Origin of the sequence: Qipengyuania sp. HL-TH1, from assembly GCF_036365825.1 — a bacterium.
In the GTDB taxonomy this organism is placed as follows: domain Bacteria; phylum Pseudomonadota; class Alphaproteobacteria; order Sphingomonadales; family Sphingomonadaceae; genus Qipengyuania; species Qipengyuania profunda.
This window is the reverse complement of the sequence record NZ_CP142675.1, coordinates 3,004,176-3,115,345: the sequence shown is the minus strand read 5'-3', so window position 1 is coordinate 3,115,345 and position 111,170 is coordinate 3,004,176. Positions and strand designations below refer to the sequence as shown.

Genomic DNA, 111,170 nt, shown 5'->3' with positions numbered 1-111,170 from the left:
CGCACATGTGCTGCAATATCGATTGAAGCTGCGTGCGTTTGCGCTGCGCGCGATTGCCCGCTCGCGTGCAGCGGATAGGCAAGTGCCATTGCAGCCAGAGCCGCGGTTAGCGCGATACCGAGGCGCACGGTTCAAGCCTTGCTGGCGCGCCGCGCAGGGCGCGACCACGTCAGTACATGAGAGCCATCATCGGATGCGAAGAGATTGGCGCGTATCGGCCGGGCGAACGCCGGATCGTCGATTACCACCGCGATATAGTCCCCGGCCTTGTCGCCAACGCGCTTCCAGCCCGCGCCAACTTCGTAGACGGCGTCATTGTCACCCACCATGATCCGGTAGTCCGGCGCATTTTCGGTTTCGGATGGTTCTGCAGGAACGAGGGTGAGCCGGGCATCGAGCGTGAGCGTCTGCAAATGCCCCTCGAAGCCATCGCGGGTCGCTGCGAATGTGCCGATATATGTCATTGATCGTCTCCTTGGTTGTTGATTGAGGTTGCAACATTGCTTGGCTGCGCGAACCAGATATGCGCGCCATCACCTTGCTCATCGGTCCAGACGGGGCTGGCCCGGCCAAGCACGCGGTCGCGCGCGATCGGTCCGAAATAGCGCCCGTCGAAGCTGCCTGACGCGCGCCGGTTCATGACAAATATCTGGCCTGCTGCGATGGTCCGGCAGCCTTGCCAGACCGGCAGAACGCGCCCGATGCTGTCAGCTGCGCGCGCCACGCCGGCGCGCGCACCATTGATGGTGATGGTCAGACCCTGCCTGCACACAGTGTCGCCGGGACGCGCCGCGACTTCCTTCAGCAGCGGAATTCCCGTCGGCAGATAACCGCGTGTCGCAAGGTAATCGCGCAGCCGAGGCGGCGGATCGATCGCCACGCGCTCGCCAACCTGCAGACCGGTCGTACCGCCGATATGATACAGCCCCGTCGGCACACTAGCGGTCGCATTCCAGATCAGAACGCGAGAGAGGGGCAGCGCGGCGCTCAGCAATGCGGCAGCACAGACAGTGCTCGCGATAATGAGAGTGCGGCGTTTCATGGCCGAAGATTCCGGTAGCGCAGCCAGACGCGGTGCCGGTCTGGATGATAGGCGCGTGGCTGCATTCCAGCTGCAAGCCGGTTGTGCATGTGCCGCCAGTGGTCGGGCGCGACATCGCACGGATCGGTGCCGCCTGCCTCGATTGCATCGATCAGGCCAAGGACCTGGCGCACCTTTGGCCAGCCCCGGACCGAGAGCAGTATCTCTGCGCCCGGATCGACTTGCGGAAGCGTGGAATAGGTGTCGCCAGCTGCGACCGCGCGCGCAATGGCGAGAGCCGAACGGATGGTGCCATATTCGTTGGACGCCCAGCGCCCGAAAGCGAAGAGCTGCCCCGGCTTATAGCTTTCAACCCGTGTCCTGCGATCGATGATGCGCTGACCAACCGGCTTGCCGAAACGCAGCCAGTCTTCGCGCAGGCCTTCCTGCCACACCAGAGTGACGTGGGTCAGCGGCGGATCGCCGTCGCATCGCCCGGCGCTGGTGCGCGGCGGTGTCAGTCGACCGACCGTGCACAGGCGCGGCGACGTTAGCAGGAATCGATAAGATTCCTTGTTAGGATAGTTAAGGGGCTCGCAAGGCCAGCATTTCTGCGGGTTTGCGCAGCGTTTCGGTTCCCGATAGTCCGAACTTGCGGTTCCTGATAGTCCGTGCGCGGAGGTTCCTGATAGTCCGAACATCACACCGACTTGTCCACAGGAGGCATGCCGATGCGCCGCCGGGCGACATCGAAGGGATCGACAGGAATTGCCACGAAGCTGAGCCGCTCGCGGCCCAGCTGGTGGTCGAGCGAGAGGGTATAGCCCGGGAGCGGTTGACGCCGGACGATTGCGCGCATCTCGAAAGCGAACCGTTTGAGCGGTGAAAGCGCACCAGATTTGAGGTGAAGATGGGCAATGTCGAAGCTCCATCCGCCCTTTTGTTTGCCGCCATGCTTGCGCACGATCCGGTATAGCCAGCGCTCCAGGCCCCCGGTCAGCGTGAAATAGGCCGGGTCGATCGTGAGTACGAGCGCTCGGTCGATTACCGCTTCATAGAGCCAGTCCGGCACGATCATCTCGATGCCGAGCGCGCGGCCATTGGCATCGAGGCATTCGCGCCATTCGTTGATCCAGGAAAAGCGGTGGCGACGGCGTGCGCCCAGCTGGCGGATCGATGTCGCGATGCTGGTTGATTGCAGCCTGTCGAGCGCGGCTTTCAGTCGCTCATAGGCGGCCTTGCCGGTACCGCGGCGGGTAAAGGCGAGGATTTCATGCGGGGTGGCGGCAATGAGCCGCGACGTCGGCTTTCCGGCATCGCGCGCTTCGACGATCTGGCTGGCCACCCAGATCAGCACATCGGCGTCCCATATGGTTGCCATGCCATGTTCGGCAGTTGCCTCGACAAGAATTGAGATGTCGCCCATGCGAAAGTCGATGGGCTTCACCCGCTTCGATTTGGCGAGGCTGAAAAAGGGCCATGCCATCAGGTCCTGCGCATCGCGCGCCGCGATTGCTGCGCTGGTTCCGACGAACAGATCGAGCTGCTGTGCTGCGCTGGCAAAGGTCGTGCGGGCCGTCATTGAACAGGCTCTCAGCGCCGAACCGGGCCGGTGTAGCCGTCAATCCTTTTGGCCGGATGGACCACGCCCTTGCCCGGATCGCTGGTCGAGCGGCGCACCCCTTGTTCGGCCCAGGCATCGAGATCTTCGCGCCGGTAGACGATCCGCCCGCCGAGCTTGTGGTAGACGGGACCGGTCCCGTAGCAGCGGTGTTTCTCGAGCGTTCTGGGCGATAGGCCCAGATGCACGGCAGCATCGGGCGTTCGCAGGAAACGGGGGCGAACTGGTTCTGGAATGGCGGTCATGGGTAATCTCCGCAACACATGGGATGGATGGTGCGGCGAGTTACCGCTTGTTGCAGAGAGGGATGGCGGGCAATTGGTCCCATGGGGGAGCGACAGAACTACGCGAGAACAATTGTCGCCCGTGCCTTGCTGCCCTGCCGCCAAATATGTGTCGCTGACCGTGCGGACGCACGAGAGTCCATCGTCCACCCGATCATGAGCGATGCCCCCAACAAGCTCCGCACCGCGAACAAGGCGGCGGCAAAGGATCGCGTGCGGAGCCAGGGACCGGGACTTGTCGGTCCCGCCAGCTTCGCGCCGGTCCGACCCGCTGCCGGTTCGCAGTGCGCGCGGGGCCCAAAACGAATATGCCGCGCCCTCAGGAGCGCTGCTGGAGGCAGCGCGGGACAGAGCGCGTCCCCAGCCCCGCTCCGCTTTTCGCAGCCATCCCTCCTGCATGCGGACACGCAAAAAGGCAGGAACCGGAGAAGGCTCCTGCCCAATCGCGCGTCAGAACTCGAGCATCGCACCGGGCACAGTATGCACTATGCGGCTTGCCAGATGCACCGGCAGCGCATTGTAGTCGCCCTCATCGAAGGCGAAGTGACCGAGATCGTCATCCTCGACGACGTGCTGGTCAAAGAAGCTGTGCAAAGCACGCCGTTCGGCAACAGCCAGAGCTGCGAAATAGCTGTCCGAGCTCTGTACAGATTGAGTGAGTGTAGCCATGATATCCTCCTGATGTCTGCCTTGAAACGGCAGGAGGACCGGCAGACGGGCGTGCAGGTACCGGGTCACAGGATCGCCCGCACGGGCGACCACGAAGTGGCGTTGGGGGAAACGATTTTGTCGAACTGCAGCGCAGCTAAAGGAGGCAAAATGGTGGGGCCCCGCCGTCCTTGATGCGGTGGCTGCACGCCCGTCATGATCAGATTTCCGTGGGTCAGCCCCTCCCCGCTCTTACGCTCCTGAACAACACAAGAAGGGGCCCTGTCCGGTGAGGACAGGACCCCTTCGGGAGAGATCGACTGGGAGAGATCAGTCGATTTCGGGAGCGTCGCGATTATCGCTCTCGCCGCCAGATTCACCGCTCTGAGGGTTGCCGCGCGAGAGAAAGTCGACCTTGTCGGCGAGAATCTCGCAGCCGTACCGCTTCACGCCGTCCTGATCGTCCCACTGGGTGTAGTGCAGGCGGCCCTGTACCGACACCAGCTGGCCTTTCGAGCAATACTGCCCGACCGTCTTGGCGAGGCCGTTGAAGCAGGTCACGCGGTGAAATTCGCTGTCCTTGGCGGTGTAGCCGTTTTCATCCTTGTAGGTCTTGCCGTCCTTGTCGCGAGCGGGGCGATCGGTAACGACGGTGATCCCGGTGACGCTGGTCCCGCTCTTGGTTTCCCGTGTTTCGGGATCACGGGCAATGCGGCCGGTGAGGATAACGATATTGGTCATGATAAATTCTCCTTCAGCTCTCAACCCGGAAACCATTTCCGGCTTGCGAACGTCGATGAGAAACAGGGCATGGGAGGACTGCACCGCAGGCGCGCAGCGCCAAGGGAAACCCGTTTACGCCGGGTGGTGCGGGCAGCCCGCGCAGCGGGCAACACGGCCGGAAAGAAAATGGGTTGCCGGGCTCAGCTGACCTGGTTCAGACAGGTTCGCATGAAAAGCCGGACTGGGTTCGGAGTGGGCATGAAGGCAGCGCCATGGTCCAACGCTTTATTCGCAGGCCGCGGTGCCTCCGCTTGCAGCAAGAAGGTCCATGAAATCGCGGGCAGCGGCGCAATCAACAGGAGATTCCAACACGGCTCAAGGTCAGAGGCAGACCCAAGCCTATGAGGCAACCCCCACCAAGCGAAGCGCTTCACCCGGTCTTGCTCAAAGCCGAAATCGACCCGGCAGCGCTCGACACCCGAGGCCATCGTCTCGGGGCTATCCGACGACATATCAGTTGTAAGGAATTAGCGTAAAAGGAGATCGCCGGGATTCATCGTGACAGGCTAGCTTTTTTCATTTCTGCGCTATCAGGCGTTACGTTGCTTGCATCAGAGCGTTCGGAACTATCGCGTTTGTCACATGCAGCTTCCACAGCTTCTTGCGGTCCACAAGGCAGCGCGCCGCCTTCTTCTTCTCATCGCAAAAGGTCTTTATCCTTCTTCTCGATCACCATGTGGAATTCTCCAAATTGAAGCGGCGACGCAGCAGTCAATCATCGCACCGGGCAGAGGCCGAGCGTCTACAGCACCAGTATTATCATAGCTCCGATAGCACTGTTCCGGTCGCCCGTTCGGGAGGGGGATGACACTTGCACGACACAATATTCTTTCAGATCGCGGCTCTCCTGAAAATTGCCTCGTGCAGAAGAAACCCCGCGCATGAGCGTATCATACGCGGGGTTTCAAAGCGGCCCAATTGCACCTGCGACCCGCAGGGCTCCGGGGGGACGTCGGGACCGCCTGTTCGATGGGCCAGGCAAGAGAGACTCGAGGTCTTGCCCGCTCTCGTCACATGTCTTTCATATCGTGATCCGGCATCGACTGCATATCGTGACCCGCATGCGGGTCCGCGGGCTCGGCTGTTGGCGTGACTGCGCTGGCATCTGCCGGCTGAATCGGCGGCACGGGTGCTGCTCGCGAACTGCCGGAGCGCGGCCTGTTTGAGACCTCGTCCATGCTCTCAGGGGAAGTTCCTGCAGTCACCGGCTGCGCCTCGCCGTAAGCATCCGAGGAATTTTCCGTGCCATCAACACCGGGGGAAGCTGTGGCAGCCGATGGCGCAGCTCCTATGGCCATTGGCGTCTGCGCGTCAGGCGCCGAAACCTGCGCTTCGTCACACCCGGCGAGGAAAAACAGAGCAGCCACGACTTGAGCGGGACCGGTGGCTGTCATCTTCGATTTGCTTTTGGGCATCAGGCTTCTCCCTACAGCCAGGAAATGCCGAGATGGTTCTGGCCGTGCGCCAGTTCGCCGCCCAAGAACCCCTGGGCCAAAATGAGCACAGCCATCGATACAAGCGCAATGCGCAGCATTGTCCGGCTCTCCGGGCGGCGGTACGCGAGCGCGGCGAGCACAAGACCCAGAACGGCAATGAGCATGCCGTTCCAGCGATGGAGCTGCATTGCCGTATCCCCGCCAAACCACAGTCCGGTATGTATCCACCCGAATATGGCCGCGATGACAGCGCCGCCCGCACCGCCGTAAATGAGCACGCGTACCGCAGGCTCCAAGCTGGCTTCTCTTCGCTTACCGACGAAGAGCTCGGCCAGCGCGGCCATCAGAAACAGGGCAATTGGGAAATGTACCGTGGCGGGATGCAATCTCTTGAGCACACCGACGAAGCCCTCCTCGTTCACATTGGCGGTCTCTCCCGATGCTTCGTCGTGCCCGCCGGAAGCATGAGCGTCACCCGAAGCGCCATTCGATAATTCCTGGGCTTCACCGGAATTGTTCACTGGACTGGCTGTCGCAGGCGCAGCTGCGCTCTCGGCCCCGCCATGCGCTTCGTCGCCATGCGCGTGGACCGGGCTGACCCAAAGAAGACTTGCGCAAACAAGCGCCAACAGTTGGATTGGCTTCATATTGACGAGTGCCCTTTCTAGGCGGCTTTCCGCTGCCCTACAGATTGTTACGCATCTGGAGATCTCACCCCTCAAAACAGTTTTCTGAGGGTGGGCCAGCGCAGGAGTTATGCGATTTTGTGTGCTCGGGCGATTGCACGTCTGTCCGAATTGCGACCCATTGCAGCGAGCGAAGCCCGGGGGAGCGTCAGCACCGATCCGGGCCGCCGGTTCCTAGTCTTGCTGCGCCATATCCTGCTGGGCAGCCATCTGCTCCATCATATCGTGCATCATCGTCATGCGCTGGTGACAGGCCGCCATCATATCGGCGTTGCCCCCCTGCATCATGCCCGCCATGTGCTCCTGCATCTTTTCGCGGTGCTCGGCCGTCAGCCTTTGGCGTTCGGCGGGATCGCTCGCGGCGCGGGCCTGCTGCATCAGCGCGCGCATTTCAGCCATCTTCTCACGATGGGCTGTCATGGCCTCGGAATCCTGCATCATGTGGCCACTGTGATCCTGCTGCTGTGCTACAGCTTGATTTGCATGGTCATGCTGCTGCTGTGCCATTACCGGGGAGGCTGTCAGGCCAGTGGCGAGCAAGAGGGCCAAGGCTGTGCGGTTCATGGTCGAATTCCCTTCTTTGGTCAGGTGGTGGATGCCTTGTGCATTCATCACCTTTACGCAGCGAACGTCGCTCCCCCTCAAACAATCACGCAAGAGATGGTGGCGGCGAAGGGCAGGCCAACAGCCGAGCCGGTTGCAGCATTACTGATTTTCAGCCACGTTTCCGGCACAAGCCAAGAGAAAAGAAGGAGACGGTCATGGTATCAGAAAAGCCGCCGGGAATGCTGCGATGAGCGCGGTCAACGAAGACGGCAGCTGGGAAGTCCCGGAACCGGACAAGGCCGAACTGGTGCAGATGCGCATTCGGCTCATCACGCTCGAAAACATCGTTCTTGGCCTGCTGTCCGGAGCGAGCAGTGAGCAGATCGAACAGATCAGAAAGCGCGCGGACATGATTGAACCGCGTCCCGAGGCGAGCAGGCACCCTCTTACCGAACTGGCAGCAAATGACATGCGCAAATTTCTTGACCGTGCTGCTCGGCTTACCGACAACGCGGATCATGGAGAGGCTGAGTAATCCGGCAATGCAAACGCGATCGAGGACCGAAAATGCAGGCCAGGAGCGGCTTTGCGATGCACATATCTGTGGAATCATGGCAAGGTGACCAGAACCCATTGGCTAGTCTATATTTGCGGCAGCTTGATCGCGTTCGTCTGGGAAATCTACCAGATGCCGTTTTTCGTTCCGGGCAATCTCGAACCCTATGAACAGACCATTCGTTGCGGCATTGCGAGCCTGGGCGATGGACTTATCCTGCTCGCAGCGTACACGCTCGCAGCCATGAAGGGCGGGCGCGCCTGGTTTCGCCAAGGCGCCAGGATATCTTATGCAATATACTTCGGTTTCGGCCTTGTCGTTGCAATCGCTGTCGAAATCATGGCGACGTCGCTACCGTCAGACAGCCTGCTGAGCTGGCGCTATAGCGATCTGATGCCCCATGAACCATTGACCGGCATGGCTCTGATCCCGATCGCGATGTGGACGATCGTGCCTGCGCTGACGATCCTTCTGGTTCGGTTTGCTCAAACCGAGCGCAACTGAACTGAAAGCAGTCTCAACGAGCGACTTGGCCATGTCTCGCCCGGCGCTTAGTCCTCGGGAACCTGTTGGCCAGCAAGACGAAGCCCGAGATCGCGATAATTGTCCCGCCGATGCCGAACAGCAAAAGCCACCAGCTGTTGATCCGGTCGCGCTGCGTCCAGTCCATGATGTGCAGCCCCCAGATGAAATCGAAGAACCGCCACGTGTCGCTTCGCGCGGAGAGGACCGCACCGCTCGATGCATCGACATAGACGCGCGTGTTAGCCACGTCATTATAGGTGATTTGCCATGCAGGAAACGGGCCCCTGAATTCGGTGCCAACGCTTTCGTCGACCAGGCGCGCCGCATGGATGGATGTTTGCGGACCGACCCAGGCGCGCCGCGCAATTGAACGTGCCGTGGCTGCGGGAATGGGAGATAATATCCGACCGCTTTGTGGCTCATGCAGGCTCACCGCGCCATCGGCTCGCCGCACCTCAGTAACAGTCTTGCCATCAAGAACCCGGGTCGTGATTGCGGTAATGTCATCGCTGTCGGACAGCCATCGCGGGATGGCGGCATCGTCGGGAAGCGTCTGTGCTGCGCGCGAGATGACATGCTCGGATCGCACTTCCTCCAGATCGAGAAAGGACATCAAAGCTCCGGTGCCCATCCACAAAAGCACCTGGAGGCCGACGAAGATCGCCAGCCATTTGTGCAGCTTGCTGCCCAGGACATGCAGGCGCAGCTTGAACGAGCGTTTCGCCACTCGGTTGCCCCCTCGCACTCCGATCAGCGGTTGCGCGGCGCGCGCGACGAGGAATGATATTGCACGATCTTCCAGCCATCGGCGTCATGGGCAAGTACGGATGTGGCCACGCCCTCGCGCTCGATAACCCGACCATCCGTCAGTTCGATCCGGTAGGTGTAGGTTTCGCGCCCGTAAGCGAGATGTCCCATGCGGGTGACCGCGACGGTCGGATCACCGAAGGTGAAACTTGCAATTGCATCCAGTTCGGGCCCGAGATGATGCTCCATGTAATGCGTGAAGCTACCTTCGTCCTTGCCGTTCTCGTAAACGAAAGATTCGTCGGCAAAAAGAGCGTCCATTGCGTCACCGTCGCGGGCAACCAAGGCCTCACGGTAGGCGACCAGAGCCGCTTCTGCACCGGCGACATCGTCGTTCATGGCCGCCATGTGATCGGCATGGTTCATGCCTTGCGCCGAATGGTCCATCTCCATCGCTTCAGCTTGTTCCTGATGCGCCGAATGATCCATGGTCTGCGCCATCGCCGGTACTGCGGAAACTGCGAGGGCCGAAGCCATCAAACCTTGAATGATCATCGAATTCTTCATTAGTCTTTCCTTTTTTTAGAACCAGAACCGGACACCGACGACATAGTTCGTCACGCTCGGGTCTTCGCCGGCCGCACGGGCATAGGCGGCACTATCGCCTATCCGCCATTCCTGAGAGACGCCGATATACGGCGCGAATTCGCGTGCGAATTCATAGCGCAGGCGAAGGCCTGCTTCGATTCGGTCGATCCCCGCGCCAACTCCCAGCTCCGGAATATCCTGAGCCGAAAGTGCAAGTTCCGCGCGCGGCTGAAGGATCAACCGCTGGGTGATGCGCTGGTCAAGTTCGCCCTCGATGCGGGCCGTCACATCGCCCTTGCTGGAAATAAACGCCGCAGCATCGACTTCGAACTTGTAAGGGGCAATACCCTGGATGCCGATCACCGCATGGGTGCGTTCAGGTCCGGTCAAGTCTTGTCGGACACCAGCCTGGAAGTCGAAAAAGGGTGCGATGGCGCGGCTCCACAGAGCCTGCACCTCGGCCCCTTCGATCGGTTCGCCGAAGCTGCCCTCGCCTTCCGATTTGAACCAGAACTTATTGATATCGCCGCCGTAATAACCCTGAACGTCCCAAAGATAGCCGTCCGCGCCTTCGCGCGCCCGGTATTCCACGCGGTCGCCCTGTATCCATAGCCGCATGCCGCCATCGGTTTCGCGGACCAGCTCCTGCCGGGCTTCGTTCATGGCTTCCTCGCCCCAAATTGCAATACCGGCGCGCGCGGGGCCGCTGCCAGCTTCGGGCGGAGGCGGGAGGAGCGGGATCATATCGTCGGCAGACCCTTGCATTGCGGAATGATCCATTCCCTGCATGGCTGGTGACGGCGCGGAAACCTGGCCCATCTGACTGTGGTCCATCTGGCTGTGGTCCATCTGGCTGTGGTCCATCTCGCTCTGGCTCGCCTGGCCTTGAGGCATATCGCCATGATTCATCTGGCTGTGATCCATTTCCATGGATTCCTGACCGGACTGCGCCATGGGCATCTCCATGCCCGAACTTTCTTCACCTTCGGCCATCGCCCCTTGGCTCATCTGCGAATGATCCATGGTTCCGTGATCCATCGCCGGTTGGTCGCTGGCGGTCGGCTCGCAAGCGCCGTCCGCAACGGCATGGCCCATGTCCCGATGGCGCTGCGCTTCCTGCGCACACCTGTCCGCAGCATCCTGGCCCGTGACCGGCTGAGCCCCGGGCTGGGGTTGACTGGTGTCATGCCCGGCATGCTGTGCCGAAGCCGGTGCCGACAGCATCGTTCCGGCAGCGAGCGAGGCAAGCAGGCTTGCTAGAAAAGTCTTCATGCTTCGCTCCCGTCCGGATTGGCGACCGTGACGATCTGAAACATCCCGGCGTGCATGTGGTAAAGAAGATGACAGTGAAAGGCCCAGTCACCCGGCTCGTCGGCAGTCAGGTCGAATTGGGCGCTGCCGCCTGGCTGCAGGATTACCGTGTGCTTCAAGGGCTGGCGATCCGCAGGGGCACCATTGACCAGTTCGAAGAAATGACCGTGGAGATGGATCGGATGCGCCATCATCGTGTCGTTGATGAGCTTGACCCGTACCCGCTCGTCATAGGCAAAGCGGATCGGTTCGTCGGAGACGGCGGAAAACTTCTTGCCGTCGAACGACCACATGTAGCGCTCCATATTGCCGGTCAGATGGATTTCCATCCGCCGGGACGGAGTTCTGCCTTCCTCGTGCGGCCTCAGCGCGCGAAGCTTGCGATAATCGAGCGTGCGATGGGGCACATCGGCAAGGCCAATGCCCGGATCGCCCATGCGATCGACCGGGTTCATCGATACCATGTCGAGGCCCGGGCCGACCTTCACGTCAGGCGGAAGGCGCGACGTATCGCGCATCTGCATGCCAGACATGCCTGCCATCCCCGCCATTGCGTCGCCGTTCGGCGCTCCGCTCGAACCATGATCCATGCCCGCCATGGCACCATCGGTTCCATGATCCATCCCTGACATGTCACCACCAGTGCCTGCACCGTGGTCCATACCGCTCATGCCCATGTCGGCCATGGTGAGCAGCGGCGGATCGCGCAGCGGAGGTATAGCTGCGCGCGCGCCGGGCCTGCTCGCCAGCGTCGCGATGCCCATGCCAGAGCGGTCCATCGACTCCGCCACCAGCGTGTAGGCCGGTTCCTCGCGCGGGGTGACGACAACGTCGTAGGTTTCGGCGACACCGATCTGCAGCTCATCGACCTCGACCGGTTCGACATTCTGTCCATCAGCCTGAACCACTGTCATGGGTAGGCCGGGGATGCGTATATTGAAGAAAGTCATCGCGCCGGCATTAACAAAGCGAAGGCGCACCCGCTCACCCGGCCGGAACAGATACTCCAGATTGTCCAGCGGGCCATGGCCATTCAGAAGATAGGTATAGGCCGCGCTCGATACGTCGAGGATGTCAGTCGGCATCATGCGCATCTTCGCCCACATCCGGCGGTCTTCACCCGACAGCGGATAATCATCAGTCCAGGTGTTCTGGTTGTAGTTGAAGTAGCCTTCGCCCTTCTTGAGCTTGTCGAAGATCGCGTGCGGCGACATGTCGCTGAATTCGCTCAGCACCACGATATATTCGCGGTCGGCCTGCACCGGATCGGGACCTGCGGGATCGACCACGATCGCGCCATAGTGGCCCGCCTGTTCCTGAAGGCCGCTGTGCGAATGCCACCAGTAAGTTCCCGATTGCCGCACGGGAAATTCGGCGGTGAAGGTCTCACCCGGCTTGACGCCGGGGAAGCTCACTCCCGGAACGCCATCGAGCTCAAATGGTACGAGAAGCCCGTGCCAGTGAATGGACGTATCTTCCTCAAGCTGGTTATGCACGTTTAGCCGGACCGTCGTTCCTTCCTGCAGGCGCAGGAGAGGTCCTGGAATACTGCCATTGACAGCGATCGCGCCGCCGCGCCTGTTGCCGCTTGCGAAGGCGGACCGGGCTACGGTGAGGTCGATATTCGGCCCCGCCACCTCGTCCAGTCCCTTACGGGCATTTCCCGCCAGGAGGTCACCGCCGCGCGCCCAGGCCGGCATTGCTCCGGCAAGGCCAAGCAGGCCCATCCCGCCTGCTCCCGTACCAAGGAATTTGCGTCGATTTACGGAAATCATTGAATGCGGCTCCTGATGTGACATACACCCACCCTTACGCGCCTGTCAGCTGTACCCCTCAAAGTTTTTGACCCGTTCTCTCAGCCGGTTGCGCGCACGATATATGCGCGTCTCGATCGCCTTCTCGGTCGTGCCGAGCAACGCGGCGGCTTCGGCCTGGCTTCGGCCTTCGACACTTACGAGCACAAGCGCTTCGCGCAGGCGTATGGGCAACCGCCCGATCTCCGCCTCGACGAGCCTGAGTTGCTCACGGCTCGCTGCAAGGTTTTCGGGATCGGGCGTGTCGTCGGCCACCGCCTGTACCTCGTCGGAACTCGGAAAACCGAAGAAACCGACGACCTTCCTTCGGCGAAGTCGGTCGCGACACCGGTTCAGGACAATTGTTGTAAGATAAGGGCCGACGGGCTTGGAGGCATCGAGACGATGCCGGGTGAGCCAGACCGATGCGAGGCTATCCTGGACCACGTCCTGAGCGGAGGAGGAAGACCCCAGCATGCGCGTCGCCAGCGCAATCAGCCGCGCGATGTGGGCTTCGACAAGAGACGAAAACGCCTGCCTGCTGCCGGCCACGACCTGCGCGACAAGTATTTGTTCTGAATTGCCCCCCTTTTTTACCGGCATGCGGGGTCAGCTGCGCGGGCTGTCGGTGAGAGCTTTGGACACTTGCTGGTCAAATCGTCTTTGCTGATCGGGGTCGAGAATTTCACGCATGTCGAAGACATGGCGGACCGTTGCTTTTTGGAGATCGCCCATGCGTGCATGAACCTCGTCGATGGCCGCCCCCACCCTGGGTCCGTATTCGTGTTCGGCTTCCATCGCCTGCGCGAGTTGGGCGTTGGCAGCGCGCGCAGAGGCCTCGAGCCTGGCCCGTTCCACAGCGAAGCGCGCTTCGAGTGTCTCAAGGCGTTGCTTCTGCTCGTTTGTTAGTGTGAGTTCATCATGCACGAACGCATGTAGGCCCGTATCAGCATCGTGATTGGCCCAGCGATCTGCGGCGAGCGCACCGAGACAACCGGCGAGCGCCGCGAGCAGCACCGCGAGGGCAATATGCAATTTCTTCAATGTCTAGCGCTCCACATGCAGCAGCTCGGAGGGCGAGAGCCGCTCTCCGACAATGATGCTATCTGCTATGCCAGGTTGGGAACCAGCAAATTGTGCAGGCCACCCGCTGGTGCCTGCACCGGCTCCCAGGCCGACGACGAACAGGCCCGCGAACAAGGCCATCCTGCGGCGTCTTTCAACGATTTCGCCAAGCTGGCCTGCCCGTTGCCACACGCCGGTCATGAAATCGTCCGGAACTTTGAAGGAGTCCTGTGTGCCCAGCGTCCCAAGCATCGCATCGAGTGTCTGATTGTTACGCATCCATTGCTCCTGTCGGTTGCCCGCTTCCTATACGCGATAGAATACCCGAACCCTTAAGTTTCTTTTTTGAGGGCTGCGGCCCGGCTGTGCGTATCAGAACGTGCAACGAACAATAGCGAAGGTTGTTTGAACAGATCGGAAATTATGTGGTGAAAAATGCACGCCTCACAAAAGTGGAACGGGAGTTCACTCCTCTGCTTGGCCACAGCTGGCTCACACCGCTCTACGATCGTGCGATTGGCGTTTTCACGCGCGAGGCGAAATGGCGCCGGGAGATCGTCAAACAGGCTCGAGTAAAACCTGGCGACAAGGTCATGGATGTAGGTTGCGGCACGGGGACGTTGTTGCGAGCCTTCATGACCAGCTGCCCCCAAGCAGATTTATTAGGCGTAGAACCCGATCCGGCAGCGCTTGCGATCGCACGGCGCAAGCTTGGTCCTGCTGCGGGCCTCGTTCGATGGCACAACGGATTTCTCGACAGTCTCGACCTTTCGGGTGATCGGCGACCCGATACGATCGTCAGCTCGCTTGTTTTGCACCAGGTTCCCGTGTCGCAGAAGCGCGCGATCCTCGAGCAAATGGAGGCCTTGCTAGCTCCTGGCGGCATGGTGCTGATCGCTGATTACATGCGCCAGGACCATCCGCTCATGCGCGCAATGTTCCGCGCGACCGTTCAGCTTCTCGACGGTTTACCAGACACCCAGCCGAGCGCTGACGGAGCAGTCGAGAAATTGCTAGGCGAAATTTTCGCAAGCGCAGAGCTGCTCGCTCAGATCCATACCGCAACCGGAACCATTTCGCTCTGGCGCGGCTCCAAGAAAGGCATGTAACATGATCAAAGACAATCCATCGAAGCCGCTGCGGCGTTCGCTGACGGCATCGGTTCTTCTCACGCTTGCGGCCTGCTCGAATGCCGCACAGGCCGCCACCTACACGATGTTCAGGGACCCGGGATGTGGTTGCTGCCTGAGCTGGGCAGGACATGTCGAGGGCGGCATGGAAGCAGAAGTGGCTTCGGTCGATACTGACGATATGAGTGCGCTCAAGGCAGCCAAGGGCGTACCGCAGGATATGTGGTCGTGCCACACAATGGAAGTCGAGGGCTACATCATCGAAGGTCATGTGCCCGCCGAAGCGATCGCGCGGCTCCTGCGCGAAAGGCCCGAGGGCGTGACCGGCCTCGCCGTTCCCGGAATGCCGCTAGGCTCCCCCGGCATGGAAATGGGCGATCGAGTGCAGCCCTATGAGGTCATCGCTTTCGGTCCGGACGGCCAGAAAGTCTTCGCATCCTATCCGTAAACGCCGACCAGCCCAGATGACGGTAATTCAACAGGAGAACCATGATGTCAGAGCGTTCGCTCAAATCCTCGATCATCGCCTGGGGCTGGACACTCAGCCTGTTTCTGCTCGTCAGCTATTTGATCTGCATAGCTTTCGGCCTGCTCGCGCCCGAACGGTTCCATATGCATGAGGCCTGGGAACCGCTGCTTCCCGGATACGAATGGCTGACTCTGCCTGGATTTCTCGCAGGCGCAATCGGCAGCTTCTTATATGGGTGGTACATCGCGGTGATCGTGGTGCCGTTATACCGGTACTTCAGATAACGCTTGAGGAAATCAGACTGGCTTGAAACGGCGCTCTATCGATCGGAACAAGCACTTGGTTCCACGCGGGTGTCGGATGCGACAAAAGAAGGCTGGCGACACCAATCAGAATGACGCCTCGACAGGAGACGAACAATTTCGCGATATCGATCCAGCGACGATAGACGGGGTCTGCTCCTGCACACCGCCATAGGCGCAGTCATGGGTTTCGCGATCCTTCATCCGGTGACGACACTTGTCTACTGGTATGAATTCGGTGCCTCGAATATTGCCGCCCAAAGCAACGCGCTCGCTTTTCTGCTTGACCGTCTGTCTTCGGCATTCGCGTTTGAAATGCTAACGATGAGCGCTGTGTATGTGGCGTTGGGCGCTGCGATCGGGCTGGGGTTTGGTATTTATCACAGCCGCCTTTTGGATGAACGCTCGAAAGTTCGTTTCCTCGAACGCGAGCTTGAAGAAGAGCTACCTTTGCTCATTGCCCGGGGCGAAGGAGAGCATGTCGAGTTCAAGTCGTCTATGCGTTGGGACAGACGCGAAGAGCGCGTAAACCGGCGCCTGCAGCAGGTTGTCGTGAAGACAATAGCGGGTTTTCTCAACCATGAAGGTGGCACGCTCTTGATCGGCGTGGAAGATGACGGGACTGTTGCGGGCATTGAAGCGGATATGCGAACGCTCAAGCACGCGAACCAGGATGGATTCGAACGACTTTTGATGGACACTGCAAGAGACGCCCTGGGCGGGGATGCTTGTGCCCTGGTCCATAGTCGTTTCCATGGGCTTGGCGGGCTGACCGTTTGCAGGGTGATCGTCGAGAAAAGCGTGCATCCGGTCTACTACACCGAAGGGGGTGTCGCTCATCTCATGCTGCGCACCGGAAACAGTACCCGGGAGCTGGATGTTCGCGAAGCTCAGGCGCACCTTCAACGAAGAGAAGCCGGGCCGATGTAACTATAACCCGGTCGCACACAGGCGCCTGGAGTCTCGCAGAATCTTTTTTGAGGGGTGAAGCCCTGCCGAACGTACTGTTCGGCAATGATGTTTCTCGAACGGGAGGACATCCATAGGGGAATGTATTGCAAGACCATGGTCACGATCGAACGGGCAATACCGCAGGCTCCATAACGCTGCTGGGCGGCATCGCCATGGGCACCGGCGTTATGATCGGTGCAGGCATCTTCGCACTCACCGGGCAGATCGCCGAACTTGCCGGCCCCCTCTTTCCGCTATCCTTTATCGCCGGGGCGCTGGTCACTTCATTGTCGGCCCACAGCTACATCAAGATGTCGAACAAATGGCCCTCATCGGGCGGCATCGCGATGATTTTGCAAAAAGCATACGGGCCCGGCGTCATCGCCGCATCAGCCTCGCTGCTGATGGCGCTGTCTATGGTCATCAACGAAAGTCTCGTGGCAAGGACCTTCGCAACATATGCGCTGCGTCCGTTCGATCTCGAGAGCAGCGGATGGCTCGTTTCTCTGGTAGCGCTCGCTCTCATTATCTTTGCCTATTTCGTCAATGCAGCGGGCAACAAGTCGGTTAGCGGGTTTTCACTTATCATGTCGGCGATCAAGATCGGCGGCATTGCGCTATTTGCAGTAGCTGCGATCTGGGTGAGCGGTTTTTCATCAGGAGCATTCTCGCAGCCTGTAGCGCTGACCAACGCAGAAGCCCTGGTCGCCTCGGTTGCCTTTTCGATTCTCGCTTTCAAGGGCTTTACCACGATCACCAATAGTGGCGGCGAAATCGTCGATCCGCACAAGAATGTAGGCCGCACGATCATGATCTCGATTGGCATCTGCATCGTGGTCTATCTGCTCGTCGCTGTTGCGGTGGGCTCAAGCCTCAGCATCTCCGAGATTATCGAAGCACGCGATTATTCACTGGCGGCGGCGGCGCGCCCGGCACTTGGCGATCTCGGTTTCTATTTCACCGTCGCGATCGCGATCGCTGCCACCACGTCGGGCGTCATCGCGAGTGTTTTTGCGGTGTCGCGGATGCTGACGATGCTGACCGATATGAAGATGATCCCGCATAGCCATTTCGGCATGAGCGGCGGGATCCGCAGCCACATGCTGGTCTATACGGTTGTCGTTGCCGGAACGCTGGCCGTATTGTTCGATCTTTCCCGTATCGCATCGCTGGGCGCCTTCTTCTATCTCGTCATGGACATGCTGGTTCACTGGGGCGTCCTGCGCCACCTGCGCGGAAAAGTCGGCGCACGCGCCTCGGTGCTTCTCGCTGCACTCGCAGCCGATGGCGTGGTCCTGGCAGCTTTCACTGTCGCGAAATTGCGCAGCGATCCTGCCGTCGTGGCCTACGCCGTGATCGGGATCGCCGCCGTTTTTCTTGGCCAATGGTTCTACCTCTCGCGCAATCCCGGCGCACCAGCATCGCCCGAGAACGATGGAACGGGAGAGGCGAGTTGACCATGCACTTCCTTTCCAGGTGGGAAGCTCTCGAGGCGGGCTCCACTGCACAACCGTGCCCGGCTTGCGCATTGCCCAGTAGCGCCATCACGAAAAACAAACGGAGCGAATTATGACGACCCGAACAGCGACGGTTTACCGCATGGTGATGGAGGATCACGTTTGCCCCTATGGTCTCAAGACGATCGATCTCCTCAAGCGACAGGGATTCGAGATCGACGACAATCACCTGACAAGCAGGGAAGAGACCGACGCGTTTAAAGACAAGCACGAGGTCGAGACCACGCCCCAAACCTTTATCGAAGACAGGCGCATCGGTGGCTATGACGATGTGCGCGAATTCTTCGGCAAGAGCCGCTCGCAGCCCAAGGAGGGCGAAACCAGCTATCAGCCGGTCATCGCGATTTTCGCGGTAGCTCTGCTGCTCGCGCTCGGGCTGAGCTGGGCGTTCTTCGACAATCTCTTTACCGTGCGCGCGGCAGAATGGTTCGTGAGCCTGTCGATGACCTTGCTGGCTGTCCAGAAGCTGCAAGACGTGCGCAGCTTCTCGACCATGTTCCTCAACTACGATCTGCTGGCCAAACGCTGGGTCCCCTATGGCTTCGTCTATCCGTTCGGTGAAGCCGCCGCAGGTATTCTCATGACCGCTGGCGCACTGACCTGGCTTTCTGCTCCGCTAGCACTGTTTATCGGGACTATCGGCGCTGTCAGCGTATTCAAGGCGGTCTATATCGATAAGCGCGAGCTCAAATGCGCCTGCGTCGGTGGCAGCAGCAACGTGCCGCTTGGCTTCGTCTCATTGACCGAGAACATGTTCATGATGGGCATGGGTCTGTGGATGGGCGCAAAGGTCTTCCTATGATCATTGCGCTCATCCTTGCCGTCGCTCTGTTCCTCTTGGCTATCGCCTCACACCTCGCGATCCTTGGTGTCGGCCACCGCCTCCTTGGTCGCAGGCGAGACACGCTGGCCAAACTTGGCGTCTCGCTGCTCGTCCTCAGTTCGCATTTTCTGGTCGCAATCCTTTTCGCGGTCGGCTTCTGGCTGGGCGCGGAATGGGATCTTGGAGGGTTCGACAAGGCCCCGACAATGGACTGGATGGACTACTTTTATTTCTCGCTCATCAACGTGACCACGCTTGGTCTGGGCGACATCTATCCGACCGACCACCTGAGGGTGCTCGCCGGCATCGAAGCCCTGACAGGCTTCGCACTCATCAGCTGCTCGGCGCAGCTATTCTGGACCATGATGCATGAAGGAGAAAAAGCATGACTGAGAAGACGCGCCACTCGGACAAGGGAGGGGGAGGCAGCTACTGGCGGTTCATGGCCATGGTTTCGACCTCAACCGTGATCATGTTCTTCCTGATGTATGCCAACACCTTCACCGTTGACGATATCTTCTGGAGCGAAACCCGGTTCTGGATGATGTTCGTCATGGGCGGAATGATGATGATCGTGATGCTCCTTTTTATGTGGGGCATGTACAAGGACCGGACTAAGAACTTCATCATTCTTGGCGTCGGTGCCGTCGTGTTCGCCCTCGCTCTGTGGTTGGTGCGCAGTCAGACCACCGTCGACGACACCGAATATATGGCAGCGATGATCCCGCATCACTCGATCGCGATCATGACCAGCGAACGCGCAAGCCTGAAGGATCCTAGAGTGCGCGAACTCGCACAGGCCATCATCGTCGCCCAGCGCCGCGAAATCGCCGAGATGAAATATCTGATCAACGATATCGAGCAGAACGGCCCGCGGACCGAAGAACGCCTGCCAGAGGAGATGCAGCAATGAAAAACTTCGCGCTTATAGCGGCCATCGCATTGCCGCTCGCCGCCTGCAATTCCAACACGGCCCCAGGCAATGACCGCGAGGCACAGCTAGATCCGCCCGCAATTGCGGCCCCCATTAAGAATGCAGCCAGTGCGCTGGCAAATGTCAGCCCCGGCCTAATGCTTCCCGAAACCATGAATGGCGCAGATATCGCTGCGCTGGGCGCGGAGAATTCCTGTCAGTTTCGTCTGACCGAAATTGCTTTCCCGTCCTTCGTCTACGACGATAGCGGCCAGGGTGCGGTCAAGATCAACGGTACCCTTATTCCGGTCACTGCCGATGGCCCGGACAGCTATTCGAACGGCGAGCTTCGCATCAGGACGCGCATGCTGGATGATGAAGGCGATGCGGGCCTGCAGATGCAGGAGATGATCGTGGCTGCGCCGAGAGCCAAGGATGAATTCGGCTTCTGGGGCTATACCACCTGTCCCGGCGGCGGAACCTGATTGAAGCAGGGCGGACGGGCGAGCGATGGCTCGCCCGTCCGCCCGCTCAAGCTGATTTTTCTTGCAGACATCATTTCTGAAAAGGAGCGATCCCATGCCCGATACCAGGCCGATTGCTGTCTTCGGTGCCGGCGGTAAAGCAGGCACCGAGCTTTTGAAGCATGCCTTTGGCCGTGACGTACCGATCCGCGCCTTTGAACACAATCTGCCCGAGCCGAGCGAGCGTATAGGCGAGTTCGAATATATCGACTGCGATGTTCTGTCGGATGATTTCGCACAGCAGCTCGATGGATGCCGCGCGGTGATTTCCACTCTCGGTGTCGGGTTTGGTCCAAGCAATGCCATTGATCCGCCACCGCTTTATACCGAAGGAACGCGGAATCTGCTCGAAGCGATGAAGCAAACCGACATAGACCGAATTGCCGTGATCTCCGCAGCGTTCGTGGAACACCAGTCGAGCGTTCCTGCCTGGTTTGAGCTGACGGCCAAGCCTGCACTGTTCAACATCCTGGAACAGATGCGTGCAATGGAGGCGATGCTGAGTGACGCTCCGGATGTCAGATGGACTGCTGCGCGGCCCGGCTGGTTGCTTGACGAACCCTATACCGGCGAAGCGGTGATTACCGACGAACGTCTGGCAGATGGTTGCTTTAGATGCCGTCATGCGGATCTTGCAGCAAGCCTTCTCGAGTTTGTACTCGAAGACACCTGGATCAACGCAAAGCCTGCCATCGGTCGGCCCGAAAACGAGAGCTTGGAGAGCCCTGCCGCCATCAAAGCCGAGCTGGGGATCGATTAAGCCTGGTACCAACGATTGAGGCGAATCGGACTGAACATCACAAATTTCGAGTAGGACACAAGGAAGCCGTATGTATTTCGAGACGATCAAGACCCCGGGTCTTTCGCAACTTTCCTACATTATCGGTGCCGGCGGGCAGGCTGCGGTCATAGATCCGCGCCGAGACTGCGAAGTCTATGTCGACAAGGCCCGCGCCGAAGGACTGGAGATCACCCATATCTTCGAGACCCATCGCAATGAGGACCTCATCAGCGGATCGCCGATCCTTTCCGAAATGACCGGCGCGAGGGTCTATCACGGGCCCAATCCAGCAGGCGAAGTCGTGTTTGCCGAGACTGCGCGCGAAGGCGATTGCTTTGAACTGGGACAACTGAGAATCGAAGTGCTCGAAACGCCCGGTCACACTGACGACCATCTCGCCTTTGTTATCCATGACAGCGAATATTCCGAAGGACCGGTTGGCGTCTTCACCGGCGATGCGCTGTTTGTCGGCGATGTCGGGCGAACCGATTTCTATCCCGAACGCAAGGAGGAAGTTGCCGGGCTGCTGTACGATTCCCTGCAAAAGATTTGCCGTCTCGGAGACCAGGCAATCATTTACCCGGCGCATGGCGCGGGTTCGGTCTGCGGATCGGGTATGGCGGACCGGGAATTCTCCACGGTCGGCCACGAGCGCCGCAACAATCCGCGCCTGCGCATCTTTGATCGCGACGAGTTCATTCAGGCGAAAATTGCAGAGCACCATTACCAGCCGCCGTATTTCCGGTTGATGGAGCGGCTTAATCTGGAGGGCGCAGATGCTGCGCCGCGCATCATGCGCCCCCGCCGGATGGGGCTCCAGCAAATTACCAAGAGCGGCGCTGACCACCTGATCGACGTTCGTGAACCGCTTGGCTATGCCGGCGGCCACCTGCCGGGCGCGATGTGCCTTCCGGTGGGAATGATCCCGGCTTTCGCCGGGTGGTTCATCACCGAGGGCGAGACGATAGCGCTGGTCGCCTCCGAAGAAGACCAGCTTGCCGAGGCGATGGCGCATCTGGTGCGCATCGGTTTTGACAACATCATTGGTGGTTACGTGGGCGTCGTTCCTGCAGCTGCACAGGGCGCGGCGATGCGCAGCGTTCCCATGATCAACACCGATGAAGTCGCGCAAAGACTCGACCAGAACGGCGGCCAATGGACCTTGCTCGATGTGCGTGATCTCGAGGAGCGCCAGCAAACCAGTATCGATGGCTCAGAACATATCTACGTCGGCGAGCTGAATACCCGCTGGAAAGAGCTAAAGCAGGATCATCACTACACGCTGATGTGCGCCAGCGGGATGCGCGCGAGCGTTGCTGCGGGCTGGCTGGCCAGCAAGGGTTTCGAGCACCTCGACATCTATCTTGGTTCCATGGGGGCGTGGAAGAACGCGTCCGGCTGAAGCGCGTAGCTTGAAGCGCGAAACTCTTGCAAAGCACGTCAAAATCTTTTGCGAGATTTTGCTCGTATGTGGCGGGTCAGCGTGCTCGTCGCTCAACTAGCGGCGCGACCGAGCGCCGTATCCATTGAATGACTTCCTGGTCCGCGAACGAAGACAAATGCCAGCGCCCCCAGGATAGCGATATTCTTGAGTAGCGGGCCTGTGTGGCCAGGGGCGATATGGATCGCGAAAGTTATCGGAACGAGAGTGAGAAATAGCGCGGTGCATGAGAGCCGAGTCATCCACCCCAAGGCCAGCGATGTGCCTGCACCGATGAACACCAAGCCAGACAGCCACAAAAGGATGGACGCATCACCAATTAAAACAACATGATCTTTCCATGGCGACAATGCCATCCGGTCGAGCATATATTCATGCGCAAGAAAATGCCCCACTCCGCCGATGACGAATATGAGGCTCAAAGAGAGGCGGAAGACCGGATCGATCAATCGCACTTTTGTGGCCCATGTCGCTAGGTTGTTTTCGACATTCCGGATCATAATGTACCCTCCACCCTCAGGTTGATGCATCGACGGCAAACTTACTGGGTGCGTGGACCTGTTTCTTCGGGCGGTGTTTGCGGTTCACCCAAAACGTTGACCGGCAGTTTCAGATAGATCGTGCCGTTTTCTTCTGCGCCAGGCATGTTCCCACCACGAATGTTGATCTGGATTGATGGCAGGATGAGACGTGGCATACCCAGCTGTTCGTCGCGCTCCTCTCGCATGGCCACAAATGCATCCTCGCCGATCCCGGCGTGGACATGGATGTTGCTGTGCTTTTGGTCTTGTACCGTAGTTTCCCACCGATGCTCCGAGCGGCCTTCCGGTAGGTAGTCGTGACACATAAACAGCCGCGTCTCGCCTGGTAGCTCGAAGATCCGGCGAATAGAGCGATAGAGCGTACGTGCATCGCCGCCGGGAAAGTCGGCGCGCGCCGTGCCGTAATCGGGCATGAACAGCGTATCGCCGACAAAGGCGGCATCGCCGATAACATAAGTCAAGCACGCGGGCGTATGTCCCGGCGTATGGAGTGCCCGAGCCGATATGGTGCCCAGGTCGAAGCTGTCATTATCGGCAAACAAATGGTCGAACTGGCGCCCATCGCGCGGCAGGTCCACCCCGGCATTGAAGATCGGACCGAAGGTATTCTGCGTGACGGTGATCTGGCTGCCGATAGCGAGTCTGCCGCCTAGCGCGCTGCGAATGTAAGGTGCGGCGGACAGGTGATCGGCATGGACATGGGTTTCCAGTATCCACTCACATTTGAAACCCTTCTCCCGGACGAAATCGATCACCTTATCGGCGGACTTTGTCGCGGTTCGTGCCGCTGCGGCATCGAAATCGAGCACCGGATCGATCACCGCGCACACCTTGGCCGCGGGATCGGACACGACATAGGTCACCGTATTGGTATTTGTGTCGAAAAATGCCTCTACGTCAGGTTTCATCGAAAGCTCTTTTTGTATGCAGGTTGAAGGCGGGTCGGAGTGATCAGTCCTGCGCTCGGTCGACGTAATTACGGACAAAATCTTCCAGCGCCGGTTCATCGCAAACGAAGCCCATATCCGCCGCTTGCTGCAGCGTCGCGTCGCCGCCCATTCCCTGTTGCGCCGCCAGATGCATCATTGTGAAGGCCCCTGCGCGCTTGCCCGAAGCGCAATGGACCAGCACCGGCTTCGGGAGCGCTTCGACGCTGGCCCTGAATTCATCGACGAGTTCATCCGACATGGCGCCGCCCGCCACCGGCAGGTGACGATATTCGAGGCCAAGCGATGCCACAACTTCACCTTCCCGGTCCGGGGCGATTGGCTGATCCGCCTCATCCTGGCAGCGCAGGTTGACGACGGCTTTGTAACCATCCTCCGCCAAGGCGCGCAGGTCGCCCTCGGAAGGCGGAGCAGCCGAGACAGCGAAACTGTCGTTGAGGGTCTTGATGTGGGTCATAAGGAATATCCTGGATCTGGCTCAAAGCTCCCGGCCCGCAATAGCGCGGGGGCAGATTACGATTGACTTTATATGCACACCTTCGCATATATGCAAGTATGCAAGCCGAAGATATTCGCAAACAAGCCGAAAAGGCGGTGACCCTGCTCAAGGCATTGGGCAGCCACAACCGCCTGATGATCGCCTGCCAGCTTGTGGAGGGCGAGCGCAGCGTGGGCGAGCTGGCCAATTTGCTGGAGATCGGTGAAACCGTCGTCTCGCAGCATCTTTCGCTGATGCGCAAGGACGGTTTGGTCGCAGCGCGGCGAGACGGTCGCTCAATCCACTATTCCCTGTCCGGCGATGCGACACGGCGTGTGCTGGAAACGCTTTACGCCATCTATTGCAGTCCGGACGGCGAAGCCGGCAGCAGGCCCGGCGAGACAAGTTAATGACGGCTGCGCCCGCCTGATGGATATCGGTCTTGTTCAGGCGTCATTGTCGCTAGCCTCAGGGCTCCTCGTGGGGTTCTCGCTGGGTTTGATCGGCGGCGGGGGATCGATCCTCGCCGTGCCGCTATTGATCTATGTTGTCGGCGTTCGCGACACACATGTCGCAATCGCCACATCCGCTGCCGCCGTGGCCGCGAGCGCCTTGGCCAACCTGCTGTTACATGCCCGTGGCGGCAGTGTGAAATGGCGTTGCGCAAGTCTTTTCGCGGCATTCGGTATTATCGGTGCAGCGGCGGGATCGACTATGGGGAAGATGACACAGGGCGATCTCCTGCTGGGCCTGTTCGGCTTGGTGATGATCATTGTCGGCCTGTCGATGATACGCGAAAAATCGGGTGGGTCCGACCCGGATGTCCGCCTTACCGCAGCGACCGCATTGCGGTTGACCCCGCGGCTGGCGGCCGGTGGGTTTGTTGTCGGCGCACTGTCCGGCTTTTTCGGTATCGGCGGCGGGTTCCTGGTGGTGCCGGGCCTGGTTGCCGCGACGGCCATGCCGATCCTCAATGCGATCGGCTCTTCGCTAGTCTCCGTAACCGCTTTCGGCGCCACCACGGCCGCCAATTACGCATTGGACGGGCTGATCAATTGGCCGATCGCCGGGTTCTTCATTGGCGGAGGCGCGATGGGGGGCTGGCTGGGAACCTGGGCCTCGCACAGCCTCGCGGCGCGCAAGCGGACGCTAACATACATTTTCTCTGCAGTCGTGATCCTTGTCGGTGTGTTCGTCACCGGCGAATGGGTAACGACGGCTTTGTTGTGATCGCCGCCATTCGGCGTCATGTGTCCAGGCGCAGGCTCCGCAGCCGCAGCGCATTCGCGATCACCGATACAGAAGAGAGGCTCATGGCCGCCGCCGCGATCATGGGACTCAGCAGCAATCCGAAGAACGGAAACAGCACGCCTGCGGCGACCGGAATGCCAAGCGTGTTATAACCAAACGCGAAGAACAGGTTCTGCCGGATGTTGCGCATCGTTGAGCGCGACAGCACGATGGCCTGGACTACCCCTGTCAAATCACCGCGCACCAGAGTCACGCCTGCGCTCTCAATCGCCACATCGGTGCCGGTACCCATGGCGATTCCGACATCTGCAGCGGCCAGCGCGGGGGCATCGTTGATGCCGTCTCCGGCCATACCGACGCGGCGGCCTTGTGCCTTCAGCTCCTCAATCTTGCTGTGCTTGTCTTCCGGAGAGACATTGGCATGCACCTCGTCGATCCCCATTTCGCGCGCCACCGCTTCGGCTGTGCCACGGCTATCGCCGGTGAGCATCACCACCCGGATGTCGCGCGAATGAAGCGCCGCAATCGCCGCAGCGCTGGTCGGCTTGATCGGATCGGCTACCGCAATGAGACCTGCCGGACGGCCATCGAACGCGACGAACATAACTGTCTGGCCCTGCTTGCGACCGCCCTCCGCCGAGCCAAGCCAGACGTCATCGTCGATACCGACACGTCGCATCATCTTCTCATTGCCGATAGCAACGCGGCGGTCCTGCACGCTGGCCTCGACACCTTCGCCGGTGGTCGAGGCGAGGTCTGTGGCCTCGGCCGGCGATACGCCGCGCGCTTTTGCGCCTTCGACGATCGCATGGGCCAGCGGATGCTCGCTTCCCATCTCGACACCCGCGACCGCGGCCAGGAATTCGGTTTCGTCAATTCCGTTTGCAGGTGTCACTGCCACCAGGTCGGGTTTGCCCATCGTCAGCGTGCCTGTCTTGTCGACCACCAGCGTATCGATCTTCTCCAATGTTTCGAGCGCCTCGGCGTTACGGATCAGAATGCCATGCTGCGCGCCCTTACCGGTACCGGTCATGATCGACATCGGCGTGGCAAGCCCAAGCGCGCACGGACAGGCGATGATCAAGACTGCGATGGCATTGACCAGCGCATAGGCCAGCGCGGGCGCGGGGCCCCAGATAGCCCAGACTATGAACGTGACGATGGCGATCACCACCACGGCGGGCACGAACCAGCCCGCCACCTGATCCGCCAAGCGCTGGATCGGTGCGCGGCTGCGCTGCGCTTCGGCTACCATCTGGACGATCTTGGACAGCATCGTGTCCTTGCCTACACCGGTGGCGCGCATGACAAAGCCGCCGGTCTGATTGACTGTCCCGCCTATAACTGTGTCGCCGGTTTTCTTGGCGACGGGCAGCGGTTCACCACTGATCATGGATTCATCGATTGCGCTCGAACCCTCCTCAATCTCGCCATCGACGGGCACTTTGTCGCCGGGACGGACGCGCAGACGATCACCGGTGGCCAGCTGATCGAGCGGCACCTCGCGCTCGTCGCCGGACCCGAAGATTTTGACCGCGCTTGGCGGAGCCAGTTCGAGCAGCGCGCGCAATGCGCTGGAGGTCGAGCCCCTTGCCTTGAGCTCGAGGACCTGCCCCAGCAAGACCAACGTCGTGATGACAGCCGCGGCCTCAAAGTAGACCCCGACCCGCCCCGAATGGTCATGAAACGCGGGCGGGAAAATATGCGGTGCAATCGTTGCCACCACGCTGAAAATGTAGGCGATCGCCACGCCGAACCCGATCAGCGTGAACATGTTGAGATTGCGCGTCTTCAGCGACTCGACGGCGCGGGTGAAAAACGGCCAGGCTCCCCACAGAACGACGGGGGTAGCGAGAGCGAACTGCGCCCATTGTGCATAGGCAGATTCGATAAGCTGGTCGAAACTGATCCAGGGAACCATGTCGCCCATTGCATAGACGAACAATGGCAGCGTCAGGAGCGCGCTCCACCAAAAGCGGCGACGCATATCGATCAGTTCAGGGTCTGGTCCATCGTCGAGCGAGACCATCTCCGGTTCGAGCGCCATTCCGCAAATCGGGCACGAACCGGGGCCGGGCTGCCGGATTTCAGGGTGCATTGGGCAAGTATAAATCGTCCCCTCAGGCACCTCTTCGACCGCATTGAGGTGCGCGCCCGACAGGTAGAGTTCGGGATCAGCAAGGAACTTGTCGTGGCAGCGCGAAGAACAGAAATAGTGCTCGGCGCCTTCATACGGCGCAATGTGCTTCGCGCCGTCGATCGCAACGCTCATGCCGCATACCGGGTCGATGGCAGTGCCCTCGATTACGCTTTCATCCTTGCTCACAACATTTCCTTCCTAGCTGTTCATGACGACGAATTGCCCCATCATACCTGCATCCTCGTGCTCGAGGATGTGGCAATGGTACATGTAGGGCAGGTCCGGGTCGGTGTTTTCCTCGAAGCGGACCAGTACGCGCACCTGTTCGCGCGGGTTCACCACCACGGTGTCCTTGTATCCCGTTTCCAGCGGCGGCGGCGCGCGGCCATTGCGCTCGATCACGCGAAACTGCGTATTATGGATATGGAAGGGGTGCGCCATCATCGAAGCGTTGGCGATCTCCCATATTTCCCATTGTCCGACCGGCACGCGTTCGTTGATGACATCCATGTCCATCGCCGCGTCATTGATCGACATTCCCCCGCCCATCATACCCATATCGATCACAAACCGGCGGGTTCGCACGGCGAGCGATGGATCGGGCACACCAAGCGGAGCAAGTTCGGCCGGCAGCCTGACAGACCGAGCCGTATCTGCGGGCCTGATGTCGAGAATGCGAAATACCCCGCCGGAAGGATCACCGTCATTTCCACGGCCCATCATCCCTCCGCCCATCATGCCGCGGCCCTGTCCGCCCATCATGCCCATCATGTTGTCCGGGCTGCTGGCGACAAGGCGCAGCGGGCGTCCTTCGGCGAGATCAAGGATGATCTGCGCCCGCTCCCCCGGCGCAAGCCTGAGCGACCGGACAGGATGGGGTCGATCAAGCAAGCCGCCGTCGCTCGCAATAAGCTGCATCGGTGCACCGCCCTCAAGCGAGAAATCATAGAACCGTGCGTTCGATCCGTTGAGAAGGCGCAGACGGAGCTGTCCGGTCGCTGCGTCAAAGACAGCGTCTTCGGTGCCGTTGACGTAAATCCGGTTGCCACGAACGCCCATCATGCGCGCTTGCATTCCGCTTGGGTAAATCAGTTGACCGGACCCATCGATCATCCGGTCCTGGACGATCAGCGGAATGTCGTCGATGCCATATTCGCTCGGCAGACCGAGGCGCTCTTCTTGATCGTCGCGCACATAGATCGGCGCGGCAAGTCCGGCATAAACCTGCGACCCGGCTCTGCGGTGCAGATGCGAATGATACCAGTAGAGCGAGGCGCGCTGGCGCACTTCGAAAGACGGGCTCCACCTCTCGCCTGGGCAGATCAGTTGATGCGGTCCGCCATCGGCAGAGGCGGGGAGTTCGAACCCGTGCCAATGGACCGTGGCGCCTTCGGCCAGATTATTGTCGATGTGGAAGCGCACCCGTTCGCCGCGGCGCATTTCCAGTGTCGGCCCGAGATAGGGTGCGTCAATGCCGATCGTGGGTGAGGCGACGCCAGCCACGAATTCCTTCTGGCCCGAGGTCAAGGAGAGGCGAAAAACACGCTCGCCCTGTTCGATCCGGCCCACCTGCAACGGCGGTATGGCGAGCGGGTTGGAACCGCCAGTGCTGCCCTGCAAAAGCTTGTTGGGTGCCTCGCACGCTGCAAGCGGCATGACCGCAAATCCCGCTGCGGCCAGGCCCGCGTGCTTCAGCAATGCACGACGCTCGATGGGGAATACCTGGCCTTTGCGGTTCATGATAGCGTTGCTCCTCGAGGGCGACACCGGATTTGTCCGACGCCGCCCCATCGTTTCACTGCTTCGTGATCGACGTGATCACACTGCCTTCAGGACCAGTACGAAACTCGAAGGAAATTCCCTCACCGACGCTGACATCACTCCGCAGTTGCTCGTCTGCCTCGAACGCCATCGTCATTGCCGGCCAGTCAATTGCGGCGACCGGGCCATGCTCGACGGTGATCGTGCCAGCTTCGCCATCGATGGCGGTGACGGTTCCCTCAGCGCTGGCGGTCTGCATCATGTCACCAGGGTCCATTGCCGACATGTCCTGATCATCCATCATCATGCCATCTTCAGCCATCGGCATATCGTTCATCTCAGCCATATCCTGGCCGGAATCACAGGCTGCCAGCGCCAGCGGGGCGGCCAATGAGGTCAAGAGGGTTGTGGTACGCATTTTTCTTCTCCTTCGGAGTGGTTTGGCCGATCTGGCCGGGGACGCCGCAACAACAGATATGCGGCGGGAAGTACAAACATGGACAAAAGCGGAGCTGTGATCATTCCGCCGATCATCGGCGCGACGATTCGGCTCATCACTTCGGAGCCAGCCCCAGTGCCGATCAGGATCGGGAACAGACCGGCCAAGAGAACCGCCACGGTCATCGCCTTGGGCCTCACTCGCAGCAAGGCGCCTTCGCGGATGGCGGCAGAGACTTCCTCTGCATCTGCATTCTCGCCGCGCCGGTCCAACGCGGCTTTCAGGTAGATCAGCATGATGACGCCGAATTCCGCAGACACACCGGCCAGCGCAATAAAGCCGACAGCGGTTGCGACGGACTGGTTGTACCCCATCAGGTAAAGCAGCCAGAAGCCACCGGTCAGCGCGAATGGCAACGTGCCCATGATGAGCAGCGCCTCGTCGAACCGGCGGAAGATCAGATAGAGCAGCAGAAATATGATTGCGAGCGTCGCCGGGACGACAATCTGCAGGCGTTCATAGGCACGTGTGAGATATTCGAATTGCCCGGCATAGGACAGGCTGACACCCGCTGGCAGATCGACTTCTGCGGCGATGACTTCCTGCAAATCGCCAACCACCGAGGTAAGATCGCGTCCGCGCACATCAATGTAGACATAGCTTGTCGGTCGGCCCTGCTCGCTCTTGAGCATGGGCGGGCCGCTGGTCACGCTGACAGCAGCCACGGTGCCAAGCGTAATCTGCTGACCCGACGGGGTGAGAACCGGCAGGTTACGCAGCTCGTCCACGCTGTCACGAATTTCGCGCGGATACCGCACGTTGATCGGATATCGCGCCAGCCCCTCCACGCTGCGGGCCACGTTTGCACCGCCGATTGCGCCAGATACGATCTGCTGGACGTCGGCGATGTTGAGGCCGTAGCGGGCTGCTTCCAGCCGGTCGATATCGACATCGACATAGCGGCCTCCCGATAGCCGTTCGGCCAGTGCAGAGCTCACGCCCGGAACGTTCTTGGCGGCTTGTTCGACCTGGAGCGCAACTCGTTCGAGCTCGCCCAGGTCTTCTCCGGAAACCTTGATCCCTATCGGGCTCTTGATCCCTGTAGCGAGCATGTCGATCCGGTTGCGAATTGGCGGGACCCAGACATTGGCGAGGCCGGGCACCTGCACGGCACGATCCAGTTCCTCGACCAGCATGTCGGGCGTCATGCCCTCGCGCCATTCCTCGCGCGGTTTGAAGCGGATGGTTGTCTCGAACATGGTGAGCGGGGCGGGGTCGGTGGCGGTGTCGGCACGGCCGGCCTTGCCGAACACGGTTTCGACTTCCGGTACGGTCATGATCAGCCGGTCGGTGCGCTGGAGCAGCGCCGACGCCTCGCCGGGTGACAGTCCGGGCAGGGCGCTGGGCATGTAGAGAAGGTCGCCTTCATCGAGCGGTGGGAGAAACTCACCGCCGAGCCGGGAAAAGGGAACAAGCGTCGTCAAGAAGATCAGACCGGCGATGGCCAGCGTGGTCTTGGGGCGGCGCATAACCCAGTCGAGACCGGGTCGGTAAGCGCGGGTCAGCACGCGGTTAACCGGATTGCTGTCCTCTGCAGGGATCTTACCCCGGATCAGCCAACCCATCAGTACTGGAACCAGAGTGATTGAAAGGATCGCGGCAGCAGCCATGGCATAGGTCTTGGTGAAGGCGAGCGGCGCGAAGAGCCGTCCTTCCTGCGCCTGCAGGGTAAATACCGGCAGGAACGACAAGGTGATGATCAGCAGGCTGAAGAACAACGCCGGGCCGACTTCCTTCGAGGCATCGGTGACGATACGCCATCGCTCGTTGACGGACAGAACCGCATCGGGATTTTCCTCAGTCCACCGTTCGATGTGTTTATGGGCATTCTCGATCATGACCACCGCCGCATCGACCATCGCCCCGATCGCGATGGCTATACCGCCGAGCGACATGATATTGGCGTTCACTCCCTGAAAGCGCATTACGAGGAAGGCCGCGAGCACACCCATAGGCAGCGTCACGACCGCGACCAGAGCCGAGCGCGCGTGCCACAGGAACAAAAGGCACACCAAGGCCACGACGATAAATTCCTCGATCAGCTTGGTGGTCAGGTTTTCGACCGATGCGTCGATCAGTTGCGAGCGGTCATAGGTGGTGACAATCTCCACCCCTTCGGGAAGGCTCGCCTGCAATTGTTCGAGTTTGGCTTCCACTGCCGTAATCGCGCTCCGCGCGTCGGCTCCCTGCCGCAGGATGACGATACCGCCTGCAACCTCGCCTTCACCGTTCAGCTCGGCGATGCCGCGCCGCAGTTCCGGACCGATCTGGACATTCGCGACATCGCCGAGCGTGACCGGCACGCCGCCCGCTTCGGCGCGCAGCGGAATGCTGCGGAAATCCGCCAGAGTTCCGAGATAACCCGATGCACGGACCATATATTCCGCTTCGCCCATCTCGACAATTGAGCCGCCAGTTTCCTGATTGCCCGCCTGAACTGCCCTGACAACCTGCGCATGCGTCACACCCAGCGAGGCCATACGGTAGGGATCGAGAACGATCTGGTATTGTTTGACCATGCCGCCAACGCTGGCGACCTCGGCGATCCCGGGTATGGTCTGCAACTCGTAGCGCAGGAACCAGTCCTGCAAGCTGCGCAGCCCGGCAAGGTCGTGTCCGCCGCTACGGTCCACCAGTGCATATTCGTAGATCCAGCCGACCCCGGTGGCATCGGGCCCGAGCGTACTCTGAACTACTTCGGGCAGCCGATTCTGGACCTGGTTGAGATATTCGAGAACCCGCGAGCGCGCCCAGTAAAGATCGGTTCCGTCTTCGAAGATGACATAGACATAGCTGTCGCCGAAGAAGGAATAGCCGCGCACTGTTTCGGCGCCGGGGACCGACAGCATGGTTGTGGCCATCGGGTAGGTCACCTGATCCTCGACAATTCGGGGAGCTTGTCCCGGATAGTTCGAGCGGATCACCACCTGCACGTCGGACAGATCGGGCAATGCATCGACCGGTGTTGTCCTCACAGCCCAGAAACCGGCCAATGCCAGCCCGATCGCCGCCAACACCACGAAGAAGCGATTGGCAATCGAGCTATCGATAATGCGCGCAATCATTGGCCGGTCTTTCGGATCGAGACAATGCGGGGCCCGGTGTCGGCCTGCGCAAATGTGAAGGAAACCCGGTCACCGCGCGCGAAACCGCGCAGTTGCTCTGGCCCCTCGGTGGCGAAAGGCATGGTCATCGCTGGCCATTCGAGTGCAGGCACCGGGCCGTGCCGCAGGGTCACACTGCTTGAGGTGATACGCTCAATTGTACCGGTTGCCCTATAGGTTTGCGGCTCGTCGGCCTCGCTTGACGTCTGGTCTCGGGTCGCCGCCGATGGGGCCTGATCGACAGGACGCACATCGATACCGGTAAGACTGGCTTCGGAGTCGAGCAGGAACTGGCCCGAAGTAACGACCTGCTCGCCCGCAGCAAGGCCAGCAAGGACTTCGGTGCGCCCGTTCGCTTCGCGGCCGATGCGAATTTCTGCGGGGCGATAGCCGCCGCTTTCCTGTGCAATCATCACAAGAGTCCGCTCGCCAGTGCGAATGACCGCTTCCGAAGGAACCAGCAACGTCTCACGTCGCTCAGGTGCCAATGTGACTTGCGCGAACATGCCCGGTTTGAGCCGAAGCCCTAGATTAAGCATGGCGGCCCGCACGGTAATCGTCCTGCTTGTGTCCTGCGCGCTCGGCAGGATGGCGATGATCCGTCCAGCAAATCGCTCGCCAGGAAAAGCTGTGAGCGTCGCGCTGACCGGCTGCCCGACGCGGGCGCTTCCGGCCAATGCCTCGGGTACAGCGGCTTCGAGCCAGATCGGGCTGTAGCCGCTAATTTCGGCAAGGCTTTGGCCTGCCATGACGGTCATGCCCGGCCTTATACCGAGCGATGTGATTGCGCCCGATTGCGGCGCGGTGACGGTAATCGTCGATTGAGGTCTGCCGCTTCGAGCGACTGAGGAGATCACGCCTTCCGGCATACCGAGCAGTCGCAACCGTTGGCGGGCAGCATTGGTAAGCGCCGCGTCTCCTGTTGCCGCTACGGCAAGGAATTCCTGCTGGGCACCGCCCCATTCGGGGATCAGCAGATCGACGATCGGTGCACCTCTTGTAATCAGGTCTTGCGGCGCGTGACCATATGTCCGCTGCACAAAGCCGCCCGCGCGCGGCTGCACGATCGCTACTTCGCTACCGTTATAGGCGAGCGTGCCAGTCACACTCACATCCGGTTCCAACACGCCGTATTCGGCCTCGGCAGTGCGAATTCCGAAATTCTGCACTTGGGTCGAGCTGATACTGACGCCCTCGCCCGCCTGCGCTCCGCCTCCGGCACATTTTGGGACCAGTTGCATATCCATGAACGGAGATTTGCCCGGCTCATCGAAGCGCTGGTCGGGCACCATCGGGTCGTACCAGTAAAGCACTTCGTCGCAGCCGGTGTCGGCACCGAGCTCTTCGCCGCTGCTATCTCCGCCGAGCATCGACAAGCCGTATCCGGTCGCCAGACTGACAAGGGCGATGGCTGCGGCGGTCGCATAAGTGCGCTGGCGCGGCGTAAAACGTTCGAAAGCGGCGTTCATGGCCTGTCCTCCCCATATGTAAGACGTAGAGTTGCAGCGGCTTCGACAGCCATCTGTTCGCGTTCAAGGATCTCGAGTTCGAGCAATGCCAGCGCAGATTTGGCCGCGATCACATCGACGAGGTCTGCACGGCCAGCAGCGAAGCTGGCGGTCTCGAGCTCGGCACGGTCGCGCGCGAGCGGAAGAAGCTGATCACGCGCACGTTCCCACTGCTGCAGTGCGCTGCGCCACGCAGCCAGATCGGCTTCGAACCGGGCCCTGATCACTCTCAGGCGATCGACGCGCTCGGCCGAGGCGGCAGCGGCGTCTGCTTCGGCTGCCGCGATGCGCGGGTTCTGCCGCCTGTCGGTGAAGATGGGTAAAGTGACCGATCCCATGACCGATACGGCACTGCCGAAATCGGGATTACGGTGGCCATAAGTCACGCTGACACCGAAATCAGGTCGCTTTTCAGCGCGTGCCAGATCGGCTGCAGCTTCGGCACGTCGCTGCTCGGCATCCGCCAGACGCAATTCCGGATTGGCCTCCAACGCGAACCGAAGCTCTTCCGGGTCCACGGTAACTTGGGGAGCGCCCCCCGCAGCGACGGGCTCGCTTCCGGCGATATATCGCTGCAGCCGGGCACGCGCGGCTGCGCGCGCGGCCTCGATCCGGGTAATGGCATCCTCGATTTCGAGAAGCTCGCGCCGGATCGCAAGGCTTTCGGCAGGTCTGGCCGATCCCGAAGCGACGGCACTGACTGCGACCGGAACGAAGTCCCTTAAGCTGTCCAGAGAGTCGCGCGCAAGAGCGAGGCGCTGCTGAGCATAATACAGGCCAATCCAAGCCGTCCCGGCCTCGGCGAGGATGGAACGTTCGGACAAGCCAAGACGGGCTTCGGCAATACCGATTTCGGATCCGGCAAGGCCGTATCGTGCTCGCCGCCTGGCAAGATTGGGAATTTCCTGCTCGATGCCCACCGCGAGCTGCGTCGGCAATTGCGCATACGGATTAAATGCAGCGGGTCCGGTGACCGGCAAGTTCATCACGCCTGCACGAACGCGTGGATCGGGCAATTCGTCCGCTGCGTCCGCAGCATCGCGCCTCGCCTGTACACGCAAAGCGCCCGCTTCAAGCATGGGCTGTTCCGCCCGCGCCGCCGCAAGGGTTTCTTCATAGCCGACCGACTGCGCTTGGGCAGCCTGCGCGACCAGCAGGGCCGAAAACGGCACCCAACCAATTCGCCAGTTCATAAATCTCACTCGTGCAGAGCGAGCTGACGACATAACATGCCGCACCGGCGAAGACCGGTTCGTGCGGCTGCATCGTTCGTCAGTCTCGCAAAAGTCGCAACGCGCCTTCAGGGAAAACTAGACGGTGAGGATTGGTTTTGGAGGAGGCGATTCCGGTCGCGGTGGATCTGTTTCAAACCACGGGGCCGCAGAAACAAGGTAGCTCGGTACCAAACGAAGGGGCGCACCCTCCATTTCAGTCGCATTCGACAGAGCCAAAGGCGGCAAGCAATTCATGGCAATCACGCAATCGAGCGTCATGCTGGAACATGGTCCTGCCGGATCGGTGGATGTATCGTTATCGGCCATCTCGGCACAGTCGCTCATCTCCGCCGCCTCGATCTGAGGAAGGGCTGCCGCATTCGCTCCAACCTGGACAAAGAGTCCGAAGCCAAAAAGGATCAAGGTCAAGGTACGAATGAACTTCACCGGCCCGAGATAGTCGGGGGCGAGGCGATTGACAAGTAACGAGCGATTGCGGACGGGGACCGATCAGATCGCCCCGTCCGCTTTATCCGCGTAAAATCAATAGTCTTGTGCGACTAGCAGCATCCCGCCGAAGCTGGCTCCGAACTGGCCTCCGATACCTCGCGCACGAGGTCGCCGGTTTCCTTCTCAGCTGCGCTTCTGGCGATATCGGCCTGCGCAACGATGCCGCAGCATTTGCCTTCGTCATCGACCACCGGAAGCCGCCGAACCTGATTGTCTTCCATCTTGGTGCAGCATTCGTCGACGCTTGCATCGGCGGTGACAGTAACAGGTGATGATGTCATCACCTCCTCAACGCGTTGGTCGGAGGAATTGCCTTTGGCAACACAGCGGCAGGCGATGTCCCTGTCGGTCACCACGCCCACCAACGCACCGGAATCATCGACAACGGGGATTTGGCCGCAATCATTATCGACCATCAGTAAAGCTGCCTCTTGCACGGTGCTCGATGGATTGCAGCATGCGGGGTTCGATGTCATTACGTCTTGGGCCTTCATGTCGCCTCCTACTCTTCGAAAATTGTAGTTTGATATGACAGAACTACGGTCTCCCCTTACCATGTGTTCCTATTTCAAAGCCGACTCGTTGGTCTTTCGCGCTGGTCCGTATTATCGGCTGCCGAGGAAACCCGAGGCTCGGCAGGAAGGGTGCCGTTAGTTAAATCCAATGCCCGCTCGCTGCGGAAATTGCTCTCGATGTGAGGGAAATCGATCGTTATTTCGTAACAGGGAGAAGGACTGCGTTTTCCCGCACGCTTTCGGGTTGGAAACTCTGTTAGATTGAGGTTTTTAGGCACCGCTCAAGGGTCGTGAGGTCGTTCAAAGTCGAAGCAAGGATCATATCTTGACTGACAACTCCGATAAACCTGTCGTGATCGTTACTGGCTCGAGCGGCTATATCGGCTCAGCCATCGTAAAGAAGCTTGCAGCGAGATACCGCGTGATCGGATTCGACCGCGACGCCGCTCCCCATCCCCCGGCAGAGGCCGAATGCGTCTGTGTCGATGTCACCGACCAGGCGAGCATCGATGCCGCCTTCGAACGCGTTCGAACCGCCTATGGCAAAAGGATCGCCTCCTTCGTCCACCTTGCTGCCTATTTCGATCTTACCGGTGAACCGAACCCCAAATATGACGCGGTGACGGTCAAGGGAACCGGTCGATTGCTCGACGCACTTCAGGATTTCGAAATCGACCAGTTCGTGTTCGTGAGCACGATGCTGGCCCATGCCCCCATCAAGGGCGGCGGGCTGATCGACGAGACCTCGCCGCTGGACACGGATCTGCCCTACCGCGAATCGAAGGTCCGCACCGAGCAGTTGATCCGCGAGAAGCGCGGCGACATCGATGCGGTCTTCGTGCGGCCTGCGGGCGTATACGACGATGAAGGCCATTCGGCGTTTCTGGCACAGCAGGTCGCGCGAATTTACGAGAAGCGGCCGAGCGCCCGCGTCTATCCCGGTGACCTCGACACCGGACAGCCATATTTGCACCTTGAGGATTTGCTCGACGGGATCGAGCGAATCGTCGACCGGCGGAGCGAGCTTCCCAGTGAATGGCCGGTTCTTCTCGGCGAAGATGACGTGATGTCCTATGGCGAACTGCAAAAGTCGCTTGGACGCCTGATCCACGATGAGGACTGGACGACGCGCACGGTGCCGAAGGGCCTCGCCAAGACCGGCGCCTGGGTCGAAAACGAAGTGCTTGGCGAAGAGACTTTCATCCGGCCGTGGATGGTGGACATTTCGGACGACCACTACGAACTCGATCTCAGCAATGCGCGGGAAAGGCTGGACTGGACGCCGCAGCACAGGCTGAGGACCGCCCTCCCGCGGATCGTCGAAGGTCTGAAAGCCGATCCTTCGGCCTGGTACGCTGAGAACAAGCTCAATGCCGCGCGGGTGGCCGGCAGCAATTTCGATGAAGCCGATGAGGCAGAGCCTGCCCCGCTAAGCGAAGATGCTCTGGCGGACCACGCCGGTCACATGCGCAAGATGCATTTCAACATGCTCTGGGTTCATTGGTTTACGATGTTGCTCGGCCTATGGCTCGCGACCACACCGTTTGTCTTCGGGACCTTCGACCAGAGCGAATTTACCGCTGCAGTCACGCGCATAACCGAGGATCGCGATCTCTGGGATCCCGCGCTACGAAGCTGGCTGACAGCCTGGAACGATTTGGTGAGCGGCGTGCTGATCATGATCTTCGCGGCCATTTCCCTTTCGCCGCGCGGAGGCTGGGCGCAATGGGCGAACACCTGTATCGGCATCTGGCTGCTCGGCGCCCCGTTGCTGTTCTGGACGCCCGATGCTGCCGTCTATGCCAACGACACTTTCATCGGCGCACTGGTGATCGCTTTCACCATCCTGGTGCCCATGATGCCGGGCATGGCTCCGGAAGGCATGATGGACGACAGCGACGTGCCGCCGGGTTGGACCTATTCGCCCTCGACCTATGTCCAGCGCATGCCGATCATTATTCTCGGCGCCGTCGGTTTCTTTCTTTCACGTATCCTCACGGCATATCAGCTCGGCCATATCGACGGCGTGTGGGAGCCGTTCTTCGCTTCGCCAAGCGCGCTCAACGGGACCGAATACATCATTACCTCCGATGTCTCCAAGGCCTGGCCGGTGGCCGATGGCGGCATCGGTGCGATGAGCTACATGTTCGAGATCCTGATGGGCGTCATGGGCGGCAGGGCCCGCTGGCGGACCATGCCCTGGATGGTGACACTGTTCGGCATCGTCGTCGTGCCCCTCGGCGTGATCAGCATCTACTTCATCATCATCCAGCCGATCATGATCGGCACCTATTGCACGATCTGCCTCATGGCGGCGGCCGCGATGCTGATCATGATCCCCTATTCGCTCGACGAGCTGGTCGCGATGGGCCAGTTCCTGGTTCTCAACACGCGGCGCGGGCGACCGTTCTGGCGCTCGTTCTTCCGCGGCGACGCGCTGCCAGGCGGCAGCAAGGACTCACATCCCGGTTTCGATGCTCCGCTCGCGGCGATCGGCGGTTCGGCGGCGCGCGGGGTCACGGTCCCATGGACATTGGCCATCAGTGTGCTGATCGGTGCTTTCCTGATGTTCTCCAGGCTCGTTCTTGGGAATGTACCGCCTCTTGCTGACAGCGACCATCTGGTCGGCGCGCTGGTCATCACGGTATCGGTAATTGCCATGGCGGAGGTCGCAAGGCCATTGCGCTTTCTCAACGTCGCGTTCGGTGCCTGGCTCATCGTGGCTCCGTGGCTTATGGACGGAGGCGCCAGTACTGTTGGCAACGTTGTCGGTACGATGCTCGGAGCGCTTCTGATTGTACTGAGCCTGCCAAGAGGGCATCGGAGCGACGAACATTACGGAAGCTGGGACCGGTTCGTTGTTTAGCGGATCGGCATGGCGATGGCGGAGCCAATGCAATAGGATGGTGAGCTTTGGAGCCTATTAATACGGGTAGGCCCGAAGCAGTGTGGCGGGGCGCGCATCCCGCCCTGTGGATCGCCATTTTCGGCGGACTGATTGCCTTCGCCTGGGAAATGTTCCAGCTCCCGTTCTACAGCACTGACGGGCTTGGTCCTGTTGAAGCCGCATACCGATGTGGTCTGGCATCGTTCGGTGACGCGGGTATCATGGTGGCGGCCTATCTGGGCGCCTCGTTGGGAAACCGCCGAACACCTTGGCTTGTCGACTGGCCAATATCCCGCTTCCTTATCTATCTCGCCATCGGTCTCGCGATAACATCCGTGGTCGAAATATTGGCCGTTGGGGCTGCCTGGGGCTGGACCTACAGTCCCACTATGCCGCTAGTCCCTGGGACAAAGATCGGACTCGTTCCCATAATCATGTGGGTTCTTGTCCCGACCGCGACCCTTTGGCTCTCACGAAAAATGGGACTTGGGTCAGCCTAGTCGAAGCGAGCGAAAGTGATTCCTAATGAGCAGCGGTCGCCGGGATGAGCAGCGCGACGAATTGCATCAAGACTGTCACCATCAGGAGAGACAATCGTTACCCGGCCGCCGAAAACATCACCGTCTCCGGAGTCCACCGCAAGGATGGTTTTGATGGACCAGTACTCATGCGGTCACCTGCAATAATTGAAAGCGGTTGGCCTTCAATGGGCTTTGAAAGGAAGTTAGCGTAAGCCAGCAGAGGTCGTGCTATCACGTAACTGCCTGTCGGAGTCCCTTCTCAAGCAGAGCGCAACTCACCGCGCGCTTGACCGAATACCTCAATACTGCCCCAAATTGCTAGGCTGGCCATAATGGCGGCCACGACCAGGTCGGGCCACGCGCGCCCGGTTCCGAAGACACCCAGCGCCGCGCCCAGAACCGCTACATTGCCGATCGCGTCGTTGCGCGAGCAAATCCACACCGAGCGCATGTTGGCATCACCCGTGCGAAACCGGAACAACATCGCGGCAACTGCGAGATTCACCGCAAGCGCGACGGTTCCGATAATGCCCATGGTCCCGGCGTCCGGCGAGGCACCGACAAAGAAACCCCAGATCGCGGAGCCAAGCACCCATAGCCCGAACGCCAGCATGGTCGCTGCTTTGGCAATGGCTGCGCAAGCGCGCCACGCAAGCGCCATTCCGGCAACGCAGAGACTTATGGCGTAATTTGCCGCATCGCCCAGAAAATCGAGTGCGTCAGCCTGCAATGCACGCGAATCAGCAGCAAGGCCCGCCACGATTTCGACGCTGAACATAACCGCATTGAGAATGAGAGCGATCCACAGGATACGGCGCCACAGCGGATCATTATTCGCCTCGACGTCCTCGACAGGACCGCAGCAATTTTTTCCCATTCGCTCGACTCCTTGTGTCGAATCGATTTATACACCTTGTAGTCGCTACAAGGTCAAGCGATCGAGGGAAGCCTATGCGGATCGGTGAACTCGCCCGCGCGGCGGGCGTAAAAGCGGAAACCATCCGTTACTATGAACGCGAGGGCGTTCTCGCGTCCCCGCCCCGCACACAGGCCAACTATCGCGACTACGGTCCCGAGCACGCCCGGAGACTGAATTTCATTCGCCGCGCGCGCGACCTGGGGTTTTCCATGACGCGCATTCGCGAACTTCTCGAACTGGCCGACGACCGGTCGCGGGCCTGCCATGCGGTCGACACGCTGGCACGAGCGCACCTGGGCGAAGTCAACCGCAAGATTGCCGATCTGGAGGCTCTCCGAAGGGAACTGCGCCGGATGCTGGAAAACTGCGAGCAAGGAACGGTCGGCACCTGTCTGGTCATTGAAGCGCTCGCCGAGGGGACTGAAGCGTGAACGCGATATGGATCTATCCCCTTGCCGCGCTCGCCGAGATTGCGGGGTGCTTTGCGTTCTGGGCCTGGTTCAGAATGGACAGGAGCGCCTGGTGGCTCCTTCCCGGAGTATTGGCGCTCGTGTTGTTCGCCTATCTCCTTGCTCGCATTGAGGCGGATGCTGCAGGGCGAGCCTTCGCCGCCTATGGCGGCGTCTATATCACCGCGTCGCTTGGCTGGCTCTGGCTCGTCGAAGATACACAGCCGGATCGCTGGGATCTGCTAGGAGCATTGATCTGCCTCGGCGGTGCCACAGTCATCCTTTTCGCGCCACGCGTGGCCTGAAAGATCGCGACGAATCCCTGATACTGAAAACACCGGTCGACTTTTCAGGGATACGATTGTCGTTCGAGAACCAGGATTCGCGGACGAGCTCACCCCCAGGCGTCCGCAACAGTCTTGGTGGGGAGTTCCGCCCTGCCCAATCCCGTCTGGCATTCGATCTAGGGTCAGCTTTCATCTCAGTTCTCGCCTCCAAGCACGCAAAATGAAGGGGGCGCGAACATCAACGCCAAAAGCCTCACGCGGAGTTTAAAAACTGACCCGAGCACCACCCACAATGCGCCGCGGAACCCCTGGTCGCAGACCGAACGGGCGCCTGCTCACGGCGTATTGATTGTCGAGAACATTGTCGACGCGCGCAAACAGGGAGAATTTGTCAGTCAGCGCGTAACTTCCCGCAATATCGAAGACGATGCGATCATCGATCCTCTCGTTTTCAGCAACGGCTCCGCTTCCTGGATTGTCGCGCAACTCGGAAACGTAGTTGGCGCCAACGGTAGCCGCCGCACGTCCCATGTTTACCCCCGCTTCGACATAGAGCTGATGGCGCGCGATGTACGGCAGGTCATCGCCTTCGTTTACGTCGCCAAAAAATTCGCTGTCGAAGCTGCTGTCGAATTCTGCATCCGTGAACGTGTAGGCAAGCGAGAGCGGGAACGAGACCGAATTGGAAAGGCGAGGTTCAACCGCCGCCGACAGTTCCAGCCCTTTGACCGTAACCGCGCCGCCATTGAACTGATCGCCAATATCACCGACGCTGCAGCCCACGGATTGAGTGCAGTTGCCCAGAAGGTTCGAGTAGTCGTTGTAGAAGCCGATCGCGGAGACCTGGACCTTGTCGCTCCGATAGCGGACCCCGGCTTCGTAGTTCCAGCTTTCCTCGGCCCGTGCATCAGGATTGCCTGGACCGGGAGGTGAGAAACCGCGCGACACACCTGCCAGCAATATGGCATCACCCAACTCGTAGGTGGCGCCAAGACCTGGCAACCACTGATCGATATTGGTCTGACGGACACGTGTCGGCCCATTTGAGCGATCCGGGTCCGACCCGGCATAGTCGAGCCGGGTCAGGTCAATCCCTTCATACCTCAAGCCGGGAGTCAGTGTCAGGGCACCGATCTCGATCCGGTCCTCGATATAGAACGCGATCGCCTTTGCTTTCGCTTCCCGGTTGGCTTGCTGACCAAGATCGGTCTGCCGTTCGAAGACGAGATCACCCCCGATCTGTGAGTAGAATTCCTCGTTTTGCAGCCTGTCTTCCTCATCCTCGTGGTAGCGGACAGATACGGCAAGGTTGTGCCTCGCGCCGCCCATCTCGAAGGGGCGCTCAAGCGAAATCTGAGCGCCTTCGCTGCGATAGACGCGGTTGTTGTTCCGTATGCGAACCGCGCCCTCGAAGCTATCCGCCCCGCGCAAGATGCTAAGCGCCCCGGCATTGTCCTCTGGATTAACGAAAACCGAGCTAATTGAATCGAAGCTGCCATCGCCGTCGAAGTCGATATCCTGGAGCTTGGACCAGCTGCGGGCAAAGTCGTTCCGGTACAGCGTAGCTGTGATCCTCGTTCCGTCAGAAAATGCCAAGCTGCCGGTAACGCGATATTGATCGTGCTCACCGGAAAAAGCGTCGCGCTGGCTTGCCGCATAGCGACGATAGGGCTCCGCGGCGAAATCGGTGTCGGCAAGTCCAAGGTACGTCTCGTTGGCTTCAAGGTCCGATCGGCCATAGACGAATTCCAGTCGCGCCTCGACAGGCGCGTCCGGTGCTGTGTGAACAGCCAAGCGTCCACGGTAATCCTGTCGCTCGAAACCGGTGTCGGCGTCGGGAAGCCCATCAATCGTCTTGAAGCCGTCGCTGCCCTGCTGGTAGGTTTCAAGCAGCGCGCCGACGTAGTCCGTGTCTCCACCGACCCAGGCCTGTCCCTGATAATAGTCGCGCGACCCGTATTGCCCGGAAGCGTAGCCAGCCAGCCCGTCGGTCGGAATGTCGGTCGACCGAAGATTGACCGCCCCGCCGATCGTACGGGGCCCATAGCGAATGGCGGCAGCCCCTTTCGTGACTTCGACCGCCTGCATGCGCCCGATGGCCGGGAAATAATACGCTGCCGGCGCGGCATAGGGAGCAGGCGCGATCAGCACGCCGTCTTCCATGAGCGTGATGTTGCTCGAACGCTCGACCGGGCTGCCGCGCAGACCGATATTCGGGAATAAGCCGAACCCGTCTTCCTCCTGCGTGTTGACGCCGGGGACCTGTCGCAGAACGCGATTTACATCCCCGTGATCGAACCGGCGCAGATCCTCGCTGTCGATAAGATCGGCCGATCCCGCGATACGGTAGGGATCGATCCGGCCGCCGACCACAATGATCGAATCCACCGGGTTCTCCCGGCGCTCGTCTGCAATCTGTTCGGCGCGCACCTCTCCGTCATCAGGCCCGGTAGTCTCTTGTGCCACCGCCGGTGCGGACAAAGCGATTGCGAGGGACGAGACGGCAGTACGATACATAAAAACTTCCTGTTCTCCGAGTGTGGAAATCCGGGCCCTAACCTTATTGCACTTGCCTCGCAAGAGCAAAAACACGCTTTGGGAAAACTTCTCGGCAGCGCTCGTGCGGGTAGCTGTGCAGCGCAGCGCGGGGGATTTGCGACACCGATGAGGCAAGGATGTGGTAATTTACCTGAGCTTCAAAGAGTAAGCCTGCGGTCGGCTGTTTTCCTTTGTAACCGAGCAACTGCAACGCTTTTAACACCTTGCGCAGCGCGGTCCTTTTTGCACGAGCAGGGCCAGGCCGATGGCAAGCCCGACAATCCTCGCAAGCCTGAGTTAGGGTTGTTCAACGAACACTCGTACGCACCCAAACCTTGCGGCCGAGCTTTGACGGCCCGGGTTTCCGGTTTTTCAGCAATTATCGTGGTCTGCAGACGTCATCGAATACGCACACAAATCTAAGGCTGATGGGGTCCGCCAACTTCATGCGGATGTGCGGTTTGATGCGCGGGAACGAGATCGGCTTCGCAGTCCGTTTCAAAGCACGCTTCGAATGTCGCATGCTCAATTTGAAATTCTTCTTTCAACATCGACCTAGCCCGGCCCTTCACTTTCTCGAATTGCTCAAGTGAAGCGCCTTCAGGGGTTACATGCGTTTCCAGCGCCCGGTGATGCTCGCCGATCGACCAAACATGAACATGATGTACTCCGTCGATCCCATCCAACTTTTCGAGTGCCAAAACGATCCGATCAAACTCCAGCTCGTCGGGAACCGCGCCCATCAAGAGCCGGACTGTCCGCGGCATCAGGGTCACCCCCTGCCAGATGACATAACCGGCGATGATCAGGGTGATGATCAGATCCGCGATGTAGAGATCGTATAGCAGGATCAGCGCGCCAGCAACGATCACACCGACCGACGCGAGAGCATCGGAGACGTTGTGCAGAAAGGCCGCCTTCATGTTGATGCTGTCATGCGAACCGCGATAGACGATGAAGGCAGTCACCAGATCGATGACCAGCGCTATGCCCGCCACGCCTATGACGGTCCATCCCTCGACCGGTTGGGGATCGGCGAACCGGTTGATTGCCTCCACCAACAGGTAGAAGCCGATGATAAGCAGCGTCGTGAGGTTGATGAGTGCGGCGACGACTTCGCCTTGCGCATAACCGAAGGTCATAAGTTTGTCGGCGGGTCGCCGCCCGATTTTGCGCGCGAACCAGGCCAGGCCAAGCGAAGCCGCATCGCTGAAATTGTGCAAGGCGTCGGCTATGAGCGCGAGCGACCCTGAGACGATCCCGCCAATGATTTGGGCAACTGTAAGCAAAACGTTGATCGCCACTGCAAAGATCAGCTGGCGATCGCTGAGATTTTCTTCGCCGTGACTATGTCCGGCGTGACCGTGGGATTGCTCCATTACTCGCGTCCCATTGTGAAGGGTTCAATGCTAAACGCGACTGCCGGTCGCTCTGCGGGATGCTCCAAACCCGAATTCGGAAGATCCACCGCGTCTGATAATTCATCAAGCCCGGCGAAAATGAGTGCGAGAAGGGCGAACCCGACGAGAAAAACAAGAAGCGATTTGAAGTGCCCCGCTGTGTGTGCCGCTTGATGAAGAAGCAAAGCTCTTACCGCCGCAGCCAGGAGCAACCCTGCAAGGACGGTGAGGAGCCAAGGCAGCCCGAAACTATCGACACTGTGTACCATCCAGAATGCCAACAGCGCAGAACCGATGAAGGCCAGAGCGAGACCGACCTGTAGCGCGATGCGGTCCATTCGGCTTGAGCTAGCGGCTATGAACCTGGAGCCAATCTGACGACTGACCAAGACATTCGCCATGGCCAACCCTGCCGCGGTGACTATTGCCAAAGTCACGGAAGCGGCTGCTGCAATACCGAGGGTCAAACCATAGCCGATCAGATCGACGATGGAGAAGATCGACGATACAGCAACATTGGACAAATCCTCGTCATGATCATGCTGCTTTCTTTTGCCGTCCGCGAAACGGCCTCTGAGATAGCCGGCTGCCTTGCACAGAAGAACATAGGCTCCTCCACCGAGCAAAAAGAGCACAGGGATGGCCCAGCTGTCGACTGCCGATTGGACGAACGGCGTAACCGCTAGCGCAGCGGTCGCAAACAGAACGCCCGCAGCAGCAGGATACAACAGATCGGACCGGCGCAATCCCGCCCCCACACGTTCGACCCACAACGTCCCTACGACCAAGCCGGTGCTTGCGAATATCGCAAGAAGCAAAACATGCGATCGGCTTTGTGTCTCAAAGATAGTGTCGAAAAGGCTCATTAGCTTTTCAAACCCCGTACCGCCGGAAGTTCGTCTGCGACTTTCTTCCGCGCGACAGGCAAATCTCCATCAAAATCTTTTCGGGGAGATGTCCTCATAAGCAAGGGCTGATCGTCATGATCCTCTTCGCGGTGGCTATGGCCGCTCCGTTCACCCTGATCTCGGTTGTCATTGCTCATCCGGCTCCTCCGGAGACTTGCAAAGGCTTCACCCACAGGAATATTACGGCAATAAAAGCCGCATTGGCTGCCCAGAACGCGAAGATGTGCCATCGACCAAAGCCTCTTTTCTCTTCGTCTCCCAACGAAAGAAAGAGAGCGTATAGCGCGGCCATCAGCACGACGAACGCGAGACTGACCCAGAAGAGTTGAAAATTCTCGATCGGCGTTCCGATGATGGTGAGCGGGATGAAGGCGAGCGTCATGGTCACGACATGGTCGCCGATCACGCTTGTGCTGGCGGAGGTCACCTGACCGGAGCGCGCGACGCTCCAGGTCGTGAACACCTCGGGCAGCGATGCGACGGCGGCAGTGATGAAAAGACCGCCGACGATATTCGGGATGCCGAGTGCGCTCACGATCCTTTCGGTCGAGAATACGGTGAAGTAGGCCCCGACCGCCAGGGCGCCGACGCCCGCTATGGCCATCCATTTCTCCTTTAGACTCCACTCTACCTCCTCTCCCTTCTCTCGGCCCCGAACGAGAGCCTGAAGGAGATAGGCGAGATACGCGATCAGCAGCAGCCATCCATCGATCGGCTGCAACCCGCGCCAAGGGGCGGGAAGCGTCAGTAGAGCGAAGACCGCGAGGATCGCCAGGTAAGGCAGCGCCTGGACGGTAAGAGCCCCCTTATCGACCGCGACGTAATGATCACGACGATGCTTCTTGTGCTCCTTGTCAGCACCTTCAAGGGCCCCTTTACGGGTCGCCAGATAAGCGGTCGTCACGATCACCGGAATCACCAGAACGGTCGAACCCAGCATGGCGCCAAGGCCGATATCGGACACATCACGAGCAGCGCTCGTCACATTGATGCCCATCTCTGGCGAAGCGGCGGCTAGACCTAAAAAGGAGCCCCCCGCCGCGACGGAGAACCCCCATTGCTTGCGTAATTTCTTGAGCGGTGCGGACAGGCGTTCCGCGCCCCAATGAGCGGCCCAGACGGCGGCGAGGAGAACCGCTGCCCAGACCGCGATCACTTGCGCCAGCCCTCGTGCTCTGTGCCCTCTTCCTCATGGATGTCCATATGCGCATCGCGCAGGATCTCGATGCCGCCGTAGATCGCTATGCAGGCCACACCGATCCCGACGACGAGATCGGGCCAATTCGATCCGGTGAAAAACACTACGATACCCGCTATGATAATCCCGCCGTTCGAAACGAAATCATTCAAACTGAACGTGGTGGCTGCACGTAAATTGACATCCTTATTCTGCAAACGTTTCAGCAGGTAAAGGCACCAGAGGTTCACCGCACCGGCAACCAGCGCCATCACCATCATGACGCCGCCGATCGGATCCGAACCCTCCATGAAGCGCCGGATGGCATCGAGAATCACACCGCCTGCGAACACAAGCAGCATGACCCCGGAAAAACGCGCGGCTCCGCGCTTCCAGACCCGGGAGCGGGTGAGCGCAAGCAGGCTCAATGCATAGACAATCGCGTCCGACGAATTGTCGAGCCCATTGGCAATCAGCGCGTTGGAATCGCCGATTACCCCGGTGATGAAAAACCCTATCGCAATCGCCACATTGAGCCAGAAAACGATCCAGAGAGTGCGGCGCTTTTCGGCCGAATCGAGGTTGAGTTCGCCTTCGCCGCTCATGACGCATTCCTTCCGTCTCTCGCCCAGCTTTCGGCGGCAACCCGCTCGACAGGTGTGAAAAACCTCATCTCCGCGCGGAATAGCGGATCGAAAAGCTTGGTGCCCCACTCTTCCCAACTACTATCGCCGACCATCGCGATCCGGCCGAAGCTGTCCTTGTGCTTCGCATCGAATTTCAGGTCGCGCCAGAGACCGCCCATATCCCAGCCAGAAAAGTCGGGAGCAAGTTCGATAAGCATCGGAACCGTCCCAGGAACTCGCGCCGCGACGCGCTCGAAAAACGGAACGAAGCGGTCATAGTCGCTATCGGAAAGCGTTCCGTCCGCCCTGATGAGCAACAGACCGTTATCTTCGATTGCGGTGAGCATGGCGATTTCTCCTCTTGAATGTTCCGCGCGACCGTCGAGCGGCTTTGGCGCGTCCTCTGGACAGCGGTAAAAGATGCGCTCGAAACCTCGATAGTTGCAGGTGAAGGGCCGTCCCGGGCTACAATCTTCGATCGTAAGATGGCGCACTTGCATTGGCCGCGCATGCCGTTCGAAGGGCTTATGGTCATGGTATATGCGATGGCCTCACCCTCATCGCGCCAGATGCCGACAGCGGACAGATCACCGTCCGAAGGTTGCACCTCTGCATAGAAGCCATCGGCGAAAAACACCCACGCCGTGCCCGTATCGCAGCCGGGCGTTCTGCCGAGGCTCCGCGCGCCCGCAATTGAGTCCGATACCGGATCGCTTCGAGACTTGTCAGTCCCGAAGCGATCTGAGGCAGACAAATTGACCTAGCTAACTTCAATTAGCCCTCCCCTTCAAGTAACATCCCGAAGTTCTTTACGTTCCTCAGGCGTGACGTTGCGACGCAGGCGGTCCCACCATCTTTGGCGCCAGCTTCGCTTCTCCTTGCCATCATCGAGTACCAGGCGAGCGATCGCTGGCAAAACGAACAGCGTGAGCGCAGTGGCTGTGATCAGCCCGCCGATAACCACCGTAGCCAAGGGACGTTGCACCTCAGCACCTGTTCCTGTGGCAATCGCCATCGGCACAAAACCCAGCGACGCCACCAACGCGGTCATGAGCACCGGTCGCAGTCGCGCCAGCGCGCCATCGGCAATCGCCTCATCCAGTGACATCCCGCTGTCGAGTCGCTGCCGGATCGCGGTCATCATGACGAGACCGTTGAGCACCGCCACGCCGGAAAGCGCGATAAAGCCGACCGCTGCCGACACCGAGAATGGCAAGCCTCGCAGCGCCAGAGCGAACACCCCGCCAGCCAAGGCCATGGGAATGGCACTGAACACGGCAAGCGCTGGAACCCATCCACCCAAAGCCATGAACAGCAAGAGGAGAACCAGAGCGAAGGCAATCGGGACGACGATGGTGAGCCGCGCCTGCGCTTCCTGCAGGTTCTGATACTGTCCGCCCCATTCGATGAAGGAGGCCGGCGGCATATCGACGCCGGTCGAAACCCTTTCCTGCGCTTCCTCAACAAAGGAGCCGAGATCGCGCTCGCGTACGTTGGCCGAGACGATCACAAGCCTTCGGCCCTGCTCTCGCCGAACCTCGGCAAGGCCATCGACGACCTGAAAATCGGCCAATGTCCGCAAAGGAACGGTGACCCCGTTTTCAAGCACGATCGGGAGCGCGCCGAGCTGGTCGAAATCGTCGCGCGTAGCATCCTCGAGGCGCACGACAACATCGAAACGGCGATCGCCCTCGAACACCAGTCCTGCTGGCCGCCCGCCGAGCGCGATAGCAACCGACTGTGCCACTTCCTCGACGGTCAGACCATAGCGCGCGATGGTCGGGCGATCGAAGGCGATGTCCAGCGTAGGAAAGCCGGTCACCTGCTGCACCTTCACGTCCGCGGCGCCTTCGACACCTCCAAGCACGCCCGCGACCTCGCCCGCAGCTTCGGTGAGCGCAGTGAGGTCATCGCCGTAGAGCTTGACCGCGACATCGCCGCGCACACCGGCGATCAGCTCGTTGAAGCGCAGCTCGATAGGCTGGCTGAACTCGTAGAGATTGCCGATGAGGCCTCCGAGCGCGCTTTCCATTTCACCAACAAGCTCATCTTTCGGCAAATCGGGATCGGGCCATTCGTCGCGAGGCTTCAGGATGACATAAGCGTCCGAAGCATTGGGGGGCATTGGATCGCTGGCGACTTCGGCCGTGCCCGTCCGTGAGAACACAAGATCAACTTGGGGAAACTCTTCGAGCCGGTCTTCGACCCGCCGCTGCATCGCCAGCGAGCGTTCGAGCGATGTCGAGGGGATGCGCAAGGATTGCACCGCGATGTCGCGTTCATCGAGCTGCGGGGTGAACTCGCTGCCCAGAAAGCCGAACACAAAAACCGCTACTGTGAAGAGACCAACCCCGGCACCAATCATCGGCCAGGGCCGCGCAATGACCTTGCGCACGGCGGGACCGTAGCGCTCTTTGGCCCAGCGAATGGGCTTCACCTCCTTTTCGGTCAGCTTCTTGTTGAGCAGGACCGCAATCATCGCTGGCACGAAGGTCAATGAAAGAACGAAGGCCGAAGCCAGCGCGAGCATCATCGTGATCGCCATGGGCGAGAACGTCTTGCCCTCGACCCCGGTAAAGGTCAGCAGCGGCGCGAAGACGAGGAAGATAATCGCCTGACCGTAGACGGTCGGTTTGATCATTTCCTGCGCTGCGAGACGCGTTTCGGTCAGCCGCTCACCCAAGGTAAGCAAGCGTCCTTCGCGATGTTGCCGGGCCGCAAGCCGGGCGACGCTGTTCTCGACAATGATGACCGCACCATCGACGATCAGCCCGAAGTCGAGCGCGCCCAGGCTCATCAGATTACCTGAGACACCAAGCCGGTTCATCCCCACCGCTGCCATCAGCATCGAAACGGGAATGACCAGTGCGGTGATTATGGCGGCGCGGATATTGCCGAGCAAGAGGAACAGGACGGCGATCACGAGCAATGCGCCTTCGAGCAGGTTCTTTTCGACGGTGGAGATCGTCGCATCGACTAGTGAGGAACGATTGTAGACAATCTCAGCGACAACTCCGTCCGGAAGCGATGCGCGGACCTCTTCAAGTCTCTCGGCAGCACCAGCCGCAACGGTCCGGCTGTTCTCGCCCGCGCGCATCAACACGGTTCCCACCACCGCCTCTTCACCGTTCAGTGAAGCAGCACCGGTTCGCAGGTCGCCGCCGATCTCCACATCGGCCACATCGCCGATGCGGATGGGCACGCCCTCGCGGGTCGCAATGACGGCTTCTTCGATGTCGGCAATGCTGCCCAGCCTCGCGTCCACGCGGACAAGCAGGGCTTCGTCGGCACGATCGACGAAATTGGCGCCTGCCGCCAGATTGGCGGCTTCTAGAGCATCGATGAGTGAGTCGAATGACAGGCCATAGCCGGTGAGACGTGCCGGATCGGGCTGAACAAGGAATTGCTTTTCGAACCCGCCAATCGAATCCACGCCGGCCACGCCGTCGATCGAGCGCATCAACGGCGCGACCACCCAATCCTGCACAGTGCGCAGATAGGCCGCCTTAGCCACCTCACTCTCGAGGCGGTCGCCGCGTTCGGTGATGAAGCTGCCATCGGACTGCCAGCCTGTGCGGCCACCAGTGGTCGCACCCTTGCCACCGGGATGCTCATACTCGATCGTATACATCAGCACTTCGCCAAGGCCGGTGGAGATCGGCCCCATGGTAGGCTCCGCTCCTTCGGGCAATGAAGCGCCAATCGGCGCGAGCCGTTCGTTCACCTGCTGCCGGGCGAAGTAGAGGTCGGTGCCCTCCTCGAAAATCGCGGTGACCTGGCTGAAGCCGTTGCGCGAAATCGATCGTGTCATCTCCAGGCCTTCGATCCCGGCAAGTCCGGTTTCGATGGGGAAGGTCACCTGCGTCTCGACCTGCGAAGGTGAGAGCGCGGCAGCGCTGGTGTTGATCTGGACCTGCGTGTTGGTGATGTCGGGAACCGCGTCGATCGGCAGGCGCACCAGATTGAACGCTCCGTAGATCGCTGCGAACACGGTCAGGACGATGATCGCCCAGCGGAAACGAACGGCGACATCGAGGATGACTCCGATCGGGCCGTGACGGTGGCTACCTTCGTCCGAAGACATGGGAGAAGATGCCGTGGTTTGATCAATGGCCATGTTCTGCGCCCTCCTTTTCGAGCTCGGACTTCAACAGGAAGGCATTGGCAGTCGCGATCCGCTGACCGGGCTCGAGCCCGGAGAGGATCGTCACCATTCCGGCAGACCGGCTGCCGATCTCGACCTCCCGAGCCTGAAATCCGCGTCGTGTCCGCACGAAAACAACATCGCGTCCTTCGAGCACCTGCACAGCATCTTCGGGTACCGCGATACGGCTCTGGTCCAATTCGCCCGAGGGGCGAATACGCGCCTGAAGGAACGATCCGGGCTGCAGACCGGGAACGGCGCGCGTCAAGGTAAGAACCGCTGTCGCGCTACGGCTCTCGGCATCGAGCGAAGGCGTTACCGACCGGACGCGAGCGCCGATCTCCCTTCCATCGCCGAGGATCAACGCAGCCTCGTCGCCAGGCTGGATGCGTGAAGCATCTTCGGAAGGCAGCGCAACCTCGATCTGCAAGCCGCTGGGATTGACCACGCTGTAAAGCTCCTCCCCGGCGTCGACGAACGAGCCGAGCACGATTGGAGCGGCGGTCACACGGCCCGAAAGCGGACTGGTGACAGCGAGCGAGCGTCCATCGCCGCTCACGCCTGCCGCGGCGACGGCCGCCTGCGACCGGTTCAGTTCGGAACGGGCAACGTCAAGATTGGCGCGCGCCGCTTCGAGATCCTGGCGTGCGGTCACGTTGGCTTCGAATAGCCGGCGCTCCCGTTCATAGGCCGCCGAAAGCTCGGTTACGCGGGCGCGGGCGGCACTAAGCTGGGAAGCGAGTGCAGCCGCATCGGCGCTTTCGATCCGAGCGACGGTCTCGCCCTGCCGGACATAATCGCCAAGCGTCTTGCCAACGCTGCGCACGACACCGGAAGCCCGTGCATCGATGCGTGCGCTGGCGGTCGGACTTGCCGCAACCGTTGCAGGAAATACGAGTTCGACAGCGGCACCCGTTTGCACCGCTGCGACCTCGATCTCGGCGGTGCGGATCTGCTCTTGCTCGATTAGCACGAGCCCCTCGGGCAGTTCTGTCTCTGCGACCTCTTCGTCCGCGTGGGTGTCGACCTGGCTGTCAGGCCAGAACATCAGCATCAAGGCCGAAACAAGTATGACAATTCCGGCGATGATCGCCAGTCTTTTGCGGTTCATTTTGGTATTCCTCATTGTGCGGCCAGCCTGATGAGTTCGGCGGCAGCTTGTCCCCGGTCTTCTTGCGCAGCAATCAACGCCTCGCGAATGGCATCGCGCGCTTCGGCTGCGCTCAACACTTCGATCAACGGAAAACGGCCATTGCGATAACCGATGCGGACGAGCCGAAGAGCCTCCTCGGCCTGGGGGAGTGATGTCGTGGAAAGCGTCTCGACGCGCGCTTCGGCAGCAAGATATTGCGATCGTGCGCGCGTCACGGCTTGCTCGAAATCGGCCAACGCTACAGCCTCGCGAGCATTGGCGGCGCGCAGCCTTGCTTCGGCTGCAGCGATATTGCCCTGATTACGATTCAAGAAGGGAAGCGGGATCGAGACACCGAGAAGAAAGGCACTGTCATTGCTTTCCTCGAAGCGTCGAACACCGGCGGAAACGACGGGATCGGGAATGCGCAAGCTGCGCTCACGATCGATCTCGGCGGCGGCGGCGGTGCTTTCCGCACGCGCCACTCGCAATTGCAGACCGCTTGCTGTCGCCATTACAGCACCGGGCGGTTCGATCCCGGGGAACCTGCTCGGAACAAGCGGCGGCGCCCCCTGATCGCCCCATAGCGAGGCGAGGGCCGTTCGGGCTGCAAGACTTGTCGCTTCGGCGGCCTGAAGTTCGGCTTGCGCTTCCGCCAAGGCCGCTTCGGCCCGAAGAGCACGGAGCGGGGGCTCGCGCCCGACTTCTACGAGGAGACCGGCAATGCGGGCGAGCTCTTCGTTTCGCTCAACCACATCGAGGGCCAGTTCGACGCGCGAGGCTGCTGCAGCCGCTGCTACGTAGCGTTCACGGACAAGAAATCCGAGTTCGGCCCCCGCAAGGTCAGCCCGCAGATCCGCCAGCTGTGCCTGCGCCCGGGCAGCCTCGACGCGTGTGCCGCGTTTACCTCCAAGTTCGAGCCGCTGTCCGACAGCAAGCGTATATTCGGTGGCGCTTAGCCCGGAGAAGGCCCCACTCCCGGCGATGTTCTCGACCTCGAGCGATATTTCAGGGTTGGGCCGCAACCGCGCCTGTCCGACAAGAGCCTGCGCCGCCTCGGCTTCCGCTTGAGGACCGACGATGCGCGGGTTTAACTCGGTGTTAGCGGGTGCGGCAACCACGCCTGTCCGGCCCAACGCCTCGTCGAGCGTCAGAAGCTCCCGCTCCTGCGCTGCCACAGGCGTGACAATTGCGGCGAGGGTTAGCCCTGCTATCAGGGCCCCTCGCCATTTGATGGCTGGCATTTTTCAAAACTCTCTCTGCTGACAAATCGAAATGCGCTGCGTCAAGCAGCGCAGTGACGGTCGTCAGGCGCGAGGAGGGCGTTTGGGTAAATTGCTCGCATCGCCGAATAATTCTTCGGCCATATGCGACCCAACCGTGATGTTAAGCCGGTCGGGCATGTCGTCTAAAAGCTTCGATTTCAGTGCTGCGGCGACGTGATGGCAATGCCCGTGGGCGCATTCCTGCTGCTCCGGGCTTTCGTTTTGCGGGCTCTCGTCCGCATCAATGTCGAACATCTGGACCGAATAGGCTATTTCTGACAGCTCGTCCGCACATTGCGCTGATTCGACCGCCGGAGACGCCATCAGCGCTGCGACCGCCAAAAGTGCGGCTACAATCCTGACGGGAATCAAGGCGTTCAGATCGAACATCGGTTGGCCCCTAACAAGATGAAACGAAAGTTGAAACAAAAATCTTCTCGGTTGCTGTAATGTGATATTGTCACGAAGCGTCCGGACAATGAATATTGTTCGAGTAGTTTCTTTTTCGACCAAATTCCATGGAATGAATGCAGCGTTCTTATAAGGCGAAAGCTGATTAATATTCAAATTACCCAAGTTCCGTCATAATCAGCCATCCAATCCTAGATCACGACATCAGAATCTGGATTATCACGATGATAACGCTTCCAGCGACTGGAGGTGCAAGCACTTTTTTTGCTGTCTGGGTTCGGTGTCCATAGTCCCATTATAGCTTTCGCGTCAGCGACCCGCGGAAGAGGCAGCTGGGTTTCGAGAAAGCGTTTCGATGATTTTGCATTCGGAAACCTCGCCGCCCGTGCAGGCCGCGACCACACTTCTCAGTTCGGAACGAAGCGCTTGTAGCCGACTGATGCGCTCGTCCACGGCTCGAAGGTGCCGCAAAGCGATGTCACCCGCCTCGTCACAGCTCTGATCCGGTCTCGCCTTCACGCTTAAAAGCGAGCGTGTTTCATCGATCGAAAACCCCAATTTTCGAGCATGCCGAATAAAGGAAAGGCGCTCGACGTCCTGCTCTTTGTAGGTTCGCTGCCCCGCTGCCGTACGCGCGGCTTCGGGCATCAGTCCGATATCCTCATAAAACCTTATCGTATTGACCTTGGTGCCCGTCGCCTTCGAAAGACCTCCGATAAGCATGAACTCACTCCTCCAGCTCCGAAACCGCGAACCATTCGCAATTTTGGCTTGCTCCTACAGTTGCTAGAGGTGTTACCTAATGCCTCATGTCGAATAACGAAACATCGGATTGCGGCTGCACAGGCGATACGCAAAGAGCAGGCGCAGACCCCGCCTATCGCCGCGCCCTTTGGATCGTCGTATTGCTCAATCTGGGCTTTGGCGTTTTCGAGGCCTTCGGCGGGTTTCTGGCGGACAGCCAAGCGCTCAAGGCCGACGCTCTCGACTTCATCGGCGATGGATCGATCACGCTCATCGGCATCCTTGCTCTTGCGTGGACTGCCCGCACGCGCGCCCGGGTCGCGCTGGCACAGGGCCTGTTTCTGGGCGCACTGGGCCTTGGAGTAATCGGTCTGGCAGTCTGGCGCTCACTAAACGCAGTTGCGCCTGAAGCCGGTTTGATGGGCGGTATCGCGGCTGCAGCACTGGTGGTGAACATCGCGGCGGCGCTTGTGCTGATGCGGTTTCGCGAAGGCGACGCACATGTATCCGCGATCTGGCTGTTCAGCCGCAATGACGCGATCGCCAATGTCGGAGTGATCATCGCTGCAGCGCTGGTCGCCTGGACCGGGCAAGCCTGGCCGGATCTTTTGGTCGCGGCGATCATCGCGCTGATATTCCTGCATTCGGCTTACCTCATCGTCCGGCGCGCAACCGAGGAACTTCGCGCGCAACACGCTTCAGCTCTCGAAAGGGTCGTCTCCAAATGACGCTACGCGCCTTTGTCGGCCAGCTAATCGCTATTCTGGCGATGGCAGTCGCAATGCCCGCTTCCGCAGACACGCACGAGGAAGTCCAAACGAGTTGGCGCCTGCTCGACTACATCGCGGTGGATTACATAGAAGCGGTCGAAGGCGGTGAAGTCACGAACGAGCTGGAGTATGCCGAAATGCAGGAATTTTCTGCCTCGGTAGCCGAACGCATGGCTGCCCTGCCCGCAAACGCGCACCGTGCCCAGCTGGTTGCGGAGGCAGAGGCTCTCGTCGAGTCAATCTCGACGAAGGTGGAGCCTGCTGTCGTCGCACGAGACGCGCGCAGATTGGCAAGCGAGCTGATCGCGGCGTTTCCCGTTCCGCTTGCTCCCGAGGCGGCACCCGACCTCGCGCGAGGTGCCGCGCTGTACGCCCAGAACTGCGCAAGCTGTCATGGCGTGAGCGGAGGAGGCGACGGCCCCGCGGCAGAGGGACTCGATCCCCCGCCAATCGCGTTCGACGACGTCGTCCGTGCCCGCGAGCGAAGCGCTTTCGCGCTCTACCAGGTCATTGGACAGGGTCTGGAGGGAACGGCCATGCCGGGCTTTTCCGATCTCGGGGCGGAAGATCGCTGGAGCCTGGCCTACTATTCAGGGTCGATCGCATTTGAGGATGTGGAGCGCGGCAGACGGATCTGGAACGACGATCCGGAAATCCGGGCGCGTATTCCTGACCTCGCCGCTCTATCCGGCCTTACGCCGGCAACCCTTGGCGAGGCGATCAGCACCGAGCGTGCCGATGCCGTTATGGCCTATTTGCGGGCTCATCCCGAAGCCATGGCGAGCGATACGACCGGCTCACTCGCTTTGGCACGCAAACGCTTGCAGCAAAGTCTTGCCGCTTACGAAGCGGGTAATGAGGCCGAAGCGCGCGAACTCGCACTCTCGGCCTATCTGGATGGCTTCGAACCATTGGAAGCCGTTTTAAGCACGCGCGATGCAGACCTGCTCGCATCTGTCGAAACCGGCATGGCGGAGCTTCGAGCGGCAATAGGTCGCGGGGATCCGCTGGCCGCCGTCGCCCAAAGGGTGAATGCGCTCGACGTTCTTTTCTACCGCGCCGAGACGGTCCTCGCCCCGGACAATGCCAGTGAGGCGTCGGCATTCGCAGGAGCCTTTGCGATCCTGTTGCGCGAAGGGCTCGAGGCATTGCTGATCGTGATCGCGATGATCGCGTTCCTGCGCAAGGCCGAGAGAACGGAAGTTCTGCCCTTCGTCCATGGCGGATGGCTGTCGGCCCTTGTCGCCGGTGGCCTGACTTGGGTGGCAGCGACTTACCTGATCGGCATAAGTGGAGCAGGCCGTGAACTCGTAGAGGGGTTCGGATCGCTTTTTGCCGCGCTCGTCCTGCTGTCGGTCGGTATTTGGATGCACGGCAAGTCGCAGGCCGGCGAATGGCAACGCTATATCCAGAAAACCATGCAGCACGCTCTCTCGCGCAGGTCCGCATGGTTTCTGTTCGGGCTGGCGTTTCTGGTGGTTTATCGGGAGGTCTTTGAAACGATTCTCTTCTTCGCGGCGCTCTGGACTCAGGGGCATGCCGACGCAATTCTCGGCGGCGCCGCCTCCGCAGTCGTGTTGCTCGGACTAATCGCCTGGGCGATGCTGCGCTACAGCCGCCGACTGCCGATCGGAACCTTCTTCGCGTACAGCTCGATCCTGATCGGCATTCTTGCCGTCGTTCTGGCCGGGAAGGGCATTTCGGGCCTCCAGGAAGCCGGTCTGCTGGGCATCACCCCGCTTCCGGACCTGCCCCGCGTTCCGATTCTGGGCATTGCACCAGCACTCGAGCCGGTGGCAGCGCAAATCCTCACACTCGCCCTGATCACGCTGGGTTATTGGCGCAACAGAACGAAAGGCCTGCAAGTGCGGACGCCGCAAGCCGAATCCGGCTAGCGGCGCTCCGGTCGCAGGAAAGCGATATGATCGACAGACGTTCCATTCTTGGCGGTGCGATGCTTGGCGCAGGTGCATTGGGGATAGCCGCATATGCCGGGCGCGACCTATTGATAGGCAAGAAAGCAACGCTTGCTTCGGGAACGGCACGCTCGCAACTTCTCATTCCTCCTCTTTATTCAGGCGAACGAGAAGGCGGCGAGAGGGTTTTCGATCTCAATCTGCGCCACGGCGTCTCGCAATTTTTTGACGGGATCGAAACGCCAACCATCGGCATCAACCAGCCCTATCTCGGCCCCACGCTTGAACTGAACGCGGGCGATACGGTGCGGATGAATGTCACGAGCGATCTATCCGAAACGGCGACCGTCCACTGGCACGGCTTTCATCTGCCTGCGCGCGCCGATGGCGGACCGCATCAACCGATCGAGCCAGGAGGCAGCTGGACCGCGCGTTTCGATGTCCGCCAGCGCGCATCGATGTTCTGGTATCATTCGCATGCGCACCGTCGCTCTGGGCCACAGGTCTATCAGGGTCTGGCCGGAATGATCTACGTCCGCGACAGCGCGAGCGAGGCGCTCGACCTTCCAAACGACTATGGCATCGATGATATACCGCTGGTCGTTCAGGACCGCGCTTTCGCGAGCGATGGAAGCCTCATTTACTCCACACGTATGCACAATGTCATGATGGGGATGATGGGTGATACGATGCTGGTCAATGGCATCGTCGAACCCGTCTTTGAAGCAAAGTCTGATCGCCTTCGGCTGCGTCTGGTCAATGGCTCGAACGCACGCTTTTACCGTTTCGGGTTCGACGATGGCCGCAGCTTCCATCAGATCGGAACCGACGGCGGTTTGCTCACTGCGCCGCTGCCAACCGACAATGTTGTTCTCGCTCCCGGCGAACGCGCGCAGGTAATCGTCGATGTCAGCGATGGAAGGCCGGTTTCGCTGCTTGCGGACGGGCTCGAAATCATGGGTATGGGAAATATGGGCCGGGGAATGAGAGGGTCCGGACCCGTGGGCGATTCCGACCGGCCGACGGACAATTGGATGATGGGCGACCGAGGCGGCCGTGGCGGTATGATGGGCGAAGAGGAGCGTCGCGATGGGATGATGGGCGGCATGATGGATGAAAGGCGTCGCTTTATCGTGCTGGATATCCAGCCGACCGCGAGCCGCAGGCGGGCGATCGCTATGCCTCGCCAGCTCGCTACTTTGCCTCAGGTCGATCCGGGCAATGCCGTTCGCACGCGCCGTTTTGTTCTCGATATGGGCATGGGAATGCGCATGATGCGTGGAGGTGGTTTCACCATCAACGGCAAATCGATGGATATGCAGCGTATCGACGAGACAGTACGGGTCAATACCACCGAAATCTGGCAGGTCGAGAATGCCTCGATGATGGCGCATCCGTTCCACATCCACGATGTGCAGTTCCGTATCCTCGACCGGAACGGCAGGGCCCCTGATGCGACGGAACAGGGGCTAAAGGACACGGTTGTCGTCTATCCGGGCGAAGCCGTGCGGCTCCTTTTGCGGTTCGAGGACTATACCGACCCGGATTTGCCTTACATGTATCACTGCCACATCCTCGAGCACGAAGACGCCGGCATGATGGGGCAATTCACCGTCACAGCCTGAATCAGTAACCGGGCAGAAGACCTGCCACCGACGGCCTCCAGGCCCTCACCAATGCGAGAACCATTTCATGAAAGCATCCGATCTTCTTGTCGCCGCGTTGGAAGCCGAAGGCGTCGAGTATATCTTCGCGGTTCCGGGCGAAGAAAACCTCGATCTTCTGGAGTCACTGCGGACCTCGTCGATCCGTCTGATCGTTACCCGGCACGAGCAAGGGGCAGGGTTCATGGCGGCAACCTATGGACGTCTTACCGGTAACGCCGGTGTATGCCTTGCCACGCTGGGGCCAGGGGCGACAAACCTCACGACGCCCGCGGCTTATGCCGCTCTGGGCGCTTTCCCGCTTGTCATGATAACCGGCCAGAAACCCATCAAGGTCTCGAAGCAAGCACAGTTCCAGATCGTCGATGTCGTCTCGCTTTTTACCCCCTTGTGCAAGATGGCGAAGCAGATCGTAAATGGAGAGCGGATTCCCTCGCTCGTACGAGAGGGTTTCAGGAGGGCCCAGGAAGAGCGGCCCGGAGCAGTTCTGCTGGAGCTGCCTGAAGATATTGCCGAGGAGGAAACCTCCGAACCGGTCGTGGCGCCCCACCCTCGCCAATATGCGGTCGCCGGAGATGCCGCGCTAGACGAAGCCGCCGAGCGTATTCTGGCCGCCGATCGCCCGCTGCTACTGGTTGGTGCCGGGGCCAACCGACGTAGCGCCTGTAAGGCTCTCCGAAAGTTCGTCGACGACACCCAATTTCCGTTTTTCAATACGCAAATGGGCAAGGGAGTGCTTGATGAGGCAAGCCCCCTGTATCTTGGAACGGCGGCTCTATCATCGGATGACTATGTTCATTGCGCCATCGATCGTGCCGATCTGATCGTCAATATCGGCCATGACGTGGTCGAGAAACCGCCCTTTTTCATGGAGCCTGACGGACGCACTGTTATCCATGTGAATTACAAGGCCGCAGAGGTCGACCAGGTCTATTTCCCGCAGCTGGAAGTCATCGGCGATATTGCCGGATCTGTCGAGCGACTGGGAAACCGGCTGCGCGGCAAACACCCTAGTGACCCGGCAGCCTACGCCAAAGTCCATGAGGACATCGCGGCGCACATCCGCCAAGGCAGCGACGATGGCCGCTTTCCGATGGTGCCCCAGGGCATCGTTGCAGATGTACGGGCGGTCATGGGCCGCGACGACATCGTCGCACTCGACAACGGCATCTACAAGATCTGGTTCGCCCGCAACTATATCGCGCATGAGCCGAACACGATTCTGCTCGACAACGCGCTGGCGACGATGGGAGCGGGTCTCCCCTCGGCGATGATGGCAGCGATGCTGTCGCCCGAGCGCCGCGTGCTCGCCGTATGCGGCGATGGCGGGTTCATGATGAATTCGCAGGAGGTGGAAACCGCGGTCAGGCTCGGCCTCAACCTCGTCGTACTCATCCTCAATGATTCCGCTTACGGTATGATCCGGTGGAAGCAGGAAGAACTTGGCTTTCCCGATTACGGTCTGAGCTTCGCCAACCCCGACTTCGTTACCTATGCGAAGAGTTATGGTGCGACGGGCCACCGGATCGAAAGCAGCGAGGCACTGGTACCGACCTTGAATGAAGCGTTTGAAAGCGGCGGCGTTCACCTCGTCGACTTGCCGGTGGATTACTCCGAGAACCGCAAGGTTCTGATCGATGAACTCAAGGCGATGGAGTGTCCCCAATGACGTGGCAGGTCCTCAATCCCTACGACCAGGAATGCATTGGCAGCGTTGAGCTGGTCGACTGGCCGCAAGTCGATCGTTGGCTCGACGAGGCGCGCGCGCTGCACGAAGACCGACAAGCGCGGCTCCCCGCGCATGAACGCATCGCCATCCTGCAGCGCGCCAGCGGGCTGATGCGCGAGCGCGCGGAGACACTGGCAATGCAGATTGCGCTCGAGGGCGGTAAACCCATCGTCGACGCGCGCGTGGAAACCAGTCGCGCCATTCAGAGCGTCGAATTGTGCATACACGAATTGTTCGCCAGCGGCGGGCGCGAAATCCCGATGGACCTGACGCAGGCTGGAGCAGGACGCAAAGCCTATACCTTCCGTGAGCCGATTGGGCCGGTCGTGGCGATCTCCGCTTTCAATCATCCTCTGAACCTGATCGCCCATCAGGTGGGACCGGCAGTTGCAAGCGGATGCCCTGTTCTGGTGAAACCGGCCAAGGACACGCCCCTTTCCTGCAAGAGCTTCGTCGAAATCCTTTATGAAGCCGGACTCGATGAACGCTGGTGCCGCTTTGTGCCATGTTCGAACGATGTCGCCGAACAAATGGTCATCGATTCGCGGACGGCATTTTTCTCCTTCATCGGTTCGGCCAGAGTTGGCTGGATGCTCCGCTCCAAACTGGCGCCGGGCACCCGCCTGGCACTGGAACACGGTGGCGCGGCTCCGGTCATCGTCGATGAGGGCGTCGCAAGCGGCAAGGTAATTCCTCCTCTCCTGAAAGGCGGCTTTTATCATTCTGGACAAGTCTGCGTCTCGGTGCAGCGCGTGTTCGTTCCGCGGGCCGAACTGCCGGACTTCGCTGCCGAGCTCGCTGAGGGAGCAGAAGCGCTGACTGTGGGCGATCCGACCAAAGCGGAAACCCAATGCGGTCCGCTCATTCGTCCTGCCGAAGTCGACCGCGTCGCATCCTGGGTCGATGCAGCCGTTCAGGGCGGCGCCAGGCTCGCCGCAGGGGGTAAGCGCATGGGTTCCACCCTTTACCAGCCCACGGTCCTTGTCGATCCGCCGTGCGACGCCGATGTATCGCAGAAGGAAGTGTTCGGCCCTGTGGTCTGCATTTACGGATACGACGACGTCGATGCTGCGTTCGGCCAAGCGAACGCGCTTCCCTACGCCTTTCAGGCGGCTGTGTTTACCGACCGAATGTCCTGGGCCGATTACTGCGTCGAAACGCTGGCCGCGTCAGCCGTAATGGTCAACGATCATACCGCATTTCGCGTCGACTGGATGCCGTTCGCAGGACGCCGTCAGTCGGGTCTCGGAACAGGCGGTATCGGTTACACGATGGCCGATATGAGCGAAGAAAAGATGGTGGTCGTAAATGCACCATCCAGCGTCCGATGACCTTGAGCGCGGCGAAACGGCTTGCGCCCGTTATGATTCTGGCCAGCTTCGGCCTCGACCAATTGTCGAAAACCTGGGCGCATTCTTTCGTTGGTTCGGGTAACGTGATCGCAGTGTTCCCGGGCTTCAATCTAGTCGCCATCACCAATAGCGGCGTGGCATTCGGATTGGCTGGTGAAGCAGCACCGGTTATCCTTATCGCGATCGGCGTTTTGCTTTCGGGACTACTCGGGATTTGGCTGATGAGAACCCGATCGCCCATCCATGCGCTCGGCTTGAGCCTCGCGATTGGCGGAGCGCTCGGCAACGTTGCGGACAGGCTGATGTTCGGTGCTGTCAGAGACTTCATCGATTTATACTGGGATACTCTTCATTGGCCATCATTCAATCTGGCCGACGTCGCGATCGTAGTGGGACTGGGGCTTTTGGTCCTGGTGGGCGAAGAGCAGCCTGAAAACCGCCCCGACATGAACTGAGTTAAAAATAGCGTAAGGCAAGGAAGGGCCTAGGGTTCCGCATAGCGCGGGCGAGCGAAACACCAGCGCGCTCCTGATGCCGTCCGTCGCGCCAGAACGCCGCTCCGTCGCGATCTCGCTTGCACCTACAGTAACTGTAGCACCCATCTGCTGATGGAACACGCTATGTTAGCGCTCACCACAGGAGATTTTCAATGACACTTCAACTTGGCGACACCGCACCCGATTTCGAGGCCGACACAACCGATGGCACGCTCAAGTTCCATGAATGGATGGGTGACGACTGGGCGGTGCTGTTCTCGCACCCTGCGGATTTCACTCCTGTTTGCACAACGGAACTTGGTGAGGTTGCCCGCCTGAAACCGGAATTCGACAAACGCGGCGTTAAAGTGATCGGTCTCAGCGTTGATCCACTCGAAGACCACCGATCCTGGGCAGGCGACATAGCCGAAACCCAGGGTCATGCTCTCAACTTTCCGCTGATCGCGGACCCGGATCGTGAAATCGCCAATCTCTATGGAATGATCCATCCACAGGCCGACGACACTCTTACCGTACGCTCGGTCTTCGTAATCGGGTCCGATAAAAAGGTGAAACTTACGCTGACCTATCCCGCGAGCACGGGTCGAAATTTCGAAGAGATCCTGCGGGTCATCGATTCGCTGCAACTGACAGCCGACTACAGCGTGGCCACGCCTGTGAACTGGCAGCATGGCGAGGACGTCATCATCGTGCCCTCGCTCAGCGATGAAGAAGCGCGTGAGAAATTCCCCAAAGGCTGGGAGACGGTAAAACCTTATCTGCGCGTCACACCGCAGCCGCAGGATTGATCGCGGCAAAAGGGGCAATGCGAGACTTATCGGCGGGAGCATAGTCAAAAGCGAGCCGGTTGGTTTCGCTGTGGCTGGCTCGGCACCGATATGCCAAATCGAAAGGACGGTATTGGTCTATGAATCGTTCCATAAAACAGAGCGAAGAACTCATACCGCAAGGGTCCGTCGACAGCACACTCCATTTCCTGAGGCGGCCCTATGACTTCGTAAGCACGGTCTGCTCGCGAACCGGTGGCGATATGTTCGAAACCCGCCTGTTGCTCCGGCGGACTGTGTGCCTGCGCGGCGAAGCTGCGGCCGAGATGTTCTACGATAAAGCGCGAATGTCGCGCGACGGCGCGATGCCGGAACCGGTTCGGGCGACTTTGACTGGCAAGGGCGGAGTCCAGGGTCTGGATGGCGAGCGGCATTTGCGGCGCAAGGAAATGTTCGTGTCGTTGCTGACGCAAGAGCGTGTCGAGGCTCTGGGAGAGAAATTCGAAAAAATGTGGTTGGCCCAGCTCCCGGCATGGACCCGGGAAACGCAGGTAATCTTCTACGAAGCGCTGCATCCCATATTGGCCGAAGCAGTGTGCGACTGGGCCGGAGTGCCACTACCGGCTGAAGAGCGCATCAAGCGAACTCGCGACCTTGTTCTACTCTTCGACCGCGCGGCCGCGCTCGGCTTGGGCCATTTTCAAGCCCGGCGCGCTCGCAGCCGGTCCGAAGCGTGGCTCGCTCGCATCATCAAGGATGTGCGCGATAGCCGTCTGGTCCCACACGCTGAATCCGCGCTGGCTGTGATCGCTGGGCACCGGGATGAGAATGGCGCGCTGCTAAGTCCCAAGATCGCCGCCGTCGAACTGCTGAACGTTCTGCGCCCAACCGTCGCAGCGTCTGTCTATATCACTCTCCTGGCGCATGCTCTCCATTCGTTTCCCGATTTGGCTCCGACCCCTGCATCCGATCGCTCTGAGATGGGCTATTTCGTCCAGGAAGTGCGCCGGTTCTATCCCTTCTTTCCTGCGGTCGCTGCCAGAAGCCGAAAGGACTTCCGGTGGCGAAATGTCCGTTTTCCCGCCGGGCGACGTTTCCTGCTCGACTTGCACGCAACCAACACTGATCCTCATCTCTGGAACGAGCCGGAAACCTTCAATCCGGAGCGCTTTCGCGAGGAAGGCATTTCCGCGTTCGCATTGATCCCTCAGGGCGGCGGCGATGTCCCGAAAAATCATCGCTGCCCCGGCGAGACGGTCGTGCTCGAAGTGATGGAGCGCGCGTTGCGAATGCTTCTTTGCGAAATGGAATATCGGCTTCCCCCGCAGGATCTGCGCATCGATCGTTCCCGGATGCCGGCGCTGCCAGGCAGCAAGATCATTCTCGAGGATATCCGGCGCAGTGAGCGGTCTTTGAAAGAGACTTGAGGAGAGCCGGGAACGCGTTGAGATCTCTCAGAAAGGAACGTCCGATTGCACAGCAGCTAAGACGAAATCGCTCTTTGAGAAGCACCGACGCCTCATGGGAGGGCAACATGATGCTCGGATTTGGCTGGGCACTTCTCGACGCCCAAACAGGAGAGAACCGTCCGCACAGTCATCTGGCACACCAGATCAGTCTTTCGCTGGTCGACTCTTGCAGCATTAACGCTGACCGAGATCTTCGCTTGTCGCCCGGTGAAGCTGTTCTCATCCCTGCCACCACGGTTCACCGCTTGACGCCATCCGGTGCCATCCTGCGAAATCTGTATGTCGATCCGTTTTTCATGGGAACCCGTGACCTCAACAAGAGTGTTGGACTGGAACGGCTTTCGACCGCTGAAGCGAATGCATTGGCTCTGGTTGGATCTGGGAACGAGGCACGCAAATGGATGGAAGGCTTTTTGAACCGGAAGGGTTCGAGCCAAATCGACCCGCGCCTCCGCTCTACGCTGCAACGGATCGAACCCGGGGCGACACCTTCGGAATTGGCCAAAGCCGTCGGTGTTTCGACCACGCGGATGCGGGAAATTGCGATTCGAGATTTTGGAGTGCCGACGACCAAGCTCCTGCAATGGTTGCAAGTTCAGCGTGCCATCGAAGGTTTCCACCAGTCTCATAGTCTAGCTGCCGCCGCGGCCGCAGGTGGGTTTTCCGATCAAGCGCATTTTACCCGTCGTTTGGTCGAATGGTTCGGCGTGACGCCATCACAGGGTCTCGCAAAAATCGAGATTACCATCGTGCGTTAAGACACCAGCGAAACGTTCAATACCGGGGCCCTAAGGGAGCGTAGACGGAACCATCGTTTGATGGAGGCTGCAATGGCCGTTTTTCGTTATCTCTATGGCCCGCTCTATTTTTTCGGCTTTGTCGGGGGCGCTACGGCGATCGTGTCCTCGGGTAGTTCGCCGGCCTGGTTGTTCGTTCTGATCATCGCCGCGATTGGGTCCTCGCTCGCCGCCGAGCGTATCGCGCCTTTCGAAAGCCAGTGGAACTCGAGCCATGGCGATGGCCGTAGAGACATTTTGCATGCCCTCGTGAATGAAGGATCTCTTGTGGCTATGGTGCTGCTTCTTCCGCTCATCACAAGCCTTGTCCCTTGGGAATCAGCCTGGCCAAAGACGCTGCCCTTATGGGCCGATGTAGCAATGGCTATTGTACTCCTCGACGTGGGGATTACCCTTGCCCATTTCGCCAGTCACAGGGTTTCGTTTCTCTGGCGTTTTCACGCCGTGCATCATTCGGTACGCCGCATGTACGGCTTCAACGGGCTACTGAAGCATCCAGTCCACCAGTTCATCGAGGTTACCGCCGGTGCGTTGCCCTGGCTTCTTCTGGGAATCCCTCTCGATGTCGCCGCCGTGGCTTCCTTTGCGGTGCTGATACAGCTCCAGTTACAGCACTCGAACGTCGACATGCGGGTCGGGCCGTTGGCATATATCTGGGCCGTCGCTCCAGTCCATCGGCACCACCACCTCGCATCCGAAACGGACGGCGACGTCAATTTCGGTCTCTTCTTGACGCTCTGGGATGTTCTGCTTGGTACAGCGCGCTTTGGGTCGAGCCAGCATATCAGAGCGGGGGCGATTGGCCTCGCTGGCATCGAAGATTATCCGGATGCCTATCTAGCACAGTTGGCCGAACCATTTAGAAAGCAGGCACAGTCTCTGCCGGAGCTCGGCCCACAAAGCGAGAGACAGGCATGACCGATCAACATGCAGTCTATACGCCGCCAGCCGGTTATCCTATTCTCACGCCACTCTACGATATCGGGGTCCGACTTTCGACCCGCGAAAAAAGGTGGCGTAGAGACCTTGTGGACCTGATTGAGCCCAAGTGTAACGAGGTCCTGCTCGACATTGGGGCGGGTACCGGCAGCCTGGCGCCACTACTGGCCACGAAAAACCCAGCCACGACGTACTTCGGGATCGATCCAGACGAAGATGCGATCCAGATCGCACGAAAGAAAGCGGGGCGAGCTGGAATAGATGCTGAATTCAAACATGGATTATTCTCGGTGGCCACTGTTGCCAAATGGCCAGCGCCGAACATCGCCACACTCTGCCTCGTTCTCCATCAAGTGCCTTATGAAGAGAAGCTCCGCTTGCTGTGCGACATAAACGAAGCACTTAAGCCAGGTGGACGCCTGTTCATAGCAGACTACGGCGAGCAGCAATCACGCCTCATGCGTGTCCTGTTCAGAGCAACGATACAGCAGCTCGACGGTGTTTCAGACACGCAGCCAAACGCGGACGGCGCGCTTGTACCGCTTATGGAACAAGCTGGATTTCTCAGCATCACAGAATGCAAGAGGTATCAAACCATCACTGGCTTGATATCGATCTACGGAGCGACCAAGGCTTCTGCGGATGAATGAGAAGATTGCTCATTTTCTCGCTTGGTTTGGAGTGGCCGGTACATGGATTGGGGTGTATCCCCTTGCCATACGTAACTAGGTCTGCTATACAATATGTATGACGAAGCCCCTCACCACCGCCGCATTCTTCCGCAAGTTTCCTGACGACGAAACCTGCCTCAATCATCTGTTCGAAGTTCGCTTTGGGCAGGGCTTCGAATGCCCGAAGTGCGAGCGCGCTTCCAAGTGGTTCCGCATCAAGGCGGAGCGGGCCTATTCCTGCCAGTGGTGCGGACACCACCTGCACCCGACCGTGGGCACCCCGTTCGAAAAGACGCGCACCCCGTTACAACTGTGGTTCTACGCGATCCACCTGTTCACCACCACGCGCCATGGCGTGTCGGGTAAGGAATTGGAGCGCCAGCTAGGCGTCACCTACAAGACCGCATGGCGCATGGCGAAACTGATCCGCGAGCACATGGCTGACGTTGACGGCGACATTCCGATTGGCGGCGAAGGCACGAACGTCGAGATTGACGAAACGCTCATGGGCGGCGTGAAACGCGGCAAGCACAATCGCGGAAGCGCCGCTAAGACGGTCGTGGTGGGCGCTCTGCAACGTGGCGGCGACATTGTGGCGCAAGTGGTGCCGAACCAGCGCCGTGCAACCCTAGAACCGTTTGTGACCGCCAACGTGCGGATCGGCGGCAACGTCCACACTGACGAGCTTCGCAGCTATGCCAGCCTGTCGGATGCCGGTTATCGCCACGCCCGCGTGAACCACGGCGCGATGGAATATGCCTATTACGATTATCGCCTAGCCGAGACGGTTTCGGTCAACGGCATCGAGAATTTCTGGCGGCACCTGAAATGCTCAATCAACGGCACCCATACCAGCGTGAGCGCGAAGCACCTGAACAGCTACGTCAAGGAGTTCGAATATCGCTTCAATCGTCGCAATCGTCCGGAGACGATGCTTCCGGAGCTTCTTTCGACGTTCCGGCCATTGAACGGATGATCCGCTCTAGCTCGGCTTGGTCGCCAACCTCGCCTTTGTGTTCGGCGATGAACTGGTCGAGCTTCCCTTGCTCTAGGGCTTCACGCAGGGTCGTCATCTGGGCCTTCCTCCGGTTCTGGGAAACGTAGTTGGCGAGGTGCCGGTATATGCTCCAGAACTTCGACTACGGTATACTCGTTCGCAACTCCGCCTTTTGCGGTGCGCCGCTGCACAAAGTGAACCATGCAGACAAGAACATCGTGCTTGGCGAAGCGGATGATGTCAGCCTCAACCTTTCGCAGGAATTCGGTGTCTTCGATCGATACGCGGATCGGATTGTTGCCATCGTTCAGCTGCCATAGCCCGTCCTCGTCAAAAGACAGGTTGCTTATCGTGTAGGCTGCCCGTCGCGTATCATCGATAATCACGTCGTCAGGCACATCTGGAGCGGCGAAATACGGGGCCTCTTCCTCTGTAACCCGCTCAATTTCACGCCCGCCGCTCTCGATTTTCATCACGTCGATACCGGGTTTGGCGAGCGGCTTTGTGATGAACTTTTCTAGCGCCTTCCGAACAGACAGCTCTTTGTAGGCTTGGAGCAATTCTAGGGGAACGTCGTAGTGCTCGCCCTCCAGGAATAGACGAAACATACCAGGCGTGAGCTTTTCTACCCGCTCTGGCATCCGGCCACGAAGCTTGCGCACCAACAAGATGAGTCCGACACCGACCCCGCCAGTGCCAAACAACAGATCCTTCAAATTGAGAGCAGCGGTCAACTCCGTGCCAGATAAGAATTCTGTCGCTGATTTGATCGCCTGCGAAACGTCAAACACTACGGTAAAACATGCCGGTTGGTGGGCGCGCACGTTGACGGCAACATCGGCAGCCTTGCCGTTGTAAAGCCTGTTCAGGGCCTCAAACACTTCACCCACACCGAGCATCGCAGGCGCAAGGTCACGGACGTTCATCTCGTGCCCGCGAAGGGCTGGACCATCATACGTCAGAGTGAATTCAGTTTGCATTGCAGCCCCCGATTTAGCGCCCCAGACGCTAACACCCCCTGAACGAGAGCGCCCCGGCGGAGCGGTAGAACGTGCTAGATTTGAGTCAAGCGTTACCTATGCAAAGGGGATACACCCCCATGGATTTGCTGACAGAGAGTTTCACCTCTCGCGAGGATTTGTCCCAAGAGGTCCACGACGGTCAACTACGCTGACCCGGCGTGATTTTGCCTCAATCACGAGTCGCTCAAGTACGCCATTGCCGGGAAAGGCGATGACATAGCGCGGGTCCATTTTGAGCATCTGCTCGTTGCGCTTGAAGCCGGCACGGGCTCCGAGCCTCCTATCGAGGTTGAATACCAGTTGCTGGACATTGTGGCGTTCGGCCCAGGAGGCTGCCAGCCGGTCAACACCTTTGCTGTCGCCGCCGTGCAGGATAAACATATCCGGAACCCGGTCGCGCACCTTGTCGAGCGTAGCCCATACGTTCGAAGCGAAGGCCTTGGCCTCGTCGGCACTGGCAAAGGAGGGTCGCCCACCGGCGAATAAAACTGCAGTGCCCTCAGGACTATGGGCATCCCGGCGCCGCTCAGCCCTCGCGCGCAGGAAATCGCGGGCCTCAACAACCGCAGAAGTCACTTTGCGCGAATGGTTCGAACGCGAACCGACAAATGGCTTCCATGAAGAACCCGTTTCTTCGAGATAAAGCGATGCGGCAACTTCGCGCATCTGTTCAAATGCCACCATGCTTGCCTCGGCTGCCTGGGCGCGTTCGATCTGCTCTTCGAGATTGCTTGAATGGACTTCGGATCCGTCGGCGGCTGCAAGGAGCGCCCGGACTTCATCACTCGCCCGGTCGAGCTGCGTAGACTTACGGCTGGCAGCACGGTGAAACAGATTGACGAAGCCCCAGGCCACGTCTTCCGCGTCCGCTTCGAGCGATGTCCCCGAGAACATGACAAACATGTCGGACCAGACGGCAGCAAAGGTTTGCTCGACCGCTTCCTCGCTTGGGAAATCGGACGGATCGAAAGGTGCAGGCTTGATGGTTAGACCTGCAAGGTCGAGCCCGGCGAGTTGTTGGGTAAAACTATCGTACATGATTAAGCCTCCTGATGTGCTCAGGCGGCAAAGCTTACGAAACCGGAATGTCTCGCTCCTTGTCCGCCGGAGCCCGATCAGGGCCGGAATAAGGGGGCTGGCGCACCGCGAAGCGGGAAACCTGCAAGGCAAGGCTGGCGCGGGCCACACGGGCCGCAGCCTTGCAGGTTGCGCCAGACCACGGCCGGTCCAGGGCCTCTCCCGGCGGACAGGCACGAGGCATGACGTAGTTCCTTTGCCAACATCATCAGCGGGGCCTGCACGAACAACTAGTTTTCGGCTGCCTGCCGATCTCGTGGCCTCTGCGGTAATACATGGATCCGCTCAAACACGCCCTCGCCATTGGAGAAGCGCCCGATCTGACGAATCTCGCCGAACATCTGCAAGAACTTGCCGGACACCTGGTCAAGCCATCGCTGAGCTCGGCCAGTTCTGGGTCGGTCATAATCTGCCTCCCAGTAGAAGCTGTCATTCCGTTCGGCGAGCCAGATGGCTGCGAGACCGCAATAAGTGGAAATGCCGCAATCGGCATAGGCATTTCGGAGTAGTATCCGATCTTCGCGCCCGCGCCAGCCATCGTGGGGTATAAGTGAGGGGAATGCTTCGCGCGCGGTGCTGATAATATCTTCGACCAGGCATTCATATTCCCAATCGGGGTCGCCCCTCGCTTCGTTCTCGATCAGGCAGAAAGCGACGATGGCCCCTTGCGGGTAGCTGACAGAGCGTCCCATGACGTGCTCCCCTTCACGCTGCTTCGGCGAGATCATCGCCGAATTCAGGGTCGCTGCGTTCGTCATGGCCGCCAAGGCGGAGTAACAGCGATGATGCTTCTTCAGCCTTTGCTGCTGCCGTCAGCATGGCTCTGTCATCCGATTTCAGGAGCTTCAGCCAGTGCGAAATGTAGCTGGCATGATTGTCGAGATGGGTAACGGGAAGTCCCAGTTCAGCGCCCAGAATTGCTGAGGAAAGCTCGGCTACAAGTTCTTCAGCGGCATAGGCTTCGCTACCGAAACGGTTCTTGAGATCGCGGTCAAGCCGGGACGAATGCCCGGTCCAGTGCGACAGCTCATGGGCAAGTGTTGCATAGTAATGGTCAAATCCCTCGAACAGCGTGGTAGGCGGCATGGTGATGCGGTCGAGGACTGGCTCGTAATAGGCTTCGCTTCCTGTGTGCCGCAGCTGCGCATCGATCCGCGCAAAGAATGCATCGATCCTGCGCCGGCGTCCGGCGGGTTCTACCGGCTCCATGAGCGGCTCGGGACTGTACATGGCCGGAAGGTCATCGCACTGATCCGCATTGAAGATTGCGTAGGATCTGAGAACGCGGCGGGTCTCGGTGTCTTCACCGCCATCGGGCGTTTCGACTTCCTTTTCGTAGGTCTTGTAGAAGATGGCGATGCTCGACTTCTCACCTTTTCGCACGTGACCGCCAAGTTTTGCGCACTGGCGGTAAGTCATCCAGTAGGGCGAGGCGAAGCCTGATGCCTCGGCCATCATCCACAGCCAGAAGGTATTCATGCCCCGGTATGGCGTGCCGCAGCTGCGCAAAGGGCGGGAGATTGGAACTCCGCGCCAGGGTTTGATCCAAGGCTTGGTGCCCTGTTCAAGCTTTTCGATGATGGTGGCGGTAATCCGTGCTGCCGGAGACTGGGCCGGTGAACGGGAGGCTGGCGAGCGTTTGAGCTTACGCATGAGAAATCTCCTGATTGCCCGGACGAAATTGCACCGGGCCAGATGCCCAAAAGCCCCCTCCCCTCTGATCCTTGCCGATGGCGGAACCCAAGCTGGTCTTAACGAGAAAAGGCGGCCCGCCCCGAAGGGACGGACCGCCTACCGAACGGCTTCAACCTGTCAGGAGGGATCAGGCGGCCTGCTCGGTGATCTCGCCATCGCTTTCGGTATCTTCATCGGGATCGACTGTTTCGTCGGGTTCAGCGGTTCCTCGGAAATGCATGATGTCCGGAACCCAGGCGAGCGCACGCTCCTTGGTGCCCGCCTCACCGATGAAATTGCCCGAGAATATTCGTTCGGCAGCGCTGGCAAGCTCAGCCTTCTTGGAAGCCGAATAGCGGCTGACCAATTCAGGCCCGCCCGCAGCGTCAAGCGCCTCGAGCGTCTTTGCCTTCGCCACGCGGTCGAAATAATTTGCCGCAGTTGGTCGCCACCAATGTGCGGTCTCGATTTCAAGCAAGCCGCCGATTGCCTCGTGGAGAGGAGCCGAGCGCTCACCCTCGCAAGCCAGGCTGGCTACGAGCGTGCGCGACACGACATGGCCGAGCCATGCGGACCTTGCTTCATGGGACAGTGCCCGGAAAGCTTCGAACCGTTCGACATCGCTTTCGCCAGAGCGCCAGCTCTCGTCGAGGCTGCCGGCGAACTCGGCGAGCGCGGCGCTAGCGGGTGCATCCTTGGCCTCAAAACCTGTAACGGGGCCAGTCTCTGCCGAACCTGAGATCGTCGAAGCCTTCTTCGCACGCCAGTCTTGCCCATCAGCATCGGCAAGCGTGAAAACCATGAAGTCGAGCGCCAGTGCCGGATCGTTAGCGAGATGGATCGCCAGGATATCGCGGCGCTGCATGGCCAACTCATCGAGCAGGCGCTGAGAGAGCGAATTGCCTCTACCCTTGGTCTCGGTGCCCCCGGCGACCGGCTCGACCACACCGTCGTCTTCCGAAATTACTTCGCTCTCAGTGTAAAATTGCGGGACCAGAGCGGGCTCACCATTGCGCGAGAGAACGAGGAAGGCGCCGGCATCTGCCTTGAGATCGTCGGCAAGCACCGGTGGCCGATCGTTGAGCGCACGCATTGCACGATCGATTGCGACCAGTTCTTCTTCGGCCTTGGCGACCTCGTCCTCGTCGCTGTCTTCGTCTTCGAGAATAGCGGCCACCCGGTCGTAGCCGGCCTCGAGTTCACCGAGTTCCTGCGCCTCTTGCTCGGTCATCGGCACAGGTTCGCACTGCAAGCGATTGAGGCCTTCAACGAGGTCATGGCTGACATAGTTGCCAAGCGTCGGTCTCACCCAAGCAAGGCCATGCTCTTGGGCGCTTTTCGTTGCCGCTTCATCCATGGCCTTGTGCGCGAGGTCTTCAAGCAGCGCGATATCGATCCAGCTTTCGCTGGCATCATCGTCAAATAGCTCGCGCTCGATGCGACCACCTGCGGCAAGATAAGCGTCGCGTCCGACCAGAACAGCCCGCGGGTCTGAGCCGCGCACGCTGGCATCTAACACCATACGGCGGATCGTTTCGGGCGTGATTTGGTACCAGGCGTCCTGCAGTTCGGCATAGACATGCGCCTGGCGATCGGCATCAGAGATCGCGCCGTAGGCCTTGGCCATGTCTAAGGTGATTGTGCCATCCGCAAGCGCTTCGAACACGCAGGGGGCAAGTGCGGCCAGTCGCAAGCGGCCTTCAACGAAGCGGACAGTCAGGCCAAAGCGACGCGCCACGTCCTCAACGCAGCCACCAGCCTCGATAATGGCCGAGAATGCCTGCGCTTCATCGGCCGGGTTCATGGCGAGACGCTGGAAATTTTCGGCAAGGCTTGCTTCGCGGACCTCGCTTTCCTCGCCTTCGATGACCAGGCAAGTCACTTCGTGGGTTTTGGCCAGCGTACCGTCTTCGGCAAGCGCCTGAAGCGCAGCGAGGCGGCGACCTCCGGCCTCGACCTCGAATTTGCCGCGCTTCGCCTTGCGCACAACAAGGTTCTGCAACAGACCTCGTGCTGCGATATCGGTTTTCAATTGTTCGTCGGCAGCAGGATCGCTGGTTTTGCGCACATTGCGCGGGCTCGGGACAAGCTTTTTCAAGGAAATTGATTGGATCATGGGTAGTCTCCTGATGGGAAGGAGCCATGCGGCATGCATGGCCCGACTAGCCCAAAGGCACCCTCCCCTCTAACCCATCGCCATGCGGCTGATCGCTGTTCAGACGGCCAGGGCGGGTAGAATGATCGATGCTTTGGAGACCGGCACGAACAGTCGCGTGCGGTAACGAATGATCTCGGTGAAACAGCCCATGGTTTTGTACCAGTCGAGCCGATCAGGCGCGTATCCCGTAAGTTCGAGCCGTTGCTCGCCTCCGACCAGCGAGCGTTTGACCATCAGCGCGTCATGACTGGCAAGAGGCTGCGGCGTGCCGCTCGCCAAAACCAGCTTCCCCAGTTCGTCGGGCAAGGGACCGGCCACCCCTGCCAGTCCGAACGTTTCGGCAATCTTGGCGAGATCGACATCGAGCACTTCGCGCCCGATGATCGACTGGCCGTCCTCGGCAACGAGCCGGGTGACGCAAACATGATCTCCCGCCAAGCGATTCCAGACCGGCAAAAGCAGCCCGGTTGCGAGGTGAAGGCGCTCGGTCACTGGCGAAGCGGCTGCCTTAACTTCCTCGGTGCACCAGGCCTTGGTGAACTCGGTCACGCCGATCTCCTCCCACAAGCTTTCACCGAGTGCCTCGATCGTCCAGTTAGCCGATTTGAGCGGCCGGAGCAGCCGACGGCGTTCGATCACCGCGCCATCATCGGCAATGAGCCGCCGGGCCGGGACCGAGAGAGCAACCTTGCCCGATCGCGCATTGCGTAACGGGATGGCGTGAAGCGACCCGATCTCGTGCATCCGCACGAGACGCTTCAGTCGGAGCGGGCGTAGGTGGCGTTTCACCCCAAGCGAGACCAGGCGGGTTTCTGCGCCGGTAACAGGATCGGCTCGCAAAAGCTCGTCGCTGAGAACTTCGAAGCTATCGACGCGAACCGTCTCAAGGCCCAGATCGAGAGTTCCAGCTTCGCGCGCTGCCTCGATTCGCGCTTCGACCAACCCCAGATATTCATCGAAGATAGAATTTTGGAGCGCAATCGGCAGAGCAAGGATGCGGTTGAGCCAGCGCTGGATAGTCGGAAGGTTGTCGGTCAGCCCGCCATCGGGATTCTCGAGCCGAAGGCCGGTTCGCTCGACGAAATCGCCGAAGCTCGTCGCCTCCAGCTTGCCATCATACAACAAGTGGAACCAACGGCTGAGTGCATCCCTAGCATAATCGCTTTCGAGATTATCGGCCGGATCGAAGAGGTTCTGACCGCCGGTCTGGCGCTGTCCTCGCGTCAGGGCACCAAGGCTGTCGAGCCTGCGAGCGATGGTCGAGATAAACCGCCGTTCGCCCTTCACATCGGTGGTCACCGGTCGGAACAGCGGGGCCGAGGACTGGTTGGTGCGGTTGGTACGACCGAGCCCCTGGATTGCATTGTCCGCCCGCCAGCCCGGTTCGAGCAGGAAGTGGACGCGGCGCTGCTGGTTCTGGCAGTCGAGATCGGCATGATAGGAACGCCCGGTCCCGCCAGCATCAGAAAAGATGAGGATGCGCTTCGTGCCCTCCATGAAGCTCTGCGCTTCGGCGACATTGGCACTGCCGCTTCGCCGTTCGAGCCGCTGCTGCCCATCCCTGCCGATAACGAGCCTGCGGCTGCGCCCGGTTACTTCGGCGACCGCCCCGGTCCCAAAATGCTCGATGATCGCGTCGAGCGCTGTGGCGATTGGAGGAAGCGCGCAAAGCTGTTCGATCAGCGCATCGCGCGCGGCAATGGCACGCGAGCAAAGAACCGGATTACCGTCGTCATCGCTCATCGCTTCGGAGCGCAGATTGCCGTCCTCGTCGGTAAAGACCTGCATCAGGCGCACCGGGAAGCTCTTGGCGAGATAGTCGATGACGTATTCGCGCGGACTAAGGTCGATATCGAGTGCCTCGCGTTCCTCGTCGCTGAGATCGGCGAGGCGGCGGTCGAGCATGGCCTCAGCGGTCGAAACCAGCTGCACGACCACCGAATGATCTTTACCGAGCGCTTCTTCTATAGCCGGGATGAGACTCGGCAGTTTCATCGACAGAAGCAGCTGCGCAAAGAAGCGCTGCTTTGTGCCTTCAAATTTTGACAGCGCGGCAGCCTTGGCATTGCGATTGAGCGTATCGCCGCTGTCCTCGTCGACGACTCGTGTGGCTTCGAGCGCGTCATCGAGATTGCGGTGAATGATCGCCCAGGCTTCGGCATAGGCGTCGTAGATACTGATCTGCGCTTCGGTCAGGCAGTGTTCTAGGATCTCGTATTCGACCCCGGCAAAAGACAGCGCGCGGGCGAGGTAAAGACCTTTTGCCTTGAGGTCGCGCGCAACGAGTTCCATCGCTGCTACACCACCGGCGCGGATCTCGGTCATGAAGCCTTCATGCGTCGGGAAAGCGGTTTCGGGTCCCCAGAGGCCGAGCCTCGCGGTGTAACCAAGATTAGCGATCTCCGACGCGCCGGTGGCGGAGGCGTAAAGCACGCGGGCGCGCGGCAGATGGTTCTGCAGCCTCAGGCCCGCCATCCCCTGCTCCGATCCCTTAGCCTTGCCGCGCGTGCTCGAAGACCCGAGCGCATTGGCCATCGAATGGGACGCGTCGAACGCGATCACGCCTACGAACTCTTCGCCCGTCCAGGCAAGGATCTGGTCGAGGCGCGTGTCTTCGGCGCGCCCTGAGCGCAGTGTCGGATAGGTGACAAACAGAATGCCTTCGGACAGCGTTACGGGTCGCCCAAGCTTCCAGCGCGAGAGGGGCTGGATATCGAGCGGCAGCCCGCCAAGCGCTTCCCAGTCGCGGCGCGCATCTTCCAGCAGCGCCTCGTTCTTGGTGATCCAGATATGCCGACGTTCACCTGCGAGCCAGCGATCCATCATGACCGCCGCAATCTGCCGCCCCTTGCCCGCTCCGGTCCCATCGCCAAGGAAGAAGCCCTGTCGGTAAGAATGGCCATCTTCGGCCAGCTCAAGCATCGTCCCTTCCTGACTCGGTAGAAACTGTTCGGGCAGATCGCGATCAAAGGCCTTGCAGGCGTAGATGAGCGTCTCGCACTGGGCTGCGGAGATGAGCTTATCCACTTTCCAGTTCGATGGGAGCAGCGGGCTGACCTCCGGAACAGGTGCCGCGACCGATCCCATCGCGACCGATTCCACCAGTGGAGTAGGATGCATCGGAGCATCGGCAAACGCTATGCGGCTTGGGCGATAAGGAAGGTAGATGCCTGCCTGCTCGGGCACAGGTGCAGCTTGCGCCAGTGCAACATAGCTGAGTTCGACCGCATCGGTCCCAGCGACTGGCGTCGTCGCGAAGGGTGCAGAAGGTCGGATCGCTGCGCGGTGCTCCACGGACCTCGACATCGTGCGCACCGGCAAGCGACGCACTTCAGCCGATATCAAGGCGCGAGGCGGAAGATCGGCGAGAAGCGCATGGAACTCGCCCAACTCGGACGTATCGCCGGTGATCGGTCGGCTTTTACCCGTCGGGATTTTGTCGATCACGACCAGCCGGACAGCGATCCCCGTGCCCGTCCGAGTGAACATCCGCTGCAACCGGACATCGAGCCGCAGCGAAGCCTCGTCCTGTGCCTTGGCAAAGCGCGAAGCATCGAAACCATCTGGCATGGTCGCGACAATCCTGCCGCCACAAACGCAAGCTCTGAATGCGCTTCGGAGATGGCGCAATGCTGTACCACCGTCGCTGCCGCGTTCCTCGCTACGCGCAAAGGGCGGGTTCATCAGGAAGACCGAGGGGATTGGGCCGCAATGCAAGTCGGCAATAAGTTCGCCATCGTGGGAGCTGATTGCGGCCTTCGGAAAGATGTGTGCCAGGCCGCCGCGTCTGCCAGCATCGATCTCGTTTAGAGTAAGCGATGCGGCTTGGCCGTAGGCCCAGATCGCGAGAGCACCATTGCCGGCGGAGGGTTCGAGCAGCGTATCCCGTGATGAAAGCGCCGCGGCTTTCGCAAACAGCCAGGCCAGCATCGGAGGGGTCGAGAATTGCTGAAGCTCGATCTGGCCTTCGCTGCGCACGTGACGAGGTGGTAGAGCCGCGTCGAGCCAATCGAAGCGCGCTTCCGCTTCGTGGAAGCCGGTCGTCAGATCGATGCGCGAAGATCCACGCAGCCAGAGCAGGGAGCCAATCTCGATCACGTTGTTATAGTCGTCGATGGTCCAGGCGCTGCCCCAGTCCTGAACTCCGGTTTCCTCGGCGAACAGGTCCGAAATATCGGCACGAGTGAGATGGCATCCTGCTGCGAGACGGTCGGCAATTTTGACGCCAATGGCGCAGGCCAACGGAACGTCCTGAGATTTCTGGCGGGCGGGAAAAAGGTCTGACTGAAACATGGCTTATCGTCCTCCTGATTGAGGCATCGGGACACGCGCCCTCTGCCGGATCAGGAAATCGAAAAGCCTTCTCTCCTCTCAAACCTTCGCCTTACGGCATAGCCATGCCTGGAGTTCGTCGTTCCAGTCGGTGCCTCGCACAGATGGTTTGCGGACATGGATCGTCCGGCCTTTTCGCGCATAGGCGGATAGGCTCCGTTCGACTGCGAGATCACCACCGTCATCGTAATCGACGAAGAGATGAAGCTCGGTCACGCTGTCGGGAATGCTGACCAGACCGAAGCGCTCATTGCCCAATGTTGCCCATGCGGGGATGCCGGTCAGGGCATAAGCTGACATCGCGCTTTCGATCCCTTCAGCGAGTCCGAGTTTGGCATCCGCCGGGGCGAAGAGCCGAACGGCAGCTTCACCTAGCGAGCCAAGAGCGCGCTTGGGCTTGTCGAAGTCCGCTTTCCTGTGGCGATCCTGTGACAGGAATGTGCGGTGGATGGCGATGGGCCCCATGTCGAGACTGACCGCCGCGATCATGGCGGGCAGGTAGCGGGTGCGTCCTTTGGGGCCCAGCGGTGTTCGTGGATGAAACCGAAGAGCAGAAGAGGCGGCGAGGATGCCGCGGCTCTTGAGATAGGCCTTGGCCGGGCTGGAACGCACAGGCTCCGCTTCGCGCCAGATCCTCAGCGCCGCCGGCGAGAGATTACGTTTTTCAATTGGCTCGAACTGGTCAGCTGACGAAGAGTCCGAGAATAGGATGGAAGCGTTGAAGCCCTCGCGTGCCAGCGCAGCAAGCACTGCCTGCTGATCGCAACCGGCAAAGCAGTGAAAAAGGATGGCTTTGCGACCGAGCGTCACGCCCAACGATGGCGTGCTGTCATCATGTGCAGGACAACAGGCCATGCCCTTCGTGCCCGACCATCTGCCGCCTCGACTTTCGCAGATACGGCGTGCGGTCCCTTCCAGTGTGGGTCTTGTCGCTTCATGAGTGGGCATGGGTTATGCGGTCCTTTTGGCTCGCTCCCCACAGCCTACCTCTGCTCTTACTGGCGTCCGCAGTACCCTGACAGGAAGCGGCGACCGCAATAGCTTGTCGTGTCTGGTCATAGGATGCATGACATATCATGCGCTATTGCATAAATTAACATGATATGTCATGTACTGCCTATGCCACGCGCCTCCAGAGCAGCTAGCGGACTGCCGCCACAAAGCCAGCGAGCTATAACTCAGCTCGGCAAGGACATCGCGCTTGCCCGGCGTCGCCGCAAAATGCCGCAGCGGTTGATGGCGGAACGAATGCTGGTGTCGGTTCAGACACTTCAGCGGCTCGAAGCTGGTGATCCGACAGTTGGTCTCGCAGTCCTTGTGAGCGCATTGCATGTGCTGGGAATGACCCAGCGCCTTGCCAGCTTGGTTGCGCCAGAGAGTGATCGAGCGGGCATAAGCGAGGACCTCTCGCGCTTGCCCGAGCGAACGCATGCAGCCAGCGATGACGAGCTGGATTTCTGATCGGTCATGACAATCGTCCGCTCCTACGTATTCGTCCATCTTCCCGAAGGTCCTGTCCCGGCGGGACTGCTGACGATGACCGACGAACCGCGCAACCAATTTGCCACGTTCGCTTATGGCCGCCGGTATCTTGAGCGTCCTGACCGGATCCCCGTCGATCCGGTGGCCCTTCCGCTGCACGATGCCGGGACCAGCCGGACCTTCCGCACAGAGGAAGGGTTTGCTGTCTTCGGCGGCATCCGCGACGCCGCTCCCGATGGCTGGGGCCAATATCTTATGTACAAGGCTATGGGCGACCGTCTGCCAAGCGAGATCGACCTCATCCTTGCTTCCGGAGAACATCGCGTTGGCGCGCTCGCATTCGGGCCTACTCCGGAGCGACCGGAGCGCATCACTCCATGGGGCGACGGTCCCGCTCCGGGCGAAGAGTTCACCCTCGCTGAACTCGCCGAGGCAGCAGAACGAGCACAACACGTCGACGAGCTCGACGAGAACCTGCGCGCACTGCTTGCTGCCGGTTCGTCGCTTGGCGGCGCGCGTCCGAAGGCGGCAACGCAAATCGGCGATCGACCCTGGATCGCCAAGTTCCAGAAGCGCGGCGACAGCTTTCCTGAATGCCGCGTAGAGCTGGCGACTATGCAGCTGGCCAGCGAATGCGGCCTCAACGTGCCCGCGCTCGATTTCCGCTGTGTCCTGGACCGCGATATCTATCTGATCGAACGGTTCGACCGCGTGCCGCATGGCAACTGGCTCGAACGGCGACCGTTCGCGTCGGGGCTGACCATGCTGGGCGCGCATGAAAGCGAGGTAAGCAGCTACAGTTACGCTGATCTCGCTGGCGCGATACGTCAGCACGGGACGCAGGTCCGCGCAGACCTCCATGAGCTGTTCCGCCGAATGGTGTTCAATATTCTCGTAACGAATGACGATGACCACCTGCGCAATCACGGATTTCTTTTCGACGGAACTGGCTGGCGGTTGTCTCCACTCTACGATGTCGTTCCCAAGCCGCAGGTGGGGCTGGAGCGACGCCTTGTGCTGGGCGTTGGTCCGGAAGGACGCAATGCGACCATCGGAAATGCGCTTGCCGGAGCAGCAGTATTCGATCTCGGCCCCGAGGAGGCCTCGGCCATGACCGAAGAGTTGCGCGTGATGGTTGCAGCGCGCTGGCAGCCATTGTTCGAAGAGGCGGGGTTAAGTCCTGCGGACAGAGGCCGCTTTGCCACCTGCTTCCGGTTAGCAATCGAAGATGGCTAGGCAACCTCCCTCTACTTGCCATCACCCAGACCGCGCCTGCCTCAATCAGCATGAACTGATCCGCAAATACCGTTGTGCGGATTGCGGCGCGGTGATGATGTGTGCCTGCGACGAGGTGCGCGGGCATCGCTTTCTGCCGCATCAACTAAGCGAGGGCTGCGAACTCGATACGCAGGAGCGGGTGCCGGTAACGCATGGCTTCCAAGAGGGAGTTTGTAGTGAATGCCGTGGATTGCCCGCCGATCCGGCACCAGCAGCGGCGATCCACGGGCGCACCAGCAAGATCAGGCGGTACTATTGGCGCGAGCTGTTCTTTACCAAAGAAGCTGCACTGCACGATTGGGACTCAGAGCATCCGGACGCGACTCACGATGAGCGGCGCTCTGCGCAGTCCGCAATAGAAAAAGCGGTGCTGCAGGATATCAAAGAGCTGCATGCGAGCGCACCCAAATATGCTTTCACTGAAAAGTCACAGGCAGAAGTGATCGATCAATACTCGGTCGAAGTGGAACCTCTGCAGGCGACATATGCCAAGGTCGGACGGAAGGGCGCTCAGATCGTAGTTGGCGATGAGATAATCAGCGCCGAAGAATTCGCTTTGCGGCACTATTCCGGGCAGGGCTGGCAAGTCCTGCAGCTTGAAAGCGTTCCCTTCCACGCACTGTTCGGCGTGATGATGTGGATAGTCATCCAGGATCCAATCGACCCTAAGAACCGGATTGTAAGTTTCGGTGATCGTACTGCGTATGAAGAGCGGAGAACGAAGGAACCGATCTGGACACATTTGCCGAGCGACTTTGGGTCTGCAGGCTATGGAATCCGGCGCGCAACAGCGATCGAGAAACATTTCGACGAATTTCTGCACGACGACGATCTTGAGTGGTTATTCGACTATTGGCGGTTCCACAGCGAAAACCTGCGTCAGTATCTCTGGGCACATCGACCGGAGGATGTCGAGCGAGCTCGCAAGTTGCTCGAGATTTTACCACCTCAAACAATCAAAGCCATTCTGCACTATCTCGTGCAAGACTACTGGGGCCGATATCTGGGATGGCCGGACTTGCTACTGCACCGCGAAGGGGAGTTCCGGTTCGTCGAGGTTAAGTCGTCCTCGGACAGGCTGAGCGATGATCAGAAGCGATGGATCGCTGACAATCATAATGTTCTCAAGCTGCCCTTTTCCATAGCCAAGATTCACCGGATCGCCAGCCAGGCCTAGTTGCGATCGTAAGGCGCCCTTCAGCACTCAACGTCGAGAGAATAGCACTTAGTAATTCAAATTTGCTTGGTGATTACCCGGTGATTGCCAGCAAAGTTTTTGAGGTTCGAAATTTCCGATATTAGATAATATTTTCAGCGTTTTAATGTACTTAAGTATATAAAATCTGGTATTTCCGCTTCCGCCGCAAATAGCAGAAGGCCGCCCGGTCGCCCGGACGGCCTTCCATCATGCCGGTCGGCACCGACTATGGATCAGAAGCGCAGGCCCAGCCCGGCCACGACCTGGTCGGTTGTCGCATCGCCGAAATCGCCGCCGATGTCGTCATATTGCGACCGGCGGTATTCGACCCGGCCTTCGAGCGGTCCGGGCAGCTGGATCTGCAGCCCGCCGCCGAACCGCAGCCCGCTGGCATTCTCTTCCAGATCGTCGAGCGATCCGGCGCTGGTGAAGGCCTTGGTGTCGAGCGCGGTATAGCCGACCTTGCCATAGGCCGCGATCCCGGGGGTCACGGCGAAACCGGCGCGCGCGCCGACGTAATACTGACCATCGGCATCGAGCCCGTCGCGGACACCGCCGAAGCTGTCGGGGAATTCGGTCGACCCGCCACTGGTGGAAAGTTCGCCCTCGACGCCGACGAAGGCGCTGCCAAGCGAGAGATCGTAGCCGGCAGTAACGCCGTAAACCGCCGAATCGGCATCGGCGCTGACGCTGCCGTCGCCCGAATCGACATTGAGCCCTTCGTAGCCAGCCAGCGCGCCGACGTAGAAGCCGCCCGGCGCGGTGTTCTGGGCCTGCGCCATGGCAGGGACGGCCAGCATGCCGGTGGCGATGGCGAGCGTTGCGATTGTCTTTTTCATCTCGATTCCTTTCGCGTGCGTTGGGGGGGTGCACGGTCAGGCCGCTTGGCGAAGCCGCGCTTGCGCCCCGCTGAACCGCGCGCCGGTGCGACGCATGACAGCGACGGATGGGGCGAATTTTCGACCAAGGGTTTTGCCAAGTCGCCCAAAGGCGAGCTAGCCTGCCGCACAAGACACAAGGGCGACGGAGAGCAAAACATGGCGGACAGGACGGTATTCATTCTCGGGGCATCGCGCGGGATCGGGCTTGGCCTCGTCGAGGAGTTCCTCGCGCGCGGTTGGGGTGTCGTCGCGAGCGAGCGTTCGCATGGCGACGACCTGCACGCGCTGGAATGCGATGCGCTGCGCATCCTGACCTGCGACGTGACCGACCCCGACAGCTATGCCGACCTCGGCCTCGACGCGGGCGAGCTCGACACGATCATCATCAATGCGGGGATCGGCGGGGCGCGCCACCAGGACGCCATGCAGGCGACCACCGAGGACGTGGCCGAGATCATGATGACCAATGCCTTTGGTCCGGCCCGCGCGGCCAAGACGCTGCTGCCGACGGTGAAGGATGGCGGCACGCTGGCAGTCATGTCCTCGCAGCTGGGTTCGATCGCCGACAGTTCCGGCGGGTTCGAGCTCTACCGCACGAGCAAGGCGGCGCTCAACATGCTGGCCAAGGGCATTTCGGTGCAGCTGGCCGAACCGCGCGGGATCGGCGTGATCGCGCTTCATCCGGGCTGGGTGCAAACCGACATGGGTGGCCCGCAAGCCACGCTGACAGTGGCGGAAAGCGTCAAAGGGATCGCCGATGTGATCGAGGGTGCAGGGGCCGAAAGCGCGTTCCGCTACCTCGACTATAGCGGCAAGACGCTGCCTTTCTGACAGGCCGCGCTAGGCCGCCGACGACCTTCGCGCCGTCAGATGCGGCATGAGTGCGAAAACCACTTGCCCCGCAAGGCCCAGCAGGCCTTCCGGCCTGGCCAGCCCATCAAGCCAGGCGGCAACCGTCCCGCCCATGGCACGGGTCAGTGCCAGTTCGGCGAGCAGGAGCAGCGCCAGTGCGAGCGCCCCGACCGAGAGCGCGCGGCGTCCCGGCGCCAGCGCGAAATGCCGGACGAGCCAAGTGGCCACCAGCCACGATGCGAACAGGATCACGGGCAACTCGATCACGCCTGCCATCAATGCGCCCACCTGCGGCACCAGCCAGAACATCCGCACCGCGCCAAGTCCGAAGCCGATTGCAAACACCAGCCCGAAATACGCCAGCGCCGGCGCGGCCAGTCTCACCCCACGATACCCGCGCTGGCGAGCACCGCCAGCGTCAGCAGGTCGGGCGCAATCGCGGTCATCGGGGCGATCTGCACCGGCTTCTCGCTGCCGATCATCATCGGGCCGACCATCGTCTCGCCGCCCAGCTCGCGCAGCAGCTTGGCCGACAGATTGGCCGATTGCAGCCCGGGCATGATGAGCACATTGGCGGGGCCCGACAGGCGGCTGAAGGGATAGAGTTCCATCACCTTGCGGTTGAGCGCGGCATCGGGCGCCATTTCGCCTTCATATTCGAAATCCACCGCGTCGTCCGCATCGAGCAGCGCGACGGCATCGCGCAGATTGCCCAGCCACTGGCCCGAGGGATTGCCGAAGGTCGAATAGGACATGAAGGCGACGCGTGGTTCGTGCCCCATGCGGCGCGCGACCGCAGCGGTTTCCTTGGCGATATGCGCCAGCTCGGCGGCGCTGGGGCGTTCGTTGATGGTGGTGTCGGCGAGGAAGGTGGTCTGGTTCTTGCCGATCATCATGTGGATGCCGAACGGCGTCGCGCCGGGCTTGGGATCGATCACCCGCGCCACTTCGCGCGCGGTCTGCGCGTAGGTCCGCGTCAATCCGGTGATCATCGCATCGCCATGGCCGAGCGCGACGAGCAGCGCGGCAAAGACGTTGCGTTCCTGGTTGACCATCCGCTGCACGTCGCGCTGCGTGTAGCCGCGGCGCTGTAGGCGTTTGTAGAGATAGTCGTTCATTGCCGGCACCTTGTCCGACAGCGCCGAATTCTCGATGATCCAGTCGTCGGGATCGTCCACGCCTAGTTCGCGCAGCTTTTCGAGCACCTTCTCGGTGCGACCGACGAGGATCGGTTCGCCATAGCCGAAATCGCGGAACTGGATCGCCGCGCGCAGCGCGACATCCTCCTCCGCCTCGGCGAAGACCACACGCTTGGGATTGGCCTTGGCCTGTTCGTAGATATTGGTCAGCGCCGCGGTGGTCGGATTGAGCCGCGCCTTGAGCGCGAGGCGATAGGCGCCGAAATCCTCGATCGGGGCTTCCGCGACGCCGCTGTCCATCGCCGCTTGCGCAACCGCGCTGGAAACAACTTCCATCAGCCGCGGATCGAAGGGTGCGGGAATGATGTATTCCTCGCCGAACTGGTGGCTCACGCCATAGGCCGCCGCCACTTCGTCGGGCACGCGTTCGCGTGCGAGTTCGGCGATGGCATGCGCGGCGGCGATCTTCATTTCCTCGTTGATCGCGGTCGCCCGCACGTCGAGCGCGCCGCGGAAGATGAAGGGGAAGCCGAGGACATTGTTGACCTGGTTGGGATAGTCGCTGCGTCCGGTGGCGATGATCGCATCGGGGCGCACCGCCTTGGCATCCTCGGGCATGATCTCGGGCACCGGATTGGCCATGGCGAAGATGATCGGCCTGTCGGCCATCTTGGCGACCCATTCGGGTTTCAGCGCGCCCGCGGCGGACAGGCCGAGGAAGATGTCGGCACCGACCAGCGCCTCTTCCAGGCTGGTCGCCTTGGTGGGCACGGCATGCGCGCTCTTCCACTGGTCGACATTGTCGCGCCCGGGGGTAATCGGCCCGGTACGGTCGCAAACGATCACGTTCTCGTGCGGCACGCCGATCGCCTTGATCAGCGCGGTGCAGGCGAGCGCGCTGGCACCCGCGCCGTTGACCACCATTTTCACATCCTTGAGCTTGCGCCCGGTGAGGTGACAGGCGTTGATCAGCCCGGCGGCGGCGATGATCGCGGTGCCGTGCTGGTCGTCATGCATGACCGGAATATTCATCCGCTCGCGCAGCGCCTGCTCGATGATGAAACATTCGGGCGCGGCGATGTCTTCCAGATTGATGCCGCCGAAACTCGGCTCCATCAGCGCGACCGCTTCGATGAACTTGTCCGGATCCTCGGTATCGAGCTCGATATCGATCGAATCGACATCGGCGAAGCGCTTGAACAGCACTGCCTTGCCTTCCATCACCGGCTTCGAGGCCAGCGCGCCGAGATTGCCGAGGCCGAGGATCGCGGTGCCGTTGGAAATCACCGCGACCAGATTGGACCGCGCGGTATAGCGTGCCGCATCCGCCGGATTGGCAGCGATCGCTTCGACCGGTGCAGCCACGCCGGGCGAATAGGCCAGGCTCAGATCGCGCTGGCTCGCCATCGGCTTGGAGGCGATGATCTCGATCTTACCCGGGCGGATAGTCTCGTGATAGAACAACGCCTCACGCGTGGTGAAAGCGGATTTTTCGTCGGCCATGGGTGTCCTCGTCTCGCTGCCCCCTGCCCCTAACCGCTCGCGCGGCGAAGTCATAGGGGAAAGGGGGCCGCGGCGACTCCCCAATCGCGCGCGCGCTCGCTAGGTCCGGCGCCATGGCCGACACGCCCACTCCGATGATGCAGCAATATCTCGCGCTCAAGCGCGAGGCGGGCGATGCGCTGCTGTTCTACCGCATGGGCGACTTCTTCGAACTGTTCTTCGAGGATGCGCGGATCGCGGCGGGCGTACTCGATATCGCGCTCACCACGCGCGGCGAACATGGCGGGGAACCGGTGCCGATGTGCGGCGTCCCGGTGCATGCTGCCGAGGGCTATCTCGCCAGGCTGATCAAGGGCGGCTGCCGCGTCGCGATCGCCGAACAGACCGAGACGCCCGAGGAAGCGAAGGAACGCGCCCGGCGCGACGGCACGCCGGTGTCCAAGACGCTGGTGGCGCGCGATATCGTGCGCTTCGTCACTGCCGGCACGCTGACCGAGGAAGCCCTGCTCGAACCGCGCCGCGCCAATCTGCTGGTGGCCGTCGCCCCGGTGCGCGACGGCGTGGGGCTGGCATCCTGCGATATCTCGACCGGGCGGATGGAGCTAGAGCAATGCGCGCCCGACGCGCTCGATGCAGCGCTGGCACGGATGGGCGCGAGCGAGATGGTCGCCCCCGATGACTGGGACGCCGCCGCCGCCGACATGATCCCCCGACCGCGCGCCGATTTCCGCAGCGAGGATGGGGAGGCGCGGCTCAAGGCGATCCACGGGATCGCCACGCTCGACGGGCTGGGCGATTTTTCGCGCCCGATGCTGGCCGCGGCGGCGGGCCTGATCGCCTATCTCGACCATGCCGGACGCGGGACGCTGCCGTTCCTGCTGCCACCGGTCGCGCGCGGGACGGGCGCGCATCTGGCGATGGATGCGGCAACGCGGACCAGCCTCGAAATCCTCGAAGCGCAGGGCGGCGGACGCACGGGCAGCCTGATCGCCTGTGTCGACCGCTGCGCCACCGGCGCGGGCGCACGCCAGCTGGCCGAAGACCTGTCCGCCCCGCTGGCGGATCGCGGCGCGATCGAACACCGGCTGGCCAGCGTCCACCATTTTCACGCCGACCCGCTGCTGCGGGCCGATCTGCGCGCGGTGCTGCGGCAGGCGCCGGATATCGGGCGCGCGCTGGGGCGGCTGGTCGCGGGCCGCGGCAGTCCGCGCGATCTGGGCCAGATCCGCGATGGCCTGTCCGAAGCACGCCGGGTGCGCGCGATGCTGAGCGACAGCGCCGACCTGCCCGCGCTGCTGCAGCGGATGTGCGAGGCGCTGGGCGGACATGCGGCGCTGGTCGACCACCTGGCGCGCGCGCTGGTCCCCGCCCCGCCCACCGAACGCGGCCAGGGCGGCTATGTCGCGAGCGGCTACGACCATGCGCTCGACGCGCTGCGCGAGACCTCGGGCAATGCGCGCAAGGCGATCGCCGCTCTCGAGGCGAAATATCGCGAAGAAACCGGCACCCCCTCGCTCAAGATCAAGCACAATAAGGTGCTCGGCTATTTCATCGAAGTGCCCGCCAAGCACGGCGACAAGCTGATGGCGGCGGACAGCGGCTTCACCCACCGCCAAACCATGGCGGGCGCGGTCCGCTTCAATTCGCTCGGCCTGCACGAGGAAGCGACGCGCATCGCGGAGGCCGGCGCGCATGCACTGGCGGCCGAGGAAGCACATTTCGAGACGCTCGTCGGCGAGGTGGTGGCAGCGCGCGAAGCGATTGCCGCGACCGCCGCGGCTTTGGCGCGGATCGATGTATCCGCGGCGCTGGCCGAGCGCGCGGTCGAGGGCGACTGGGCCCAGCCCGAAATGCTCGACGAGCCCTGTCTGGAGATTACCGGCGGGCGGCACCCGGTGGTCGAGGCGGCGCTGGCGCAAGGCGGCGAGCGCTTCGTCGCCAATGATTGCTTGCTGGGGAGCGACGACCGGCTGTGGCTGATCGGCGGGCCGAACATGGGCGGTAAATCGACCTTCCTGCGGCAGAATGCGCTGATCATGCTGCTGGCGCAGGCGGGCAGTTTCGTACCTGCCCGCGCCGCACGCATCGGGCTGGCGGACCGGCTGTTCAGCCGTGTCGGCGCGTCCGACAATCTCGCGCGGGGGCGCTCGACCTTCATGGTCGAGATGGTCGAAACCGCAGCGATCCTCAGCCAGGCGACCGCGCGCAGCTTCGTGATCCTCGACGAGGTTGGCCGCGGCACTTCGACCTATGACGGGATGGCGCTCGCCTGGGCGGTGGTCGAGGCGGTCCATGAGAACCTGCAATGCCGCTGCCTGTTTGCCACGCATTATCACGAGCTCTCGCGGCTGGCGGACACCTGCGACAAACTGACCCTGCACCATGTCCGGGCGCGCGAATGGAAGGGCGATCTGGTGCTGCTGCACGAGCTTGCCAGGGGCGCCGCGGATCGCAGCTACGGGCTTTCGGTAGCCAAGCTGGCGGGGGTCCCCGCCCCGGTTATCAAGCGCGCGCGCGCGGTGCTCGACAAGCTCGAAAAGGGCCGCGAGCAGACCGGCGGGCTCGCCGCGGGACTGGGCGAACTGCCGCTGTTCGCGGCGACCGCGCAGCAGCAGGACGACAAACCCGATCCAGTGCGGACCGCGCTCGAGACGCTCGACGTCGATGCGCTTTCGCCGCGCGAGGCGCTCGAGACGCTCTACGCTCTCAAGGCGCAGGCGAGCGAAACGGACACTTAACCGGCTTTCGTATAGGGTGCGCCGCTATGGATGACGGACTGCCTCCGGGAGTGCTGAAGAAGCTGGCGATGGTCGGCCTTTTCCTGCTCGCCGTGCTGCTGCTGGTCGGCGGCGAAGACGACCCCGGTCTGATCGGCCAGCTTGGCGACGGCGCACCGGACGATGCAGGCTATGGCGAACCGCGCCAGACAGAGACCGTTTCATCCAGCCCCGAGCCGCCACCACCGGCACGGCGGGGGCCGGACCCGTCGCTATCCGCATGGTACGCCGAGAGCGAGACCTCCGGCCCCGCCGAACCGGCACCGTTCACTCCCGCCCCGCTCGATGACAGCTATCTGATCAACGACGCCGCACCGACCATCGACACGTCAACCTCGGTCCCGCCGTCAGGTGTGGTGATAGACCGGGAGCCCCCTCCCGAGATCGTCGAGTAAGCGCGGAACCGGCGCAGCGATCCGCGATTGATATCCTATGGCGCAAGACGATCCCCCCGAAGATCCCGACAAGTCGACCGAATGGGCCGAATTGCGCACCGATCTTGCGGAAGACCGCAATATCATGGCGCTGGAGCGTACGTTCGCGGGGTGGATGCGCACCGCTTTCGCTGCGATCGGTATCGGTCTGGGGTTCAAGGCGGTATTCGGCGCGTTCGATCCGCCCTGGCTGGCCAAGGCGATTGCGACGGTGTTCATCCTCGCGGGCGGGTGGCTGGCAATTACCGCACAGCGCCGCGCCTGTCATACGATGGAGAAGCTGAGCGCACACAAGTTCGAGGCCGTATCGACCCCGAACTTTCGTGTGCTGGCCTATGCGATTGCTTCCGGTGCGCTGATCCTGACCGCGGGTCTATGGATCCTCAATGACGGCAGCCTGACCTCTTAGGTCCCGTCGCCGCGCAATCCGTCGGGCTTGGCGGACTTGCCGTATTTGTCGACATTGTCGTCATGGTTGGGTTCGCCCCGATAGGCCGACATGTCGATCCGGCCCGAGCTTTCCATGTCGCGCATGTGGTCGATCGTGTCCTGCGTCGAATCGCCCATCAGGTCGCTCTTGTTGTCGCCCTTGATGCTCTCGGTCGGCGAGCCGGTCTCGCGGTTCTGCGCTTCCTCGGACACTTCCTGCGCCTGGTTGCGATGATCGTCCTGCTCGTCGTTATGCGTATCGGGCGCGAGGTCGGCCTGGCGCTCCTCCTGGCTGCTTACCTTCTTGTCGGTCATGCGTAGTCTCCTTTGCCTGACCAACGGAGAGCACGGGCGCAGGGTTCCTGCGGAGTTTGGGTACTGGGTGCCCGGTGATGTTGGCTGCACCAGCCCGCGGCCGTCCCGAATCTTTGTAGCGTGCGGTCAGGACATCCGTCCTGACCTACGGCACCGGCCCACACCCCCTCCCGGCCACCCATAAAATACCGTGCGGTGGGTGGCCGGGAGGGGGTGCGGGCCGGTGCAGCAACAAGGGGAGCGCGAATGCGCTTCCCGCACCCAGAAACTACCTGGTCGGCACCGGCTCTTCGCCCGTATAATCGTAGAACCCGCGGCCCGTCTTGCGGCCGAGCCAGCCGGCCTCGACATACTTCACCAGCAGCGGCGCGGGGCGGTACTTGGCATCGCGGGTGGTCTTGTAGAGCACCATGATGATGTCGAGACAGGTATCCAGCCCGACGAAGTCGGCCAGTTGCAACGGGCCCATCGGGTGGTTGAGGCCGAGGCGGCAACCCTTGTCGATATCCTCGATTCCGGCGGTCGACTGGCCCAGCACGAACACCGCTTCATTGATCATCGGCAGCAGGATACGATTGACGACGAAGCCAGGCTCGTCCTGCGACAGGACCACTTCCTTGCCCAGGCTCTCGGCAAAGGCGGTGGTGCGGTCGGTGGTCGTCTGCGCGGTCGCAAGGCCGGGGATGACCTCGATCAGCTTCATCACCGGCACCGGGTTGAAGAAATGCAGGCCGATGAAGCGCGCCGGATCGGGCGCGTAATTCGCCATCCGCGTGATCGGGATCGAGCTGGTGTTCGAGGCCATGATCGCGTCGGCGGCGAGGAACTGGCCGGCCTTCTCGAAGATCGCCTGCTTGATCGCTTCCTTCTCGGTCGCCGCCTCGATGATCAGGCTGGCGTCCTGCATCGGCGCGTAATCGGCGACCGGGGTGATGCGCTTCAGCGTCGCTTCGGCATCGGCGATCTCGATCTTGCCCTTGCCGACCAGCTTGCCCAGCGCCTTGTCGATCCCGGCGTGTGCCTGCTCGGCGACCTCCAGGCTGACATCGGCGAGCAGCACATCGATGCCGTTCGCGGCCACGGTCTGCGCTATTCCCGAGCCCATCTGGCCCGCACCGATGATGGCAACCGTATTGTTCATCGAAATTTCCTTCGCGTCTGCAGCAACGGCGCTGCACTAGCGAAGGCGCAGAGCGCTGGCTAGCGCCTCAGCGGTTGGCGCCAGGCACCCACTTCACGTCTGCCCGCCCGTCGTCATTGGCGACCCGCGCCAGCACGAACAGATAGTCCGACAGGCGGTTGATATAGGCCAGCGCCTCGCTGTTGGCGGGCATCTGCGCCGCCATCGCAGTCATGGCGCGTTCGGCTCGCCGGACGGAGGCGCGGGCGACATGCAACCGCGCAGCCGCATCGCTCCCACCCGGAAGGACGAAGCTGGTCAGCGGTTCGAGCCGGGCATTGGCATCGTCGATCGCGCTTTCGAGCCATGCGACTTGCGCCGCGACGATCCGCAGCACCATTTCCGAGGGCGCGAAATCGTCACCCTCGCCCGCAGGCGTCGCCAGGTCCGCGCCAAGGTCGAACAGATCGTTCTGGATGCGATAGAGCGGTGTGGCGAATTCGCCGTCGGCCAGCGCGACCGCGGCGAGGCCAAGCGCGCTGTTGGCTTCGTCGACCGCGCCGATCGCTTCCATCCGCGCGGCGTGCTTGGGCAGGCGCGAACCATCGACGAGGCCAGTGGTGCCGTCATCACCCGTGCGGGTATAGATCTTGTTGAGCTTGACCATGCTGCGGCGGCCGTCCGGCTCAGTTCGCGATGGCGAGGATCACGGCGACCACCACCACTGCCAGTGCCTGGTACTTGATGCGCGCGAACATCATCTTGTTCTGCATCAGCTGCATATCGGTGGCATCGGTCTGCTCACCACTTTCCAGATCGATCTTGGTGCTTTTCATGAAGGCGACGATCCCGCGGATGAGCGAGGCGACCACGAGAACCATCAGGATGACGAGGAGAATGATGAGGAATGTGTTCATAGCCCAACGGACTTAGGCGCTCGCGAGCGAAATGCCAGCCGGAAAACTGTGCAAGCGCAGTTGCTCCGCAAGCAACAGCCCGTCCTCGCCCGCCTCCCGCCGATCGGCCAGCGATGGCGACCCGCGCCGCTTGGCGAGCTTGTGGCCGCTATCGTCCACCAGCAGGCCGTGATGGTGCCAGCGCGGTACCGGCAGGCCGAGCAGCGCCTGCAGCAGACGGTGGATCGGCGTTGCCGCGAACAGGTCCATTCCGCGCGTTACCAGCGTCACCCCGTCGGCGGCATCGTCGAGCGTGGCGGCAAGGTGATAGCTCGCGGGCGCATCCTTGCGCACGATCACGACATCGCCCGCCTCGCGCGGATCGGCCACCTGAGGACCGGCCGGCGCATCCTCCCATGTCAGCGCGCCGACATCGGCCAGAGCCCGCGCGACATCGAGCCGCAGCGCCGCGGGCCGGTCCGGATCGGCCGGACGGGTCTTGCAGGTCCCGGGATAGACGAGGCCCTGCGAACCCATCTTCGCCCCCTGCGCCTCGATCTCGGCGCGGGTGCAAGTGCAGCGATAGAGGTAGCCGCGCGCCAGCAGGTCCTGCGCGGCGGCGGAATAGCCCGCGAGCCGGGTCGATTGCGCAGGCACTTCCTCCCATTCGAGCCCGAGCCACGCGAGATCGCGGCGAAACGCATCGGCCAGTTCGGGCCGCGAGCGCGGGCCGTCGATATCCTCGATCCGCAGCAGGAACCGCCCGCCGGCCTGTTTTGCCAAGTCATGCGCGACCATCGCCGAATAGGCATGGCCAAGATGCAGCGGGCCGTTGGGACTGGGGGCAAAGCGGGTGACGATCATACGGTTCTTGATGGAGAGCACGGAATAGCGCCGGTTGCGGACAAGTTTGTGGATAGCCTGTCTGTAACAGGCTTGACGCTTTTCCTTGCAAGTGCATTTTCTACCGCATCGGGGAGGAACGCACAGGTGTTCAGGGCCGAACTGCTTGAACGGGCCGCAAGGTTCCGCAGTACCGACGAAGATCCGACGCGCAATTTGCAGTCGTGCCCTTCGCTCGTCCTCAATGCCGACTACACCCCGCTGTCCTATTACCCGCTGAGCCTATGGCCGTGGCAGACCGCGATCAAGGCGATCTTCCTCGACCGGGTCGACGTGATCGAGACCTATGACCGTGAGGTCCATTCGCCTTCGCTCGACATGAAGATCCCCAGCGTGATCGCGCTCAAGCAATATGTGAAGCCGAGCGAGTTTCCCGCGTTCACGCGCTTCAACCTGTTCCTGCGCGACCGCTTCAGCTGCCAGTTTTGCGGCGCGATGCACAATCTCACCTTCGACCACGTCGTCCCGCGCCGGCTGGGCGGCAAGACGACATGGGAAAACATCGCCACCGCCTGCGCGCCGTGCAACATGAAGAAGGGTGGCCGCACGCCGAAGCAGGCGGGGATGCAGCTCTACAACGAGCCGATCCGCCCGACGCACTGGCAGCTGCAGCAGCACGGCAAACAGTTCCCGCCCAACTACCTCCACGAAACCTGGCGCGACTGGCTCTACTGGGACATCGAACTGGAGGCGTGAGAAAGTCTATCTAGGTCAATCTTTCGCCTTCTCGCGTTTCAGCTCAGGAATTTCTCTAGCGCTACAAGCGCAAGCAACCAAAAAAGGACTCGTAGGCTCTTCCGTTGCCAAACTGGTTTAGAGTCCTCGTATTCGTCGACGTCCGTAATTTTAATTCCGGGATCTTTGTAACGTCGACCACTCCAAGAATAAACCGAGCGAAACTTGGTCATTAAGTCCCCTCGCCTTGCTTCCGCCGAATGCGAACGCGCAGCAATTACATTTGCGTGGATGTGGCGACCCTGTTCGCGATCATAAGCTTCCTTGCCCTCCCCTTTCCGAAGGGATGGGTCCGTTGGTCGCATTCCGCAATCGATACAGGGATCGAAAAGACTGTACATCGGCGCACCGCAATTGAGACAGACTTGAGTCATGGGCTCCGCTTAGCTTCGGATACTAAACAATGACTTACAAAGGCGGCTCGGTTCAGGTCACCGCTGCCCGCTCGCGGAATTCTGCGTGCTGCCATTCGCCTGTGTCGATTACCTCGGCAAGGTGCCGCGCGGCTTCGGCGATATCCTCGAACCGCAAATAGGCGGGGGCGAAGCCGAAGCGCAGGATATCGGGATCGCGGAAGTCGCCGATCACGCCGCGTGCGATCAGCGCCTGGCAGATCGCATAGGCTTCCGGATGGCGGAAGGAGAGCTGGCTGCCGCGCTGCGCGGGATCGGCGGGGCTGACGAGATCGAGTTCGACGCCGCGTTCCGACAGGCACTGGCGGAAGAATTCGGAGAGCGCCTGCGATTTGGCATACAAGCGGTCGACGCCGATTTCGGCAATGAGATCGACGCCCACTTCGAGCGCTGCCAGCCCGAGGATCGGGGGCGTGCCGCACAGCAGCTTTTCGATCCCCGGCGCGGCCTCGTAATCGTCGCTGAACGCGAAGGGCGCTGTGTGCCCGAACCAGCCGGTCAGCGGCTGTTGTGCAGCGCTTAGGTGCCGTTCGGCCACGAAGGCATAGGCGGGCGCGCCGGGCCCTCCGTTGAGATATTTATAGCCGCAACCCACCGCGAAATCGGCGCCGCACCCGCCCAGATCGACGGGCAGCGCGCCGCCCGAATGCGACAGGTCCCACAGCACCAGTGCCCCCGCCTCATGCGCGGCGCGGGTAAGCTCGGCCATGTCGAACAGTTCGCCGGTCTTGTAATGCGCATGGGTGAGCAGCAGCAGCGCGACATCGTCATCCAGCGCCTCGGCCAGCCGCTCGCGCGGAGCCAGCCGGCGCTCGGCAAGCCCTTGTTTTTCCAAGCCATCGATCATGTAGAGATCGGTCGGGAAATTGCCCGGCTCGCTGAGCACGACCTTGCGCCCCGGGCGCATCCCCAGCGCGGCGGCAATCAGCTTGAACAGGTTCACGCTGGTGGAATCGCAGGCGATAACCTCCTGCGGCTGCGCCCCGATCAGCGGCGCGATCCTGGCGCCGATCCGGGCCGGCCAATCGACCCATCCGGCCGTATTCCAGCTGCGGATCAGGTCCCGCCCCCATTGCTCGCGGACGACCTGTTCCATCCGCGGCGGTGTCGCTTTCGGCAGGCAGCCCAGCGAGTTGCCATCGAGGTAGATCACGCCTTCGGGCACAAGGAACCGCTCGCGAAATTCGGCCAGCGGATCGCCTGCATCGAGGATCCGCGCGCGCTCAAGCCCCGGCTCAGTCATTGGGTAGTTCGCGCAGGATGGCACGCGTGAGACCCGCGTCGCCGCCCGCGATCTTCAAGGGCAGCGCGATCAGTTCATAGCGCCCTTCGGGCACGTCATCGAGCACCAGCCCTTCGAGGATGCGCATATCATGCGCGAGCACCGCCTTATGCGCATCCATCGTCTTGCTGTCCTGCGGATCGACGCTGGGTGCATCGGTGCCAACCAGCTTGACGCCCTGCAGCGCCAGCCATTCGATCGCTTCGGCATCGATGGCGGTAAAGTTGCTGTCCCACGCGTCGTGCGGAAAGCGCTTGAAGGTTCGGAACAGCACGCGGTCGGCGCTCTCGATATGCGGGAGATCGCCGACGGAGATCGTGCCGCCGCTCACGCCCGTGGCATCGACCACGAGGCATTCGCCAAGATAGGGGTCGAGCGCGACACTCGCGATATCGGGCGCGGTCGGCGAATAATGCAGCGGCGCATCGCCATGCGTGCCCGAATGCGTGCTCATCGTCATCCGTCCGACATTGACCGGCGAGCCATCCTCCATCTTCCAAGTGCGGTCGAAGACGAAGGCGGTGTCGCCCGGCCACACGGGCAGGCCGGAGCGCAGCGTCTGCGAGATGTCCCAGATGCGGCGAGTGGTCTTCCAGCTGCTCATATCGCCGTCCTCACGCTGAGAAGCTCGGGGAAGAAGGCCGCCTTGAGCACGCTGGCGAGATAGGGGACGCCGGGGGTCCCACCGGTGCCCTTCTTGAAGCCGATGATCCGCTCGACCGTCTTGAGATGGCCGAAGCGCCAGCGCTGGAAATGGTATTCCAGATCGACCAGCTTCTCGGCCAGTTCGTAAAGGTCCCAATATTCCTTCGGGTCGCGGTAGATCTCCGCCCAGGCCGCCTCGACCGCGGGTGTGTGTTCCCACGGACTGCCATGATCGCGCGCGAGCACATCCTCGGGAATGGCGAAGCCGCGCCGCGCGAGCAGCGCGATCGCTTCGGCATAGATCGATTTACGCGTGAGTTCGGCGCGCAAGGCATCGGCCACCTCGGGCGTGGCCTCGTGCATGGTGATCATGTCCGGATTGCGCCCGCCGAGGAGGAATTCCATCATCCGGTATTGCGCGCTCTGGAACCCGCTCGACCCGCCCAGATGCGGGCGGATAGTCGAATAGTCATGCGGGGTCATCGTGCTGAGCACGTCCCAACTCTGGATCAATTGTCCCTGCGCCCGCGCCACGCGGGCGAGCATCTTGAACGAGGGCCGCAAATGGTCCTCGCGGATGCACTCGCGCGCTTCCGACAGTTCGTGCAGGCATAGCTTGAGCCACAGCTCGCTGGCCTGGTGGACGATGATGAACAGCATCTCGTCATGCGCATCCGAAGCCGGGTGCTGTGCCGCAAGAATGCGGTCGAGATCGAGATAGCTGGAATAGGTGACGTCGGATGCCATGCGCGCTGCCCTAGCGCGCATCGGTCACCGATGAAACTACCCCTCGATCACCTGCGTATGCGGGTGGTGCGTGTCGAGGTGTTTTTTCACGATGCGTAGGTTCTTGGTGTTCGAGCGATAGATCACGTCGAAGGCATCGCCTATAAGCGGGACGCTGCCCACGGTGCTGTCGATCGCAATATTGCCGATCATGCGCCAGAGCTTCCAGCGCGGCAGGCCGAGGTTCTTCGCTTCCCAGACGATATAGCCGGCCAGCGCCGCGGTGATGATATCGCCGGCCACGGGGATGAAACCGATGATCGTGTCGAGACCGATGGGATATTTCGTACCGGGGACCACCAGGCTGCGTTCGAGCAGATGCTCCATCGCCTCGATCCGTTTGCGGATCGACACCGGATCGGTGCCGGTCGGCAGGTCCAGCCCCATCGGGCGCGGGCGGTTCGAATTGTCCATGGTGTCCTAAATGGGTGCGCGGGAAAGGGGGAACAAGGGATGGATGTTCCACGGGTTCTCGATGAATGCCTCGACATCCGCGCGGACCAGCGACCAGCGGATCGGTGCGCCAAGCGGAATATAGAGATTGGTGCCCAGCAGGGCGGCTTCGGCTTCATAAAGGTACGATGCTTCCTCCCCGCCATCGCGCGCATCGAGCGCCAGCGCGACGAGATAGTCGGCATCCTCGCTGCACTGCGGGCGGCTAACGGTGCAGTTGAACTGGTTGAGGAACCAGCGCGGTGAGGCATAGCGCGCCACGCGGTCGCGCAGGGTCAGATCGGCTGCATCGAGCGTATCGGCGCGGGTGGCCGACACACCGATCGCGGCGAAATCCTCCGCCAGCCCCTCGAACAACAGGTCGGACCCGGGTCCTGCCGGCAGGAACAGGCTGACCTGCGGTTCCTGGCCGCTGCCCGCGCGCCATTGCGCAACCCGCTGGCGGGCGTCGCTCCGGCGTTGCTCGAGCGAGAGCGCCGCCCAGCGTTCGCTGGGGGATTGCGCGGGTGTCGACAGGATGGTCGGCACAATCCGGGTCGAGGCGATCCACCCGCCGATGTTGAACGGCTGCATCAGGCCTTCGCGGTCGATGGCCATGGCCAATGCCTCGCGGGTGCCGATCGTACCGAGGAAGCCCGCGGCGCGGCGGACATCGAGGCCGAACAGGCCGACCGCCGCATCGAGCCGCACATTGCCGCGTGACAGCGGGCCGGTGCTGGCCAGCGGCAGTGTCGCCAACCGTCCGCCGAGTACGAGGTCGAACCGGCCCTCCGCGAACCCATCGGTCGCGGCTTGGGCGCTCGCCGGGTGCACCCGCACCGCCCGCACGACTTCGTCCCAGCCCGGCTGTTCGGGAAGTCCGCGCAGTTCGGGCCGCAAGGGGGACAGCAGGAGCCCATCGTCCTGCACCCGCTGTGTCATGAGACCTACGCTCTGCTCGCCAAAGCCGATCCCCAGTTCGGGCTGCGCGAGCACCTGGAGGAAATCGGGCATCGGGCTGGTGAGGCGGATTTCGATAACCCGGCCGGTCATCGCGCGGATATCGCGGACCTTGGCGAGGTCGAGGCCGAGCGAAGTGCCCTGCAACTGCCGCATGCGGCGCTGGAGCGCATCACGCACCGCCTGCGCGGTCAGGCGCGACCCGCCGGGCAGGTCGAATTCATTGATGCGGAAGATATAGCTCGCGCCGCCATCGGTCACGATCCAGCGTTCGGCCACGCCGGGGACCACTTCGCCGCGCGGGTCGAGTCGCACCAGGCCGGTCGAGACCGCCGCCCGGACATGCTGGCCAGCGGGGCTCAGCCGGACGCCCTCCGCCGCCAGTTCCCCCGGCTCGGCAATGAACGCGACATCGACGATGCCATCATCGGTGCCCGCGCTGCACGCAGCCAGCGAAGCAGACAGGAAGGCGAGGAGCCACGAGCGCATGACAGCCGGTTAGCAGCCCCCGCGCCCGGCGTCAGCCGAACAATTCAGAGTTTGCGGAGACGACGTTCTTCGTCGGAGAATGTGGTCGGCTGGGTCGCCGGTTGGGTATAACGCGGCGCGGGCGCCGTGGAGCCGACGGGGGCCCGCACGATTTTGGGATCGATCTCGTTTTCGAAAGCCACCCCGAACCGGTTCCCCTGCGCCCAGGCGACGCTGCCCTTGACCATGCCGATATTGCGCAGCTCGATCATCAGGCGGTCGCCGCGCGAGGCTGTGACGCCGCTTTCTTCAGCCATCATCCCGCCGGCCGACAGATTGCGCACCTTGACCCGGATCGCTTCCGAGCGACCTTCGAAGGTCAACTGGGCGAACAGGAGCAGACTATCACGCGTAACATTGCGAGTCTCGACCGAGGACATGGCGTTTATCGTATCCCTACATGCGTTGCTCGGGCCCAGGGCCCGGACGATTGCTGGACCGATACTACACTAGCGGCGATACATAAACATTCGGTTATCTCGCGCCTAGTCGTCTAGTCGTCGCGGGATATCTTCTCGCGGCGCTCGTGCGCTTCCTGGGCTTCGACGGTCATGGTGGCGACGGGACGGGCAATCAGCCGCTTGAGACCGATCGGATCGCCGGTCACTTCGCACCAGCCATATTCGCCCTGCTCGATACGGCGCAGCGCGGAATCGATCTTCGAGATCAGCTTGCGCTGGCGATCGCGCGTCCGCAGTTCGATCCCCCAATCGGTTTCGGAAGAGGCACGGTCGTTGAGGTCGGGTTCGCGGATCGGGCCATCCTGCAGCGACTGGAGCGTCTGCCCGGCGGCGTCATGGATCGACTTCTTCCAGTCGAGCAGCAGCATGCGGAAGTAATCCTGCTGCCGCTGGTTCATATATTCTTCGTTTTCGTCGGGAACGTAGGAGTCGCCAAGCGCAGCGCGCGCTTCGGCAAGTTTTTTCTTTTCGTTTGCCACGGAGGCCATTGAGGACCCTCTCACCACAGTCGAATACTGACGTCAGGCCATCGTCGTCCTGTCGGCCCGAAGTTTTCCGGTGCCCCCGATGACCCGTTGGGCGCGGCCTATAGGCAAGCGCTACCGGAGGCACAAGCGCCAATCCGACGAGCCGTTGAATTGCCCTCCGGACATGGCCGATGCGGGTTTATTCGGGGAGGGGTTAAGAAATCGGACGGGTCATTAACCGTTTATTGACCATGATTTGAGCAATTCTTGATCGTCCGGTGCACCAACCGGTTCTTTTTGGGGGGAATGACAATGCAACTTACCAGTATCGAAGGAGGCAGCGGGACGATCGTCCAGGGCGAAGAAGCTGCGGCGCTGGTCGCCGATTGCCTCGCGCAATTCGCACAGGGCCGCATCGCCGCGCTGTATGATCTGGGCGTCGCCTTTTCGACCGGCAGCCACGGCACGGTCTGCGATCTGATCGAAGCCCACAAATGGTTCAACATCGCCGCATCGAAAGGGCACGAGGAAGCCAGCTGGTGCCGCGCCGACATTTCCGAGGAAATGACCGCCCGCGAAATCGCCGAAGCCCAGCGGCGCGCCCGCGAATGGCTCGCCGAAGGCCGCCGCCGGGCCGCCTAGGTTTTCCGGAACGGCGTCCGAGTCGCCAGATAATTGCGATCGGCCGCCACGCCCGCACGCTCGCGCTCGAGGAAGTCGGCAATCGCGGCGCGAAACCCCGGATCGGCAATCCAGTGCGCCGAAACCGTCTCGACCGGTCGATATCCGCGGGCCAGCTTGTGCCCGCCTTGCGCCCCGGCCTCGACCCGCGCGAGGCCCAGCTCGATCGCTGCATCGATCGCCTGATAATAGCACAGCTCGAAATGCAGGAAGCGCACCTCGCGCGTACAGCCCCAATAGCGGCCGTACAGCGCCTCCCCGCCGATGAAATTGAGCGCGCCGGCGATCGGCTCGCCGTCCTTTAACGCCAGCACGAGCAGTACCCGCTCGCCCATCCGCTCGCTGATCAGGTCGAAGGCCGCGCGGGTCAGATAGGGTGTGCCCCATTTGCGCGCGCCGGTATCTTGGTAAAATTCCCAGAAGGCGTCCCAGTGTTCGGCGCGGATATCCGCGCCGCGCAAGCGCTGGATCTCGACCTCCGCCTGCGCCGCTGCACGTTCCTTGCGCAGGTCCTTGCGCTTGCGCGAAGCAAGCGTCGCGAGGAAATCGTCGAAACTGGCGAAATCGTGATTGTGCCAATGGAACTGGAGGTCTGCACGCAGCATCCATCCGGCTTCTTCGAACACCGGCTGCTGGCCGGGTTCGATAAAGGTCGCATGCGCTGATGAAAAACCGTTCTGCAGGCACAATTGCTCGGCCGCGGCCAGGAGCGGCGCGGCATAGGCCGGGTCCGACAGCAGCAGGCGCGGCCCCGTCGCAGGGGTGAACGGCGCGGCGATCTGCAGCTTGGGGTAATAGCTGCCCCCGGCCCGCTCGAACGCATCGGCCCAATGATGGTCGAAGACATATTCGCCCTGGCTGTGGCCCTTGAGATAGGCGGGCATGGCGGCGACCAGCGGCCCGCCCTCTTCGCTGATGACGAGCGGGGCCGGCTGCCAGCCGGTGCCCGGCCCGACGCTGCCCGAATCTTCCAGCGCGGTGAGGAATTCGTGACTGACGAAGGGATTGTCCGCCCCCGCGAGCGCGTTCCACTGGTCGCGGTCGAAGGCGCCGACCGACCCGCCGACCCGCGCGGCGAGGCCGCCATCGCTCATGGGACGCCGGCCCCTTCGGCAATCGGGGCATCGGCGTGGCTGCGGGCATGCGCGAGCAATTCGGGCGTATTCACCGTCCAGGTGAGCACCGGCATGCCGCCCGCACGCAAGGAGGAAACCATCGGACTTGGCAAAGCCGCGACATGATAGGCGATGAATTCGGGCCGCGCGACCCACAGCGCCAGATGCCGCTGCCATGCCTGCTGGGTCATACCGTGGGCATCCTCGCGCACGACCAGTCCGCGCACGATATCCGGCGCATGGCGGCGGAACCAGCGCGCCACACGCGGATCGAAGCTCATCACGGCATGCCGGCCCCTATAGCCGACCAGCGCGTCGCGCACCGCGATGCAGCTTTGTTCGACATCGTAGCGGCGGCGCGACTTGATCTCGATCAGCAGCGGGACCGCGCCGTCTACGAGCGCCAGCAAATCGTCCAGCCGCGCGAGCCGGTGTTCGCTGTCGAGAAACGCGATCTGCGCCAGTTCCTCGGCGGAATAGCCGGCGGTCGGCCCGGTCACTCCGGTCAGCCGCTCGAGCTCCCAATCGTGCACCAGCATCGCGGCGTGATCACGGCTGCGCTGGATATCGCATTCGATCCCCATGCCCCGGTCGATCGCCCCGGAAAAGGCTGCGAGCGAGTTTTCGGGGACGCCCTCGCGGTGCAATCCGCGGTGCGCAAAGGTCCAGTTGCGCAGCCAGCCGACCCGCGCGGGATCGGGAGCAGCTACGAAGAAACGATCAAGCCTTGAGAGCAACGATCGCATCGACCTCGACCGCGGCGTTGAGCGGCAGGACCGGCACGCCCACCGCGCTGCGCGCGTGCTTGCCGGCATCGCCGAAGACTTCGGCCATCAGGTCCGAGGCACCATTGGCGACCTTGGGCTGGTCGGTGAAATCGGGGGTCGAGGCGACGAAACCGCCAAGCTTGACCATATGCGCGACCCGCTCGAGCAGCCCTGCCGCTTCGAGTTGCGCCAGGATCATCAAGCCGCAGGCGCGGGCTGCTTCCTGGCCCTGTTCGAGCGTGACGGTATCGCCCAGCTTGCCGGTAACCAGCTTGCCGTCGACGAAAGGCAATTGCCCCGAAACATAGGCGGTGTGGCCGTCGACCACGACCGGCTGGTAACTGGCGACGGGCGCAGCGGCATGGGGGAGCTGCAGCCCGAGTTCGCGGAGGCGTGTGTGAATGCTCATGCGGTTTCCTTCTCGATTTCGTCCAGCAGCCACGGCAGCGCTGCATCCCAGCTGTCGATCCGCGCATCGGCGTGGCCCGACGTGTGCGCGCAGTCGATATGCGGAGCGAGCAGCGGTTCGCCGCACAGATGCAGCGTGGTGATGCTCCCCACCGTCTCTCGCGCAGAGCGATGGTGCTGCGCAAGGTCGTCGATGAAGATCGCCTTGGAGGGATTGTATTCGTCGAGGATCGCCTGCAGCGCCGGACCCTTGGGCCCCTGATTGGTAAAGACGCGCGCGTCCAACCCATGATCGAGCAATTGCGCCCGGCGCATTTCCTGCCGCTTGTCGACGAGATTGGTGAGGATCACCACATCGGCGTTCTCGCGCAGCGCGCCCAGCCCCTCGATCGCGCCGGGAATCGGCGTCTGGCGGTGCATTTCGGTATCGAAGAACCCGCCCAGCTTCTGCCAGATCTCTTCCGGGGCGAGGAGCTCCCCGCTCTCCTGCCAGCGCAGCGCCTTGGCAAAATCATTGCCTTCCATACGGAATTCGACGCCCTGCGTTTCGGCCAGCCAGTCGCGGAAGGGCGAGACCATGTACAACAGCACTTCGTCGCAATCGGAGATGATCAGCGGGCGGCTCATGCGTTCAACTCCCGCGCGGCGGCGACCAGCGTTTCGGGTGTGGTCCCCAGCGCGTCCGCGGCAAGGACCAGGTCGGGTTCGTGATTGGCGAGAAAATCGAGCACTGCTGCCTGAACGCCGCGGTCGCTCAACCCGTTCCGCAAGTGGTCGGGCGTGAGGCCGGTCAGCGACAGCAGCCGCTCCGCACGCTTGTCGTCGGCCAGCGCCCAGCCGAGCGCTTCGAGGGCCAATACCTCGGGTGCCCGCGCATCACTGCCTTTTGGTTCGCGAATAATTGTCAGCGCTCCCGCTTTTGCATAAGGCCACGCGCATTGCATGGAGGTCAGGCCAAGTGGCAAAGAGAATCCTCGTTGTCGAGGACAACGATCTCAATCGTAAGCTGTTCTGTGACGTGTTGAAGGCCAACGGCTACGAGGTGGTGCCCGTGTCCGATGGACAGAACGTGCTCGCCACCGCCAAGCGCTTCGGGCCCGATCTGGTGATCATGGACATCCAGCTGCCCAATATCAGCGGGATCGACCTGATCGCGCAGCTCAAACGGGAAAGCACGCTCGGCGAAGTGCCGGTCCTTGCGGTGACAGCCTATGCCGGCAAGGGCGACGAGGAGCGCATCCGCGACGCGGGCGCGGCGGACTATCTCGCCAAGCCGGTGTCGATCGGCCCCTTCATGACCGCTGTCCGCGCGCTGCTGCCCGACTAGCTGATCGCCATTTCGATACCGAACACCGCCAGCGTCACGAACAGTCCGGTCATGAACACCTTGTAGGCCAGCGCGAGGAAGCGGTATTTCTTCCCCGCCAGCACCTGGCCGTTCTGGTACATGTCATGCGCCATCGTCTCGAACACAGTGCGGTCGGTTTCGAGCCGGGCGAGCAATTCCTCGGTCCATTCATCCTCGTCCATCCAGGTGTAGTGGCCGAAGAAGATCAGATTGCGGTTCTTCACCGGACCATCGGGCCGCCCGACCTTGGGCAGCACCGCCATCACCGCGCACAGCGAACTGGCAAAGCTGAAGCTGGCCAGGATCATCAACGAGACCGGCATCTCCCCGGTCAGCGCGCGGCTCACCGAAAGCGAGAAGACGAGGAAGGTCGCGCCGAGCAGGATCGAGGCCTTCTGGTCGGCCATTTGCGACAGCTTGAGCGTGCTCATCTGCGCGGTGCGCATCAGGTGGATCGCATGGTTGGAATAGGTCGTCTCGCGCTTCGCCCGGACCGAATCCGGCGGGCGGCCATCTTCCACGGCGGGACCTTCCGCCGATGCCGGTTTTGCGCTTGCTGTATCGCTCATCCGTTTTCCCCTGTTCGAACAGACGATTGCGACTTTTTCCCAAGCTTGCCATTGCGGCCTGCGCTTGACAAGGACCGCCACAAGCCGCTTTGCCCGCGGCAATCATTCGCGCGCTGCCCTGGTAGCGGGTGCGCGCACCACAAGGATTGGAAACCCCCGCCATGGACCGAGCCACAGTCGACGCCAAGATCCGCGAACTGGCCGAACCCTTCAACAAGAAGGGTGTGGAGATCACCGAAGCGACCACTTTCGCCACCGATCTGGAATTCGACAGCCTGACCGTGATGGATTTCGTCGCCGCCATCGAGGACGAGTTCGACATCATCATCTCGATGAACCAGCAGGCCGAGATCGAAACCTACGGCCAGCTGGTCGATACCGTCACCCGGTTGCAGGCCGACTGATGAGCGAGGGCATTTCGCAACCCGACAAGCCGCAGGCGCTCGAGGGAGAGGGCAAGGACCTCTTCTCCAAGTTCGACGACATCATCGCGCTGCGCGAGGGGCTGTTGTCGGCCGGACAGGAAGATCCGTTCAACCTGGTAATGGAGAAGGTGCTCTCGCCGACCCGCGCGATCTGCAACGGGCGCGAGACGATCCTGCTCGGCACTTACAATTACATGGGCATGACCTTCGACCCCGACGTGGTCGAGGCGGGCAAGCAGGCGCTCGCCGATTTCGGCAGCGGGACGACCGGCAGCCGCGTTCTTAATGGGACGTACCAAGGTCATAAGGAAGTCGAGCAAGCGCTCATGGACTTCTATGCCATGGATCACGCGATGGTCTTCTCGACCGGCTACCAGGCCAATCTCGGGATCATCTCGACGATCGCCGGCAAGGGCGATTACATCATCCTCGACATCGACAGCCACGCCAGCATCTGGGACGGCTGCGCGATGGGCAATGCCGAAGTGGTGCCGTTCAAGCACAACGATATCGAGGCGATGGAAAAGCGCCTGCGCCGCGTTCCCGAAGGCGCGGGCAAGCTGGTGGTGCTGGAAGGCGTCTATTCGATGCTTGGCGATATCGCCCCGCTCAAGGAAATGGTCGCGGTCGCCAAGAAGTACGGCGCCATGGTGCTGGTCGACGAGGCGCATTCGATGGGCTTCATCGGCGAGAACGGGCGCGGCGTGGTCGAACAGGCCGGCGTGCTCGACGATGTCGATTTCGTTATCGGCACGTTTTCCAAGAGCGTGGGCACGGTGGGCGGCTTCTGCGTTTCCAACCACCCCAAGTTCGAAATTATGCGGCTGGTCTGCCGGCCCTATGTCTTTACCGCCTCGCTCCCGCCGAGCGTGGTGGCGACCGCCTGTGTCTCGATCCGCAAGCTGATGCACGGATCGAACAAGCGCGCGCATCTGTGGGAAAATTCCAAGACGCTGCACAAGGGGCTCAAGGAGCTCGGTTTCCAGCTCGGCACCGAGGAACCGCAAAGCGCGATCATCGCGGTGATCATGCCCGACCTCGAAAAGGGCGCGGCCATGTGGGAGGCGCTGATCAAGGGCGGTCTCTACGTCAATCTCGCCCGTCCCCCCGCGACCCCGGCGAACATGACCCTGCTGCGCTGCTCGCTCTGTGCCGAGCATAGCGAAGCCGAGGTCAGCGAGATCCTCTCGATCTTCGAAGCCGCGGGCAAGCAGGTCGGGATCATCTGATCCGGAACGAACTGACCCGATGAGGCGTCCCATGGTGGAAAGGAGATTCCACCATGAAGACGACCAATTCAGGCAGCGCGCGCTACGAGGGGCTGGGCAAGGACGGCAAGGGGCATGTCAGCACGCAATCGGGCGCGCTGAAAGACCAGCCCTATGGCTTCCAGACCCGGTTCGAGGATGCGGCGGGTACCAATCCCGAAGAGCTGATCGCGGCGGCGCATGCCAGCTGCTTCACCATGGCGCTGTCGTTCAAGCTGGCCGAGGCCGGCCATACAGACGGTTCGGTCGAAACCGAGGCCAAGGTGACGCTGGAAAAGGGCGATGATGGTTTCGCCGTCACCCGCTCTGCCCTGTCGACCAAGGCCAAGGTCCCCGGGCTCGACCAAGCGAAATTCGAGGAACTGGCGGCCGATGCCAAGGCCACCTGCCCGATCTCGAAGCTGCTCAACGCCGAAATTACGCTGGAAACCGCCTTCGAGGGCTGACCGGCAACGTGCTCAGGCGGCCGGGACCACCTCGGTCGCCTGCGCGCAGGGTCCGCCGTCTTCGCCTTCGCCTCCGCCCAGCTGCGTCAGCGCGATCACGCCGCCGACCACCAGCAGCACGAAGATCGTGGTCACCGTGCCGAGATATTCGTCGATCACGCGTTTGATCGGCGCGCCGAACACGCGGAACAGAATGCCCACGGTCATGAAGATCAGCGCGCGGGCAAACAGGCTGGCGAGCACGAAGGTGACGAGGTTCATGCCGATGAAACCGGCAGTGATCGTCAGCAGCTTGAACGGTACGGGCGTCGCGCCCGCAATCAGGATCGCTTCGAAATCATATTCGCGCAGATGGCAGGCGGCGATCGGGAATGCCTCGGCCAGCCCCAGCGCGCCGATCAGCCAGACGCCCACCGTGTCGTACAGCCCCCAGCCGATCGCATAGCCGAGCAGCGCGCCCGCGACCGATGCCAGCGTGCAGACCAGCGCGAACTTCACCGCCTTTTTCGGTTCGGCGAGGCACATCAGTCCGAGCAGCGGGTGCGGCGGGATCGGGAAAAAGGAGGATTCGACGAAGCTGAACAGCGCCAGCCACCACACCGCATGCGGGTGCGAGGCCTTGGCCATGGTCCAATTGTACAACCCGCGCAGCGGTTTCATGATCATGGTATTGGGGGAATCCCTGGCATCGCGTGATGCGGCGGGATTAGGCGAGCTCCGCAGCGTAGGCAAGCGCGACCGAATAACCTATTTGGTTCTTTTCTATTGACATCGTCACGCTGTTTGGGTACATACAAGGAACATCGCGATAGTGTGATTCACCGGCCAGCGGGCCGGAACGGGGCGGCCTTCGACGGGCCGCCCCTTGTCGTTTTGCGCTGCGCCCAATCGGAGGAACTCATCATGCCGAAGGCGGCCAAGGTCCGCACCAAGCGGACCAAGATCGCCGCCGCCTATCGGCGCGGCGAAAACGGCAAGCTCGACCGCCACTGGCGCGGTTTCTTTCTCGACCATCTGGCCGAGACGTCCAATGTGACCGCCGCCGCTGACTTTGCCGGAGTGAACCCCGCCCGCGCCTACAAGGTGCGCCGCGAGGATGCTGCATTCGCGCGCAAATGGTATGCCGCGCTGCTCGAAGGATATGAGCATCTTGAACTCGAAACGCTGCGGCGCCTGCGCGAAGGCGTGCCCGCCGATGGGCCCAGATTCGACATCGCCAATGCGCTGCGCCTGCTGACGCTGCACCGCGAGACGGTGGCGCGCGAGCGGACCCAGCTCGAAAATTCGGACGAGGCCAGCGTGCTCGCCTCGCTCAACGCCAAGCTGGAAGCCATGCGCCAGAACGAATTGGCGTTGCAGGCGGCGCTGGCCGAGGACGAAACCGATCCGGTTGACCCCGCCGATGCTGGGTGACGGGTTTCTCGACTGGCTGCGCAAACAGGACGACCGGACCAAGACCGGGCTCATAGCGCAGCTGGAGGAGCGCGAACGTACGCTGATCCGGCATGACTGGCCGCTCTGGCGGCGCGAGGCACAGTCCGCGCGCCGCGCGGCGCCTGGAATTGCTGGGTGATCTGCGCCGGGCGCGGCTTCGGCAAGACCCGCACCGGCGCCGAATGGGTGCGCGAATCCGCCATCCTCGATCCCGATGCGCGGATCGCGCTGGTTGCCGCCTCGCTTGGCGAAGCGCGCAGCGTGATGGTCGAAGGCGAAAGCGGGGTGCTGGCGATCTGTCCGCCGAACTACCGGCCGTTCTACGAACCCTCGCTCAAGCGGCTGACCTGGCCCAATGGGGCGATGGCCTTTCTCTATTCGGCCGCCGAGCCCGAAAGCCTGCGCGGCCCGCAGCACAGCCATGCCTGGTGCGACGAGATCGGCAAATGGCCGGGGGTGTCGGGCAAGGCCGAAGCGGCATGGGACAATCTGGCGATGGGGCTGCGGCTGGGCCTGCACCCCAAGGTGGTGGCCACCACCACTCCGCGCGCCACCGCTCTGGTACGGCGGCTGGTGGGCGAGGAAACCCGCGGGCTGGCGCATATCAGCCGCGGGACGACCTAT

General features: G+C 61.2%; 115 protein-coding genes and 1 pseudogene (2 of these 116 cut by a window edge). 46 read left to right on the top strand and 70 right to left on the bottom strand.

Translation table 11 applies throughout. The features are described 5' to 3' along the window. From VWN43_RS15925 to VWN43_RS15875, 11 genes are all read right to left on the bottom strand, one after another. A protein-coding gene (locus VWN43_RS15925; RefSeq protein ID WP_320181095.1) for a lytic transglycosylase domain-containing protein crosses the window boundary here: on the bottom strand, nt 1-128 show its 5' portion. 553 nt of this gene lie to the left of the window's left edge; 128 of the gene's 681 nt are visible here — the first part of the coding sequence; it begins with the start codon at nt 126-128; its stop codon lies off the left edge, out of view. A 3-nt stretch (nt 129-131) separates the two neighbouring features. Continuing rightward, the gene (locus VWN43_RS15920; protein WP_320181096.1) at nt 132-464 is read right to left on the bottom strand and encodes a DUF736 domain-containing protein; all 333 of its coding nucleotides are present in this window, start codon (nt 462-464) and stop codon (nt 132-134) included. After that, nucleotides 461-1,042: a S26 family signal peptidase gene (locus VWN43_RS15915; protein ID WP_320181097.1), complete on the bottom strand. Its 582-nt coding sequence runs from the start codon at nt 1,040-1,042 to the stop codon at nt 461-463. The genes VWN43_RS15920 and VWN43_RS15915 overlap by 4 nt, the downstream gene beginning before the upstream one ends. Then, nucleotides 1,039-1,494 (bottom strand): DUF2840 domain-containing protein, encoded by a 456-nt coding sequence (locus VWN43_RS15910; RefSeq protein ID WP_420493566.1) that lies wholly within the window; start codon nt 1,492-1,494, stop codon nt 1,039-1,041. The genes VWN43_RS15915 and VWN43_RS15910 overlap by 4 nt, the downstream gene beginning before the upstream one ends. A gap of 227 nt (nt 1,495-1,721) precedes the next feature. Next, nucleotides 1,722-2,603 carry a replication initiator protein A gene (locus VWN43_RS15905; protein WP_320181098.1) on the bottom strand — a complete coding sequence of 294 codons (882 nt, stop codon included), beginning with the start codon at nt 2,601-2,603 and terminating at the stop codon, nt 1,722-1,724. Nucleotides 2,604-2,614: 11 nt separating this feature from the next. Beyond that, nucleotides 2,615-2,887, bottom strand: a complete 273-nt coding sequence (locus tag VWN43_RS15900) for a helix-turn-helix transcriptional regulator (RefSeq protein WP_320181099.1) — start codon at nt 2,885-2,887, stop codon at nt 2,615-2,617. Between the two features lie 489 nt (nt 2,888-3,376). Continuing rightward, entirely contained in the window at nt 3,377-3,595 is a 219-nt protein-coding gene (locus VWN43_RS15895; RefSeq protein ID WP_320181100.1) for a hypothetical protein, read from the bottom strand. Between the two features lie 309 nt (nt 3,596-3,904). Further along, a complete protein-coding gene (locus tag VWN43_RS15890; protein ID WP_050600401.1) occupies nt 3,905-4,315 on the bottom strand; it encodes a single-stranded DNA-binding protein in 411 nt (136 codons plus the stop codon). A 1,052-nt stretch (nt 4,316-5,367) separates the two neighbouring features. Continuing rightward, the gene (locus tag VWN43_RS15885) at nt 5,368-5,772 is read right to left on the bottom strand and encodes a hypothetical protein (protein ID WP_320181101.1); all 405 of its coding nucleotides are present in this window, start codon (nt 5,770-5,772) and stop codon (nt 5,368-5,370) included. Nucleotides 5,773-5,783: 11 nt separating this feature from the next. Further along, a complete protein-coding gene (locus tag VWN43_RS15880) occupies nt 5,784-6,440 on the bottom strand; it encodes a DUF2231 domain-containing protein (protein ID WP_320181102.1) in 657 nt (218 codons plus the stop codon). Between the two features lie 213 nt (nt 6,441-6,653). Continuing rightward, complete coding sequence (locus tag VWN43_RS15875) at nt 6,654-7,091, bottom strand: hypothetical protein (RefSeq protein ID WP_050600404.1); 438 nt, start codon at nt 7,089-7,091, stop codon at nt 6,654-6,656. 181 nt (nt 7,092-7,272) lie between these two features. Here VWN43_RS15875 and VWN43_RS15870 point away from each other — a divergent pair, with 181 nt between their 5' ends. Together VWN43_RS15870 and VWN43_RS15865 are read left to right on the top strand one after the other, a co-directional pair. Then, nucleotides 7,273-7,560, top strand: coding sequence for a hypothetical protein (locus tag VWN43_RS15870; RefSeq protein ID WP_050600405.1), 288 nt, complete (start codon nt 7,273-7,275; stop codon nt 7,558-7,560). Between the two features lie 123 nt (nt 7,561-7,683). Then, nucleotides 7,684-8,085, top strand: coding sequence for a hypothetical protein (locus tag VWN43_RS15865; protein ID WP_228135256.1), 402 nt, complete (start codon nt 7,684-7,686; stop codon nt 8,083-8,085). A 13-nt stretch (nt 8,086-8,098) separates the two neighbouring features. On the opposite strand, the gene VWN43_RS15860 is transcribed toward VWN43_RS15865, so the two are convergent. Genes VWN43_RS15860 through VWN43_RS15830 form a run of 7 tightly spaced genes read right to left on the bottom strand, consistent with a single transcriptional unit; the run spans nt 8,099 to nt 13,889 of the window. Further along, the gene (locus VWN43_RS15860) at nt 8,099-8,833 is read right to left on the bottom strand and encodes a PepSY domain-containing protein (RefSeq protein ID WP_050600407.1); all 735 of its coding nucleotides are present in this window, start codon (nt 8,831-8,833) and stop codon (nt 8,099-8,101) included. 23 nt (nt 8,834-8,856) lie between these two features. Then, nucleotides 8,857-9,420 (bottom strand): YybH family protein, encoded by a 564-nt coding sequence (locus VWN43_RS15855; RefSeq protein ID WP_228135257.1) that lies wholly within the window; start codon nt 9,418-9,420, stop codon nt 8,857-8,859. A gap of 15 nt (nt 9,421-9,435) precedes the next feature. Further along, a complete protein-coding gene (locus VWN43_RS15850; RefSeq protein WP_050600408.1) occupies nt 9,436-10,713 on the bottom strand; it encodes a copper resistance protein B in 1,278 nt (425 codons plus the stop codon). Then, entirely contained in the window at nt 10,710-12,527 is a 1,818-nt protein-coding gene (locus VWN43_RS15845; RefSeq protein WP_063505472.1) for a copper resistance system multicopper oxidase, read from the bottom strand. Before VWN43_RS15845 ends, VWN43_RS15850 begins: the two co-directional genes overlap by 4 nt. Nucleotides 12,528-12,572: 45 nt before the next feature. Beyond that, a complete protein-coding gene (locus VWN43_RS15840) occupies nt 12,573-13,148 on the bottom strand; it encodes an RNA polymerase sigma factor (protein WP_050600410.1) in 576 nt (191 codons plus the stop codon). Between the two features lie 6 nt (nt 13,149-13,154). Further along, nucleotides 13,155-13,589 (bottom strand): periplasmic heavy metal sensor, encoded by a 435-nt coding sequence (locus tag VWN43_RS15835; RefSeq protein ID WP_050600411.1) that lies wholly within the window; start codon nt 13,587-13,589, stop codon nt 13,155-13,157. Nucleotides 13,590-13,592: 3 nt separating this feature from the next. Beyond that, complete coding sequence (locus tag VWN43_RS15830; RefSeq protein ID WP_050600412.1) at nt 13,593-13,889, bottom strand: hypothetical protein; 297 nt, start codon at nt 13,887-13,889, stop codon at nt 13,593-13,595. 122 nt (nt 13,890-14,011) lie between these two features. Here VWN43_RS15830 and VWN43_RS15825 point away from each other — a divergent pair, with 122 nt between their 5' ends. The 11 genes from VWN43_RS15825 (at nt 14,012) to VWN43_RS15775 (ending at nt 22,422) form a co-directional block, all read left to right on the top strand. Beyond that, the gene (locus VWN43_RS15825; RefSeq protein WP_228135258.1) at nt 14,012-14,719 is read left to right on the top strand and encodes a class I SAM-dependent methyltransferase; all 708 of its coding nucleotides are present in this window, start codon (nt 14,012-14,014) and stop codon (nt 14,717-14,719) included. 1 nt (nt 14,720) lies between these two features. Next, nucleotides 14,721-15,188 carry a DUF411 domain-containing protein gene (locus VWN43_RS15820; RefSeq protein WP_050600413.1) on the top strand — a complete coding sequence of 156 codons (468 nt, stop codon included), beginning with the start codon at nt 14,721-14,723 and terminating at the stop codon, nt 15,186-15,188. 41 nt (nt 15,189-15,229) lie between these two features. Further along, nucleotides 15,230-15,493: a DUF5676 family membrane protein gene (locus VWN43_RS15815; protein WP_230832327.1), complete on the top strand. Its 264-nt coding sequence runs from the start codon at nt 15,230-15,232 to the stop codon at nt 15,491-15,493. Between the two features lie 201 nt (nt 15,494-15,694). Next, a complete protein-coding gene (locus VWN43_RS15810) occupies nt 15,695-16,441 on the top strand; it encodes an AlbA family DNA-binding domain-containing protein (protein WP_050600414.1) in 747 nt (248 codons plus the stop codon). A 194-nt stretch (nt 16,442-16,635) separates the two neighbouring features. Beyond that, nucleotides 16,636-17,919, top strand: coding sequence for an APC family permease (locus tag VWN43_RS15805; protein WP_230832357.1), 1,284 nt, complete (start codon nt 16,636-16,638; stop codon nt 17,917-17,919). A gap of 112 nt (nt 17,920-18,031) precedes the next feature. After that, entirely contained in the window at nt 18,032-18,781 is a 750-nt protein-coding gene (locus VWN43_RS15800; protein ID WP_050600416.1) for a MauE/DoxX family redox-associated membrane protein, read from the top strand. Next, nucleotides 18,778-19,191, top strand: coding sequence for a potassium channel family protein (locus tag VWN43_RS15795; RefSeq protein WP_050600417.1), 414 nt, complete (start codon nt 18,778-18,780; stop codon nt 19,189-19,191). The genes VWN43_RS15800 and VWN43_RS15795 overlap by 4 nt, the downstream gene beginning before the upstream one ends. Beyond that, nucleotides 19,188-19,715, top strand: a complete 528-nt coding sequence (locus VWN43_RS15790) for a DUF305 domain-containing protein (protein ID WP_050600418.1) — start codon at nt 19,188-19,190, stop codon at nt 19,713-19,715. The genes VWN43_RS15795 and VWN43_RS15790 overlap by 4 nt, the downstream gene beginning before the upstream one ends. Beyond that, on the top strand, nt 19,712-20,200 hold the full coding sequence (locus VWN43_RS15785) for a DUF6692 family protein (protein WP_050600419.1): 489 nt from the start codon (nt 19,712-19,714) through the stop codon (nt 20,198-20,200). The genes VWN43_RS15790 and VWN43_RS15785 overlap by 4 nt, the downstream gene beginning before the upstream one ends. Nucleotides 20,201-20,294: 94 nt before the next feature. Further along, the gene (locus VWN43_RS15780; protein ID WP_050600420.1) at nt 20,295-20,999 is read left to right on the top strand and encodes an NAD(P)-dependent oxidoreductase; all 705 of its coding nucleotides are present in this window, start codon (nt 20,295-20,297) and stop codon (nt 20,997-20,999) included. A gap of 70 nt (nt 21,000-21,069) precedes the next feature. Beyond that, nucleotides 21,070-22,422, top strand: a complete 1,353-nt coding sequence (locus VWN43_RS15775; RefSeq protein ID WP_050600421.1) for an MBL fold metallo-hydrolase — start codon at nt 21,070-21,072, stop codon at nt 22,420-22,422. Between the two features lie 92 nt (nt 22,423-22,514). Here the strand turns inward: VWN43_RS15775 and VWN43_RS15770 are convergent, their stop codons facing one another. Genes VWN43_RS15770 through VWN43_RS15760 form a run of 3 tightly spaced genes read right to left on the bottom strand, consistent with a single transcriptional unit; the run spans nt 22,515 to nt 24,407 of the window. Next, nucleotides 22,515-22,961 (bottom strand): DoxX family protein, encoded by a 447-nt coding sequence (locus VWN43_RS15770; RefSeq protein WP_050600498.1) that lies wholly within the window; start codon nt 22,959-22,961, stop codon nt 22,515-22,517. A 41-nt stretch (nt 22,962-23,002) separates the two neighbouring features. Next, nucleotides 23,003-23,911 carry an MBL fold metallo-hydrolase gene (locus VWN43_RS15765; RefSeq protein ID WP_050600422.1) on the bottom strand — a complete coding sequence of 303 codons (909 nt, stop codon included), beginning with the start codon at nt 23,909-23,911 and terminating at the stop codon, nt 23,003-23,005. A 43-nt stretch (nt 23,912-23,954) separates the two neighbouring features. Next, complete coding sequence (locus VWN43_RS15760; RefSeq protein WP_050600423.1) at nt 23,955-24,407, bottom strand: protein tyrosine phosphatase family protein; 453 nt, start codon at nt 24,405-24,407, stop codon at nt 23,955-23,957. A 98-nt stretch (nt 24,408-24,505) separates the two neighbouring features. On the opposite strand from VWN43_RS15760, the gene VWN43_RS15755 reads away from it, so the two are divergent. After that, nucleotides 24,506-24,838, top strand: coding sequence for an ArsR/SmtB family transcription factor (locus tag VWN43_RS15755; RefSeq protein ID WP_050600424.1), 333 nt, complete (start codon nt 24,506-24,508; stop codon nt 24,836-24,838). Between the two features lie 19 nt (nt 24,839-24,857). Further along, nucleotides 24,858-25,658: a sulfite exporter TauE/SafE family protein gene (locus VWN43_RS15750; RefSeq protein ID WP_197462318.1), complete on the top strand. Its 801-nt coding sequence runs from the start codon at nt 24,858-24,860 to the stop codon at nt 25,656-25,658. Nucleotides 25,659-25,674: 16 nt separating this feature from the next. On the opposite strand, the gene VWN43_RS15745 is transcribed toward VWN43_RS15750, so the two are convergent. The 8 genes from VWN43_RS15745 to VWN43_RS15710 form a co-directional block, all read right to left on the bottom strand. Beyond that, nucleotides 25,675-28,005: a heavy metal translocating P-type ATPase gene (locus VWN43_RS15745; RefSeq protein WP_050600425.1), complete on the bottom strand. Its 2,331-nt coding sequence runs from the start codon at nt 28,003-28,005 to the stop codon at nt 25,675-25,677. A gap of 12 nt (nt 28,006-28,017) precedes the next feature. Beyond that, nucleotides 28,018-29,610, bottom strand: coding sequence for a multicopper oxidase family protein (locus VWN43_RS15740; RefSeq protein ID WP_269420625.1), 1,593 nt, complete (start codon nt 29,608-29,610; stop codon nt 28,018-28,020). 4 nt (nt 29,611-29,614) lie between these two features. Continuing rightward, nucleotides 29,615-29,998, bottom strand: a complete 384-nt coding sequence (locus VWN43_RS15735; RefSeq protein WP_228135259.1) for a copper-binding protein — start codon at nt 29,996-29,998, stop codon at nt 29,615-29,617. Continuing rightward, entirely contained in the window at nt 29,977-33,144 is a 3,168-nt protein-coding gene (locus VWN43_RS15730) for an efflux RND transporter permease subunit (RefSeq protein WP_050600427.1), read from the bottom strand. Before VWN43_RS15730 ends, VWN43_RS15735 begins: the two co-directional genes overlap by 22 nt. Further along, nucleotides 33,141-34,652 carry an efflux RND transporter periplasmic adaptor subunit gene (locus VWN43_RS15725; protein WP_050600428.1) on the bottom strand — a complete coding sequence of 504 codons (1,512 nt, stop codon included), beginning with the start codon at nt 34,650-34,652 and terminating at the stop codon, nt 33,141-33,143. Before VWN43_RS15725 ends, VWN43_RS15730 begins: the two co-directional genes overlap by 4 nt. Next, entirely contained in the window at nt 34,649-35,884 is a 1,236-nt protein-coding gene (locus VWN43_RS15720; RefSeq protein WP_050600429.1) for a TolC family protein, read from the bottom strand. Before VWN43_RS15720 ends, VWN43_RS15725 begins: the two co-directional genes overlap by 4 nt. A gap of 117 nt (nt 35,885-36,001) precedes the next feature. Next, nucleotides 36,002-36,352, bottom strand: a complete 351-nt coding sequence (locus VWN43_RS15715; RefSeq protein ID WP_063612670.1) for a hypothetical protein — start codon at nt 36,350-36,352, stop codon at nt 36,002-36,004. A gap of 113 nt (nt 36,353-36,465) precedes the next feature. Further along, nucleotides 36,466-36,909, bottom strand: a complete 444-nt coding sequence (locus tag VWN43_RS15710) for a CBS domain-containing protein (RefSeq protein ID WP_050600430.1) — start codon at nt 36,907-36,909, stop codon at nt 36,466-36,468. Nucleotides 36,910-37,255: 346 nt separating this feature from the next. Here VWN43_RS15710 and VWN43_RS15705 point away from each other — a divergent pair, with 346 nt between their 5' ends. Then, nucleotides 37,256-39,796 carry an NAD-dependent epimerase/dehydratase family protein gene (locus VWN43_RS15705; RefSeq protein ID WP_050600431.1) on the top strand — a complete coding sequence of 847 codons (2,541 nt, stop codon included), beginning with the start codon at nt 37,256-37,258 and terminating at the stop codon, nt 39,794-39,796. Nucleotides 39,797-40,597: 801 nt separating this feature from the next. Here the strand turns inward: VWN43_RS15705 and VWN43_RS15700 are convergent. Then, on the bottom strand, nt 40,598-41,215 hold the full coding sequence (locus VWN43_RS15700; protein ID WP_050600433.1) for a cation efflux transmembrane domain-containing protein: 618 nt from the start codon (nt 41,213-41,215) through the stop codon (nt 40,598-40,600). Nucleotides 41,216-41,289: 74 nt separating this feature from the next. On the opposite strand from VWN43_RS15700, the gene VWN43_RS15695 reads away from it, so the two are divergent. Beyond that, on the top strand, nt 41,290-41,688 hold the full coding sequence (locus tag VWN43_RS15695) for a MerR family transcriptional regulator (protein WP_050600434.1): 399 nt from the start codon (nt 41,290-41,292) through the stop codon (nt 41,686-41,688). Further along, nucleotides 41,685-42,011 (top strand): YnfA family protein, encoded by a 327-nt coding sequence (locus tag VWN43_RS15690; protein WP_050600435.1) that lies wholly within the window; start codon nt 41,685-41,687, stop codon nt 42,009-42,011. The genes VWN43_RS15695 and VWN43_RS15690 overlap by 4 nt, the downstream gene beginning before the upstream one ends. Nucleotides 42,012-42,257: 246 nt before the next feature. On the opposite strand, the gene VWN43_RS15685 is transcribed toward VWN43_RS15690, so the two are convergent. From VWN43_RS15685 to VWN43_RS15635, 11 genes are all read right to left on the bottom strand, one after another. Further along, nucleotides 42,258-44,510, bottom strand: a complete 2,253-nt coding sequence (locus tag VWN43_RS15685; RefSeq protein WP_050600436.1) for a TonB-dependent receptor family protein — start codon at nt 44,508-44,510, stop codon at nt 42,258-42,260. 440 nt (nt 44,511-44,950) lie between these two features. Beyond that, nucleotides 44,951-45,910: a cation diffusion facilitator family transporter gene (locus tag VWN43_RS15680; RefSeq protein WP_050600437.1), complete on the bottom strand. Its 960-nt coding sequence runs from the start codon at nt 45,908-45,910 to the stop codon at nt 44,951-44,953. Next, nucleotides 45,910-46,797 (bottom strand): ZIP family metal transporter, encoded by an 888-nt coding sequence (locus VWN43_RS15675; RefSeq protein WP_050600438.1) that lies wholly within the window; start codon nt 46,795-46,797, stop codon nt 45,910-45,912. Before VWN43_RS15675 ends, VWN43_RS15680 begins: the two co-directional genes overlap by 1 nt. A 175-nt stretch (nt 46,798-46,972) precedes the next feature. Continuing rightward, nucleotides 46,973-47,995, bottom strand: coding sequence for a sodium:calcium antiporter (locus tag VWN43_RS15670; protein ID WP_050600439.1), 1,023 nt, complete (start codon nt 47,993-47,995; stop codon nt 46,973-46,975). Further along, nucleotides 47,992-48,621 (bottom strand): cation diffusion facilitator family transporter, encoded by a 630-nt coding sequence (locus VWN43_RS15665; RefSeq protein ID WP_050600440.1) that lies wholly within the window; start codon nt 48,619-48,621, stop codon nt 47,992-47,994. Before VWN43_RS15665 ends, VWN43_RS15670 begins: the two co-directional genes overlap by 4 nt. Continuing rightward, entirely contained in the window at nt 48,618-48,989 is a 372-nt protein-coding gene (locus tag VWN43_RS15660; RefSeq protein ID WP_050600441.1) for a SpoIIAA family protein, read from the bottom strand. The genes VWN43_RS15665 and VWN43_RS15660 overlap by 4 nt, the downstream gene beginning before the upstream one ends. A gap of 440 nt (nt 48,990-49,429) precedes the next feature. Continuing rightward, entirely contained in the window at nt 49,430-52,726 is a 3,297-nt protein-coding gene (locus VWN43_RS15655; RefSeq protein WP_050600442.1) for an efflux RND transporter permease subunit, read from the bottom strand. Between the two features lie 22 nt (nt 52,727-52,748). After that, nucleotides 52,749-53,897 carry an efflux RND transporter periplasmic adaptor subunit gene (locus VWN43_RS15650; protein ID WP_050600443.1) on the bottom strand — a complete coding sequence of 383 codons (1,149 nt, stop codon included), beginning with the start codon at nt 53,895-53,897 and terminating at the stop codon, nt 52,749-52,751. Between the two features lie 11 nt (nt 53,898-53,908). Beyond that, on the bottom strand, nt 53,909-55,162 hold the full coding sequence (locus VWN43_RS15645; protein ID WP_063512542.1) for a TolC family protein: 1,254 nt from the start codon (nt 55,160-55,162) through the stop codon (nt 53,909-53,911). 63 nt (nt 55,163-55,225) lie between these two features. Beyond that, nucleotides 55,226-55,573, bottom strand: a complete 348-nt coding sequence (locus tag VWN43_RS15640) for a hypothetical protein (protein WP_063512541.1) — start codon at nt 55,571-55,573, stop codon at nt 55,226-55,228. Between the two features lie 330 nt (nt 55,574-55,903). Next, complete coding sequence (locus VWN43_RS15635; RefSeq protein ID WP_050600446.1) at nt 55,904-56,317, bottom strand: MerR family transcriptional regulator; 414 nt, start codon at nt 56,315-56,317, stop codon at nt 55,904-55,906. 86 nt (nt 56,318-56,403) lie between these two features. Between VWN43_RS15635 and VWN43_RS15630 the strand changes: the two genes are divergently transcribed. The 12 genes and pseudogenes from VWN43_RS15630 to VWN43_RS15575 all read left to right on the top strand — a co-directional run. Continuing rightward, a complete protein-coding gene (locus tag VWN43_RS15630; protein ID WP_063512540.1) occupies nt 56,404-57,066 on the top strand; it encodes a cation efflux transmembrane domain-containing protein in 663 nt (220 codons plus the stop codon). Next, nucleotides 57,063-59,003 (top strand): cytochrome c/FTR1 family iron permease, encoded by a 1,941-nt coding sequence (locus VWN43_RS15625; protein WP_320181103.1) that lies wholly within the window; start codon nt 57,063-57,065, stop codon nt 59,001-59,003. The genes VWN43_RS15630 and VWN43_RS15625 overlap by 4 nt, the downstream gene beginning before the upstream one ends. Nucleotides 59,004-59,029: 26 nt before the next feature. Then, nucleotides 59,030-60,649: a multicopper oxidase family protein gene (locus tag VWN43_RS15620; RefSeq protein ID WP_320181104.1), complete on the top strand. Its 1,620-nt coding sequence runs from the start codon at nt 59,030-59,032 to the stop codon at nt 60,647-60,649. Nucleotides 60,650-60,716: 67 nt separating this feature from the next. Beyond that, the gene (locus VWN43_RS15615; protein ID WP_320181105.1) at nt 60,717-62,357 is read left to right on the top strand and encodes an acetolactate synthase large subunit; all 1,641 of its coding nucleotides are present in this window, start codon (nt 60,717-60,719) and stop codon (nt 62,355-62,357) included. Next, nucleotides 62,354-63,748, top strand: coding sequence for an aldehyde dehydrogenase family protein (locus tag VWN43_RS15610; protein ID WP_063511793.1), 1,395 nt, complete (start codon nt 62,354-62,356; stop codon nt 63,746-63,748). Before VWN43_RS15615 ends, VWN43_RS15610 begins: the two co-directional genes overlap by 4 nt. A gap of 32 nt (nt 63,749-63,780) precedes the next feature. After that, complete coding sequence (gene lspA / locus VWN43_RS15605) at nt 63,781-64,224, top strand: signal peptidase II (protein WP_063511796.1); 444 nt, start codon at nt 63,781-63,783, stop codon at nt 64,222-64,224. A 194-nt stretch (nt 64,225-64,418) separates the two neighbouring features. Further along, nucleotides 64,419-65,054, top strand: a complete 636-nt coding sequence (locus VWN43_RS15600) for a peroxiredoxin (RefSeq protein ID WP_063511792.1) — start codon at nt 64,419-64,421, stop codon at nt 65,052-65,054. 242 nt (nt 65,055-65,296) lie between these two features. After that, nucleotides 65,297-66,460: a cytochrome P450 gene (locus VWN43_RS15595; RefSeq protein WP_320181106.1), complete on the top strand. Its 1,164-nt coding sequence runs from the start codon at nt 65,297-65,299 to the stop codon at nt 66,458-66,460. A 107-nt stretch (nt 66,461-66,567) separates the two neighbouring features. Beyond that, nucleotides 66,568-67,260 (top strand): AraC family transcriptional regulator, encoded by a 693-nt coding sequence (locus VWN43_RS15590; RefSeq protein WP_082835443.1) that lies wholly within the window; start codon nt 66,568-66,570, stop codon nt 67,258-67,260. A 72-nt stretch (nt 67,261-67,332) separates the two neighbouring features. Next, nucleotides 67,333-68,217: a sterol desaturase family protein gene (locus VWN43_RS15585; RefSeq protein WP_156493941.1), complete on the top strand. Its 885-nt coding sequence runs from the start codon at nt 67,333-67,335 to the stop codon at nt 68,215-68,217. Next, complete coding sequence (locus tag VWN43_RS15580; protein ID WP_063511937.1) at nt 68,214-68,888, top strand: class I SAM-dependent methyltransferase; 675 nt, start codon at nt 68,214-68,216, stop codon at nt 68,886-68,888. Before VWN43_RS15585 ends, VWN43_RS15580 begins: the two co-directional genes overlap by 4 nt. A 97-nt stretch (nt 68,889-68,985) precedes the next feature. After that, a pseudogene (locus tag VWN43_RS15575) lies at nt 68,986-69,819 on the top strand (IS1595 family transposase); the annotation flags it as partial. A 146-nt stretch (nt 69,820-69,965) separates the two neighbouring features. On the opposite strand, the gene VWN43_RS15570 reads toward VWN43_RS15575, so the two are convergent. The 7 genes from VWN43_RS15570 to VWN43_RS15540 form a co-directional block, all read right to left on the bottom strand. Beyond that, nucleotides 69,966-70,886, bottom strand: a complete 921-nt coding sequence (locus VWN43_RS15570; protein WP_063510583.1) for an LAPAL motif-containing putative phage structural protein — start codon at nt 70,884-70,886, stop codon at nt 69,966-69,968. Between the two features lie 141 nt (nt 70,887-71,027). Continuing rightward, nucleotides 71,028-71,966 carry a DUF2493 domain-containing protein gene (locus VWN43_RS15565; protein WP_063510582.1) on the bottom strand — a complete coding sequence of 313 codons (939 nt, stop codon included), beginning with the start codon at nt 71,964-71,966 and terminating at the stop codon, nt 71,028-71,030. Nucleotides 71,967-72,235: 269 nt separating this feature from the next. Beyond that, a complete protein-coding gene (locus VWN43_RS15560; RefSeq protein WP_063510587.1) occupies nt 72,236-72,697 on the bottom strand; it encodes a hypothetical protein in 462 nt (153 codons plus the stop codon). 13 nt (nt 72,698-72,710) lie between these two features. Next, a complete protein-coding gene (locus tag VWN43_RS15555) occupies nt 72,711-73,658 on the bottom strand; it encodes an ArdC family protein (RefSeq protein ID WP_063510581.1) in 948 nt (315 codons plus the stop codon). Between the two features lie 169 nt (nt 73,659-73,827). Next, entirely contained in the window at nt 73,828-75,795 is a 1,968-nt protein-coding gene (locus tag VWN43_RS15550; protein ID WP_063510580.1) for a ParB/RepB/Spo0J family partition protein, read from the bottom strand. A 99-nt stretch (nt 75,796-75,894) separates the two neighbouring features. Further along, nucleotides 75,895-80,130 (bottom strand): strawberry notch family protein, encoded by a 4,236-nt coding sequence (locus VWN43_RS15545; protein ID WP_063510579.1) that lies wholly within the window; start codon nt 80,128-80,130, stop codon nt 75,895-75,897. A gap of 78 nt (nt 80,131-80,208) precedes the next feature. After that, the gene (locus VWN43_RS15540; RefSeq protein WP_369795349.1) at nt 80,209-80,979 is read right to left on the bottom strand and encodes a DUF7146 domain-containing protein; all 771 of its coding nucleotides are present in this window, start codon (nt 80,977-80,979) and stop codon (nt 80,209-80,211) included. Nucleotides 80,980-81,288: 309 nt separating this feature from the next. On the opposite strand from VWN43_RS15540, the gene VWN43_RS15535 reads away from it, so the two are divergent. From VWN43_RS15535 to VWN43_RS15525, 3 genes are read left to right on the top strand one after another with little or no spacing between them, the layout of a single operon-like run. Then, nucleotides 81,289-81,630, top strand: a complete 342-nt coding sequence (locus VWN43_RS15535) for a helix-turn-helix domain-containing protein (RefSeq protein ID WP_156493942.1) — start codon at nt 81,289-81,291, stop codon at nt 81,628-81,630. A 6-nt stretch (nt 81,631-81,636) separates the two neighbouring features. After that, nucleotides 81,637-82,887, top strand: coding sequence for a type II toxin-antitoxin system HipA family toxin (locus tag VWN43_RS15530; RefSeq protein ID WP_050600463.1), 1,251 nt, complete (start codon nt 81,637-81,639; stop codon nt 82,885-82,887). Next, complete coding sequence (locus VWN43_RS15525) at nt 82,880-84,106, top strand: VRR-NUC domain-containing protein (RefSeq protein WP_082835445.1); 1,227 nt, start codon at nt 82,880-82,882, stop codon at nt 84,104-84,106. The genes VWN43_RS15530 and VWN43_RS15525 overlap by 8 nt, the downstream gene beginning before the upstream one ends. Nucleotides 84,107-84,360: 254 nt before the next feature. Here the strand turns inward: VWN43_RS15525 and VWN43_RS15520 are convergent, their stop codons facing one another. Further along, on the bottom strand, nt 84,361-84,966 hold the full coding sequence (locus tag VWN43_RS15520; RefSeq protein WP_320181107.1) for an outer membrane protein: 606 nt from the start codon (nt 84,964-84,966) through the stop codon (nt 84,361-84,363). A gap of 45 nt (nt 84,967-85,011) precedes the next feature. Here VWN43_RS15520 and VWN43_RS15515 point away from each other — a divergent pair, with 45 nt between their 5' ends. Next, complete coding sequence (locus tag VWN43_RS15515; RefSeq protein ID WP_320181108.1) at nt 85,012-85,839, top strand: SDR family NAD(P)-dependent oxidoreductase; 828 nt, start codon at nt 85,012-85,014, stop codon at nt 85,837-85,839. 9 nt (nt 85,840-85,848) lie between these two features. On the opposite strand, the gene VWN43_RS15510 is transcribed toward VWN43_RS15515, so the two are convergent. Together VWN43_RS15510 and VWN43_RS15505 are read right to left on the bottom strand one after the other, a co-directional pair. Continuing rightward, on the bottom strand, nt 85,849-86,244 hold the full coding sequence (locus VWN43_RS15510; protein ID WP_320181109.1) for a hypothetical protein: 396 nt from the start codon (nt 86,242-86,244) through the stop codon (nt 85,849-85,851). Continuing rightward, complete coding sequence (locus VWN43_RS15505) at nt 86,241-88,502, bottom strand: NADP-dependent malic enzyme (RefSeq protein ID WP_320181110.1); 2,262 nt, start codon at nt 88,500-88,502, stop codon at nt 86,241-86,243. The genes VWN43_RS15510 and VWN43_RS15505 overlap by 4 nt, the downstream gene beginning before the upstream one ends. Before the next feature lie 113 nt (nt 88,503-88,615). On the opposite strand from VWN43_RS15505, the gene mutS reads away from it, so the two are divergent. From mutS to VWN43_RS15490, 3 genes are read left to right on the top strand one after another with little or no spacing between them, the layout of a single operon-like run. Next, on the top strand, nt 88,616-91,240 hold the full coding sequence (mutS, locus tag VWN43_RS15500; protein ID WP_320181111.1) for a DNA mismatch repair protein MutS: 2,625 nt from the start codon (nt 88,616-88,618) through the stop codon (nt 91,238-91,240). Nucleotides 91,241-91,266: 26 nt separating this feature from the next. Then, nucleotides 91,267-91,674, top strand: coding sequence for a hypothetical protein (locus tag VWN43_RS15495; protein ID WP_320181112.1), 408 nt, complete (start codon nt 91,267-91,269; stop codon nt 91,672-91,674). 37 nt (nt 91,675-91,711) lie between these two features. Beyond that, nucleotides 91,712-92,122, top strand: a complete 411-nt coding sequence (locus VWN43_RS15490; RefSeq protein ID WP_320181113.1) for a YidH family protein — start codon at nt 91,712-91,714, stop codon at nt 92,120-92,122. On the opposite strand, the gene VWN43_RS15485 is transcribed toward VWN43_RS15490, so the two are convergent. From VWN43_RS15485 to gluQRS, 5 genes are all read right to left on the bottom strand, one after another. After that, on the bottom strand, nt 92,119-92,457 hold the full coding sequence (locus VWN43_RS15485) for a hypothetical protein (protein ID WP_320181114.1): 339 nt from the start codon (nt 92,455-92,457) through the stop codon (nt 92,119-92,121). The two genes, VWN43_RS15490 and VWN43_RS15485, sit on opposite strands and share 4 nt — an antisense overlap. A 268-nt stretch (nt 92,458-92,725) precedes the next feature. Beyond that, nucleotides 92,726-93,598, bottom strand: coding sequence for a 3-hydroxyacyl-CoA dehydrogenase NAD-binding domain-containing protein (locus VWN43_RS15480; RefSeq protein ID WP_320181115.1), 873 nt, complete (start codon nt 93,596-93,598; stop codon nt 92,726-92,728). 67 nt (nt 93,599-93,665) lie between these two features. Next, nucleotides 93,666-94,244: a cob(I)yrinic acid a,c-diamide adenosyltransferase gene (locus tag VWN43_RS15475; RefSeq protein ID WP_320181116.1), complete on the bottom strand. Its 579-nt coding sequence runs from the start codon at nt 94,242-94,244 to the stop codon at nt 93,666-93,668. Nucleotides 94,245-94,263: 19 nt separating this feature from the next. After that, nucleotides 94,264-94,494: an HIG1 domain-containing protein gene (locus VWN43_RS15470; protein WP_253520528.1), complete on the bottom strand. Its 231-nt coding sequence runs from the start codon at nt 94,492-94,494 to the stop codon at nt 94,264-94,266. A 12-nt stretch (nt 94,495-94,506) separates the two neighbouring features. Then, complete coding sequence (gluQRS, locus tag VWN43_RS15465) at nt 94,507-95,337, bottom strand: tRNA glutamyl-Q(34) synthetase GluQRS (protein ID WP_320182148.1); 831 nt, start codon at nt 95,335-95,337, stop codon at nt 94,507-94,509. Between the two features lie 126 nt (nt 95,338-95,463). On the opposite strand from gluQRS, the gene VWN43_RS15460 reads away from it, so the two are divergent. Continuing rightward, complete coding sequence (locus VWN43_RS15460) at nt 95,464-96,072, top strand: HNH endonuclease (RefSeq protein ID WP_320181117.1); 609 nt, start codon at nt 95,464-95,466, stop codon at nt 96,070-96,072. Nucleotides 96,073-96,537: 465 nt separating this feature from the next. Here the strand turns inward: VWN43_RS15460 and kynU are convergent, their stop codons facing one another. The 7 genes from kynU to dksA all read right to left on the bottom strand — a co-directional run bounded on the left by kynU (nt 96,538) and on the right by dksA (nt 102,106). Next, nucleotides 96,538-97,767 (bottom strand): kynureninase, encoded by a 1,230-nt coding sequence (gene kynU / locus VWN43_RS15455; RefSeq protein ID WP_320181118.1) that lies wholly within the window; start codon nt 97,765-97,767, stop codon nt 96,538-96,540. After that, entirely contained in the window at nt 97,760-98,410 is a 651-nt protein-coding gene (gene kynB / locus VWN43_RS15450; protein ID WP_320181119.1) for an arylformamidase, read from the bottom strand. The genes kynU and kynB overlap by 8 nt, the downstream gene beginning before the upstream one ends. After that, entirely contained in the window at nt 98,407-99,198 is a 792-nt protein-coding gene (locus tag VWN43_RS15445; RefSeq protein WP_253520539.1) for a tryptophan 2,3-dioxygenase, read from the bottom strand. Before VWN43_RS15445 ends, kynB begins: the two co-directional genes overlap by 4 nt. Nucleotides 99,199-99,234: 36 nt before the next feature. Then, nucleotides 99,235-99,651: a DUF4112 domain-containing protein gene (locus VWN43_RS15440; protein ID WP_253520541.1), complete on the bottom strand. Its 417-nt coding sequence runs from the start codon at nt 99,649-99,651 to the stop codon at nt 99,235-99,237. A gap of 6 nt (nt 99,652-99,657) precedes the next feature. Next, nucleotides 99,658-101,118 (bottom strand): ABC transporter substrate-binding protein, encoded by a 1,461-nt coding sequence (locus VWN43_RS15435; RefSeq protein WP_320181120.1) that lies wholly within the window; start codon nt 101,116-101,118, stop codon nt 99,658-99,660. Between the two features lie 44 nt (nt 101,119-101,162). After that, nucleotides 101,163-101,537: a PilZ domain-containing protein gene (locus VWN43_RS15430; protein ID WP_253520546.1), complete on the bottom strand. Its 375-nt coding sequence runs from the start codon at nt 101,535-101,537 to the stop codon at nt 101,163-101,165. Nucleotides 101,538-101,650: 113 nt separating this feature from the next. Then, nucleotides 101,651-102,106, bottom strand: a complete 456-nt coding sequence (dksA, locus tag VWN43_RS15425) for an RNA polymerase-binding protein DksA (protein WP_253520548.1) — start codon at nt 102,104-102,106, stop codon at nt 101,651-101,653. A 291-nt stretch (nt 102,107-102,397) separates the two neighbouring features. Here dksA and VWN43_RS15420 point away from each other — a divergent pair, with 291 nt between their 5' ends. Continuing rightward, nucleotides 102,398-102,727, top strand: a complete 330-nt coding sequence (locus VWN43_RS15420; RefSeq protein WP_320182149.1) for a hypothetical protein — start codon at nt 102,398-102,400, stop codon at nt 102,725-102,727. Here VWN43_RS15420 and VWN43_RS15415 read toward each other — a convergent pair. Genes VWN43_RS15415 through VWN43_RS15395 form a run of 5 tightly spaced genes read right to left on the bottom strand, consistent with a single transcriptional unit; the run spans nt 102,724 to nt 105,913 of the window. Continuing rightward, on the bottom strand, nt 102,724-103,860 hold the full coding sequence (locus VWN43_RS15415; protein WP_320181121.1) for a GNAT family N-acetyltransferase: 1,137 nt from the start codon (nt 103,858-103,860) through the stop codon (nt 102,724-102,726). The two genes, VWN43_RS15420 and VWN43_RS15415, sit on opposite strands and share 4 nt — an antisense overlap. Further along, nucleotides 103,857-104,627, bottom strand: coding sequence for a glycerophosphodiester phosphodiesterase family protein (locus VWN43_RS15410; RefSeq protein WP_320181122.1), 771 nt, complete (start codon nt 104,625-104,627; stop codon nt 103,857-103,859). Before VWN43_RS15410 ends, VWN43_RS15415 begins: the two co-directional genes overlap by 4 nt. Further along, nucleotides 104,602-105,057, bottom strand: coding sequence for a RidA family protein (locus tag VWN43_RS15405; RefSeq protein ID WP_320181123.1), 456 nt, complete (start codon nt 105,055-105,057; stop codon nt 104,602-104,604). Before VWN43_RS15405 ends, VWN43_RS15410 begins: the two co-directional genes overlap by 26 nt. Beyond that, on the bottom strand, nt 105,054-105,683 hold the full coding sequence (locus VWN43_RS15400; protein ID WP_320181124.1) for an HAD family hydrolase: 630 nt from the start codon (nt 105,681-105,683) through the stop codon (nt 105,054-105,056). The genes VWN43_RS15405 and VWN43_RS15400 overlap by 4 nt, the downstream gene beginning before the upstream one ends. Beyond that, nucleotides 105,680-105,913: a DUF3572 family protein gene (locus VWN43_RS15395; RefSeq protein ID WP_253520558.1), complete on the bottom strand. Its 234-nt coding sequence runs from the start codon at nt 105,911-105,913 to the stop codon at nt 105,680-105,682. The genes VWN43_RS15400 and VWN43_RS15395 overlap by 4 nt, the downstream gene beginning before the upstream one ends. 101 nt (nt 105,914-106,014) lie before the next feature. Between VWN43_RS15395 and VWN43_RS15390 the strand changes: the two genes are divergently transcribed. Then, nucleotides 106,015-106,383 (top strand): response regulator, encoded by a 369-nt coding sequence (locus VWN43_RS15390; protein ID WP_320181125.1) that lies wholly within the window; start codon nt 106,015-106,017, stop codon nt 106,381-106,383. Here the strand turns inward: VWN43_RS15390 and VWN43_RS15385 are convergent. After that, complete coding sequence (locus VWN43_RS15385; protein WP_320181126.1) at nt 106,380-106,973, bottom strand: Pycsar system effector family protein; 594 nt, start codon at nt 106,971-106,973, stop codon at nt 106,380-106,382. The two genes, VWN43_RS15390 and VWN43_RS15385, sit on opposite strands and share 4 nt — an antisense overlap. 161 nt (nt 106,974-107,134) lie before the next feature. Here VWN43_RS15385 and VWN43_RS15380 point away from each other — a divergent pair, with 161 nt between their 5' ends. Genes VWN43_RS15380 through VWN43_RS15370 form a run of 3 tightly spaced genes read left to right on the top strand, consistent with a single transcriptional unit; the run spans nt 107,135 to nt 109,112 of the window. After that, the gene (locus VWN43_RS15380; RefSeq protein ID WP_253520564.1) at nt 107,135-107,377 is read left to right on the top strand and encodes an acyl carrier protein; all 243 of its coding nucleotides are present in this window, start codon (nt 107,135-107,137) and stop codon (nt 107,375-107,377) included. Beyond that, the gene (gene spt / locus VWN43_RS15375) at nt 107,377-108,627 is read left to right on the top strand and encodes a serine palmitoyltransferase (RefSeq protein ID WP_320181127.1); all 1,251 of its coding nucleotides are present in this window, start codon (nt 107,377-107,379) and stop codon (nt 108,625-108,627) included. The genes VWN43_RS15380 and spt overlap by 1 nt, the downstream gene beginning before the upstream one ends. Before the next feature lie 53 nt (nt 108,628-108,680). After that, nucleotides 108,681-109,112 (top strand): OsmC family protein, encoded by a 432-nt coding sequence (locus VWN43_RS15370; protein WP_320181128.1) that lies wholly within the window; start codon nt 108,681-108,683, stop codon nt 109,110-109,112. A 12-nt stretch (nt 109,113-109,124) separates the two neighbouring features. Here the strand turns inward: VWN43_RS15370 and VWN43_RS15365 are convergent, their stop codons facing one another. Further along, entirely contained in the window at nt 109,125-109,778 is a 654-nt protein-coding gene (locus tag VWN43_RS15365) for a YqaA family protein (RefSeq protein WP_320181129.1), read from the bottom strand. Between the two features lie 237 nt (nt 109,779-110,015). On the opposite strand from VWN43_RS15365, the gene VWN43_RS15360 reads away from it, so the two are divergent. The 3 genes in view from VWN43_RS15360 to VWN43_RS15355 are tightly spaced (each overlapping or abutting the next) and all read left to right on the top strand, a layout consistent with a single transcriptional unit that may run on beyond the window. Then, nucleotides 110,016-110,525, top strand: coding sequence for a hypothetical protein (locus VWN43_RS15360; RefSeq protein WP_320181130.1), 510 nt, complete (start codon nt 110,016-110,018; stop codon nt 110,523-110,525). After that, nucleotides 110,503-110,685 carry a hypothetical protein gene (locus tag VWN43_RS16365; RefSeq protein ID WP_420493557.1) on the top strand — a complete coding sequence of 61 codons (183 nt, stop codon included), beginning with the start codon at nt 110,503-110,505 and terminating at the stop codon, nt 110,683-110,685. Before VWN43_RS15360 ends, VWN43_RS16365 begins: the two co-directional genes overlap by 23 nt. After that, on the top strand, nt 110,682-111,170 hold the 5' portion of the coding sequence (locus VWN43_RS15355; protein WP_420493556.1) for a DNA-packaging protein. 678 nt of this gene lie beyond the right edge of the window; 489 of the gene's 1,167 nt are visible here — the first part of the coding sequence; the start codon lies at nt 110,682-110,684; the stop codon falls past the right edge of the window. Before VWN43_RS16365 ends, VWN43_RS15355 begins: the two co-directional genes overlap by 4 nt.

What these genes read in the sequence shown, in the direction of transcription:
- VWN43_RS15370 (WP_320181128.1), top strand. Translation starts at nt 108,681, where the DNA reads ATGAAGACGACCAATTCAGGCAGCGCGCGCTACGAGGGGCTGGGCAAG.
- gluQRS (WP_320182148.1), bottom strand. Translation starts at nt 95,337, where the DNA reads ATGATCGTCACCCGCTTTGCCCCCAGTCCCAACGGCCCGCTGCATCTT.
- VWN43_RS15415 (WP_320181121.1), bottom strand. Translation starts at nt 103,860, where the DNA reads ATGAGCGATGGCGGCCTCGCCGCGCGGGTCGGCGGGTCGGTCGGCGCC.
- VWN43_RS15485 (WP_320181114.1), bottom strand. Translation starts at nt 92,457, where the DNA reads ATGACCGACAAGAAGGTAAGCAGCCAGGAGGAGCGCCAGGCCGACCTC.
- VWN43_RS15410 (WP_320181122.1), bottom strand. Translation starts at nt 104,627, where the DNA reads ATGCGATCGTTGCTCTCAAGGCTTGATCGTTTCTTCGTAGCTGCTCCC.
- VWN43_RS15725 (WP_050600428.1), bottom strand. Translation starts at nt 34,652, where the DNA reads ATGAACGCCGCTTTCGAACGTTTTACGCCGCGCCAGCGCACTTATGCG.
- VWN43_RS15560 (WP_063510587.1), bottom strand. Translation starts at nt 72,697, where the DNA reads ATGGGACGCTCTGTCAGCTACCCGCAAGGGGCCATCGTCGCTTTCTGC.
- VWN43_RS15895 (WP_320181100.1), bottom strand. Translation starts at nt 3,595, where the DNA reads ATGGCTACACTCACTCAATCTGTACAGAGCTCGGACAGCTATTTCGCA.
- VWN43_RS15790 (WP_050600418.1), top strand. Translation starts at nt 19,188, where the DNA reads ATGACTGAGAAGACGCGCCACTCGGACAAGGGAGGGGGAGGCAGCTAC.
- dksA (WP_253520548.1), bottom strand. Translation starts at nt 102,106, where the DNA reads ATGGCCTCCGTGGCAAACGAAAAGAAAAAACTTGCCGAAGCGCGCGCT.
- VWN43_RS15620 (WP_320181104.1), top strand. Translation starts at nt 59,030, where the DNA reads ATGATCGACAGACGTTCCATTCTTGGCGGTGCGATGCTTGGCGCAGGT.
- VWN43_RS15820 (WP_050600413.1), top strand. Translation starts at nt 14,721, where the DNA reads ATGATCAAAGACAATCCATCGAAGCCGCTGCGGCGTTCGCTGACGGCA.
- VWN43_RS15660 (WP_050600441.1), bottom strand. Translation starts at nt 48,989, where the DNA reads ATGCTCACCGCAATCGAAGATAACGGTCTGTTGCTCATCAGGGCGGAC.
- VWN43_RS15775 (WP_050600421.1), top strand. Translation starts at nt 21,070, where the DNA reads ATGTATTTCGAGACGATCAAGACCCCGGGTCTTTCGCAACTTTCCTAC.
- VWN43_RS15525 (WP_082835445.1), top strand. Translation starts at nt 82,880, where the DNA reads ATGGCTAGGCAACCTCCCTCTACTTGCCATCACCCAGACCGCGCCTGC.
- VWN43_RS15625 (WP_320181103.1), top strand. Translation starts at nt 57,063, where the DNA reads ATGACGCTACGCGCCTTTGTCGGCCAGCTAATCGCTATTCTGGCGATG.
- VWN43_RS15585 (WP_156493941.1), top strand. Translation starts at nt 67,333, where the DNA reads ATGGCCGTTTTTCGTTATCTCTATGGCCCGCTCTATTTTTTCGGCTTT.
- VWN43_RS15380 (WP_253520564.1), top strand. Translation starts at nt 107,135, where the DNA reads ATGGACCGAGCCACAGTCGACGCCAAGATCCGCGAACTGGCCGAACCC.
- VWN43_RS15420 (WP_320182149.1), top strand. Translation starts at nt 102,398, where the DNA reads ATGCAACTTACCAGTATCGAAGGAGGCAGCGGGACGATCGTCCAGGGC.
- VWN43_RS15785 (WP_050600419.1), top strand. Translation starts at nt 19,712, where the DNA reads ATGAAAAACTTCGCGCTTATAGCGGCCATCGCATTGCCGCTCGCCGCC.
- VWN43_RS15430 (WP_253520546.1), bottom strand. Translation starts at nt 101,537, where the DNA reads ATGTCCTCGGTCGAGACTCGCAATGTTACGCGTGATAGTCTGCTCCTG.
- VWN43_RS15555 (WP_063510581.1), bottom strand. Translation starts at nt 73,658, where the DNA reads ATGCGTAAGCTCAAACGCTCGCCAGCCTCCCGTTCACCGGCCCAGTCT.
- VWN43_RS15815 (WP_230832327.1), top strand. Translation starts at nt 15,230, where the DNA reads ATGATGTCAGAGCGTTCGCTCAAATCCTCGATCATCGCCTGGGGCTGG.
- VWN43_RS15695 (WP_050600434.1), top strand. Translation starts at nt 41,290, where the DNA reads ATGCGGATCGGTGAACTCGCCCGCGCGGCGGGCGTAAAAGCGGAAACC.
- VWN43_RS15730 (WP_050600427.1), bottom strand. Translation starts at nt 33,144, where the DNA reads ATGATTGCGCGCATTATCGATAGCTCGATTGCCAATCGCTTCTTCGTG.
- VWN43_RS15880 (WP_320181102.1), bottom strand. Translation starts at nt 6,440, where the DNA reads ATGAAGCCAATCCAACTGTTGGCGCTTGTTTGCGCAAGTCTTCTTTGG.
- VWN43_RS15365 (WP_320181129.1), bottom strand. Translation starts at nt 109,778, where the DNA reads ATGATCATGAAACCGCTGCGCGGGTTGTACAATTGGACCATGGCCAAG.
- VWN43_RS15405 (WP_320181123.1), bottom strand. Translation starts at nt 105,057, where the DNA reads ATGAGCATTCACACACGCCTCCGCGAACTCGGGCTGCAGCTCCCCCAT.
- VWN43_RS15505 (WP_320181110.1), bottom strand. Translation starts at nt 88,502, where the DNA reads ATGGCCGACGAAAAATCCGCTTTCACCACGCGTGAGGCGTTGTTCTAT.
- VWN43_RS15900 (WP_320181099.1), bottom strand. Translation starts at nt 2,887, where the DNA reads ATGACCGCCATTCCAGAACCAGTTCGCCCCCGTTTCCTGCGAACGCCC.
- VWN43_RS15875 (WP_050600404.1), bottom strand. Translation starts at nt 7,091, where the DNA reads ATGAATGCACAAGGCATCCACCACCTGACCAAAGAAGGGAATTCGACC.
- VWN43_RS15535 (WP_156493942.1), top strand. Translation starts at nt 81,289, where the DNA reads ATGCCACGCGCCTCCAGAGCAGCTAGCGGACTGCCGCCACAAAGCCAG.
- VWN43_RS15545 (WP_063510579.1), bottom strand. Translation starts at nt 80,130, where the DNA reads ATGTTTCAGTCAGACCTTTTTCCCGCCCGCCAGAAATCTCAGGACGTT.
- VWN43_RS15600 (WP_063511792.1), top strand. Translation starts at nt 64,419, where the DNA reads ATGACACTTCAACTTGGCGACACCGCACCCGATTTCGAGGCCGACACA.
- VWN43_RS15740 (WP_269420625.1), bottom strand. Translation starts at nt 29,610, where the DNA reads ATGGGGCGGCGTCGGACAAATCCGGTGTCGCCCTCGAGGAGCAACGCT.
- VWN43_RS15665 (WP_050600440.1), bottom strand. Translation starts at nt 48,621, where the DNA reads ATGAGCGGCGAAGGCGAACTCAACCTCGATTCGGCCGAAAAGCGCCGC.
- VWN43_RS15885 (WP_320181101.1), bottom strand. Translation starts at nt 5,772, where the DNA reads ATGCCCAAAAGCAAATCGAAGATGACAGCCACCGGTCCCGCTCAAGTC.
- VWN43_RS15550 (WP_063510580.1), bottom strand. Translation starts at nt 75,795, where the DNA reads ATGATCCAATCAATTTCCTTGAAAAAGCTTGTCCCGAGCCCGCGCAAT.
- VWN43_RS15650 (WP_050600443.1), bottom strand. Translation starts at nt 53,897, where the DNA reads ATGAACCGCAAAAGACTGGCGATCATCGCCGGAATTGTCATACTTGTT.
- VWN43_RS15760 (WP_050600423.1), bottom strand. Translation starts at nt 24,407, where the DNA reads ATGACCCACATCAAGACCCTCAACGACAGTTTCGCTGTCTCGGCTGCT.
- VWN43_RS15680 (WP_050600437.1), bottom strand. Translation starts at nt 45,910, where the DNA reads ATGGAGCAATCCCACGGTCACGCCGGACATAGTCACGGCGAAGAAAAT.
- VWN43_RS15850 (WP_050600408.1), bottom strand. Translation starts at nt 10,713, where the DNA reads ATGAAGACTTTTCTAGCAAGCCTGCTTGCCTCGCTCGCTGCCGGAACG.
- VWN43_RS15755 (WP_050600424.1), top strand. Translation starts at nt 24,506, where the DNA reads ATGCAAGCCGAAGATATTCGCAAACAAGCCGAAAAGGCGGTGACCCTG.
- VWN43_RS15480 (WP_320181115.1), bottom strand. Translation starts at nt 93,598, where the DNA reads ATGAACAATACGGTTGCCATCATCGGTGCGGGCCAGATGGGCTCGGGA.
- VWN43_RS15795 (WP_050600417.1), top strand. Translation starts at nt 18,778, where the DNA reads ATGATCATTGCGCTCATCCTTGCCGTCGCTCTGTTCCTCTTGGCTATC.
- VWN43_RS15590 (WP_082835443.1), top strand. Translation starts at nt 66,568, where the DNA reads ATGATGCTCGGATTTGGCTGGGCACTTCTCGACGCCCAAACAGGAGAG.
- lspA (WP_063511796.1), top strand. Translation starts at nt 63,781, where the DNA reads ATGATTCTGGCCAGCTTCGGCCTCGACCAATTGTCGAAAACCTGGGCG.
- VWN43_RS15520 (WP_320181107.1), bottom strand. Translation starts at nt 84,966, where the DNA reads ATGAAAAAGACAATCGCAACGCTCGCCATCGCCACCGGCATGCTGGCC.
- VWN43_RS15765 (WP_050600422.1), bottom strand. Translation starts at nt 23,911, where the DNA reads ATGAAACCTGACGTAGAGGCATTTTTCGACACAAATACCAATACGGTG.
- kynU (WP_320181118.1), bottom strand. Translation starts at nt 97,767, where the DNA reads ATGACTGAGCCGGGGCTTGAGCGCGCGCGGATCCTCGATGCAGGCGAT.
- VWN43_RS15770 (WP_050600498.1), bottom strand. Translation starts at nt 22,961, where the DNA reads ATGATCCGGAATGTCGAAAACAACCTAGCGACATGGGCCACAAAAGTG.
- VWN43_RS15915 (WP_320181097.1), bottom strand. Translation starts at nt 1,042, where the DNA reads ATGAAACGCCGCACTCTCATTATCGCGAGCACTGTCTGTGCTGCCGCA.
- VWN43_RS15685 (WP_050600436.1), bottom strand. Translation starts at nt 44,510, where the DNA reads ATGTATCGTACTGCCGTCTCGTCCCTCGCAATCGCTTTGTCCGCACCG.
- VWN43_RS15595 (WP_320181106.1), top strand. Translation starts at nt 65,297, where the DNA reads ATGTTCGAAACCCGCCTGTTGCTCCGGCGGACTGTGTGCCTGCGCGGC.
- VWN43_RS15655 (WP_050600442.1), bottom strand. Translation starts at nt 52,726, where the DNA reads ATGTCTTCGGACGAAGGTAGCCACCGTCACGGCCCGATCGGAGTCATC.
- VWN43_RS15830 (WP_050600412.1), bottom strand. Translation starts at nt 13,889, where the DNA reads ATGCGTAACAATCAGACACTCGATGCGATGCTTGGGACGCTGGGCACA.
- VWN43_RS15435 (WP_320181120.1), bottom strand. Translation starts at nt 101,118, where the DNA reads ATGCGCTCGTGGCTCCTCGCCTTCCTGTCTGCTTCGCTGGCTGCGTGC.
- VWN43_RS15845 (WP_063505472.1), bottom strand. Translation starts at nt 12,527, where the DNA reads ATGATTTCCGTAAATCGACGCAAATTCCTTGGTACGGGAGCAGGCGGG.
- VWN43_RS15675 (WP_050600438.1), bottom strand. Translation starts at nt 46,797, where the DNA reads ATGAGCCTTTTCGACACTATCTTTGAGACACAAAGCCGATCGCATGTT.
- VWN43_RS15710 (WP_050600430.1), bottom strand. Translation starts at nt 36,909, where the DNA reads ATGAAGGCCCAAGACGTAATGACATCGAACCCCGCATGCTGCAATCCA.
- VWN43_RS15870 (WP_050600405.1), top strand. Translation starts at nt 7,273, where the DNA reads ATGAGCGCGGTCAACGAAGACGGCAGCTGGGAAGTCCCGGAACCGGAC.
- VWN43_RS15805 (WP_230832357.1), top strand. Translation starts at nt 16,636, where the DNA reads ATGGGCACCGGCGTTATGATCGGTGCAGGCATCTTCGCACTCACCGGG.
- VWN43_RS15495 (WP_320181112.1), top strand. Translation starts at nt 91,267, where the DNA reads ATGGATGACGGACTGCCTCCGGGAGTGCTGAAGAAGCTGGCGATGGTC.
- VWN43_RS15610 (WP_063511793.1), top strand. Translation starts at nt 62,354, where the DNA reads ATGACGTGGCAGGTCCTCAATCCCTACGACCAGGAATGCATTGGCAGC.
- VWN43_RS15475 (WP_320181116.1), bottom strand. Translation starts at nt 94,244, where the DNA reads ATGGTCAAGCTCAACAAGATCTATACCCGCACGGGTGATGACGGCACC.
- VWN43_RS15920 (WP_320181096.1), bottom strand. Translation starts at nt 464, where the DNA reads ATGACATATATCGGCACATTCGCAGCGACCCGCGATGGCTTCGAGGGG.
- VWN43_RS15360 (WP_320181130.1), top strand. Translation starts at nt 110,016, where the DNA reads ATGCCGAAGGCGGCCAAGGTCCGCACCAAGCGGACCAAGATCGCCGCC.
- VWN43_RS15905 (WP_320181098.1), bottom strand. Translation starts at nt 2,603, where the DNA reads ATGACGGCCCGCACGACCTTTGCCAGCGCAGCACAGCAGCTCGATCTG.
- VWN43_RS15445 (WP_253520539.1), bottom strand. Translation starts at nt 99,198, where the DNA reads ATGGCATCCGACGTCACCTATTCCAGCTATCTCGATCTCGACCGCATT.
- VWN43_RS15700 (WP_050600433.1), bottom strand. Translation starts at nt 41,215, where the DNA reads ATGGGAAAAAATTGCTGCGGTCCTGTCGAGGACGTCGAGGCGAATAAT.
- VWN43_RS15440 (WP_253520541.1), bottom strand. Translation starts at nt 99,651, where the DNA reads ATGGACAATTCGAACCGCCCGCGCCCGATGGGGCTGGACCTGCCGACC.
- VWN43_RS15570 (WP_063510583.1), bottom strand. Translation starts at nt 70,886, where the DNA reads ATGCAAACTGAATTCACTCTGACGTATGATGGTCCAGCCCTTCGCGGG.
- VWN43_RS15635 (WP_050600446.1), bottom strand. Translation starts at nt 56,317, where the DNA reads ATGCTTATCGGAGGTCTTTCGAAGGCGACGGGCACCAAGGTCAATACG.
- VWN43_RS15810 (WP_050600414.1), top strand. Translation starts at nt 15,695, where the DNA reads ATGGGTTTCGCGATCCTTCATCCGGTGACGACACTTGTCTACTGGTAT.
- VWN43_RS15470 (WP_253520528.1), bottom strand. Translation starts at nt 94,494, where the DNA reads ATGAACACATTCCTCATCATTCTCCTCGTCATCCTGATGGTTCTCGTG.
- VWN43_RS15615 (WP_320181105.1), top strand. Translation starts at nt 60,717, where the DNA reads ATGAAAGCATCCGATCTTCTTGTCGCCGCGTTGGAAGCCGAAGGCGTC.
- VWN43_RS15630 (WP_063512540.1), top strand. Translation starts at nt 56,404, where the DNA reads ATGTCGAATAACGAAACATCGGATTGCGGCTGCACAGGCGATACGCAA.
- spt (WP_320181127.1), top strand. Translation starts at nt 107,377, where the DNA reads ATGAGCGAGGGCATTTCGCAACCCGACAAGCCGCAGGCGCTCGAGGGA.
- VWN43_RS15890 (WP_050600401.1), bottom strand. Translation starts at nt 4,315, where the DNA reads ATGACCAATATCGTTATCCTCACCGGCCGCATTGCCCGTGATCCCGAA.
- VWN43_RS15735 (WP_228135259.1), bottom strand. Translation starts at nt 29,998, where the DNA reads ATGCGTACCACAACCCTCTTGACCTCATTGGCCGCCCCGCTGGCGCTG.
- kynB (WP_320181119.1), bottom strand. Translation starts at nt 98,410, where the DNA reads ATGAGCAGCTGGAAGACCACTCGCCGCATCTGGGACATCTCGCAGACG.
- VWN43_RS15530 (WP_050600463.1), top strand. Translation starts at nt 81,637, where the DNA reads ATGACAATCGTCCGCTCCTACGTATTCGTCCATCTTCCCGAAGGTCCT.
- VWN43_RS15855 (WP_228135257.1), bottom strand. Translation starts at nt 9,420, where the DNA reads ATGAAGAATTCGATGATCATTCAAGGTTTGATGGCTTCGGCCCTCGCA.
- VWN43_RS15720 (WP_050600429.1), bottom strand. Translation starts at nt 35,884, where the DNA reads ATGAACTGGCGAATTGGTTGGGTGCCGTTTTCGGCCCTGCTGGTCGCG.
- VWN43_RS15780 (WP_050600420.1), top strand. Translation starts at nt 20,295, where the DNA reads ATGCCCGATACCAGGCCGATTGCTGTCTTCGGTGCCGGCGGTAAAGCA.
- VWN43_RS15840 (WP_050600410.1), bottom strand. Translation starts at nt 13,148, where the DNA reads ATGCCGGTAAAAAAGGGGGGCAATTCAGAACAAATACTTGTCGCGCAG.
- VWN43_RS15565 (WP_063510582.1), bottom strand. Translation starts at nt 71,966, where the DNA reads ATGTACGATAGTTTTACCCAACAACTCGCCGGGCTCGACCTTGCAGGT.
- VWN43_RS15385 (WP_320181126.1), bottom strand. Translation starts at nt 106,973, where the DNA reads ATGAGCGATACAGCAAGCGCAAAACCGGCATCGGCGGAAGGTCCCGCC.
- VWN43_RS15750 (WP_197462318.1), top strand. Translation starts at nt 24,858, where the DNA reads ATGGATATCGGTCTTGTTCAGGCGTCATTGTCGCTAGCCTCAGGGCTC.
- VWN43_RS15640 (WP_063512541.1), bottom strand. Translation starts at nt 55,573, where the DNA reads ATGTTCGATCTGAACGCCTTGATTCCCGTCAGGATTGTAGCCGCACTT.
- VWN43_RS15400 (WP_320181124.1), bottom strand. Translation starts at nt 105,683, where the DNA reads ATGAGCCGCCCGCTGATCATCTCCGATTGCGACGAAGTGCTGTTGTAC.
- VWN43_RS15800 (WP_050600416.1), top strand. Translation starts at nt 18,032, where the DNA reads ATGACGACCCGAACAGCGACGGTTTACCGCATGGTGATGGAGGATCAC.
- VWN43_RS15645 (WP_063512542.1), bottom strand. Translation starts at nt 55,162, where the DNA reads ATGCCAGCCATCAAATGGCGAGGGGCCCTGATAGCAGGGCTAACCCTC.
- VWN43_RS15580 (WP_063511937.1), top strand. Translation starts at nt 68,214, where the DNA reads ATGACCGATCAACATGCAGTCTATACGCCGCCAGCCGGTTATCCTATT.
- VWN43_RS15490 (WP_320181113.1), top strand. Translation starts at nt 91,712, where the DNA reads ATGGCGCAAGACGATCCCCCCGAAGATCCCGACAAGTCGACCGAATGG.
- mutS (WP_320181111.1), top strand. Translation starts at nt 88,616, where the DNA reads ATGGCCGACACGCCCACTCCGATGATGCAGCAATATCTCGCGCTCAAG.